Source organism: Pseudarthrobacter siccitolerans, assembly GCF_030823375.1.
GTDB lineage: Bacteria > Actinomycetota > Actinomycetes > Actinomycetales > Micrococcaceae > Arthrobacter > Arthrobacter siccitolerans_A.
Genome location: NZ_JAUSXB010000001.1, coordinates 1,820,546 through 1,935,002 on the forward strand (window position 1 = coordinate 1,820,546; position 114,457 = coordinate 1,935,002).

At 65.9% G+C, this 114,457-nt stretch carries 98 protein-coding genes, 1 tRNA gene and 1 pseudogene (3 of these 100 running past the window's edge); 41 read left to right on the plus strand and 59 right to left on the minus strand.

Going from position 1 to position 114,457, the window contains the following annotated elements:
- Window positions 1–3 carry the beginning of a LutC/YkgG family protein gene (locus tag QFZ36_RS08535; RefSeq protein ID WP_306635531.1) on the minus strand. The gene continues 627 nt to the left of window position 1, outside the view, so the window shows 3 of its 630 coding nt (coding positions 1–3); it begins with the start codon at window positions 1–3; the stop codon falls past the left edge of the window.
- A protein-coding gene (locus tag QFZ36_RS08540; RefSeq protein WP_306635532.1) for a LutB/LldF family L-lactate oxidation iron-sulfur protein crosses the window boundary here: on the minus strand, window positions 1–1,517 show its 5' portion. Its footprint begins 1 nt before the window's first position; 1,517 of the gene's 1,518 nt are visible here — the first part of the coding sequence; its start codon is at window positions 1,515–1,517; its stop codon straddles the left edge of the window (only 2 of its three bases are visible, at window positions 1–2). Before QFZ36_RS08540 ends, QFZ36_RS08535 begins: the two co-directional genes overlap by 4 nt.
- Window positions 1,517–2,320: a (Fe-S)-binding protein gene (locus tag QFZ36_RS08545; protein ID WP_306635533.1), complete on the minus strand. Its 804-nt coding sequence runs from the start codon at window positions 2,318–2,320 to the stop codon at window positions 1,517–1,519. The genes QFZ36_RS08540 and QFZ36_RS08545 overlap by 1 nt, the downstream gene beginning before the upstream one ends.
- A 4-nt stretch (window positions 2,321–2,324) precedes the next feature.
- Entirely contained in the window at window positions 2,325–3,875 is a 1,551-nt protein-coding gene (locus QFZ36_RS08550) for a rhamnulokinase (RefSeq protein WP_306635534.1), read from the minus strand.
- A complete protein-coding gene (locus tag QFZ36_RS08555) occupies window positions 3,872–5,908 on the minus strand; it encodes a bifunctional aldolase/short-chain dehydrogenase (protein WP_306635535.1) in 2,037 nt (678 codons plus the stop codon). The genes QFZ36_RS08550 and QFZ36_RS08555 overlap by 4 nt, the downstream gene beginning before the upstream one ends.
- 6 nt (window positions 5,909–5,914) lie before the next feature.
- The gene (rhaI, locus tag QFZ36_RS08560) at window positions 5,915–7,081 is read right to left on the minus strand and encodes an L-rhamnose isomerase (protein WP_306635536.1); all 1,167 of its coding nucleotides are present in this window, start codon (window positions 7,079–7,081) and stop codon (window positions 5,915–5,917) included.
- 124 nt (window positions 7,082–7,205) lie between these two features.
- Entirely contained in the window at window positions 7,206–7,553 is a 348-nt protein-coding gene (locus QFZ36_RS08565) for an L-rhamnose mutarotase (protein ID WP_306635537.1), read from the minus strand.
- Between the two features lie 150 nt (window positions 7,554–7,703).
- On the opposite strand from QFZ36_RS08565, the gene QFZ36_RS08570 reads away from it, so the two are divergent.
- Window positions 7,704–8,726, plus strand: coding sequence for a LacI family DNA-binding transcriptional regulator (locus QFZ36_RS08570; RefSeq protein ID WP_306635538.1), 1,023 nt, complete (start codon window positions 7,704–7,706; stop codon window positions 8,724–8,726).
- Between the two features lie 15 nt (window positions 8,727–8,741).
- Here the strand turns inward: QFZ36_RS08570 and QFZ36_RS08575 are convergent, their stop codons facing one another.
- Complete coding sequence (locus QFZ36_RS08575) at window positions 8,742–9,119, minus strand: DUF7793 family protein (RefSeq protein ID WP_306639140.1); 378 nt, start codon at window positions 9,117–9,119, stop codon at window positions 8,742–8,744.
- Window positions 9,120–9,272: 153 nt separating this feature from the next.
- Between QFZ36_RS08575 and QFZ36_RS08580 the strand changes: the two genes are divergently transcribed.
- The 4 genes from QFZ36_RS08580 (at window position 9,273) to QFZ36_RS08595 (ending at window position 11,608) form a co-directional block, all read left to right on the plus strand.
- On the plus strand, window positions 9,273–9,893 hold the full coding sequence (locus QFZ36_RS08580) for an AAA family ATPase (RefSeq protein WP_306635539.1): 621 nt from the start codon (window positions 9,273–9,275) through the stop codon (window positions 9,891–9,893).
- Window positions 9,894–9,969: 76 nt separating this feature from the next.
- Window positions 9,970–10,179 carry a hypothetical protein gene (locus QFZ36_RS08585; protein ID WP_306635540.1) on the plus strand — a complete coding sequence of 70 codons (210 nt, stop codon included), beginning with the start codon at window positions 9,970–9,972 and terminating at the stop codon, window positions 10,177–10,179.
- A gap of 135 nt (window positions 10,180–10,314) precedes the next feature.
- The gene (locus QFZ36_RS08590; protein ID WP_306635541.1) at window positions 10,315–10,812 is read left to right on the plus strand and encodes a hypothetical protein; all 498 of its coding nucleotides are present in this window, start codon (window positions 10,315–10,317) and stop codon (window positions 10,810–10,812) included.
- Window positions 10,813–10,912: 100 nt separating this feature from the next.
- Window positions 10,913–11,608, plus strand: a complete 696-nt coding sequence (locus QFZ36_RS08595) for an alpha/beta hydrolase (protein ID WP_306635543.1) — start codon at window positions 10,913–10,915, stop codon at window positions 11,606–11,608.
- Window positions 11,609–11,620: 12 nt separating this feature from the next.
- Here the strand turns inward: QFZ36_RS08595 and QFZ36_RS08600 are convergent, their stop codons facing one another.
- The 6 genes from QFZ36_RS08600 to QFZ36_RS08625 all read right to left on the minus strand — a co-directional run bounded on the left by QFZ36_RS08600 (window position 11,621) and on the right by QFZ36_RS08625 (window position 17,268).
- Window positions 11,621–12,265 carry a DUF1961 family protein gene (locus QFZ36_RS08600; protein WP_306635545.1) on the minus strand — a complete coding sequence of 215 codons (645 nt, stop codon included), beginning with the start codon at window positions 12,263–12,265 and terminating at the stop codon, window positions 11,621–11,623.
- Window positions 12,266–12,292: 27 nt separating this feature from the next.
- Window positions 12,293–12,991 carry a rhamnogalacturonan acetylesterase gene (locus QFZ36_RS08605; protein WP_306635546.1) on the minus strand — a complete coding sequence of 233 codons (699 nt, stop codon included), beginning with the start codon at window positions 12,989–12,991 and terminating at the stop codon, window positions 12,293–12,295.
- Between the two features lie 22 nt (window positions 12,992–13,013).
- On the minus strand, window positions 13,014–13,886 hold the full coding sequence (locus tag QFZ36_RS08610; protein WP_306635547.1) for a carbohydrate ABC transporter permease: 873 nt from the start codon (window positions 13,884–13,886) through the stop codon (window positions 13,014–13,016).
- Window positions 13,886–14,857 (minus strand): ABC transporter permease, encoded by a 972-nt coding sequence (locus QFZ36_RS08615; protein ID WP_306635549.1) that lies wholly within the window; start codon window positions 14,855–14,857, stop codon window positions 13,886–13,888. The genes QFZ36_RS08610 and QFZ36_RS08615 overlap by 1 nt, the downstream gene beginning before the upstream one ends.
- Entirely contained in the window at window positions 14,858–16,387 is a 1,530-nt protein-coding gene (locus tag QFZ36_RS08620; RefSeq protein ID WP_306635551.1) for an extracellular solute-binding protein, read from the minus strand.
- A gap of 167 nt (window positions 16,388–16,554) precedes the next feature.
- A complete protein-coding gene (locus QFZ36_RS08625; protein ID WP_306635553.1) occupies window positions 16,555–17,268 on the minus strand; it encodes a YesL family protein in 714 nt (237 codons plus the stop codon).
- 239 nt (window positions 17,269–17,507) lie between these two features.
- Here QFZ36_RS08625 and QFZ36_RS08630 point away from each other — a divergent pair, with 239 nt between their 5' ends.
- Window positions 17,508–18,776, plus strand: coding sequence for a Gfo/Idh/MocA family protein (locus QFZ36_RS08630; protein WP_306635554.1), 1,269 nt, complete (start codon window positions 17,508–17,510; stop codon window positions 18,774–18,776).
- 15 nt (window positions 18,777–18,791) lie between these two features.
- Entirely contained in the window at window positions 18,792–22,136 is a 3,345-nt protein-coding gene (locus tag QFZ36_RS08635) for a family 78 glycoside hydrolase catalytic domain (RefSeq protein ID WP_306635556.1), read from the plus strand.
- Between the two features lie 82 nt (window positions 22,137–22,218).
- Here the strand turns inward: QFZ36_RS08635 and QFZ36_RS08640 are convergent, their stop codons facing one another.
- The 5 genes from QFZ36_RS08640 to QFZ36_RS08660 form a co-directional block, all read right to left on the minus strand.
- A complete protein-coding gene (locus QFZ36_RS08640) occupies window positions 22,219–23,481 on the minus strand; it encodes an MFS transporter (protein WP_306635557.1) in 1,263 nt (420 codons plus the stop codon).
- Window positions 23,482–23,543: 62 nt separating this feature from the next.
- A complete protein-coding gene (locus QFZ36_RS08645; RefSeq protein ID WP_306635559.1) occupies window positions 23,544–24,200 on the minus strand; it encodes a Poxvirus protein I5 in 657 nt (218 codons plus the stop codon).
- A gap of 19 nt (window positions 24,201–24,219) precedes the next feature.
- Window positions 24,220–25,137, minus strand: coding sequence for a carbohydrate ABC transporter permease (locus tag QFZ36_RS08650; RefSeq protein ID WP_306635561.1), 918 nt, complete (start codon window positions 25,135–25,137; stop codon window positions 24,220–24,222).
- Window positions 25,134–26,087: a carbohydrate ABC transporter permease gene (locus tag QFZ36_RS08655; RefSeq protein WP_306635563.1), complete on the minus strand. Its 954-nt coding sequence runs from the start codon at window positions 26,085–26,087 to the stop codon at window positions 25,134–25,136. The genes QFZ36_RS08650 and QFZ36_RS08655 overlap by 4 nt, the downstream gene beginning before the upstream one ends.
- Window positions 26,088–26,134: 47 nt before the next feature.
- Window positions 26,135–27,424, minus strand: a complete 1,290-nt coding sequence (locus tag QFZ36_RS08660) for an ABC transporter substrate-binding protein (protein WP_306635564.1) — start codon at window positions 27,422–27,424, stop codon at window positions 26,135–26,137.
- Between the two features lie 200 nt (window positions 27,425–27,624).
- Here QFZ36_RS08660 and QFZ36_RS08665 point away from each other — a divergent pair, with 200 nt between their 5' ends.
- Together QFZ36_RS08665 and QFZ36_RS08670 are read left to right on the plus strand one after the other, a co-directional pair.
- The gene (locus tag QFZ36_RS08665) at window positions 27,625–29,640 is read left to right on the plus strand and encodes a beta-galactosidase (protein ID WP_306635565.1); all 2,016 of its coding nucleotides are present in this window, start codon (window positions 27,625–27,627) and stop codon (window positions 29,638–29,640) included.
- Window positions 29,641–30,388: 748 nt separating this feature from the next.
- A complete protein-coding gene (locus QFZ36_RS08670; protein ID WP_306635566.1) occupies window positions 30,389–32,392 on the plus strand; it encodes an HNH endonuclease signature motif containing protein in 2,004 nt (667 codons plus the stop codon).
- 497 nt (window positions 32,393–32,889) lie between these two features.
- On the opposite strand, the gene QFZ36_RS08675 is transcribed toward QFZ36_RS08670, so the two are convergent.
- From QFZ36_RS08675 to QFZ36_RS08685, 3 genes are all read right to left on the minus strand, one after another.
- On the minus strand, window positions 32,890–34,257 hold the full coding sequence (locus QFZ36_RS08675; RefSeq protein ID WP_306635567.1) for an ABC transporter substrate-binding protein: 1,368 nt from the start codon (window positions 34,255–34,257) through the stop codon (window positions 32,890–32,892).
- 226 nt (window positions 34,258–34,483) lie between these two features.
- Complete coding sequence (locus QFZ36_RS08680; protein WP_306635568.1) at window positions 34,484–35,428, minus strand: carbohydrate ABC transporter permease; 945 nt, start codon at window positions 35,426–35,428, stop codon at window positions 34,484–34,486.
- Window positions 35,418–36,362 (minus strand): carbohydrate ABC transporter permease, encoded by a 945-nt coding sequence (locus tag QFZ36_RS08685; protein WP_306635570.1) that lies wholly within the window; start codon window positions 36,360–36,362, stop codon window positions 35,418–35,420. Before QFZ36_RS08685 ends, QFZ36_RS08680 begins: the two co-directional genes overlap by 11 nt.
- A 377-nt stretch (window positions 36,363–36,739) precedes the next feature.
- Here QFZ36_RS08685 and QFZ36_RS08690 point away from each other — a divergent pair, with 377 nt between their 5' ends.
- From QFZ36_RS08690 to QFZ36_RS08705, 4 genes are read left to right on the plus strand one after another with little or no spacing between them, the layout of a single operon-like run.
- Window positions 36,740–38,008, plus strand: a complete 1,269-nt coding sequence (locus QFZ36_RS08690; RefSeq protein WP_306635572.1) for an ABC transporter substrate-binding protein — start codon at window positions 36,740–36,742, stop codon at window positions 38,006–38,008.
- A gap of 48 nt (window positions 38,009–38,056) precedes the next feature.
- Window positions 38,057–39,271, plus strand: a complete 1,215-nt coding sequence (locus QFZ36_RS08695) for an acetylxylan esterase (RefSeq protein ID WP_306635574.1) — start codon at window positions 38,057–38,059, stop codon at window positions 39,269–39,271.
- Window positions 39,268–41,382: a DUF6807 family protein gene (locus QFZ36_RS08700; protein ID WP_306635575.1), complete on the plus strand. Its 2,115-nt coding sequence runs from the start codon at window positions 39,268–39,270 to the stop codon at window positions 41,380–41,382. Before QFZ36_RS08695 ends, QFZ36_RS08700 begins: the two co-directional genes overlap by 4 nt.
- Entirely contained in the window at window positions 41,379–42,497 is a 1,119-nt protein-coding gene (locus QFZ36_RS08705) for a M24 family metallopeptidase (RefSeq protein WP_306635577.1), read from the plus strand. The genes QFZ36_RS08700 and QFZ36_RS08705 overlap by 4 nt, the downstream gene beginning before the upstream one ends.
- Before the next feature lie 152 nt (window positions 42,498–42,649).
- On the opposite strand, the gene QFZ36_RS08710 is transcribed toward QFZ36_RS08705, so the two are convergent.
- The 5 genes from QFZ36_RS08710 to QFZ36_RS08730 form a co-directional block, all read right to left on the minus strand.
- Window positions 42,650–44,101: an aldehyde dehydrogenase (NADP(+)) gene (locus tag QFZ36_RS08710; RefSeq protein ID WP_306635579.1), complete on the minus strand. Its 1,452-nt coding sequence runs from the start codon at window positions 44,099–44,101 to the stop codon at window positions 42,650–42,652.
- A gap of 69 nt (window positions 44,102–44,170) precedes the next feature.
- The gene (locus tag QFZ36_RS08715; protein ID WP_306635580.1) at window positions 44,171–45,274 is read right to left on the minus strand and encodes a mandelate racemase/muconate lactonizing enzyme family protein; all 1,104 of its coding nucleotides are present in this window, start codon (window positions 45,272–45,274) and stop codon (window positions 44,171–44,173) included.
- Complete coding sequence (locus QFZ36_RS08720; protein ID WP_306635582.1) at window positions 45,274–46,179, minus strand: 5-dehydro-4-deoxyglucarate dehydratase; 906 nt, start codon at window positions 46,177–46,179, stop codon at window positions 45,274–45,276. The genes QFZ36_RS08715 and QFZ36_RS08720 overlap by 1 nt, the downstream gene beginning before the upstream one ends.
- Window positions 46,176–47,141, minus strand: a complete 966-nt coding sequence (locus QFZ36_RS08725; RefSeq protein ID WP_306635585.1) for an NAD-dependent epimerase/dehydratase family protein — start codon at window positions 47,139–47,141, stop codon at window positions 46,176–46,178. The genes QFZ36_RS08720 and QFZ36_RS08725 overlap by 4 nt, the downstream gene beginning before the upstream one ends.
- Window positions 47,142–47,168: 27 nt before the next feature.
- Window positions 47,169–48,614: a Gfo/Idh/MocA family oxidoreductase gene (locus QFZ36_RS08730; protein ID WP_306635587.1), complete on the minus strand. Its 1,446-nt coding sequence runs from the start codon at window positions 48,612–48,614 to the stop codon at window positions 47,169–47,171.
- A 383-nt stretch (window positions 48,615–48,997) separates the two neighbouring features.
- Here QFZ36_RS08730 and QFZ36_RS08735 point away from each other — a divergent pair, with 383 nt between their 5' ends.
- Window positions 48,998–50,032: a LacI family DNA-binding transcriptional regulator gene (locus QFZ36_RS08735; protein WP_306635589.1), complete on the plus strand. Its 1,035-nt coding sequence runs from the start codon at window positions 48,998–49,000 to the stop codon at window positions 50,030–50,032.
- 15 nt (window positions 50,033–50,047) lie between these two features.
- Here the strand turns inward: QFZ36_RS08735 and QFZ36_RS08740 are convergent, their stop codons facing one another.
- Window positions 50,048–50,641, minus strand: coding sequence for a TetR/AcrR family transcriptional regulator (locus tag QFZ36_RS08740; RefSeq protein ID WP_306635591.1), 594 nt, complete (start codon window positions 50,639–50,641; stop codon window positions 50,048–50,050).
- Between the two features lie 128 nt (window positions 50,642–50,769).
- Between QFZ36_RS08740 and QFZ36_RS08745 the strand changes: the two genes are divergently transcribed.
- Both QFZ36_RS08745 and QFZ36_RS08750 read left to right on the plus strand, forming a co-directional pair.
- Window positions 50,770–52,077: an MFS transporter gene (locus tag QFZ36_RS08745; protein ID WP_306635593.1), complete on the plus strand. Its 1,308-nt coding sequence runs from the start codon at window positions 50,770–50,772 to the stop codon at window positions 52,075–52,077.
- A complete protein-coding gene (locus QFZ36_RS08750; protein ID WP_306635595.1) occupies window positions 52,078–54,573 on the plus strand; it encodes a beta-glucosidase family protein in 2,496 nt (831 codons plus the stop codon).
- Window positions 54,574–54,582: 9 nt separating this feature from the next.
- Here the strand turns inward: QFZ36_RS08750 and QFZ36_RS08755 are convergent, their stop codons facing one another.
- Entirely contained in the window at window positions 54,583–55,311 is a 729-nt protein-coding gene (locus QFZ36_RS08755; protein ID WP_306635598.1) for a FadR/GntR family transcriptional regulator, read from the minus strand.
- Between the two features lie 105 nt (window positions 55,312–55,416).
- Between QFZ36_RS08755 and QFZ36_RS08760 the strand changes: the two genes are divergently transcribed.
- A complete protein-coding gene (locus QFZ36_RS08760; RefSeq protein ID WP_306635600.1) occupies window positions 55,417–56,763 on the plus strand; it encodes an alpha-hydroxy acid oxidase in 1,347 nt (448 codons plus the stop codon).
- Window positions 56,764–56,844: 81 nt separating this feature from the next.
- On the opposite strand, the gene QFZ36_RS08765 is transcribed toward QFZ36_RS08760, so the two are convergent.
- Both QFZ36_RS08765 and QFZ36_RS08770 read right to left on the minus strand, forming a co-directional pair.
- Window positions 56,845–57,447, minus strand: coding sequence for an ArsR/SmtB family transcription factor (locus QFZ36_RS08765; RefSeq protein WP_306635602.1), 603 nt, complete (start codon window positions 57,445–57,447; stop codon window positions 56,845–56,847).
- A gap of 89 nt (window positions 57,448–57,536) precedes the next feature.
- Window positions 57,537–58,748: an acetoin utilization protein AcuC gene (locus QFZ36_RS08770; protein ID WP_306635605.1), complete on the minus strand. Its 1,212-nt coding sequence runs from the start codon at window positions 58,746–58,748 to the stop codon at window positions 57,537–57,539.
- Between the two features lie 104 nt (window positions 58,749–58,852).
- Here QFZ36_RS08770 and QFZ36_RS08775 point away from each other — a divergent pair, with 104 nt between their 5' ends.
- Window positions 58,853–60,286: a TrkH family potassium uptake protein gene (locus QFZ36_RS08775; protein WP_306635607.1), complete on the plus strand. Its 1,434-nt coding sequence runs from the start codon at window positions 58,853–58,855 to the stop codon at window positions 60,284–60,286.
- The gene (locus QFZ36_RS08780) at window positions 60,279–60,965 is read left to right on the plus strand and encodes a potassium channel family protein (protein WP_091422541.1); all 687 of its coding nucleotides are present in this window, start codon (window positions 60,279–60,281) and stop codon (window positions 60,963–60,965) included. Before QFZ36_RS08775 ends, QFZ36_RS08780 begins: the two co-directional genes overlap by 8 nt.
- A 55-nt stretch (window positions 60,966–61,020) precedes the next feature.
- On the opposite strand, the gene proC is transcribed toward QFZ36_RS08780, so the two are convergent.
- The 5 genes from proC to QFZ36_RS08805 all read right to left on the minus strand — a co-directional run bounded on the left by proC (window position 61,021) and on the right by QFZ36_RS08805 (window position 68,401).
- Window positions 61,021–61,854 (minus strand): pyrroline-5-carboxylate reductase, encoded by an 834-nt coding sequence (gene proC, locus QFZ36_RS08785; protein ID WP_306635609.1) that lies wholly within the window; start codon window positions 61,852–61,854, stop codon window positions 61,021–61,023.
- A gap of 387 nt (window positions 61,855–62,241) precedes the next feature.
- On the minus strand, window positions 62,242–63,228 hold the full coding sequence (locus tag QFZ36_RS08790) for a Ppx/GppA phosphatase family protein (protein WP_306635611.1): 987 nt from the start codon (window positions 63,226–63,228) through the stop codon (window positions 62,242–62,244).
- Between the two features lie 7 nt (window positions 63,229–63,235).
- On the minus strand, window positions 63,236–63,655 hold the full coding sequence (locus tag QFZ36_RS08795) for an SseB family protein (protein ID WP_306635613.1): 420 nt from the start codon (window positions 63,653–63,655) through the stop codon (window positions 63,236–63,238).
- A 197-nt stretch (window positions 63,656–63,852) separates the two neighbouring features.
- A complete protein-coding gene (gene topA, locus QFZ36_RS08800; protein WP_306635615.1) occupies window positions 63,853–66,579 on the minus strand; it encodes a type I DNA topoisomerase in 2,727 nt (908 codons plus the stop codon).
- A gap of 136 nt (window positions 66,580–66,715) precedes the next feature.
- Window positions 66,716–68,401, minus strand: a complete 1,686-nt coding sequence (locus tag QFZ36_RS08805; RefSeq protein WP_306635617.1) for a DUF7059 domain-containing protein — start codon at window positions 68,399–68,401, stop codon at window positions 66,716–66,718.
- Window positions 68,402–68,502: 101 nt separating this feature from the next.
- On the opposite strand from QFZ36_RS08805, the gene QFZ36_RS08810 reads away from it, so the two are divergent.
- Both QFZ36_RS08810 and QFZ36_RS08815 read left to right on the plus strand, forming a co-directional pair.
- The gene (locus QFZ36_RS08810) at window positions 68,503–68,979 is read left to right on the plus strand and encodes a hypothetical protein (RefSeq protein WP_306635619.1); all 477 of its coding nucleotides are present in this window, start codon (window positions 68,503–68,505) and stop codon (window positions 68,977–68,979) included.
- Between the two features lie 38 nt (window positions 68,980–69,017).
- Window positions 69,018–69,587, plus strand: a complete 570-nt coding sequence (locus QFZ36_RS08815; RefSeq protein WP_306635621.1) for a hypothetical protein — start codon at window positions 69,018–69,020, stop codon at window positions 69,585–69,587.
- A 23-nt stretch (window positions 69,588–69,610) separates the two neighbouring features.
- On the opposite strand, the gene trhO is transcribed toward QFZ36_RS08815, so the two are convergent.
- Window positions 69,611–70,504, minus strand: a complete 894-nt coding sequence (trhO, locus tag QFZ36_RS08820; protein WP_306635623.1) for an oxygen-dependent tRNA uridine(34) hydroxylase TrhO — start codon at window positions 70,502–70,504, stop codon at window positions 69,611–69,613.
- A 151-nt stretch (window positions 70,505–70,655) separates the two neighbouring features.
- Here trhO and QFZ36_RS08825 point away from each other — a divergent pair, with 151 nt between their 5' ends.
- Entirely contained in the window at window positions 70,656–71,348 is a 693-nt protein-coding gene (locus QFZ36_RS08825; protein WP_306635625.1) for a GNAT family N-acetyltransferase, read from the plus strand.
- A 90-nt stretch (window positions 71,349–71,438) separates the two neighbouring features.
- The gene (locus tag QFZ36_RS08830; RefSeq protein WP_306635627.1) at window positions 71,439–73,814 is read left to right on the plus strand and encodes a DEAD/DEAH box helicase; all 2,376 of its coding nucleotides are present in this window, start codon (window positions 71,439–71,441) and stop codon (window positions 73,812–73,814) included.
- An 18-nt stretch (window positions 73,815–73,832) separates the two neighbouring features.
- On the opposite strand, the gene QFZ36_RS08835 is transcribed toward QFZ36_RS08830, so the two are convergent.
- The 7 genes from QFZ36_RS08835 to ssd all read right to left on the minus strand — a co-directional run bounded on the left by QFZ36_RS08835 (window position 73,833) and on the right by ssd (window position 79,119).
- The gene (locus tag QFZ36_RS08835) at window positions 73,833–74,207 is read right to left on the minus strand and encodes an Rv3654c family TadE-like protein (RefSeq protein WP_306635629.1); all 375 of its coding nucleotides are present in this window, start codon (window positions 74,205–74,207) and stop codon (window positions 73,833–73,835) included.
- 92 nt (window positions 74,208–74,299) lie between these two features.
- Entirely contained in the window at window positions 74,300–74,725 is a 426-nt protein-coding gene (locus QFZ36_RS08840; protein WP_306635631.1) for a TadE family type IV pilus minor pilin, read from the minus strand.
- The gene (locus QFZ36_RS08845) at window positions 74,722–75,090 is read right to left on the minus strand and encodes a DUF4244 domain-containing protein (RefSeq protein WP_306635633.1); all 369 of its coding nucleotides are present in this window, start codon (window positions 75,088–75,090) and stop codon (window positions 74,722–74,724) included. The genes QFZ36_RS08840 and QFZ36_RS08845 overlap by 4 nt, the downstream gene beginning before the upstream one ends.
- 261 nt (window positions 75,091–75,351) lie before the next feature.
- Complete coding sequence (locus QFZ36_RS08850) at window positions 75,352–75,966, minus strand: type II secretion system F family protein (RefSeq protein WP_306635635.1); 615 nt, start codon at window positions 75,964–75,966, stop codon at window positions 75,352–75,354.
- Window positions 75,963–76,769 (minus strand): type II secretion system F family protein, encoded by an 807-nt coding sequence (locus QFZ36_RS08855; protein ID WP_306635637.1) that lies wholly within the window; start codon window positions 76,767–76,769, stop codon window positions 75,963–75,965. Before QFZ36_RS08855 ends, QFZ36_RS08850 begins: the two co-directional genes overlap by 4 nt.
- Complete coding sequence (locus QFZ36_RS08860; RefSeq protein WP_306635639.1) at window positions 76,766–78,058, minus strand: TadA family conjugal transfer-associated ATPase; 1,293 nt, start codon at window positions 78,056–78,058, stop codon at window positions 76,766–76,768. Before QFZ36_RS08860 ends, QFZ36_RS08855 begins: the two co-directional genes overlap by 4 nt.
- Window positions 78,055–79,119, minus strand: coding sequence for a septum site-determining protein Ssd (ssd, locus tag QFZ36_RS08865; protein ID WP_306639142.1), 1,065 nt, complete (start codon window positions 79,117–79,119; stop codon window positions 78,055–78,057). The genes QFZ36_RS08860 and ssd overlap by 4 nt, the downstream gene beginning before the upstream one ends.
- A gap of 280 nt (window positions 79,120–79,399) precedes the next feature.
- On the opposite strand from ssd, the gene QFZ36_RS08870 reads away from it, so the two are divergent.
- Together QFZ36_RS08870 and QFZ36_RS08875 are read left to right on the plus strand one after the other, a co-directional pair.
- Window positions 79,400–81,118, plus strand: coding sequence for a bifunctional 3'-5' exonuclease/DNA polymerase (locus QFZ36_RS08870; protein WP_306635641.1), 1,719 nt, complete (start codon window positions 79,400–79,402; stop codon window positions 81,116–81,118).
- 186 nt (window positions 81,119–81,304) lie between these two features.
- Window positions 81,305–81,496: a YegP family protein gene (locus QFZ36_RS08875; protein ID WP_306635643.1), complete on the plus strand. Its 192-nt coding sequence runs from the start codon at window positions 81,305–81,307 to the stop codon at window positions 81,494–81,496.
- Window positions 81,497–81,525: 29 nt separating this feature from the next.
- On the opposite strand, the gene QFZ36_RS08880 is transcribed toward QFZ36_RS08875, so the two are convergent.
- From QFZ36_RS08880 to QFZ36_RS08895, 4 genes are all read right to left on the minus strand, one after another.
- Entirely contained in the window at window positions 81,526–82,203 is a 678-nt protein-coding gene (locus tag QFZ36_RS08880; RefSeq protein WP_306635645.1) for an NUDIX hydrolase, read from the minus strand.
- Entirely contained in the window at window positions 82,200–82,994 is a 795-nt protein-coding gene (gene nth, locus QFZ36_RS08885; protein ID WP_306639143.1) for an endonuclease III, read from the minus strand. Before nth ends, QFZ36_RS08880 begins: the two co-directional genes overlap by 4 nt.
- Window positions 82,995–83,096: 102 nt before the next feature.
- On the minus strand, window positions 83,097–84,446 hold the full coding sequence (locus QFZ36_RS08890; RefSeq protein ID WP_306635647.1) for a hypothetical protein: 1,350 nt from the start codon (window positions 84,444–84,446) through the stop codon (window positions 83,097–83,099).
- A 268-nt stretch (window positions 84,447–84,714) separates the two neighbouring features.
- Entirely contained in the window at window positions 84,715–84,843 is a 129-nt protein-coding gene (locus QFZ36_RS08895; protein WP_306635649.1) for a hypothetical protein, read from the minus strand.
- Here QFZ36_RS08895 and acs point away from each other — a divergent pair, their 5' ends adjacent.
- Both acs and QFZ36_RS08905 read left to right on the plus strand, forming a co-directional pair.
- Window positions 84,844–86,862, plus strand: a complete 2,019-nt coding sequence (gene acs, locus QFZ36_RS08900) for an acetate--CoA ligase (protein ID WP_306635651.1) — start codon at window positions 84,844–84,846, stop codon at window positions 86,860–86,862.
- 102 nt (window positions 86,863–86,964) lie between these two features.
- On the plus strand, window positions 86,965–87,753 hold the full coding sequence (locus tag QFZ36_RS08905; protein WP_306635654.1) for a DeoR/GlpR family DNA-binding transcription regulator: 789 nt from the start codon (window positions 86,965–86,967) through the stop codon (window positions 87,751–87,753).
- A gap of 10 nt (window positions 87,754–87,763) precedes the next feature.
- Here the strand turns inward: QFZ36_RS08905 and QFZ36_RS08910 are convergent.
- Window positions 87,764–87,883: pseudogene (locus QFZ36_RS08910) on the minus strand (LacI family transcriptional regulator); the annotation flags it as partial.
- 288 nt (window positions 87,884–88,171) lie between these two features.
- On the opposite strand from QFZ36_RS08910, the gene aroQ reads away from it, so the two are divergent.
- The gene (aroQ, locus tag QFZ36_RS08915; RefSeq protein ID WP_306635656.1) at window positions 88,172–88,630 is read left to right on the plus strand and encodes a type II 3-dehydroquinate dehydratase; all 459 of its coding nucleotides are present in this window, start codon (window positions 88,172–88,174) and stop codon (window positions 88,628–88,630) included.
- 13 nt (window positions 88,631–88,643) lie between these two features.
- On the opposite strand, the gene QFZ36_RS08920 is transcribed toward aroQ, so the two are convergent.
- Window positions 88,644–89,828: a MarP family serine protease gene (locus QFZ36_RS08920; RefSeq protein WP_306635658.1), complete on the minus strand. Its 1,185-nt coding sequence runs from the start codon at window positions 89,826–89,828 to the stop codon at window positions 88,644–88,646.
- Window positions 89,829–90,012: 184 nt separating this feature from the next.
- Here QFZ36_RS08920 and QFZ36_RS08925 point away from each other — a divergent pair, with 184 nt between their 5' ends.
- A complete protein-coding gene (locus QFZ36_RS08925; RefSeq protein ID WP_009359192.1) occupies window positions 90,013–90,690 on the plus strand; it encodes a Crp/Fnr family transcriptional regulator in 678 nt (225 codons plus the stop codon).
- Window positions 90,691–91,251: 561 nt separating this feature from the next.
- Complete coding sequence (locus tag QFZ36_RS08930; RefSeq protein ID WP_306635660.1) at window positions 91,252–91,434, plus strand: hypothetical protein; 183 nt, start codon at window positions 91,252–91,254, stop codon at window positions 91,432–91,434.
- A gap of 11 nt (window positions 91,435–91,445) precedes the next feature.
- On the opposite strand, the gene QFZ36_RS08935 is transcribed toward QFZ36_RS08930, so the two are convergent.
- Genes QFZ36_RS08935 through QFZ36_RS08945 form a run of 3 tightly spaced genes read right to left on the minus strand, consistent with a single transcriptional unit; the run spans window position 91,446 to window position 93,063 of the window.
- Window positions 91,446–92,357 carry an NUDIX hydrolase gene (locus tag QFZ36_RS08935; RefSeq protein WP_306635662.1) on the minus strand — a complete coding sequence of 304 codons (912 nt, stop codon included), beginning with the start codon at window positions 92,355–92,357 and terminating at the stop codon, window positions 91,446–91,448.
- 15 nt (window positions 92,358–92,372) lie between these two features.
- On the minus strand, window positions 92,373–92,906 hold the full coding sequence (locus QFZ36_RS08940) for a RidA family protein (RefSeq protein ID WP_306635664.1): 534 nt from the start codon (window positions 92,904–92,906) through the stop codon (window positions 92,373–92,375).
- A gap of 1 nt (window position 92,907) precedes the next feature.
- Entirely contained in the window at window positions 92,908–93,063 is a 156-nt protein-coding gene (locus tag QFZ36_RS08945) for a DUF4177 domain-containing protein (RefSeq protein ID WP_003797879.1), read from the minus strand.
- A gap of 37 nt (window positions 93,064–93,100) precedes the next feature.
- Here QFZ36_RS08945 and QFZ36_RS08950 point away from each other — a divergent pair, with 37 nt between their 5' ends.
- From QFZ36_RS08950 to QFZ36_RS08970, 5 genes are all read left to right on the plus strand, one after another.
- Window positions 93,101–95,413 carry a transglycosylase domain-containing protein gene (locus QFZ36_RS08950; RefSeq protein ID WP_306635667.1) on the plus strand — a complete coding sequence of 771 codons (2,313 nt, stop codon included), beginning with the start codon at window positions 93,101–93,103 and terminating at the stop codon, window positions 95,411–95,413.
- Between the two features lie 6 nt (window positions 95,414–95,419).
- Entirely contained in the window at window positions 95,420–96,367 is a 948-nt protein-coding gene (locus QFZ36_RS08955; protein ID WP_306635669.1) for a metallophosphoesterase, read from the plus strand.
- Window positions 96,368–96,577: 210 nt separating this feature from the next.
- Complete coding sequence (locus QFZ36_RS08960) at window positions 96,578–98,386, plus strand: ABC transporter ATP-binding protein (protein ID WP_306635671.1); 1,809 nt, start codon at window positions 96,578–96,580, stop codon at window positions 98,384–98,386.
- Window positions 98,383–100,209 carry an ABC transporter ATP-binding protein gene (locus QFZ36_RS08965; RefSeq protein ID WP_306635673.1) on the plus strand — a complete coding sequence of 609 codons (1,827 nt, stop codon included), beginning with the start codon at window positions 98,383–98,385 and terminating at the stop codon, window positions 100,207–100,209. Before QFZ36_RS08960 ends, QFZ36_RS08965 begins: the two co-directional genes overlap by 4 nt.
- 84 nt (window positions 100,210–100,293) lie before the next feature.
- Window positions 100,294–100,370: transfer RNA gene (locus QFZ36_RS08970), tRNA-Pro, on the plus strand.
- Between the two features lie 157 nt (window positions 100,371–100,527).
- Here the strand turns inward: QFZ36_RS08970 and QFZ36_RS08975 are convergent.
- A complete protein-coding gene (locus tag QFZ36_RS08975; RefSeq protein WP_306635675.1) occupies window positions 100,528–100,746 on the minus strand; it encodes a hypothetical protein in 219 nt (72 codons plus the stop codon).
- Window positions 100,747–100,876: 130 nt separating this feature from the next.
- Here QFZ36_RS08975 and QFZ36_RS08980 point away from each other — a divergent pair, with 130 nt between their 5' ends.
- The gene (locus QFZ36_RS08980) at window positions 100,877–102,139 is read left to right on the plus strand and encodes a helix-turn-helix domain-containing protein (RefSeq protein WP_306635677.1); all 1,263 of its coding nucleotides are present in this window, start codon (window positions 100,877–100,879) and stop codon (window positions 102,137–102,139) included.
- A gap of 52 nt (window positions 102,140–102,191) precedes the next feature.
- Here QFZ36_RS08980 and QFZ36_RS08985 read toward each other — a convergent pair whose 3' ends face one another.
- Window positions 102,192–103,130, minus strand: a complete 939-nt coding sequence (locus QFZ36_RS08985) for a phosphoribosylaminoimidazolesuccinocarboxamide synthase (RefSeq protein WP_306635679.1) — start codon at window positions 103,128–103,130, stop codon at window positions 102,192–102,194.
- A gap of 1 nt (window position 103,131) precedes the next feature.
- Complete coding sequence (gene purD, locus QFZ36_RS08990) at window positions 103,132–104,448, minus strand: phosphoribosylamine--glycine ligase (protein WP_306639145.1); 1,317 nt, start codon at window positions 104,446–104,448, stop codon at window positions 103,132–103,134.
- Window positions 104,449–104,541: 93 nt separating this feature from the next.
- Between purD and QFZ36_RS08995 the strand changes: the two genes are divergently transcribed.
- Genes QFZ36_RS08995 through QFZ36_RS09005 form a run of 3 tightly spaced genes read left to right on the plus strand, consistent with a single transcriptional unit; the run spans window position 104,542 to window position 107,581 of the window.
- Window positions 104,542–106,107 (plus strand): molybdopterin-dependent oxidoreductase, encoded by a 1,566-nt coding sequence (locus tag QFZ36_RS08995; RefSeq protein WP_306635682.1) that lies wholly within the window; start codon window positions 104,542–104,544, stop codon window positions 106,105–106,107.
- A 36-nt stretch (window positions 106,108–106,143) separates the two neighbouring features.
- Window positions 106,144–107,160: an asparaginase gene (locus QFZ36_RS09000; protein WP_306635684.1), complete on the plus strand. Its 1,017-nt coding sequence runs from the start codon at window positions 106,144–106,146 to the stop codon at window positions 107,158–107,160.
- A gap of 40 nt (window positions 107,161–107,200) precedes the next feature.
- Window positions 107,201–107,581, plus strand: a complete 381-nt coding sequence (locus QFZ36_RS09005; RefSeq protein ID WP_306635687.1) for a sterol carrier family protein — start codon at window positions 107,201–107,203, stop codon at window positions 107,579–107,581.
- A 20-nt stretch (window positions 107,582–107,601) separates the two neighbouring features.
- Here the strand turns inward: QFZ36_RS09005 and QFZ36_RS09010 are convergent, their stop codons facing one another.
- The 3 genes from QFZ36_RS09010 to QFZ36_RS09020 are packed head-to-tail and all read right to left on the minus strand — an operon-like array spanning window position 107,602 to window position 110,744.
- Complete coding sequence (locus tag QFZ36_RS09010) at window positions 107,602–108,363, minus strand: SDR family oxidoreductase (protein WP_306635690.1); 762 nt, start codon at window positions 108,361–108,363, stop codon at window positions 107,602–107,604.
- Window positions 108,364–108,407: 44 nt separating this feature from the next.
- Entirely contained in the window at window positions 108,408–109,151 is a 744-nt protein-coding gene (locus QFZ36_RS09015; protein ID WP_306635692.1) for an aspartate/glutamate racemase family protein, read from the minus strand.
- 24 nt (window positions 109,152–109,175) lie between these two features.
- Window positions 109,176–110,744, minus strand: coding sequence for an NCS1 family nucleobase:cation symporter-1 (locus QFZ36_RS09020; RefSeq protein WP_306635694.1), 1,569 nt, complete (start codon window positions 110,742–110,744; stop codon window positions 109,176–109,178).
- A gap of 314 nt (window positions 110,745–111,058) precedes the next feature.
- Between QFZ36_RS09020 and aceE the strand changes: the two genes are divergently transcribed.
- Window positions 111,059–113,821, plus strand: coding sequence for a pyruvate dehydrogenase (acetyl-transferring), homodimeric type (gene aceE, locus QFZ36_RS09025; RefSeq protein WP_306635696.1), 2,763 nt, complete (start codon window positions 111,059–111,061; stop codon window positions 113,819–113,821).
- Window positions 113,822–113,904: 83 nt separating this feature from the next.
- Window positions 113,905–114,457: the 5' portion of a nicotine blue oxidoreductase gene (nboR, locus tag QFZ36_RS09030; protein WP_306635698.1), read on the plus strand. Its footprint extends 77 nt past the window's final position; only the first 553 of its 630 coding nucleotides appear in the window; the start codon lies at window positions 113,905–113,907; the stop codon falls past the right edge of the window.

Consider the following 114,457-nt stretch of genomic DNA (forward strand, 5'->3'; position numbering starts at 1 on the left):
CATGCGTTCTCCTCGGGTGCGTTAGGTGCCTTGCGTGCGGGTGCCCCGGTTGCCTGGTGTTCCTTGGCCCACCAGTCCCGGAAGGATTGTGACGGCGGTGCCGGGATGTCGCGGCTCTGGGTCCAGCCTGCGGCGATGCCGGGCAGTTTCTTGATCTTCTTGTCCCGGCCGGCGGCGAGGCGGCCAAGTGGGAGGAGCTTCTCGACGGCGCCGAGCCGGCGTCCGTCGGAGAGCGCCCAGGACGCTGCCTTCAGTCCGAGGTCCATCTGCGTGGGCAGGCCGCCGCGGTGGGCGTCCACGTCCTTGCCGCGCAGGTGCACCAGGATGTCCGGGATGTTGATTTTGACCGGGCAGGCGTCGTAGCAGGCCCCGCACAACGAGGATGCGTAGGGCAGTGAGCCGTTTTCCTCGGCCTGGATTCCCGTCATGAGCGGCGAAAGGATAGCACCGATGGGCCCGGGATAGGTGGAACCATAGGCGTGGCCGCCGGTGCGTTCGTAGACCGGGCAGACGTTGATGCAGGCGCTGCAGCGGATGCAGTGCAGGGCTGAACGGCCCATCTCGTCGGCGAGGGCGTTGGTGCGTCCGTTGTCCAGCAGGATGACGTGGAACTTCGAGGGTCCGTCGCCTTCGGTGACGCCCGTCCACAGTGAGGTGTAGGGATTCATCCGCTCGCCGGTGGAGGAGCGCGGCAGCAACTGCAGGAAGACTTCGAGGTCGGAGAACGTGGGCAGGAGCTTCTCGATGCCCATCACGGTGATCAAGGTCTCCGGCAGGGTCAGGCACATGCGGCCGTTACCCTCGGATTCCACCACCGCGAGTGCTCCGGAATCGGCGATGCCGAAGTTCGCCCCCGAAATGGCGACCTTCGCGGAGAGGAATTTGGCGCGCAGGTGGGAGCGTGCTGCCATGGCGAGCTTGCGCGGCTCGTCGGTCAGTTCCGGGTCGACGCCGGGCATCTCCTTGAGGAAGATGTCCCGGACTTCCGTGCGGTTCTTATGGATGGCCGGGACCAGGATATGGCTGGGCTTGTCGTGGCCGAGTTGGACGATGAGCTCGGCCAAATCGGTCTCGAAGGCGGCAATGCCGTGCTCTTCCAGGTATTCGTTCATGCCGATTTCCTGGGTGGCCATAGATTTGACCTTGACCACCTCGTCCACGCCTTCGGCTTTGACGAGGTCGTGGATGATGCGGTTGGCCTCGTCAGCGTCGCGTGCCCAGTGCACCACGCCGCCGCGGGCGGTGACGTTGGCTTCGAACGATTCCAGGAGTTCGGGAAGGCGGGCCATGACGGCGGTCTTCAGGGCACTGCCGGCGTCGCGCAGTTCTTCCCAGTCCGGCAGCTCGCCCGTGACGTTGAGTCGCTTGCCGCGGATGGTGGAGGTGGCGTGCTTCAGGTTCTTCCGCAGCTGCGTATTGCCGAGCTCGCGGCGGGCAGCGGAGGGAAACTTCTCTTCGGCGAACAGGTTGCCGGAGCCGGGCCGCAGCCCCGGCATTCCAAGCTGGGTGCGGGACATTACTTGACCACCACTTTCACCGTTTGTCCGGCCGGGCCCTGGACGCGGGCCGGTTCCTGTGCCGTGCTGGCCAGAATCTCCGCAAGGTGCAGGGTGGCTACGGCGTCGCCCTGCCGCGAGAGGCCGCCGCCGATGTGCATCAGGCAGGAGTAGTCCCCGCCGGCACACACGGAGGCACCCGTGCTGCGGATGTTCGCCGTCTTGTCCGCCAGCATCGCCGAGGAAACATCGGCGTTCTTGACGGAGAACGTGCCGCCGAAGCCGCAGCACTGGTCGGCCTCCGGCAGGTCCACCAGCTCCAGGCCCTTCACGCCGCGCAGCAGGCCGGCCTGCCGGTCCCCCAGCTTGAGCAGGCGCATGCCGTGGCATGAGGGGTGGTAGGTCACGGTGTGCGGGAAGTAGGAGCCGAGCTGCGCCGCGGGGTTGGTGACGCCCAAAACGTCCACCAGGAGTTCGGACAGCTCGTACGTTTTCTTCCCAACGGCCACCGCCCGCTCTTCGAGGCCGGCGTCCCCCGCATGCCGGGCCACCATAGGGTGCTGGTGCTTCACCGACGCCACGCAGGAGCCCGAAGGCGCCACGGCGACGTCGTAGTCCTCGGATTCGAAGGCGCGCACGTGGTTGGCCACCACCGGCACGGCTTCCTTCAAGTAGCCGCTGTTCACGTGCATCTGCCCGCAACAGGCCTGCCCGCCGGGGAAGACCACCTCGTGGCCAAGCCGTTCCAGGACCTCCACCGTGGCCTGGGCCGCGCGGGGGTACATGCCATCCACGATGCAGGTGGCAAAAAGTGCGATTTTCATTAGTTCAGTTTCTGACGGCGTGAATGGTGTTGGCGGCCTGGTCCAGGGGCTCGAACCGGCGCAGGCTCGCTCCCGCGCCGATGATCCGGCGAAGTTCCGGCAAACCGCCGGCTACAGCCCCCGCCGCCCGTGCCTGGATGAGGACGTTGCCAAGGGCCGTTGCTTCGACCGGACCGGCGATGACCGGACGGCGGGTGGCATCGGCGGTGAGCTGGCAGAGCAGGGTGTTCTGGGAGCCGCCGCCCACCACGTGCACCACGTCCACGGCGTGGTCGGCGAGCCGCTCGGCGTCGCGGATGGTCCGCGCGTAACCGGCCGCGAGGCTGTCCATGATGCAGCGGGTGATGGCTGCCGGATCGTTGGGCAGCACGTCCCCGGTGCGCCGCACGGCTGCCCGGATGCGTTCGGGCATGTTGTCGGGTGCGATGAAGTAGGGGTCGTCCGCGTTGACCTGCGGCCCGCCCGGCGGCAACGCGGCCGCCGCGCCCAGCAGCGCTGTGATATCCGGCCGGAACCCTTCCTGCGCCCACGTCCGCTGGCATTCGCTGAGGAGCCAGAGCCCGCCCATGTTGCGGAGGTAGCGGATGGTGCTGTCCACGCCGCGTTCGTTGGTGAAGTTCGCCTCGCGGCTGGCCTCAGTGAGCACGGGGTGCTTCAGTTCCAGCCCCACCAGGGACCAGGTGCCCGACGATATATAGGCGAAGTTCTCCTCCTGCGCCGGGACTGCTGCAACGGCGGACGCTGTATCGTGCGAGCCGACAGCCACCACCTTCGTTTCCTGCGGCAGCCCCACCTGCGCGGCGATGTCCGGCAGGAGGGTGCCAACGGTTTCGCCCGGCTGGATCAGCGGCGGGAACAGGTCCTTCCGCAGGCCCAGGGCGGTGAAGAACTCGGTGGCCCACTCCCCCGCCACGGCGTCGAACAGGCCGGTGGTGGAGGCGTTGGTGGCCTCCGTGCGGCGCTGTCCGGTGAGGAGGAACGCGATCAGGTCCGGGATCAGGAGTGCCTGAAGCCCGTCCAGGTTCTTCTCGGTGGCGAGCTGGTAGATGGTGTTGAACTGCAGGAACTGCAGCCCCGTGGTTCCGTACAGGCGTGCGGCGTCCAGTTTCCGGTGCACAGGCTCGACGGCGGCACGGCTGCGGTCGTCGCGGTAACTGAACGGCTGGGCGGCCAGCTCTCCGGCGGTGTTGACCAGGCCGTAGTCCACGGCCCAGGTGTCGATCCCGATGCTGGCCACACGCTCGCCCTGCACGGCGGCAACAGTGGCAGCCGCCGAGAGCCCCTTGCGCACCTCGGCGAAGAGGGCATTGAAGTCCCAGCGGAGGCCGCCGTCGATCTCCACAGCCCCGTTGGGGAAGCGGTGGACCACTTCCAGCTCCACGGCGGGCTCCCCGGCGGTTCCCGCGGCGCGGACCCGGCCCAGGATGACCCGGCCCGAGGAAGCGCCAATATCGACAGCGGCGAAGACAGTGCCGGCAAGCACGTTGGCGGGGCCCGCTGCGGAAACTGCCCCGGCCTGGGCCGGGGCAGTTTCGGTGGTGCGTTCGCGCCTCATCGCAGGAAGGCTGCGGCCACTCCGGCGTCCACGGGGATGTGCAGGCCGGTGGTGTGGGACAGTTCGTTGCTGGTGAGGACGGCGGCGGCGTTGGCCACGTGCTCGGGCAGGACTTCGCGCTTGAGCAGGGTCCGCTGGGCGTAGTACTCGCCCAGTTTCTCTTCGTCCACGCCGTACACGGCGGCACGCTTGGCGCCCCACCCGCCGGCGAAGATGCCGGAGCCGCGGACCACACCGTCGGGGTTGATGCCGTTGACGCGGATGCCGTACTCGCCCAGTTCCGCGGCGAGCAGGCGCACCTGGTGGGCCTGGTCTGCCTTGGTGGCGGAGTAGGCGATGTTGTTCGGGCCGGCGAACACAGAGTTCTTGGAGGAGATGTAGATGATGTCTCCGCCCAGGCCCTGCGCGATCATGACCTTCGCCGCGGCCTTGGCCACCAGGAAGGAGCCCTTGGCCATGACGTTGTGCTGCAGGTCCCAGTCCTTCTCGGTGGTTTCCAGCAGCGGCTTGGAGATGGAGAGACCGGCGTTGTTGACCACCAGGTCCACGCCGCCGAATGCCAGGACGGCGGCGTCGATGGCGGCCGCGACCTGTGCCTCGTCCGTCACGTCAGCCTGGACGCCGATGGCAACGTCCGGTCCGCCGAGTTCTTCGGCGACCTTCTCGGCGTTCTCAAGGTTCAGGTCCGCGATGACCACGCAGGCGCCTTCCGCTGCGAGGCGGGTGGCGATGGCCTTGCCGATGCCGGAAGCTGCGCCAGTCACCAGCGCGATGCGGGTGGCGTGCGACTTCGGCTTGGGCATGCGCGCCAGCTTGGCTTCCTCCAGCGCCCAGTACTCGATCCGGAACTTCTCGGATTCCTCGATGGGGCCGTACGTGGAGATGGCCTCGGCGCCGCGCATCACGTTGATGGCGTTGATGTAGAACTCACCGGCAACCCGGGCAGTCTGCTTGTTGGCGCCGAAGGAGAACATGCCCACGCCGGGGACCAGCACGATGGCCGGGTCCGCGCCGCGCAGGGCCGGGCTGTCCTGGTCCGCGTGGCGGTCGTAGTAGGCCTGGTAGTCCTCGCGGTAGTCCGCGTGCAGCTCGTGCAACCGGGCGATGGAGTCCTCGATGGAGGCGTCGGCCGGCAGGTCCAGGATCAGCGGCTTGACCTTGGTGCGCAGGAAGTGGTCCGGGCAGGAAGTGCCCAGGGCGCCCAGGCGCGGGTGCTCGGCAGCTTCGAGGAAGTCCAGTACGACGGCGTCATCGCTGAAGTGCCCCAGCTGCGGCTTGTCCGTGGAGGCCAGGCCGCGGATCACGGGTGCCAGGGCTGCGGCCTTGGCGCGGCGCTCGGCCTCCGGCAGGGCGGCGTAGCCCGGCAGCTTGGAACCGAAGGGTTCGGCTTTGCCGTTGTCCGCGATGTACTTCTCGGCCTGCTCAATGATCCACAGCGAATTCTGCTCGGCTTCTTCGCTGGTGGCGCCCCAGGCGGTGATGCCGTGTCCGCCTAGGATGGTGCCGATGGCCTGCGGGTTGGCTTCCTTAATCGCGGCGATGTCCAGGCCAAGCTGGAAGCCGGGGCGGCGCCAGGGAACCCAGACCACCTTGTTGCCGAAGATCTTCGTGGTCAGCGCTTCGCCGTCCACAGCGGTGGCAATGGCGATGCCGGAGTCCGGGTGAAGGTGGTCCACGTGCGCGGCGTCCACGAGGCCGTGCATGGCGGTGTCGATGGACGGCGCTGCGCCGCCCTTGCCGTGCAGGCAGTAATCGAACGCGGCCACCATCTCGTCTTCACGCTCAACGCCGGGGTAGACGTTCTTCAGCGCGTTCAGCCGGTCCAGGCGCAGCACGGCAAGGTTCTCCGCCTTCAGGGTGCCCAGGTCTCCGCCGGAGCCCTTGACCCAAAGCAGCTGGACGTCCTCGCCCGTGACGGGGTCCTTCCCGGTGCCCTTGGCGGAGGTGTTGCCGCCGGCGAAGTTGGTGTTCCGCTTGTCCGCACCCAGGCGGTTGGAACGGGAAATCAGGTCTTCAACAGTCTTGTTACTCATAGCTATTTAGGCGCCCCATCCGGCTTGCTGGCCGCCTGCGCGGTCCTCGTTGATCTTCTTCTGGTAACCGCTGGCCTTGTAGGCGGCCAGCGGGTCCGCAGGCAGGCCGCGGGATTCACGCCACTCGGCCAGGACGGGCCGGACGTCGGTGTAGAAAGCGTCGTTGAAAATGCCGTTAGCCGCCAGGACATCGCCGGCACGCTGCGCCTCGGCGAGGGCCGCGGTGTCCACCAGCAGTGCGCGGGCGGTCATCTCCTGGACGTTCAGGACGGACCGGATCTGGCCCGGGATCTTCTCTTCGAGGTTGTGGCACTGGTCCAGCATGAGGGCCACACCGGAATCCTTGCCGAAGCCGCCGCCACGGATGACCTCGTGCATGATGCGGAAGAGCTGGAACGGATCAGCGGCACCCACGATGAGGTCGTCGTCGGCGTAGAAGCGGGAGTTGAAGTCAAAGGAACCCAGCTTGCCCAGGCGCAGCAGCTGCATCACGATGAACTCGATATTCGTGCCCGGGGCGTGGTGGCCGGTGTCCAGGCAGACGAAGGCCTTGTCCCCCAAGGCCAGGGTCTGGGCGTAGGAGGTGCCCCAGTCCGGAACATCGGTGTGGTAGAAAGCCGGCTCGAAGAACTTGTACTCCAGCACCAGGCGCTGCTCATCGCCCAGGGCGGCGTAGATCTCCTGCAATGACTCGGCCAGGCGGTCCTGGCGGCCTCGGATGTCATCCTGGCCCGGGTAGTTGGTGCCGTCCGCCAGCCAGATTTTCAGGTCATTGGAACCGGTGGCGTGCATGATGTCGATGCAGTCCAGGTGGTGGTCGATGGCCCGGCGCCGAACGCCCTCGTTGGAAGAGGTCAGGGAACCGAACTTGTACTCGTCATCCTGGAAGGTGTTGGAGTTGATGGTGCCCAGGCCCACGCCCAGGCCGGCCGCGTATTCCTTCAGGGCGGCGTAGTCATCAACCTTGTCCCACGGGATGTGCAGCGCAACGGTGGGGGCCAGTCCGGTCAACTCGTGGACCTTGGCGGCATCCGCCAGCTTCTCCTGCACGGTACGCGGGGTGCCGGGAGTGCCGAACACCTTGAACCGGGTACCGGAATTTCCATAAGCCCACGAAGGGACCTCGATGGCAAGCTCCTCGAGCCTGCCCAGCGCCGTTGCTACGTCATTCATGATGGTGGTTCTTTCCGGTGTCTTGGTGTGCGGTGTCTTGGTCTGCAGTGTCTTGGTGTGGTCTGTCGTCTGGTTGGTGTTGCTGTGATGCCGCGGCCCCGCTCCTGGAGCCTCGGGCTGTCCGTCAACCGGTGGAGGATCCTGCCGCCGCCAGCTGGCTGTCGAGGTTGAAGACTTCTTCAAGGACCCGGAACCCCTCATCGGGTGCCTGGTCCGTGTTCTCGAAGAGTTTTGCCATTTCCGCCTGCCAGCGTGCGTTCACGTCAGCGAGGGCCATGCGCGCCCTGGCTGCGTCGAAGTCGTCGCACTCCAGGTAGCCGATCAGGAGCCCGTCTTCGGCCAGGAAGAGGGAGTAGTTGTTCCAGCCGGCGTCCTTTAAGGCCCGGAGCATTTCGGGCCACACGGCGGCATGCCGGCGGCGGTATTCGTCCATCAGCGCCGGTTGGACCGACGAACGGAAGCACACCCTCATTTGGAACTCTCCTGAACCCGCGCATCTTTGAATCGTTTCATTGTTACGATTCAAAGTACTCTTGAACCTGAGTAGGTGTCAAGCATTCCTGACCCTCTTCTTCAGCAACACCGGGACGCACCGGCACCCGGTCCATCAGCACGGAGAATCATGAACCGCACAGCCAGCATCAAGGACGTAGCCAACCATGCCAGCGTGGCGGTGGGCACTGTTTCGAATGTGCTGAACTACCCGGACAGGGTCTCGCAACGGACCAAGGAACGGGTACTGCGTGCCATCGACGAACTGGGCTTTGTCCGCAATGACGCTGCACGCCAGCTGCGCGCCGGCCACAGCCGCACCATCGGGCTCATCGTGCTGGACGTCGGCAACCCCTTCTTCACCTCCGTGGTGCGGGCCGCCGAGGATGCGGCCGCTCTCCAAGGCAGCGCCGTACTGCTGGGCGACAGCGGGCACGACGCCGGCCGCGAGGCCAATTACATTGACCTGTTCCAGGAGCAGCGCGTCCAGGGCCTGCTCATCTCGCCAGTGGGCGACGTGACCGAGCGCCTGGACCTCCTCCGCGAGCGCGGCGTGCCCACGGTCCTGGTGGACCGGCTGGCGGACGAGGAAAAGTTCAGTTCAGTGGCAGTTGACGACGACGCCGGCGGGTACCTGGCTGCCCGGCACCTGCTGGACACCGGCCGCCGTCGGCTCGCCTTCGTGGGGGGCTCCACCTCCATCCGCCAGGTGGCAGACCGCCTGCAGGGCGCCCGGCGGGCCGTAAAGGAAGAACCGGACGCAACACTGGAGGTGCTGTTCTCCGATGGCATGACTGTTTTGGCCGGACGCAGCGTGGGCGACACGCTGGTGGAGCGGGACCGCGCGGACCTGCCGGACGGGATCTTCTGCGCGAACGATCTCCTGGCGCTGGGGATCATGCAGTCGCTCACCATGACGCACACATTCCGGATTCCGGAGGATATTGCCTTGATCGGCTATGACGATATCGACTTCGCCGTCTCCGCAGTGGTGCCGCTGTCCTCCATCCGGCAGCCCACCGAAGCCCTGGGCCGGACAGCTATCGAGCTCCTGGCCGAAGAGGTTGAGGCCCAATATCCCCGGCACCGCGCAGTCATCTTCACCCCGGAACTGGTGGTCCGGCAGAGTACCGGGGCGCCGTCCGCGGACTGATACGCGCCGAACCGGCTACTCGTTCTCCTGCTGCAGCCACTTCATCGACTCGATCCTGGACGTGAAGAAGCGGGTGGGGCAGGGCGGGATGTGGACGCCCAGGAAGAAGTTCGCCAGGATCCGGTCCACGGGGCTGGCCCCCAGGAGGGCGATCCGGTGTGCGGCGCAGGGGATGGAAAATACGGAACGTGCCGCCCTGGTGACTGATTCCGTGGTGGCCATGTCCACCAGCATGGGGTGGGTCTTATCCCCCGCTATCGCGTTGACGGCCGCCATGGCCGCCTTGGCATCCTGTTGTTCTATCCGGACCTTGGGTTCCCAGATGAGGTGGATCACGCCGTCGGAACGCAACTCCACGGTGCCCTTGCCGCCATCAACCGTTACAGGCTCCATGCCCTGCTCCCCTCCCTGTGCAGACTTCCCCATTCTGCTCCTCCTTTGAGTTCCCGGATCCAACTTAGACCAGCAGCGGGCTCCCTGCGCACTCACAGCCTCTCCCCAGACTTCCCGGACCGAAGCCACAGGGGCGGCCGGTATGAAGGAGACATGACACTTCGCGGAAAGCCGGTACCGGCACTTATTGTCCTGCTGGGGATCGATGGTGCCGGCAAGTCCACGGCTGCCCGGGAAGTGGAAGAGCTGCTTCCGGGCACACCAGTGCTGGTCCTGGGCAACTACTCGGGGCGGAAAACCATTTCGGCCCTGGCGCAGCGCTTCGGGGTGTCTTTGCCAGTCCATGTTGCGGATGTCCTTGAAACCGCAGTCCGGGTCTTCAATGTCCTGCTCAACCACCTGCGGGCGGCGCGGTTCGACGGCGTGGTCATCATGGACCGGCACCTGTACTGCCAGCTGGCGCTGCGGAAAGCCCGCGGGATCCGCAGGCGCCGGGCGCTGTCAGCGCTGTTGCGGTTGCTGCCACCCGCCCAGGCGGTGGTCTACTTCGACGTCACCGCTGAACAGGCGCACGGCCGGATCATGCTGCGGGGCGAAGACCAGGAGGACCTTGAGGACCTTCAGAAGTTCCGCTTGGGGTACAGCGCGCTGGCCTGGTATCCGGGTTTCACCAGGATTGATGCGGGCGGCACCACGGCGGACAGCACCCTGCAGTTGAAGCAGATCATCGCCGGCGTGACGGCGTCCGCTGTGCCCCTTGCCCGGGGCCGATAGTCTCCGTTTCGAATCATTTGCGGCAATCCGTGTCACTGCTCTTGTGGGCCGGGGGGAGCAGAAGCAAGGATTGGTTATGGAAGACCTGCGGCACACCGCCAGAGCCCTGCTGCAGCGGAAGGATCTTGGGCTGATTGATCTCTGGGTTCTCTACTGGAACCATGGCGGGCACTGCCACCCTTTTGATTTTGATGCGTTTATCCACGACGTGATGCCCGCTGCCTGGTTCGACATGGCGGCCCTCCAGGTTGCCGTGGAGGAACTGTCCTTCGAGGCCATTGCCTAAGCAGCCCGGCACCGCCGCAGCCCCTAGCGATTTCACCGCCGGTGCGTGGACGCAGGTTAGGGCCTCCGCTTTGCTGGGTACCTATCCGGGATCAACGATTCCAGGTACGCCCGAAGCGGATTGGAGCAGCAGCACATGCATGATGAGACGAGGGGACGGCGGCTGCTGGCGGCTGCAGGAAAGGGCGCGGTGTGCGGCCTCGCCGGAGTCGCAGTGATGACTGCCGGCGAGAAAGCCGAGCAGATCTTTACGAGGCGGCCCAATTCCTATGTGCCCGCAAGGACTCTACTAACGCTGTTGGGCAAGAGGCCCCTGCTGGCAGAGAAACCTTTTATGTGGAACCACCTGATGCACTGGGGCACGGGAGCGGTGCTGGGATCCCTCCGTGGGATGTGGGCCGCCACCGGCATCCGCGGTCCCTTGGCCAACACCAAGCACACTGCCGTGCGGCTCGCCTTCGACCAGACCCTTGAGAATGCCACTGGGACAGGCGCACCTCCTACAACCTGGACGTCCCGGGAACAGGTGGTTGATGTGCTGCACAAAGCCGTCTACTCCATCGCAACAGGCGTTGCCGCCGACCGCTGGATTCCGCCCCTGCTCGAATCGCGAAAAGGGACCACCAGCCACTAAGGGCAGATGTGACGGGAAGATGGCTAGCCGACGCAGCTTCGTGGTTGGTGCGGGAGCGCTGGCAATGGCTGCAGCGCTGTCAGGCTGTTCTGGAGAAGAAATGGACCGTCCCAAAGAAACGACGCTGAATTTCGCTGCCCTGAGTGCCAGGCCCGGAAACGAGCCCGGGCAGGCACCTGCTCCCGGGCAGCAGGGCCTGGGCTTGGAGCCTGTCCGCGACACCTCGCTCTACGTCCCCTCCGGGCTGCAGCCCGGCCAACCGGCCCCGCTTATCTTCCTGCTGCACGGCGCCGGGGGTGAAGCGGCCGGCGGTTTATCGCTGCTGTCCGCCTTCGCCGAAACGCACAAAATCGTCCTGGCGGCACCATCTTCGGGGGGCTCAACCTGGGATGGTGTCCGGGGAGCCTTCGGCCCCGACGTGCAGACGATCAACCGGGCCCTGGAACGGATCTTCACACTGGTTTTCATAGACCCCGGCCGTATCGCCGTAGGTGGCTTTTCGGACGGGGCTTCCTACGCGCTGGCCCTTGGCTTGGCCAATGGTGACCTCTTTTCGCGGATCATTGCTTTCTCTCCGGGATTTGTCCCGCCCGTTCCGCGCAGCGGCCAGCCCCGGATCTTCGTTTCCCACGGAGACAGCGACAGCGTCCTGCCAATTGACCGCACCAGCCGCCGGCTGGTGCCAGTGCTCCAGGCAGGCGGCTACGACGTCACCTACCGCGAGTTCTCCGGACCGCACACGGTACCGGCAGGCATTGCCCAGGAAGCGGTCGACTGGCTGGGCTGGCAAAGTTAGCGGAACCGGGACCTAGATTTCTTCGACAAGAAGGTTCCGGTAGGCCGCGCGGAGCGGAGCCATCTGCCGGAATCCCAGGTAGCCTCCGCCGAGCACCTTGGCCGACGGGTCCTGCCAGTCGAACAGTGGGAGACCGTTGATGGAAAACGCTACCCGCGGTCCGTCCTTCACCACTTCCAGCCGGTAGAAGTCCATGGCGTCCTCGGCCGGCGGCAGCGGATCCGCGCCCTGGGCCACCAGCTCAAAGCCGGTGCTCTTGCGGAGGTTGCAGGTGCGGAAAGCCCGCTCGGACTCGTACTTGTGCCGGAAGAAGGACACGTGCAGGGCGTCGATGTCGCCGGAGTGGTACTGCGGGTAGTAGCCCGTCCGGGCGGCGAGCGCCGGGGAGAACAGGTCCTGTCCGCCGTGGCCGTTGGCTGCGAAGAACAGCATGGCCAGCCCGGGTTCCTCAAGCGGCAGGAACTCCCAGCTGATCCTCACCCTGTCCGGAAACTCCACCGGACACCAGAAGGTCCAGTGCGCGTGCTCCCCGAATTCCTCGTCGTCCAAGGACCCGGACAGCTCGAGAGCCCCGCAGTGGCTGCCCAGCCTCAGCGGCCCTTCGGCCACCCAGTTTGCAACGTCGTCCGGACCGGTGAGGGCATTGCGGTAAAGCACCTTCGTTCCGACGCCCGCGGCCCCCACCTAGCCGCGTCCCGCCGTCGTACCTGACACCTCCGCCAACTCCCCCGGCACCAGCCCGAGCGCCTGAAGCTGCCCGGCGACGTGCCCCGCCACCAGCGCGGCGCCCTGCTGTGAGAAGTGCGTGTTGTCAGTGAGACCGTCGGGCCAGAAGGCGTGCGTCCCGGCTGCAAAATGGCAGAAGAGGGCTTTCGAACCGTCCCGCCCCAGCCGCAGGTACAGCCCGCGGGTCCAGGCGTTCAGGTCGATCACCGGCACCCCCAGCTCCTGCCCGATCTCCCGGACAACTTCCGGATAATCCTCCAGGCTCTCCTCCAGGACAGCGCCCGACGACGACGCGTCCAGGAAGTGCCGCCGCTCCACCGACGTGCACAGTACAGGCAGCCCGCCCAGGGCCTGGACCTCCGCCACCATGGTGCGCAGGTTGGCGGCGTAGCCGGTCCGGGCCGCCAGGTGCGGCTTCTTCTGGTCGTTGTGGCCGAACTGGATCAGTACCAGGTCGCCGCTGCCCGTCTCCGCCAGCAGCCCTTCCCACAGCCCCTCGTCCCGGAACGATTCGGTGCTTGCACCGCCCTTGGCGAAGTTGTGCACGGCGGCCCGGGTGTAGACGTGCGGGGCCAACTGGGCTCCCCAGCCGCTCATGGGGTATTCGTGCGTGGGACAGTTGGCCACCGTGGAGTCTCCGGCGAGCAGGATTTTCATGCTGTGCTTTCTGTGGGGTGGGTCAGCCCTTGACGGAGCCGATGAGCATGCCCTTGGCAAAGTGCTTTTGCAGGAACGGGTAGAAGATCAGGATGGGCAGGGTGGCCACCACAATGACGGCGAACTTGATGCCCTGTTCCGGCGGGACATAGGCGGGGTCCACGTTCCCGGTGCCCAAGAGGTCCGATGCTGCCGTGACCTGCCGCAGGTACATCTGGAGCGTCCACTTGGAGTTGTCGCTGAGGTAGAGCAGCGGTGACATGAAGTCGTTCCAGATGCCCACGGCGTAGAACAGGGCAAAGGTGGCGAGGACGGGTTTGGACAGCGGGAGCAGGATCCGCCAGAGGATCCCGATCTCGGTCGCGCCATCCATCTTGGCCGATTCCTCCAGCTCGGCGGGCAGTTCCTGGAAGAAGTTCTTGATGATGATCAGGCTGAACGGGTTGATGGCCGCCGGCAGGATCAGCGCCCAGTAGGAGTTGAGCAGGCCCAGGTCCTTGACCAGCAGGAACGTGGGGATCATCCCGCCGGAGAACACCATGGCGAAGACCACCAGGGACATAATGACGTTCCGTCCCCGGAGCGTTTTCTTGGCCAGCGGGTAGGCCATGGTCACGGTGAAGGCGAGCTGGATCAGGGTGCCCACGGCAGTGACCAGGATGGTGGTGACCAGCGCCCGGATGAAGGCAGGGGTGGAGAAGATGTATTCGTAGGAGCCCAAGGTGAACTGCTCCGGCCAGACGAAGAACGCGCGCCGGGTGATTTCCGCTTCATTGGCGAAGGACCCGGCGATCACGTAGATGAACGGCAGCAGGGTGATGATGCCGATCAGGGACAGGAAGACGTAGTTGGCGGCGTCGAAGACCCGCCCGCCGGTGGTGTTGTGGATCTTCATTAGAACAGTCCGCTCTGGTTGAAGCGTTTGGCCAGGGCGTTGGTGCCGAAGATCAGCACGATCCCCACGAGGGATTTGAAGAGCCCGACGGCGGTGGAGTAGCTGTAGGCGCCCTGGGTGATGCCCACGAAGTACACGTAGGTGTCGAAGACGTCGGCCACTGACCTGTTCAGGGCGTTGGTCATCAGGTAGATCTGCTCGAAGCCTGTGTTCAGCATCTGCCCGATGGCCAGGATCAGCATCACGATGATGGTGGAACGGATCCCCGGCAGGGTGATGTGCCAGACCCGGCGGAACCGGCCGGCGCCGTCAATGATCGCCGCCTCGTACTGGTCCTGGTCCACGGTGGCCAGCGCGGCAAGGAAGATGATGGTGCCCCAGCCGGTGTTTTTCCAGATTTCCTGCAGCACGATCAGCGGCCGGAACCAGTTCGGATCGGACAGGAAATCGATGTTGGTCCCCATCACCGAGTTCAGGAACAGGAACAGCGGGCCGAAGTCCAGGGCGAACAGCAGGAAGCTCAGGGACGCCACGATGGTCCAGGACAGGAAGTGCGGGATGTAGACCAGCGTCTGGACGGTGCGTTTGAGGATCGACAGCCGGACCTCGTTCAGCAGCAGCGCCAGGACGATGGTCAGTGGAAACGCGATGCCGAGGTTCAGGAACGCCAGGATCAGGGTATTGCCCAGCAGCCGGGGGAAGTCCGGGTTGGAAAAGAAGTCCTGGAAATGCTCGACCCCCACCCACTTGCTGCCGTTCACACCCAGGAACGGCACATAGTCCTTGAACGCGATGGACACCCCGTACATGGGCCCGTACCGGAAGACGGCGAAGTACACCACACCGGGCAACAGCAGCAGGTACAGCCACTTGTAATGCGCAAAGTGGACGGAGAACTTGCCCCGCTTCCGGGGAGCGGACGCGGTCTGCTCCCGCTCCCCGGCCTGGGTGTCAATGACAGGGGCTGCCATTTACTTGTTTTCCTGCCAGAGCTTGTTGATCTCTTCCTTGACCTTGTCGCCGCCGCTGGTGTTCCAGAGCTTGATGGCGTCCTTCAGGCCCTGCTCGTCGATCTGGCCGGCCAGGTACTTGATCCGGGCGTCGGCGACGATGTTGTCCAGCTGCGCGCCCTTGGCCACATAGGTGGCGGAAACGTAAGGCGCCGCGGGGTTGTAGACGGCGTCCTTAAGGTTTTCGGCCATCACGTCGGTGCGCTTGTCGAAGACCTGCTGTTCGTAGTCGCTGGGCTGCTTGACGGGGTAGAACCCGTTGCCGGCCACGTTCATGCCGAGCTGTGCATAGCTCTTGATGTCCGCGTTGACTGCCTTGCCTTCCGCGGTCTCGGGCTTGATGGTGGCAGCCTTGCCGTCCTCCACAGTGAAGTTCACGCCTTCGATGCCGTTGTTCATCAGCACCGCAACGTCCTTGCCGTTCATGGTGTTCAGGAACTCGAGCACCGTCTTCAGTTCGGCTTCGGTGCGGACGCTGGACTTGGGGATGGCAAGGAAGCCCGAGTAGCCCTCGGTGGGGTGTGCGCGGAGCTCTCCGTCCGGGCCTTCGAGGTTGCCCACAAAGCCCACTTTGTTCTGGAAATTGTTCGGGTCGGCCTGCTTGAACAGGTTGATCAGGACGCTCACCCGGGAGTCGACGTCCACAATCATGCCGCCCTTGCCGTTAATGAAGGGCTCGTTCCACTTGGTGGGATCAAACGTGGCGAAGTCCGGGTTGATGAGCTTTTCGTCCACCATCTTCTTGATAAACCGGTCAGCCTCAAGGAATTCCTCGGTTTCGAAGCTCGGGATCAGTTTCCCGTCCTTCTCAGTCCAGCGGTTTCCGGCGCCGTACCAGGTCTCGATGAAGTCATAGGGGCTGTAGGTGCCCAGTGCGCCCCATTTGGGGATGGTGATGCCCCACGTGTCGTTCTGGCCGTTGCCGTCCGGATCCTCCTCCGTGAAGGCCTTGGCCACCTTGTAGAGGTCCTCGGTGGTCTTCGGCGGCTGAAGGCCCAGCTTGTCCAGCCAGTCCTGGCGGAACATCACAGCGGTACGCATCGGGGCCCGGCCGCGGTAGACCCCGTAAACCTTGCCGTTGATGCTCGCGTTTTTCTGGATGTCCGGGTAGGTGGTTTTCAGGTTCGGGTACTGATCCAGCTTGTCCGTCAGGTCCCAGAAGGCGCCCGCTTCGGCATTCTTCACGAAGCCCGGCGTCTTGCCCTGGATGACCATGACGTGCGGGATCTCAGAGGAGGCGAGGGTGATGTTGGTCTTGTCCTCGTAGGAAGCGTTGGGAGCCCACATGATGTTGATGTCCTTGCCCGTCAGCTCCTCGAGCTTCTTCTGCACGGCGCCGTCTGCCGACGGCGGCTGGGCTTCAAGGAAGGGCGCCATCACGTTCACGGTGGAAATGTCAGCGGACTGCGTTTCGCCTCCGCCGCACGCCGTCAGGGTGAGCGTCGCGGCAGTCACGACGGCGGCAGCCAGGGAGAGTTTTCTGCGGATCATTTTGTTCCTTTTCCACTTCTTCGGGGTTGGTTTTGCTTTTGCGGGCAGCATTGAGCCGCAGCAAAAAGATCAATGTTGGATCAAGCTGAGCGGGCGTTGGGCGAAGGTGACCGGTTGGAGCGCCTTCTGAACGCAGCTTGGGTGGCGGACGGGTGCCGGGCCCGGGATTATCCCTTTGCGGTTTCGAGTGCGCCGTACAGTGGTCTGGCCGGAATGGCAGAGGCGGTCTCCTGGAGGCCGGCAGTCTGATGTTGTTCGGCAAGAGCGGCCATGGACTCATCATTGGCCGTGAAGAAGCGGTCGCACAGCCATCCGGTCAGGAACAGCCAGGCTCCCACGCTGAAAAACGGGATCAGGCCGGGGACTGCGCCACTGGCGTAGACCACGGCGGCGGACACGAAGAGCAGGATGACTGTCCCTGCCAGGTGCCGCACGGCGAACCGCGATGACATCAGGAAGTACTGCGCCACGGGCAGCTCGTACCGTGCGTACATCGGGAACAGGTAGCAGACAACGCCCGCCAGGAAGATGGCCCCGACGAACGTGGCTGCCGCGCCCAGCTGGGACGCAAGGTCACCGCCGCCGGAGAAGCGGTTCCAGTTCATGGTGAGGGCTACAGCTACGCCCATCACCGGTAACGCCAGCGCGTTCCCACGGACAAAGTTACGCGCATATTCCCGGGCAAAACCGGGCAGGAGCCGGGCCGCCTCGCCGGTGGCCCTTTTCCGGACCAGGATCTGCGCGGCAGCCGTGGCAGGGCCTGCTCCGAGGACGCCAAGGCCCAGGACAGTAAAGGCAATCCACAGCAGGTTCAGGCAGGCAATCCAGAGGAGCGTGTCAAAGAACGAGTAGGCACGGGCGCTCCACGAAGACGTAGGCATGGCACGGCTCCCTTCGGTTCTCCATCGTTGCAGAAACGGGGACATCAGTGGTCCGCGTCACGTAGTAATCGGTTTCTCGAAAATCTAGACCCCGCCTCCGGGGTAGGTCAAGCCAGTTTTTGAATCGTTACATAGCTGGACGGAAAGCCAGGTGGTGCTACACACTGGGTAGTGGAAAGCGCTTGCCCTCGTGGCGGTGCCGAGGAATACCGTGCCCTGTCGGGGCAGAATGGAGCATCATGGGAACGCCAACCGGCACCGACGCCGGGATTCAGTCCCGCGACCTGAGCACCCCGGAACCCGGCCCTTATCCTGCGACGGCGGGCGCGGCCGCGCTGGACGTGGCCGAGGGCCCCGCCGCCAAGGTGGCGCTGGTAGGCGTCCACGGCTTCGGCAGCCACCACCTGCGGAACCTGGAACGCCTTCAGGCGGCCGGCGTCGTCGACCTCGTTGCCGTGGCCGATCCCAGTCCCCCTGCACCCGGCTCGGTTCCCGAAACAGCACACGTCTTTCCGGGCCTTGCCGAACTGCTGGCGGAGACCAGCGGCCTCGACCTCATCATTGTTGCCACCCCCATCCAGACCCACGCACCGCTGGGCCTGGCAGCCCTGGCCACCGCCGCGGACCTCTACCTGGAAAAGCCGCCCGTCGCCTCGCTGGCGGACTTCAACCGGCTCTGCGACGCTGCCGCCGTCTCAGGCCGGAACGTACAGATCGGGTTTCAGAGCCTAGGCTCGCACGCCCTCCAGGCCATCGAAAAGCTGCTCGCGGACGGCACTATCGGGACGCTTCAGGGCATCTCGGCGACCGGCCGCTGGGTCCGGGACCGGGCCTACTACAAGAGGTCCCGCTGGGCCGGGAAACGCACCATCGACGGTGTGGACGTGGTGGACGGCGTGGCTACCAATCCCTTGGCACACGCGGTGGCGACAGCGCTGCGGATTGCCGGGGCACGCATCACCGCAGACATCGCCTCACTGGAAACGGAGCTTTACCGGGCCAACCAGATTGAGTCCGATGACACCTCGGTGATCCGGATCCGCACCAGCTCAGGCCTGCCCATCACGTGTGCCCTGACGCTGTGCGCCACCGAATCGGTGGAACCGTACGTAACCCTCCGGGGCTCCGCTGGCACCGCCGTCTTCCACTACACCGAGGACCGGCTGACCGTTGAGACGGCGGCCGGACGTACGGAAGAGGTCCTGGGCCGGGACGACCTGACGGAGAACCTGCTCGCCCACCGCAGCAGCGGTGTCCCGCTTCTCAGCCCGCTCCTGGACAGCGGCGCCTTTATGCTCGTGCTGGAAGCCATCCGCACGGCGCCGCTGCCCGCCCCTATCGACGGGAAGTACATCCGGTGGGAGGGCGAGGGAGAGGCAGCGCATGCAGTGGTGGTCGACATCGAAGATGCACTGGAACGCGCCGCCGGCCAGCACGCCACCTTCAGCGAGCTGGGACTCCCCTGGGCCACGTCTGCTCCGCACGTCTTCAACCTGCCGGCCTCCTGAATGCCGCGCCCACCCGTGGCTGAGCAGCTGACGTCCGTGCTCGTTTCGGGCCAGCTCCACGCCACGCATTTCACCACAGACGGGCTTTCCCCCTGCATGACGGCGCGGCCACGGCCGTCCTTCAGCTGGGAGCTCGGCCAGCCCGAAGGCGCCGATCCATCGCGGGCCCGGCAGACCGGCTACGAACTGGTGGTCGAGGACAGCGCGGACTCGCCGTTATGGAGTTCGGGGCAGGTAGCCGCAGCCCGATCTTCGGCCGCGTATGAGGGGCCGGCGCTCGACGACGATACGGACTACGCCTGGCGGGTGCGGGTGTGGGATGCCGCAGGGATGCCCGGCGACTGGTCACAGCCGCAGCAGTTCAGTACCGGCCTCACGGACGCCGGCTGGGGCGCGCACTGGGTCCACCGCGCTCCAGGCGGCCGCCCGCCCCTGGAAGTTTTGGACGGCGCACTGCGCGTGGCCGGTTCACCGTTCCTGCCCGTCCCTTCGCCTCCCCTTAACCACTTCCGGCTGGACGCCCGCCTCCGCCCGGCGGTGGGCATGGCTGGTTTGCTTCTCCGGACCACAGGCCCCGGAACGGGTTTGTTGCTGGAGCTCAGTGCCGCCGGCAGCCTGGTACTTCGCCGCGCCGCCGAGTGGGAGATCCCGGCCGCCTCGGCCCCCGCCACGGAGATCCTGGCCAGTGCAGACCTGCCCGGCACGGACTCCACTGGCGCAATTACGGAGTGGCGCGAGCTCAGCGTCACCGATGATGGAGAGACCATCACCGCAGCCGTGGACGGCCACCAGCTCCTGGTTTTCAACGAGCCGTCTGTGCCAGGCACGCAGGGACGGGTTGCCCTCCACCAGGCGCCGCGGAGCCAGGCGGAATACGCGTCCCTCCGCATCGTGGACACCTCCGGCGGACATCCCGGAGTGCCCGCCCTGGACCATCAGTTCGACGGCGGCGCGGACCTTGCCCACGCCTATCACGCGCACTGGGCCGGCACCACGGCCCACCCCCAGCCGGATGAGTGGACACTGTTCGGCACCACCATCACGCTCACGGGAAAAGTGGCCCGGGCGCGCCTTTTTATGGCGGCGCACCACCACGCCCAGCTCTCCCTGGGCGGGACCCGATGCCTCAGCACTACGTCCTTTGGCTACCCGGGGGAAGGGTATTACGACGCCGCCGACGTCACCGCACTGCTCGCCGGGCTCGCGCCGCTGCCAACAGCCAAGCGGGACGCGGCAGCCACGGCGGATACCACTGAAGTGCCCCTTACGGCGCTGCTCCACTGGTACGGCCCGGGCCAGGGCAGGGCTGCCGGGCTTCCCGGCCTGCTGGTCCGCCTCAGCGTTGATTACGCAGACGGGCGCCGGGAGGTCTTCGCGTCCGGTCCGCACTGGTCGGCCACCGAAGCGCCTTACCGGCAGTCGGGCTACCGCAATGACGAGGGCGATCCCGTGGAGGACCTGGACGGGCTGGCCGCCGCAGCCCTGCCCGCCGTCGAACAGATGCCCCCGGCACTGAGCTACGGCAGCCACCCCTGCCCCGAGTTCCCCGCCTTGCACGCGCGCCGGACAGTGCTGATGGAAGAGTTTGTGGCGCCACAGTCGTTCCTGACGGCCGACGACGGAACGCTGGTGGCGGACTTCGGCCAGGTCATTCCCGGCCGGCCGGAAGTGGACTTCCTGGACGGCATCCCCGGCCGCACCCTGATGATCCGCGCAGGATACGTCCTCCGGACGGACGGCAGGGTGGACGCCGGCAAGACGGCCAGCCAGAACACGGACATGTCCTTTCCCTATACCCAGACGGTGGGGCCGCAGCAGTACCGGGCCACAGTGCACCTGGGCTTCCGGTACCTGGAACTGCCCGGTGTGGAGGCCGCTGACCTGACCCGGGTCGGCGCCGTGGTGGTGCATGGCCGGCATCCGGGCGAGGGCAGTTTCACCAGCTCCGATGAGACCCTCAACGCCGTGTTCCGGCTGCTGCGGGACTCCGCGCTCTACGGCGTGCAGGAACAGTTCGTGGACACACCCACCCGGGAGAAAGGCCAGTTCCTGGCCGACGCCGTCAACATCTCCTACGCCACCATGTCCCTCTTCGGCGAGCATACCTACACCGCACAGGCGCTCCGGGAGTTCGGCTGGTCCGCGGCGCGTTACTGGAACAGCGGCGAAGACAAAGGCCGCTACAACGCCGTCTACCCCAACGGGGACGGCAAACGCGACATCCCCGATTTCTCCCTGATGGTTCCCGAATGGGCCGAGGAGTACTACCACCGGACCGGGGACCTGGCGCTGGTCACCGAACTGCTGCCTCGCCTTTGCGACACCGCGGACTACGCCTTGCGGCACATCCCGGCGGATGGTCCGACGGCGGGGCTGGTCACCAGGCTGGGTGGTGGCTCCGGCCCCTACCTCCACGGCATTGTTGACTGGCCGGCCCCTGGCCGCTTTGGTTATGACATGGACTGCGCGGCCAAAACCACCGTCAACGCCCAGGCCTACTCCGCGCTAATGTCCACGGCCCGCCTCTGTGCCGCCGCCGGACGGGACGATGCCGCAGTCACCTATGCGCGGCGGGCCCGTGAACTTGCCGCGGCCATCCGCGCCCGCCTCCGCGTGGACGGCGTGATGGTGGACGGATTGCAGGAAGACGGGACACCCAGCACCCACGCATCCCAGCACGCCACGTCCTTCCCGCTCTCCTTCGGGATCACTGAACCTGAGCACGCCCAGGCCGACGGCCGGCGGATCGCCGCCATGGGAATGCGGCAGGGACCTCTGACCGTGCACCGCCTGGTCCGCGCGCTGCTCTCCCTGGGCTTCACCGATGCCGTCCTCGATCTCCTCACCAGCAAGGACCAGCCCGGGTGGGCGCAGCTCCTGGAGCGTGGCGCCACCTTCACCTGGGAGGCCTGGGACCTGGTGGAGGGGACCGACTACAGCCAGTCCCACGCCTGGTCAGCCTCGGTGGTCAAGGAGATCCTCGAACACCTGCTCGGCGTCCGGTACAGCTCGGCGGGCGGCTCCGACCTCGTCATCGAACCGCCGCTGTGCCGGCTGGAACATGCCCACGGCACGGCGCCCGTGGGCAACGGCAGCGTGGAGGTCAGCTGGAACCGGACCGGCGGCCAAGTGCAGCTGGAGTGCACAGTACCCGCCGGAGTCACCGCGGTAGTCAGGCTGCCGGCCGGCACTTACGGGATCCAGGGCCCGACGGCGGAGGCCGCCGTCGACCGTTCAACTGCGGAAAGTGCCGCGAAGGTCAGCATGCATTCCCACGGCGGGCCGGCTGGCACCGCAGCCAAGGCGGACTTCCGCATCCATTCGGGTACCTGGACCTTCACGCCGTCCGGGCGGCCTTGACCCCTCCGGCGCCCAAGTGAGTAGCCGTAAGTGTCGTTATAGCCGTCAAAACGACACTTACGGCTACTTAGTTGGGCAGGGATCAGGCGAGTGGGCTCCTCCGGCCGTTCCGCCACAGCAGCAAACCGATCACTAGTGCCGACAGCATGCCCAGCGCGCCGGTAGCCACTAGACCCAGCCGCACCCCGAACTGTTCCGTCAGCCAGCCCGCCAACAACCCGCCCATGGCGTGTCCGCCCAGCAGCAGCGGCAGGTAAAGCGCCATCACCCTGCCACGGATTTCGGGCCCGGCCTCCAGCTGGACAGCGGTCGCCGCGCTGGTCAGGAACAGCAGGGTCATCAGGCCCACCACCACCAGCATCACGGTAAAGAGGATGAGGTTGGGCATCAGGGCCGCCACCAGCTGGGACAGCCCGAAGAGGCCGGCCGCCAGAACGATTCCCTTCCGGCCCAGGGTCCGCAGGCGGGCGGCCAGCAGGGCACCTGCCAGGGCACCGACGGCGCTGACAGTATTGAACAGGCCGAACCCTTCAACACCGTTGTGCCAGACGCGTTGGGCAAAGGCCGCCAGCACCACGGGCCCGTTCATTCCGAACATCCCCAGCAGCCCGGCCAGCGCGATAATCAGCAGCAGCGAGGGCCGGTCCTTGACGTATCGGAACCCCGCCAGAAGCTGGCCCCGCCCCCGGGCCGCAGGGGTGCCGGGGTGCAGCTCGGCGGGCCGGATGGCGGCGATCATGCACAGGACCAGTACGCACAGCAGCGAGTTCGCGGCGAACGCTGCGGCTGATCCGGCCTGGGCGATGACCACTCCGGCCAGTGCCGGCCCTGCCATGGCGCCCAGTTGGCCGATCGCGTTGTTGAGGCCGATGGCTGGCCGGAGGGCGGCGTCGCCCACCACTTCGTTGACGAATACCTGGCTGGCGGGCTGGTTGATGGCTGACGTTACCCCCAGTGCAATGCAGCTGGCGTAGACGGCCCAGACGGTAATGGTCCCGCTCGCGGCCCAGGCCGCGAGACCCATGGCGAGGAGGGCGATAACGCCCTGGCACACCAGCATGATGCGGCGCTTGGGAAAGAGGTCCACCAGCAGGCCGCTGAGCGGGCCCACCACCAGCATCGGCAGGAATTGCAGGGCAACGGCCACACCCACGGCTGCGGGACTGCCGGTCAGCTGCAGCACCAGCCAGTCCTGGGCCAGGCGCTGCATCCACACGCCCACACTGCCTGTGAACACCAGCGCCAGGAAGAGCCTGTAGTTGCGCTGGGTCAGGGGCTGGTACCACGCCGGCTGGTTCTGTGAAGGACGGAGGGACTGCTCGGAACGCTGTCGGTCGGAAGACACGTCGGACTCAACTCAATAGTGACGGACAGAACCAGGCCGTGCTTGGTGCGGCGCTGGGTAGCTCAGGCGCGGTTGGAACGCAGTTTGACGGCGGCCGAGGCCAGGATCAGGATGCCGGGGACCACCACAAACAGTGCCGCGAGCATCCAGACGAACACCACTGCCCCGAAGAGTGCGGCAACCAGCAGGAGCGACCCCGTCCAGTCCCGCATGGACACGGCCTGGCCGGTTTCGAGTGCGGAGCGCCAGGCGCTGGGGGCATCGGCCCCTGGGCCAGTGCCGGAGCCGGAGCCGCCGTGACCAGCGAAGTCGGACCAGGCTGCGGTGGTGCGCAGGAGCAGGACAGCGGCCCCGGCAGCGAGGATCAGGGTGGCCGGCAGCACGACTTCCCGGCCGGGCAGCTGCCCCACCCACCCGAGCAAAAGGTTAAGGACAATCACCACGGCGGCTGCCGCCGTCGCGATTCCCAGCTTCCAACTGCCTGGCAGGGCAGCCTTGAACGTGTTCCAGAGGCCGCGGACGGAATCGTCGCGGCCGGACAGGTGCCGTTCCAGATGGGCGATCCCCGCCGCGTACGCAGCGGGGATCGTCACCAACGGAATGGACAGCACCAGCACCAGCACGCCGGCCAGGAGGGTCTCGGAGAACAGTGCGAAGCGGTTGACCGGGACGGGTTCGTGGTGGTTCGGTGCGGGTGTGGTGCTGTCCATGACGCTCATTTTCAGTATCGGTCTTCCGTTAGCCCTTGAGGCCCTGGGTGGAGACGCCTTCAACAATGTAGCGCTGGAACACCAGGAAGAAAATCAGTACCGGCAGCAGGGCCAGGACGGACATGGCGATCATGGCGCCGTAGTCCGAGCTCTGGGTCTGGTCCACGAAGAGGCGCAGGGCCAGGGGCAGCGGGTACTTTTCGGGGGTGTTCAGGTAGAGCAGCGGGCCCAGGAAGTCGTTCCAGCTCCAGATGAAGGAGAAGATCGACGTGGAGATCAGGGCCGGCTTCATCAGCGGCAGCATGATGGAGGTGAAGATCCGGACGTGGCCGGCGCCGTCGATCCGTGCAGCCTCGTCCAGCTCACCGGGGAGGTTGCGCATGAACTGGACCATCAGGAAGACGAAGAAAGCGTCGGCGGCGAGGAACTTGCCGATCAGCAGCGGCACGTAGGTGTCCACGAGGCCGAGCTGCTGGAACACGATGTACTGCGGGATGATCACCACGTGGAAGGGCAGGAGCAGGGTGGCAATCATCATGCCGAAGAAGATGCTGCGGCCGGGGAACTTGATCCGGGCGAAGGCGTAGGCCGAGACGGACGCCGAGAGGATGGTACCCACCACGGCACCGATGGCCAGGATCAGCGAGTTCGTGAAGAACTGCAGGGTGGAGACCCCGCCGATGCCGTCCATGGCCGTGACGAAGTTGTCGAAGCTGAAGTTGTTGGACCACAGGGAGGTGTTGGTGCCGCCGATTTCTGCGTTCGGCTTGAAGGATGAGGCGATCATCCACAGCCCCGGGTACAGGACCACTCCGGTCAGGGCGATGGCCACCACGTGGAAGAGGGTGCTCTTGGCCCGCTTGGCCGTAGTCGACTCAGACTTGGGGTTGTAGTTGGGCACCTGGGCGTCCGAGGCGGACTGGGTGGGGGTTGCCATGGTTGTCATTTTGCATCACCGCTGTAGTGGACCCAGGACTTGGACGTGCGGAAGATGATCAGGGTCAGGATGCCCACGACGATCAGGAGAAGCCAGGCCATCGCGGAGGCGTAGCCCATCCGGAAGTCGCTGAAACCGCGCAGGTACAGGTAGAGGGTGTAGAAGAGGGTGGAGCCGGCCGGGCCGCCTTCGCCGTTGGAGATGATGTAGGCCGAGCTGAAGATCTGGAACGCGTGGATGGTTTCCATCAGGAGGTTGAAGAAGACCACCGGGGAGAGCATGGGCCAGGTGATGTTGAAGAACTTCCGCACCGGGCCGGCACCGTCCATGGACGCAGCCTCGTAGAGGTCCGCCGGGATCTGCTTCAGGCCGGCGAGGAAGATCACCATCGGGGCGCCGAACTGCCAGACGGTCAGCAGGATAAACATCGGCATAGTCATGGAGGGGTTGCCCACCCAGCCGCCGAGGTTGATGCCGAAGAAGGACAGGCCTTGGTCAACCGGACCGGAATCACCGAACATCGCTTTCCAGACGATCGCAATGGATACAGAAGCGCCGATCAGGGACGGGGCATAGAACGCGGACCGGTAAAAGCCCTGGCCCTTGCGCGCGCTGTTCAACAGCATTGCCACTGCCAGTGCGGCTGCGAGCTTGAGCGGGGTACCGAAGACAACATAGCCCACGGTCACGCCCACCGACTGCAGGAACCGTTCGTCCTGGAACATGGTGGTGTAGTTGTCCAGCCCGATCCATTTGGGCGGATCGAACAGGTTGTAGTTCGTGAAGGACAGGTACAGCGAGGAAATCATGGGCCCCAAGGTGAGGACGATGAATCCCAGCAGCCAGGGCAGCAGGAAGGTGTAGCCGGCGCGGGCGTCCGCCCCACGCTGCCGCGACTTGCGCGGCAGCGTGGAATCGGAGTGCGCCGAACGCCTGCTCAATGTTGGGCTTTGAGTCACGAGTTCAATCCGTCAGTTGTGAACACTGGATCCGGCGGTCTGCCTGATCAGGCGTTCTGCTTGATGAGGTCTTCGGCTTCCTTGAACCATGCGTCGGCTGCACTGTCGATGGTCAGCTTGCCGTAGTTCAGGTCCGAGCTGACACGCTTGAAGGAAGCCTCAAGGGTGCCGAAGCCAACGATCGGCGGTTCGGGAGCGTCCTTGAGGTACTTTTCAATGGACTTCTCGTAGTCCACCACGAGCTTGTCGGTACCTTCGAAGGTGGTGCCGTCACGCTGGGTCTTGGAGGCCGGAACACCGCGGGAGGTCTTGAAGATTTGTCCTACCTCGGGATCGTTGATCATGAAGTCGATGAAGCGGGCGGCGGCGTCCTTGTACTTGGTCTTGGCGCTGGCCACCATCAGCATGGACGGCTTCAGGAACAGGCCCAGGTTGTCCTGATCGTCGGACGGGACCGGAACCAGCTTGAGCTCCTTGGCGCCGCTGTCCCCGAGGTAGCCGGCCATGAAGTTGTCCCAGGTGACCTCGGTGGCCGTGACGTTGGAACCGAACGGCGACTTGGGGGCGAGCTGCGTGACGCGCTCCTCCGAGACGATGGCAGGGGTGCCGCGCAGTCCGGCGGTGGTGTTCCACCACTTCTTCATATCGTCCTTGGTAAAGCCGAGCTTGCCGTCTGCGGTGAAGGCCTCGATGTTGTTCTGGCGCAGCCAGATGTTGAACATCCACCACACCCCGGTGTAGTCGGTGGAGCCAAAGAGTGCGCTGTTGCTCTTGGTGCCCACCTGGGCCAGGAAGTCGTTGAATTCCTTGTAGGTCCACTTGCCCGTCGGCTCGGCGATGCCCAGGGACGCCAGCTTGGCCGGGTCGTAGTAGACGGCGAAGGCGTTGGTGCTGGTGGGGATGCCGTATTGCTTGCCCTTGATCTGGCCGGAGGGCAGGAGGGACTTCTCGAAGGCATCCGTGTTGATCTTGACGGTGCCCAGGTCCAGGAGCTGGTTCCGCTGGCCGTAATCGCGCAGGTAGGAGAGGTCCCACTGCATCACGTCCGGCAGGCCGCCGCCAGCTGCCTCGGTGGCACGCTTCTGCCAGTAGCCGGCGAAGTCGGTGAAGTTGCCGTTGACCTTGATGTCCGGGTTCTTCGATTCAAACAAGGCAATGGCCTTGCGGGTACGCTCAGCGCGGTCGTCGTTGCCCCACCAGGTGTAGTTGATGGTGACGGGCTTCTCCGCGGAGCCGGTCTCTCCGGAAGAGCTGGAGCCAGTTCCGCAGGCCGCCAGTGCCGCGGCAGATGCGGTACCGACGGCTACGGTGGTGAGGAAATGCCTTCTGTTGATCATGGGAGCCTCCTTGCTCGATGTGTGCAGTCCCTTTGCTCAAAGCTATAACGTGAGTAGTGAGCTGGCTTACACGGCTTCTGAATCGATACAATATCCGCATTCCCGGTAATGGGCAAGCGTTTTCCAGTATTCTGGGCAAGCGTTTTCCAAAGATCTGATTTTCACGCCGCTTCCATCTTCGCAGCAGACAAAGGAGTCCCATGACTTTGCAGGAAACTTCCAGCCCGGCCAGTGTCTGGAACAACATCGAAGGCATCGCCTACGGCGGTGACTACAACCCGGAACAGTGGCCCGTCAGCGTCCGGCTCGAGGACCTGGAGCTGATGAAGGAAGCAGGCGTGAGCTTCCTTAGCGTGGGAATCTTCTCCTGGGCACTGCTGGAGCCGTCCGAGGGCACGTACGACTTTGGCTGGCTGGACGAGGTGATGGACAACCTTGCTGGAATTGGCGTCAAGGTTGCCCTCGCCACTGCCACGGCTGCTCCCCCGGCGTGGCTGGTGCGGAAGCATCCGGAGATCCTCCCGGTCACGGCTGACGGCACCGTGCTGGGACCGGGGTCGCGGCGGCACTACTCGCCGTCGTCGGCCATTTACCGCCGTTACGCCACGGGAATCACCCGTGTGCTGGCGGAGCGCTACAAGGACCACCCGGCCCTGGCACTCTGGCACGTGGACAACGAACTGGGCTGCCACGTCTCCGAGTTCTACGGCGAAGAGGATGCCGCCGCATTCCGGGCCTGGCTGGAGAGGCGCTACGGAAGCATCGACGCTTTGAACGCATCCTGGGGTACGGCTTTCTGGTCCCAGAATTACGGCTCGTTCGAGGAGATCCTGCCGCCCGCCGTTGCCCCGTCCACGTTGAACCCGGGCCAGCAGCTGGACTTCCAGCGCTTCAACTCCTGGGTACTGATGGACTACTACCGGGGACTCGTGGCCGTCCTGCGGGAAGTGACCCCCGGCGTTCCCTGCACCACCAACCTGATGGCCTCCAGCGCCACAAAATCCATGGACTACTTTGACTGGGCCAAGGACCTGGACGTCATCGCCAACGACCACTACCTGGTGGCCGCCGACCCCGAACGGCAGATCGAACTCGCGTTCTCCGCGGACCTCACCCGGGGCATCGCGGGAGGCGACCCGTGGATCCTGATGGAACATTCGACGTCGGCCGTCAACTGGCAGCCGCGCAACCAGCCCAAGATGCCCGGCGAAATGCTGCGCAACTCGCTGGCGCACGTGGCCCGCGGCGCCGATGCAGTGATGTTTTTCCAGTGGCGGCAGAGCTTCGCCGGCTCGGAGAAGTTCCACTCGGCCATGGTGCCGCACGGCGGGCGGGACACCCGCGTCTGGCGCGAAGTAGTTGACCTGGGAGCCGCACTGAAGCGACTGGCCCCGGTGCGTGGTTCCCGCGTGGAATCACGTGTTGCCATCGTGTTCGATTACGAGGCCTGGTGGGCCAGCGAAATCGACTCCAAGCCAAGCATCGACGTGAAGTACCTGGAGCTCCTGCGCGCCTTCCACCGTTCCCTGTTCCTGAGGGGCGTGTCCGTGGATATGGTGCACCCGTCGGCGTCGCTGGAGGGGTACGACCTGGTGCTGGTCTGCACGTTGTACTCGGTCACCGATGAAGCGGCCTCCAACATTGCTGCGGCTGCCTCCGCCGGTGCCACGGTGCTTGTGAGCTACTTCAGCGGGATTGCGGACGAAAAGGACCACGTGCGGCTGGGTGGCTACCCGGGTGCGTTCCGCGAACTGCTGGGCGTGCGGGTGGAGGAATTCCATCCGCTGCTGGCGGGCACGCAGCTGAAGCTGAGCGACGGTACGGTCTCCTCAATCTGGAGCGAGCACGTACACCTTGCCGGCGCGGAAGCCGTGCAGACCTTTACGGAGTATCCGCTCGAGGGCGTTCCGTCACTGACCCGACGGGCCGCCGGCGACGGTGCGGCCTGGTATCTCGCCACGTTCCCGGACCGGGACGGGATCGAGTCGATTGTGGACCGGCTGCTGGACGAGTCGGGTGTTGCGCCTGCTGCCGGCGCCGACCCTGGCGTGGAGCTCACGCGGCGCCGTTCCGGCGACGGCCGCAGCTTCCTTTTCGCCATCAACCACTTGCGTTCATCCGGGACGGTCCATGCTTCCGGAGTTGATCTGCTTTCCGGAGAGCGGTTTGACGGCACGGTTCCTGCCGGCGGCGTTGTGGTGATTGCAGAGGACTGAAGCCCTTACTTATCCACACAGCCGCCTTCGCGCCGGGTTTTGTCGGGGGTCTTTGGCAGAGTTGCCTTATGGAAGCCATTGGGGATCAGCTTGCGTAGTTCGGCGGTTACGCCGCCGCGCCCGCGCTGGTTCTTGATGGCTCCCTAAGCGCGGATTCTGGAGCTGAGCCAGGGGCATCTTCGGGTGGTTCTTCTTGTGGTTCTTCATGTGTGGGACGGGTGGCGGCAGAATTGTCAGACCCCGGTACAAGAATGGGTCCATGGAAGCCATTGGGGAACGGCCTGCGGAATACGGCGGAAACGTCGTGGTGCTTGGGCGGGCTGGTGTTGCAGCCCGGCCGCCGGCGGAGGGCTTCAGTGATTCGGGCTTCACTGATTCGGGATCCGGCATCCCGGGCTCGCCTGCCGCCTGCGAGGCCGACGACGGCGCCCGGCTTAGTCCCGGGTGGCGCCTTCGCGCCGTACCAGCCGGGGCGGTGCCGGCTGAGTCGGCACCAGCAGCGTTCGAACCAGCAGCGTTCGGGCCAGCAGCGTTCGGACCAGCAGTGTTGGGGCCAGCAGCGTTGGGGCCAGCAGAATCCGGACTAGTAGATTCCGCACAAACAGAATCCGGGCCAGCAGACGCTGCACCAACAGAATCCGGACTAGAAGATTCCGTGCCGGAAGGGTCCGCGCCGGTCCAAGCATCGGCGCCCGATGAAGCTCCGACGGCAGTTGCTGGGCCCTTTGTTTCGGTATCACTCCCGGGTATGGTCGCGCACACCCGGGAGCCGTTGAGCCTGGCGGAGATCGGCAGGCTCCTGGCCGAGGCCGCTGCCGCCGCACCCGGGATCCTTGCGGGAGCCGATTATGTTGAAGCCGCCAACTATGCCGGCCAGGTGGAGAATCTCTCCCGCGGCGTGGAGTACCTGCAGGTCCTCTCTGCCGGGACCGTGGACCGCACCCGCACCCAAGCCGTTGCCGCTGCGGACGCCGCCCGGGCCAGTCACTCCCGTACCGGCAAGACCTGGGTCACGGGCTGGGACAACGGGGTCGAAACCCTGAACGAAACCGACACCAACTGGCCCGGCGAACCGACAGCCTGTGACACCGGGACGGGGACCGGGCCCGGGACCGGGAACGAGACCGGCACCGGGACGGGCGGCCATGGCCGGGTCATCACCTCACCGGCCGATGACGGCTGCGCCAACACCGCCGAGTTCCTCCGGCTCCGGCTCCGGATCGGCAAAAGCGAAGCCAACCGCCGTCTGGCCCTCGCAGCAGACATCCTGCCCACCATCACACTCACCGGCGACATCATCCCCGCGCCCCGCGAACACCTCGCCGCCGCCCTCACCCCCACACCCGCCAGCACAGGCACAGACGCTACAAACCCCGAAGACACCACCGGCACCGACACAGAAGACACCACGGGCACCGAAGCCAGCCCCGGCTCCGAGGACCATACCGAGAACCCGCCCGCCAATATCCCCGCGGTTTCGTCCCGGGCCGGGACCATCATCAGCCTGACCCTGAACCGGCTCCAGCACCTCACCACCCCCGGGAAGCTCGCCCTCATCGAGGAAAACCTCACCACCACCGCAGCAACCGCTGATCCCGACTTCCTCGCCCGCGTCGCCCGCCGCTGGGCCGACACCATCGACGCCGACGGCACCGAACCCAGCGAAGAAGCCCTCCGCCACACCCAAGGCGCGTTCATCCGCAAACCCCGCCACGGCCTGCACCACCTCGAAATCTTCGCCACCACCGACCAATACGAACACCTCCTGACCGTCATGAACACCGCCACCAACCCCCGCACCACCGGCACCGCAGACCAGACCGCCACCGGCACCACCCCTGCAGGCACTACCGCAGGAGCCACGAGTACTAACGGCAGCACCAACGAAGGCGGCACAGGAGAAAACGAAGGCGGCACCGGAGAAGAGGACCGCACCACCCAGGACGGGCTCTGGAACGAGAACAACACCGGCCCGGACCTGGACCGGCGCACCCGGCCACAAAAACAACTCGACGGCCTCGTCGGCGCCGCCAAAGTAGCCCTGGCCACCAACGCCCTGCCCACGACCGGCGGCAACCGCCCCCAAATCATCGCCACCATCAACTACCAAGACCTCCTCCCCCACCACCACGGCGCCACCACCGGGGCAGACACAGGAGCCTGGAACGACCCAGACCCCGGCCGCAGCCGCAGCGGCACCGGCAGCACCCCCACGCCGCCAGGTCCGGCGGCGAGCCATGACCCCGCCACGACGGCCACTGAATCCGGCACGGGCACAGGCGTGGGCACGGGCATGGGCGCAAGCACGGGCACGGGGAACTTCGTCTTCACCGGACCCGTAGCCGCCGCCACCCTGCGCAAAATCGCCTGCGACGCCGACATCATCCCCGCACTCCTCGGCACCCACGGCGAAATCCTCGACCTCGGCCGCAAAACCAGGCTCTTCACCCCAGCCCAACGCACCGCCCTCACCGCCCGCGACCAAGGCTGCGCCTTCCCCAACTGCACCATCCCCGCACCCTGGTGCGAAGCACACCACATCACCTACTGGTCACACGGCGGACAAACCAACACCAACAACGGCGTCCTCCTCTGCAGCGGCCACCACCACCTCCTCCACAAAGAACAATGGACCATCACCACCACCAACAACACCCCCTCGTTCACACCCCCAAAACACCTCGACCCCCACCAAAAACCCCAACAAAACACCTACTTCAAACCACCCCCACCACCAACACCCCGCGAATAAGCGCGCGAACGAAAACACAGAACCTCAGGCTGCTCTCAGCACCAGGGTGACAGGCGCAAATCATGGAAACTGACAACTGGGACCGGGAAAACGTTCGAGGACCTCATGCAACGAGGTCGCCGGTCAGAAAAGCAGATTCTCCGTCGGGCTCGACGCATCACGGTTCCGACCCGCCACGGGAAGCCTCGTTCCTGAAAGAGGCAACAAAAGGGACGCCGAAAAGCACTGCCCTTCTGTCACTACAGGAGGCGCAGGAGCCGAGGACTGCCTCGTCCGACGACCAGACGAAACCGCGGCACTAGTCAGCCGTCGAGCAGGATTCCCCTCGAGTCGAGCGGCATTTTCGTTAAACAGCTCCGTCCCGGGAGGAACCAAAGGTTCCCGCCGGGACGGAGCTGCCACCCGCCGTCGGACGTTAGGGCGGACGAGGCATCCACCCAAGTTGTCCAAAGCCGTGTTGGCGGTGTGAGGACCAGCTGGTGATTGGAGTGTGGAGACTAGCTGCTGATCGCGGACTTCATCTCGTCATGCGCCTTCTTGCCTGCTTCCTCAGTGGACAGCCGCTCGAAGAGAACCTCGGAGGTGTAGCGCTTGATGATCTCCTGGATCGCGCCTGCGCCCTTCGGCGGCGGGGCCGGAGCCTCACCGAGTTCGTCCTTGATCTGGTCGATGAACTTGACCACCTTCACGTCGGATGGAGTCAGCTTGGCTTCAATGGCTGCGCGGACTTCTGAGTTGGGGTAGACACCGCGGTCGGCCAGGAGGGCCTCGCCGGCCTTGACGTTATTGGCCAGGAAGTTGATGAACTTGGCGGTTTCCTCGGGGTGCTTGGTGCGCGAAGAGGCCGACCAGAACTGCGATGCCTTGTACCAAAGCCCGGCGTCTTCGGACGAGCCGGTCTTGGTGGGGAACCGCAGGATCTTCAGGTCGCCGCCGGATGCCTTTTCCAAAGCCGGAGCCTGGTTGGACCACCAGAAAGCCATGCCGTTCTTGCCGGTGGCGAGGCCGCTCTGGTCCAGCGGTGCGGCCTCAGCTTCCACCACCTCGGAGGCGGACGGAACAGCCTTCTTCTCGCTGAGCTCCTTCAGGAACGACCACCATTCGGCGATGTCGCCCGGTTCGAATCCCAGCTTGCCCTCTGAGGTGTACAGGGACTTGCCGTTCTGGCGCAGCCATACGCCGAGCGACGCCTCATCGGTTCCATAGGCGGCCGCACCGTAGGTGCCCTTCGGGGACTTGGCTGTGATGTCAGCGGCGATTCGTTCGAAGTCCTCCCAGGTCCACTTTGAATCGTCGGGCAGCGGAACTCCGGCGGCTTCGAAGACCTTGGGGTTGGCCAGGATGGTGGCGGCGTTAATGCCGGCTGCGATGCCCGTCAGGCCGTCCTCGCCCTTGCCGGCGTTGAGGGCCGCTTCGTCGAGCTTGGAGGTGTCGATGTCGTGCTTGGAGAGGTCAAGGAGAGCCCCCCGGCTGGAGTACTCGGTGATGTACTTTTCGTCCATCTGGATGATGTCCGGTGCATCGTTGGCGGCGACCTGGGTGGCCAGTTTGTCCCAGTATCCGCTCCAGTCGCCGAATTCCGGCTTGATCTTGATGTTCGGGTTCTCGGATTCGAACTGCTTGATGGCTTCCTGGGTCAGCTGCGCACGCTTGTCGCCGCCCCACCAGGAGAACCGCAGCTCAACGGGTCCGTCGGCGCTTTGCTGGCCGGCTCCCCCGCCGCAGGCACTCAGGCTCAGAGCCATAACGACGGCGGCGGCAGCGGCTGCAACGCCAGTCTTACGTGAGGGGCGGCGTGCGCCCGTGGAGGATGTTGCTGCCGGCTGCGTGGTTGCAGCAGAGGCAGAGCGGAAAAAAAGCGGCACTGGTACTCCGATCTTCTTTGATCATGATGCTGGATGCGATGGAGGAATGAAGTTGGAACTAAGACGGGGGAAAAGCGGGAAACCGCTTTCTGGATCTAATGCTACAAGTTGTCAACTTGTATCACAAGGGTGTTGTGCAAACTCTTTTGCACGGCGGAAACGGCCCGTCGCCGGACGGGCCGTTCCCAGCCAGGCCCAGGAAGGCGGTAGTGAAAAGCCGGAGCGTTTACTTGATGCCTGTGGTGGCGATGCCCTTGATGAGGAACCGCTGCCCGAAGAGGAAGACCAGGAACACGGGCAGGAGGGACACGATGGACATGGCGAACAGCGATCCCCAGCTCGTAGCGGACTGCGAGTCGACAAAGGCCCGCAGGGCTACAGGAACGGTGAACATGTCCGGGTCCGTGAGGTAGATCAGGGCTCCGAAGAAGTCATTCCAGGTCCAGATGAAGGTGAAGATGGTGGTGGTGGCCAGGGCCGGGACCATCAGAGGGAGGATGACCCGCAGGAAGATGCGCGGGTGGCCGGCTCCGTCGATACGGGCGGCCTCGTCAAGGTCCTTCGGGATGCCGCGGATGAACTGGACCATCAGGAACACGAAGAACGCATCCGTGGCCAGCAGCTTGGGCACCAGCAGCGGCCAGAAGGTGTTCACCCAGCCGATCTGCGAGAACAGGATGTACTGGGGAACGATGACCACGTGGAACGGCAGCATGATGGTCAGCAGCATGATGCCGAAGAACAGCTTCTTGCCGGTGAACTGCAGCCGGGCGAAGGCGTAGGCGGCCATCGAGCAGGAGATCAAGTTGCCCAGGATGGAGCCGATCACCACGATGGCCGAGTTGAGCATGTAGTGGCCGAAGGGGTGGGTCAGCGCGGACCAGCCGGAGGTGTAGTTGCTCATCTCGAGGCTGTTCAGCCACAGGCCAGGCTCTCGGAAGATCAGGTCGTTGGGCCGCAGCGAGGAAACCACCATCCACAGCAGCGGGTAGATCATGAGCCCGCCGGCAAGGATCAGGATCGCGTGCTTGATGAGGGCTTTTGTCCGCTGCGAGCGGCTGAACGCAAGGGTACCCCGGGACTCCCGGACTCTGGGCCTGCGGTTCGTAGGCTTGCCGGCGCCGGCTGACTTCTTGTCCGGGGCGGGCAGCGTCTCAAGCTTAGTCGTCATAGAAAACCCAATACTTAGAAGCGATGAAGTTGATGGCGGTGAAGACGCCGATGATCAGCAGCAGGACCCACGCCATGGCGGACGCGTAGCCCATATCGAACTGGCCGAATCCCTTTTGGTACAGGTACAGGGTGAAGAACATCGTGGAGTCGGAGGGCCCGCCATTGCCGCCCGAGACGATGAACGCCTGGGTGAACGACTGGAATGAACCGATAATCTGGAGCACCAGGTTGAAGAAGATGATGGGGCTCAGCATCGGCAGGGTGATTTTCCAGAACTGTTGCAGCGTGGTGGCGCCATCAACCCTGGCCGCCTCGTAGTACATGTTCGGGATCTGGCGCAGGCCGGCCAGGAAGATGATCATGGGGGCACCGAACGTCCAGACGTGCAGAAGGATGATCGAACCAAGCGCGGTGCTGGGATCCGAGATCCAGCCCGGGCCCTGGATGCCGAACATCGCCAGGACCTGGTTGACCAGGCCGGTGGTGCCGAAGATCTGCTTCCACAGGATGGCCACGGCCACCGAACCACCCAACAGGGAGGGCAGGTAGAACACCGACCGGTAGAACGGCAGCCCGCGCAACCCCTTGTCCAGGACGAGGGCGATCAGCAGCGCCACGGCGAGCTGGAGCGGAACACCGATGAACACGTAGGTGAAGGTCACCCGCAGCGAGTTATGCAGCCGGGCATCGGTGAGCATCCGGGTGAAGTTCTCCAGCCCCGTCCATTCGGGCGGCTGGAGCAGGTTGTAGTCCGTGAAGGACAGGTAGAGGGACATCAGCATGGGGCCGATGGTGATGGCCACCAGGCCAACCAGCCATGGCAGCAGGAAAATGTAGGCGGCCTTGTTGTCCCGGCCGTTCGCCTTCTTCTCCTCGGCGGTGGCTTTACCCTTCCGCCGGGGGATCGAGCTGAGTTCGCTGATGGCGCTCACTGTGGCAACCCCGCTCCGAACAGCTGCCCCGCTGCAGCCGGCACTCCTGCCGGGCGCGGTGCCCTGGGTATGTGTTTTGCGGCCATGTGGTCTCCTTTGGTCATCGTGGCCTCCACGTTTGGTAATCGCCGGAGCGATCTTAGACGAGCACCTTCCGGAGTGCTTCCCGCTAAGGTGGCACCGGGTTGGCGATCGTCCCTGCACCACCTGCGGGTGGTGCGGATGAAAAAGCGGCTCCGTACCAAAGTAAACGGTTTCTTGACTCTTGTATAGCCCTTTGTTAGTTTTTGAGAAAGCGTTTTCTGTAGCGGCGTCACATCGCCTGAATCTACTAACTGACGGGCAGGACAATGCGGTTTGGTCTCAAGAAGGCGTCGATGGCAGCAGCCGGCGCATCAGCAGTATTGGCGCTGGTTCTCACCGGCTGCGGCAGTAAGCCGGAAGCTGGAAAGGTAGGGACCGTAGAAGATCCTGTTACCATCCGCTTCGCTTGGTGGGGCAACGACTCCCGGGCCAAGACCACCCTCGAAGTCATCAAGGATTTCGAGGCCGCAAACCCCACCATCAAGGTGCAGGGCGAGAATACCGAATTCAGTTCCTACTGGGACAAGATGGCCACCCAGATCGCCGGCGGTACCACTCCCGATGTCTTTGCCATGAGCGGCGCCTACCCGAGCGAATACGCAACCCGCGGTGTCCTCCTGGACCTGGACAAGGTCAAGGACCAGATCGATACCTCGAAATTTGCCGAAGGGACCGTGGACCTCGGCAAAATCGACGGCAAGCAGTACACCCTCACCGCAGGCGTGAATGCCATGTCCATGGTCATCGACCCGAAAGTCTTCGAAGCTGCCGGAGTGGAACTGCCGGACGATGAAACCTGGACCTGGGACGATTACGCGGACATCGCGGCCGAGATCACCAAAAAGTCCCCGGCCGGAACCTTCGGCACAACCCCGATGGCGAACGACTCCTTCCTGGCCGTCTGGGCCCGGCAGAACGGTGATTACCTGTATACCAACGACGGTAAGAAGCTGGGCATCAGTGAGGACACTGCCGCCAAATGGTTCGAGCTAAACAAAAAGCTGATGGAATCCGGCGGTGCCCCTTCCGCGTCGCAGACGGTTGAGGACGGCTCGGCCCAGCCCGAAATGACCCTCATGGGCCAGGGCAAGCAGGGCATGAAGATTTCCTGGAGCAACCAGATGAACTCCTACTCGGGTTCCCCACTGGTCATGATGAAGCTGCCGAACGAGAGCAAGCAGGCCGGATCCTGGCTGCGGTCCTCCATGGAATACGCCATCTCCTCCAAGTCCGCACACCCCAAGGAAGCAGCCCTTTTCATCAACTACCTGGTGAACAATGTTGACGCTGCCACCAAGATCAAGAGCGACCGGGGCATGCCGGCCAACACCGAACTCAAGGCCGCCATCACTCCGCTCCTGAAGGAATCCCAGCAGAAGGAAGCGGTGTACCTGGACCGCCTTGCCGAGATGAAGATCGAGCCGCCGCTGCCGTTCCCCGCGGGATCGTCCGCAACAATGGAGGTCCTAAACCGGTTCAACACGGATGTATTGTTCGGGAAGATCTCCCCGCGGGACGCCGCCAAGGGCTTCATCCAAGAGGTTAACTCGAACCTTGGCTAGCCCCCGGCGAAAGTCATCAATACAACCACCCGAACAGGAGGCAAGCCAGTGAGCGGTAATGCCGGAGTGACCAAAGATCCCCGCCCGGCACGGCCCAGCGCGATTGCCGGCTACGAGGACTGGCCTGCCTACGTTCAGGGAAACCCCCGCTACCAGGCGGCCAGCGCGGCGGCCCAGGAACTCGCAGACGCCCTCGGCGTACCCGGCGCGCTGCCGCCACCTGACGTGACGGTCCTCTGGGAGGAGACGCACGACGGCGTCACCACCTCCCAGCTCAGCTGGCAGTTGGGCTTCGGTCCCCGCACCACGGGCTGGCTGATCCGCCTGACCGGCGTTTCCGGTCCCCTGCCCGGGGTCCTGGCCTTGCACTGCCACGGCGGGAACAAGTTCGGCGGCGCGGACCGGTTGGTGGAGCTCCCCCAGTCCCATCCTTCGGCGGAGAGTGCCCGTGCCGGCCACTATGACGGCCACGCCCTTGCCACTGACATTGCGCGCCGCGGCTTCGCCGTCCTCGCCCACGACACCTTCGCCTGGGGCAGCCGCCGTTTCAGCCTTGACCTCCCGCCCTGGCGAACGGCCGCGGCCCTGGCGGCAAGGCAGGCGCATTGGCGGGAGGACGGCGTGGTGCCTTCCGAAGCCGAGGTGTACAACGCCGCAGCCGGGTTTCACGAGGAAACCGTGGCCAAAACCGCAGGCCTGCTGGGCACCAGCTTGGCCGGAATGGTGGCGCACGACGACCTTGCCGCCCTGGAAATCCTCGCCACTTTGCCGGACGTGGACAAGGACAGGCTGGGCTGCATCGGTTTCTCCGGCGGCGGCGGCCGATCCCTGGCCTTGGCCGCGCTGAGCCCCCGGATCCGCAGCTACGTGGTGACCTGCATGATGACCACATTCCAGTCGCTGCTGCCCGCCCACCTGGACGCCCATTCCTGGCTGCTGCAGACTCCCGGCCTGTGGCGCGTCGGCGACTGGCCGGAGCTCACTGCAAGGTCGGCGGCCAGCCGGCTGCTGGTGCAGTACGCCCTGGCTGACGAACTCTTTCCGGAAGGCGGCATGCGCGAGGCCCACGCCATCCTGGAGTCGCTGCACCCACATGGAACCTATACCGGAAGCTTTTGGCCCGGCGGCCACGTGTTCACCTCCCGGATGCAGGAGGAAGCATTCGCCTTCCTCGCCGCCACCCTTCACTGCCCGCCCAATCTCAGTTCCCAATCCACCCTCAGCTCCCAATCCACCTTCAGTTCACAAGGATCACCCTCATGACTCAACACTCCGCCATCACGGAAAGCAGCACGCACCCGGGCGGCGACAACCCGCCCGCCGCTGCCCCCGCGGCTGTCCCACGCATAGCCCTGGTAGGCGTCCACGGCTTCGGCGAACGGCACCTGGCCAACCTGGCGCGGCTCGAGGAAGCCGGCGCCGTCGAACTCGTCGCCGTGGCGGACCCCAACCCGCCGGCGCAGGGACAGCTGGCAGAATCGGTAGCCGTTTTCGATGACCTGGCGCAGCTGCTGGCAGCGGATCCGGGCGTCGACGTCGTCATTCTTGCCACCCCCATCCAGACCCATGCTCCCTTGGCCCTCGCCGCTCTGTCAGCCGGCAAGGACGTCTATGTGGAAAAGCCGCCGGTGGCGTCCCTCGCCCAGTTCGAGGAAGTGCTGGCAGCGGCCGAAAGCGCAGGGCGGCTGGTCCAGGTGGGCTTCCAGAGCCTCGGCTCACGCGCGCTGCCTGCCATCCGCGCCGTGGTGGAATCCGGCGGCATTGGTGACGTCCTCGGGCTGAGCGCCACAGGGCAGTGGGTGCGGAGCAAGGCCTACTTCAAGCGGTCACGCTGGGCCGGGAAGCGCAGCCTGGACGGCATCGACGTCGTGGACGGCGTGGCAACCAACGCCCTGGCACATGCGGTGGCCACGGCGCTCCACGTGGCCGGGGCGCACACCCTCGCGGATGTTAAGTCGGTGGAGACGGACCTTTACCGGGCCCACGATACCGAGAGTGATGACACCTCCATCCTCCGCGTACGCACCGCCGCCGGCACCACGCTGCTCTGCGGCCTGACGCTGTGTGCACCCGAGCAGCAGAACCCGTCCGTGACGGTCCACGGCACGCTCGGCGAGATCACGCTGTTCTACACAGAAGATGAGGTGGTTATCACCACGGCCGACGGCGAGCGCCGCGAGACCTTCGGCCGGACAGACCTGCTGGAGAACCTGCTGGACGCGCGGTCCACCGGCGCCCCGCTGCTGTGTTCCCTGCCGGACACCGGCGCCTTCACAACGGTGCTGGAAGCCATCCGCACCGCGCCTGCGCCGCAGCAGATCAGCCCGGAGCACATCACGTGGGAGGGGGAAGGCGACGACGCCCACCCCGTGGTTCACGGCATCGGGCCTTCCCTGGAACGTGCCGCCAAAGCGCAGGCCACGTTTGCCGAGCTCGGAGTGCCGTGGGCCCGGAAGCTACCACCGGTCCGCCCGCTGACAATCGACGGCCAGGAGATCGCGGAGTACCAGGACGGCAGCCGGATCCGCGCAGTGTCTTCGCCGCGGCCCTACCTGCACCCGGTCCGGACCCTTGCAGGAACCGTGGTTACGGACCATCAGCCCCTGGACCACGTATGGCACCTCGGCGTCGGAGTGGCCCTGCAGGATGTGGACGGCACCAATTTCTGGGGCGGCCGCACTTATACCCGCGAAGCCGGACAGTACATCTGGCGTCCTGACCACGGCAGAATCACCGCCACCGCAACCTCCATCGAGGAGACCGCTGCCGTGACAGGAGGCCCCGAAGGCCGGCTGCAGGAAACACTGAGCTGGAACGGGCCCGACGACGCCCCGGTCCTGGTCGAGGAGCGCACCTGGACGTGGTCCGGCGTCAGCTCCGCCACCTGGCGGCTCTCCCTCGACTTTGCCCTCTCCCCCGCCGGCGACCAGCCGGTCAGCCTGGGCAGCCCCGGTTCCAACGGCCGCCATGAAGGCGGCTACGGCGGGTTCTTCTGGCGGCTGCCCGAATGCGGCGGCGCCACCGTATGGACGCCGGCCGGCGCGGGCGAATCCGAGGTCCACGGTTCCGTGACGCCCTGGCTCGCCTGGGCTGGAGAGTTCGGGGCCGGGACGTTGGAAGACAGAACGTCCGACGGCGGCACGTCAGGCGGCAGCGCAACGCTCGTTTTTGTGCCGGCAGAGGGTTCCACGGACCCCTGGTTCGTCCGGGCGGATGGTTACCCGGGCGTGGGCCAGTCGCTGGCGTGGGACAGGCCGGTCATTGCTGAACCGGGCAATCCTGTACAGCGCGGCATCACCGTTTTTGTGGCCGACGGCATCCTGGGCACAGCAGACATCGAATCGTTGGTCAACCGTCGGGGGAACCGTTCATGAGCCAGACAACAGCTGAAACCACATCGCTTGCGGGCAGGGTAGCGCCGGCGTCCGCCGACGACCGCGCCGTCAAACGCCGGCAGATCCTGGACATCCTCGATGCCAAGGGGAAGGACTCCCTGCTGCTGACTACCAACACCGCCCTGACCTGGTACCTGGACGGCAGCCGCGTGCACATCAGCCTGGCCGGCGATCCAATCGCTGCCCTCCTGGTGGACCGCGGTGGCGACCACCTCGTCACCTTCAACAATGAAGCCGGCCGTATCGCTGCCGAGGAACTGCCGGCCGGCGTCGCCCTGCACACCGTGCCCTGGCACGGCAACCTGCACGAGGCGGCCGCCGCCGTCGGCACCGCTGAAGCTGGCGCAACGCCGCTGGCGGAAGCAGACATCACGGGCGAGCTGCGGGCCGCCCGCCAACAGCTCCTCCCGGCAGAAAGCGCCCGTTACGCCCGCCTCAGCGCCGAGATGGCAGCGGTGATGACGGACGTCCTCTCAACGGCGCGGCCGGAGACCACCGAGTTTGAGCTGGTCTCCGCCCTGGCAGCCCGGGTTGTCGCCGCCGGAGCGGAGCCGTTGGTCCTGCTGTGCAACGGCAGCAACCGCAGCGCGTTCCGGCACCCGCTGGCCACGCACTCTCCCCTCGGCCGCCGGGCCATGGCGGTTGTGTGTGCCCGCAGGGACGGCATGGTCACCAACATCACCCGCTGGGTAAGGTTCGACGGCGGCACGGTGGACGAGCGCGACGCAGAGGCACGTATCGCCGCAGTGGAAGCGGACATCTTCGACGCCACCGTCCCCGGCACCAGGCTCGACAGGATCTTCGCCGAAATCAAGGCAGCCTACACCCGGCACGGCTTCGGCCCGGACCAGTGGGAGCAGCACCACCAGGGCGGGCCGGCCGGCTACGCTGGCCGTGATCCCCGCGTCACCGCTGCAGCAACGGACACGGTGGTCCTGAACCAGGCGTTCACCTGGAACCCGTCCGGGCCCGGCGTCAAGATCGAGGACACCGTCCAGCTCACCGCGTCAGGCCTCCAGGTCCTAACCGTCGATCCCCGCTGGCCCGCGACGGCGGTCAACGGCATCCAGCGGCCGGCCACGCTCCAGCTCTAAGCAAACGCTCTCTCAGATAATGCACCGAAATGCGAAACGCTCTCTCAGTTGTAGCCGCCGTACCGGCAAGCCAACTGAGAGAGCGTTTCGATTAAGGCGACGCTAGCTGCGCTAGCGTTTCGTCCAAACCCACATCAACTGAGAGAGGGTTGTTAGGGGAGGACGAGCTCCCCGTCCACCCGGCGCGGGATGCCCAGCGGGTTGCTTTCGCGCAGCGCCGGGTGCAGGACGGACTCCGGAGCGTCCTGGTAGGCGACCGGACGCTGGAACCGGCGGACCGCCGTCGCCCCCACCGAGGTGAAAAGCGAGGTCGTGGCCGGGTAGGGGCCACCGTGCTGCTGGGCCCAGTTGACGGCGACGCCGGTGGGCCAGCCGTCGAAGAGGACGCGGCCCGCGAGTTCGGACAACTGCTCCACGAGCCCGGAGAGGTCCTCCCCCGGCTGCGCGTGGACGGTGGCAGTCAGGCTGCCCGGTACTTTGGCCAGGACGGCGGACAGTTCCTCCCGGTCCGTGTATTCGATCAGCATGGTGGTGGGCCCGAAGCACTCCTCCAGCAGTTGCTCAGGGTTTTCCAGTACGTTCGCAGCGGTGGTGGAGAAGACCACCGGGGCTGCGCCGTTTGACACCGCATCCTGGTCCACGCTGCCGCTGACAACGTCCACGCCCTGTACGGAAGCGAAGCTGCGCAGGCCGTCCGGGTAGGCCTCGGCGATCCGGCTGGTCAGCATGCCCAGGGCCGGCTTGTCCTTGCTGGCCTCCGCCACCTGGGCGGCGAAATCCGTTCCGGCCGGGATAAACACCAGCCCGGGCTTGGTGCAGAACTGCCCGGCGCCGAGGGTGAAGGATCCGGCGAGGCCCTCGGCCAGCTGGCCCGGGCGTTTGGCCAGCGCTGCCTCGGTGACCACCACCGGGTTCAGGCTGCCCAGTTCGCCGTAGAACGGGATGGGTTCCGGTCGGGACGTTACGAGGTCGAAGAGGGCCCGGCCACCCGGGATGGAACCGGTGAAACCCACCGCTTTGATGGCCGGATCCTGGACCAGGGCTGTTCCCACCTCGCGGCCGCTCACCAGGGCAAACAGACCCTCCGGCGCGGCGGCGTCACGGAGGGCCGCAGCGACGATCTCAGCAGTCCGCTCCGAGAGGCGCAGGTGGCCGGAGTGGGCTTTGACGATCACGGAGCAGCCCACGGCCAGCGCGGAAGCGGTATCGCCGCCGGCCACCGAGAAGGCGAACGGGAAGTTCGACGCCGAGAAAACCGCCACCGGCCCAATGGGCCGCAGGATGCGGCGCAGGTCGGGCGTGGGCGGGGTGGCGTTCGGGTTCGCGTGGTCAATCACTGCCTCGAGGTACGAGCCCTCGGTGATGACGCGCGCGAACAGCCGCAGCTGGCCGGTGGTACGGGCCACTTCCCCGGTGAGGCGGGTGGCGCCCAGGCTGGTCTCGGAATCGGCGATCTCCACCAGCTCGGCGGCGTTGGCGTCCAAAGCGTCGGCCACGGCGGTGAGCCAGGCGGCGCGCTGTGCATCGGAGGCCGCCGCCGAGATTTTGGCAGCCTCAGTGGCAGCGGCCGCGAGCTCAGACAAGGAGAGGGTTGCAGTTGTCACGTCAGTACCTGTTCTGTGGTTGTGCGTTCTTCATTCCGGTGCGCCCGGGGCTTACTGTGTGTCCCGGGCTTACGGTGCGTCCTGGAAGCGGAAGCCGAGCCCCGGCTGGTCCGTGAGTGTCACCCGGCTGTTGCTGAACCGGACCGGCGACGGGCCCGCCAGTATGCCCAGCTGCTCAAAGGACGCCTCCTCCACGTCCTCCACCAGGGTAGGCTCCGCGAGCGTCAGCGCCAGCTGGCCGGACAGCTCCGGGAGCAGGTGCGGCATCACCTTGATGCTGTTGGTCCGGGCAAGTTCAACGATCCGCCGGAACGGGGTGATGCCTCCCACCCGGATGATGTTCGGCTGGATGATGTCCACCGCTTCCGCCTCAATAAAATCGCGGAAGCGGTAGATGGTGTGGAGGTTTTCACCGAGGGCGATCGGCACCGGCGAGTGCTTGCGGAGCCTCCGGTAGGCCCAGAGATCGTCCGCCCTGATGGGTTCCTCGAGCCATTCCAGGCCGAAGCCGGCCAGGACATCGAGGGCGCGGAGCGTGGTGGGCAGGTCCCAGCGCTGGTTGGCGTCGATCATCAGTTTCCGGTCCGGCCCCAGGACGGAACGGACGGCGGCCACGCGTTCGGCGTCCTCGCGTATGTCCGGCTTGCCCACCTTGATCTTCACAGCCTGGTGCCCCGCCGCGATCCACCGTTCCGTCTGGGCGACCAGCTCTTCAAGGCTGTAGTGCAGGTTCACGCCGGAACCGTAAACCTCCGCGGACTCCTGCCGCTGGCCCACAAATCCGGTGACGGAGGTGCCGGCGCGTGAAGCCTGCAGGTCCCACAGCGCCAGGTCCACCCCGGCCATCGCAATGGTGGTCAGGCCCCCGCCGCCGGCCTCATGCAGCCGCTTCCACAGCGCGTCCCAGACCACCTCGGGATTGGCGGGCAACCCGGAGATGAACGGCGCAATGTCATAGTCCAGCAGCGCCTTAACCGCCTGGGGGCCAATGGTGGGCGTCCAGGAAAAACCGTGCCCCGCACCGCCGTCGTCCGTGTGGATCTCCGTGACGATCACATGGTTCTCCGGCGCCTCGACGCCCCAGCTGCGGCGCAGCGGAACGGTGATGAGCCGGGTGGAGAGGCCCGTGATGCGCGGCACTGTCCGGACCGCTTCGGCGGCAAGGGCGCCCATCAGCGGCCGGCCAGCTCGTAGCCCTTGGCGAGGATGGCCTTAAGCTGGACCAGCTGCTCCTCGCTAGGGTCTACCAGCGGCGGGCGCACGGAGCCAACGGGCAGGCCGCCCAGGCGCAGGCCAGCCTTGATCAGCGAAACGCCGAAACCGGGGGTCTGGTCGCGGAGCCGGACCAGTGGTGCGTAGAACCCTTCCAGCAGGGCGTTCCGGCGCTCCTCGTCACCGGCCATGTAGGCGTCGTAGTACGCCTTAGCGATTTCCGGGGCCATGGCGAATGCGGCCGAGGAATACAGGGGAATCCCCAGTCCGCGGTAGGCGCCCTGGGTCAGTTCAGCAGTCAGCAGGCCGTTGAAGAACGCGAAGTCCTCGCGTCCGGTGGCGCGGACTGCGGAGACGATTTCCTGGGCCAGGCCAACGTCGCCCAGCCCGTCCTTGAACCCAACCACCTTGGCGTTGGCAGCAAGCCGCGCGATCGAAGCAGCGGTGAACTTTGCGTTGCCGCGGTGGTAGACGATCACAGGCAGGCTGCTGGCGCCGGCCACCGCCTCGATGTAGGCCACCAGCCCTTCGGTGGGCCCGGTGACCAGGTACGGCGGGAGCACCAGGAGGGCGTCGGCACCAGCTTCTTCGGCCGCGCGGGCGGCGGCGAGGGCGTGGCCCAGGGGGCCGCCGGCACCGGCAACGACCGGCACCTTGCCGGCGACAACCTCGACGGCGGCCGTCACCACGGTGCGGACCTCCTCGATGCTGAGGGCGTGGAATTCGCCGGTGCCGCAGGCGGGGAAAACGCCGCCCGGCCCGAAGGGGAGCCGGGAGCTGATGTGCTCCTTGAGCAGCTCGACGTCAACGGCACCTTCGGCCGTGAACGGGGTGACGGGGAAGAACAGTACGCCGTCGAATTTCATGGTGTCTCCTGGGTTCCGCTGCCGGCAGCAACCAGCGCGGGGTTCTCGTCGTTGAGGGTGGGATGGGATTTCAGTTCAGTGCGCCAGCTGCGCGTGGGGTGCCAGCCCAGGAGTTCCTGGGCCTTGGCGATAGAGAAGGCCGGGCTGGTGCCGGTAAGGCCTGCGCTGAGGGCTTCGCTTCCGGGCAGGAATTTCGGCATCAGTTCAGCCAGGGGTGACGTGGCGAGGGCGTCAGCGGCGCCGACGAAGAAGGTTTCCCCATTGGGGATGGACGGCATCTTCTCCAGGAGCAGGTCCAGGAAGTCTGCCACGTCCCGGGCATCCACATAGTTGAACAGTGCGGGTGCGGACAGTGCGGGATCGGCCAGCCGTTCAGCGAGGGTGTGGCCCTGCTGGGTGGGCGCGCCTTCCCACTCCTCGGGGGAGATCACATAGCAGGGGCGGAAGGCCGCGTACCGGATCTTCTCCCCTTGCGCGGCAGCGAACGCCTGCACGGTCTGCTCCGCGATGAGTTTGGACAGCGCGTAGGCGTTCCACGGCTTTGGCGGGGTCCGCTCGTCCAGCGGGAACGACGGCGGCAGCCAGCCCGCGGGTGAGCCGTACCCCAGTACCGTGGGGCTGCTGGCCGTCACGATCTTTTGCACCCCTACTTCGGTCGCGGCGCTGACCACGGCGAAGGCGAGCCGAGTGTTCGTGGCGAAGATGACGTCCTCGGGCGCGCTGAACGGTACGGCGATCGCGGCAAGGTGGATGACGGCGTCGGGCGTGGTTTCCCGGAGGAGGCGCAGCGCCTCGCCGGGGGCCAGGAGGTCGGCGGTTTCCTGGACAACGCCGGCGGGCAGCTGGTCGGCCGGAACGGCGTCCCGGTCCACAGAAATCACGTGGTGGCCCTTTTCGGCGAGCCCGGCCACAACACTGCGGCCCAGGCGGCCGGAGCCGCCGGTGACAAAAATCCTGCTCATGTTATTCCTTCGGGTCCGGCGCTGCGGTCAGTTGCCGCGGCGGAGGTCGACGCCGAGGTCCAGGTCCTCGATGCGTACGGGCAGGGAGGTCTCGAGGGAGCGGTTGCCGGCGATGCCCACGGAGACCGAGCGCAGCCCGTCAAGGTAGCCGGAGGGGCGGCCCAGCGGGTCCTCGCCCGGTCCGTTGAAGAGGTCCGAGAGCAGGAGCTCGTCACCGCCGCCGTGGCCGCCTTCACCGTTGATGATGGGTACTTCGTAGGCTGCCTCCCAGTGGCGCTGGACCACCAGGCGTTCGCCGTTGCGGCGGATGGCGTCTTCTTCTTCGATGGGCGTTGCACTGGGGTCCACCACGGTCTTTTTGTCCGTGCTGCTGACCACAGCGGCGCGTTCCACCACCTCAAGCTCGGCGCGGCCTTCCGTGCCGTTGACGGCCACGCGGTAGCCCTCCCACGGGCTGTGGGCGTTCAGGGAGTAGCTCAGGCGCGGGCCGCCCTGGTACTCCACTACCAGCGCGAGGTTGTCCTCGATGGTGATGCCGCCGGTGAAGACGTCCTGGTCGCGGCGGTAGCCGTCGTAGTGCTCGTTGTCGAGGAAGAGAGCCTTGAGCCGCTCGTCTTCGCGCAGGTCCAGGGTGAACGGATCCTTCTCACCGGTGACCGGTGCATCGGCGTCGGGGGTACCGCGTTCCGGGCGGGGGCCCAGGCCGCGCTCGGCGGCGTTCTTGTCGCCGTAGAACTTGAGGCCGCCGGAGGCGAAGACGCGCTCGGGGACGTCGTCGATCCACCAATTGACCAGGTCGAAGTGGTGCGAAGCCTTGTGGATCAGCAGGCCGCCGGAGTTCTTCTTCTCGCGGTGCCAGCGGCGGAAGTAGTCCGCGCCGTGCACGGTGTCCAGGACCCAGCTGAAGTCGATGGACGTGACCTTGCCGATCACGCCGCTCTGGATGATTTCCTTGAGTGCACTGTTGCGCGGGGAGTAGCGGTAGTTGAAGGTGACCACCACGTTGCGGCCGGTCTCGTGCACGGCCTGGGTGATGCGGCGGCAGCCTTCAGCGTCGATGGTGAGGGGTTTTTCGACGACGACGTCCGCGCCCGCGCGGAGTCCCTCCACGATGTAATCGGCGTGGGTGTAGTCAGGCGTGGTGACGATGACGCGGTCAATGTTATTGGCCTGGATGAAGGCGGTGAGGTCTGCCGGATCGAATGAAGCGACCGGTCCGGGTGCGCCCAGTTCCTGGATGAGCTGCTGGTAGAACTCCACGCGTCCCGGGTTCACGTCCGAGAAGGCGACGAGTTCGGCGGTATCGGCGTGCCTGCCGAAGATGGCGCGGATGTACATCTCAGAGCGGCCGCCGGTGCCGATAAGGGCGATGCGGGCTTTGCCACCGTGTCCGGCTGCAGTACCAAGGGCTGTGGAGGTGTCCGCGGCAGCTGTTGCCGTCCCTGCAGTACTCGACTCGGCTGTGTTGACCATGAAGGGTCCCTTTCGAAAGGTATTACCTGGCCGCCCTGGCGGCCTCTGACGTATCGACATGCGGCGCTCCGACGCACCGGCCAAGAAAGCGTTTTCTCACTTCGTTATTAGATTTGTATCAACCCGAACGGCCATCCGTCAACCATTATCAGCACTGCGAGAAACCGTTTTCTACTCGGGGGCCCACCGCGGCCCGCCTGGAACGGCCAAAACTTGTGGGAAAACTTGGGAAAACGTTAGAAATCGCTTTCCCGCAGCGTTATATGCTGAGAATCAACACGCTGTCAGGAATAGGCGGCACGAACCTGCCTTCGGCAGCAGAACGTCCAGGGCAGCAGCACGCGCAGGGCTCGCGACCCGCAGCGCAAAGGAAAGGGACCACCATGGCCAGGAGATCGGCAACCGGCAGGATTGGCATTGCGGATGTTGCCGTCAAGGCAGGGGTTTCCCATGCCACCGTGTCCCGGGTCATGAACGGGAATTTCACCGTGGACCCGGATATCGCCGCCCGCGTCCGGGCGGCAGCGGCAGAACTGAAGTACCAGCCCAACCCCGTGGGCCGCAGCCTGGCCCTGGGCAAGACCGATACCATCGGCATCGTGGTGCCGGACCTCGCGAACCCCACGTTCCAGGCCATCCTCCGCGGCCTGAGCCGGGCTGCCGCCCAGGACGGCTACCGTGTCCTCATCGCTGATTCCTTCGAGGTGTCCAGCGAAGAAACCATCCTGGCTGGCGAGGCCCGCAGGCGCTGCGACGGCCTGGTTCTGTGCGCGCCCCGCATGACCGACGCCGAACTGGAGGAGATCGCGCCGTCACTGAGCCCGCTGGTGCTCATCAACCGGACCACGGCGGCAGCGGACGTTCCCAGCCTGGTGGTGGATTACGGGCAGGGCGTGCAGGACCTCGCCGAGCACCTTGTAAACCTGGGCCACACCCGCCTGGCATTCCTTGCCGGCCCGCCCCGCAGCGCCTCCAACGGCATGCGCCTCAAGGGCCTGGAAGCGTTCAAGGCTGCCCACCCGGAGGTGGACGTGCGGATGCTCGAAGGCGGTTCGGACTTCGATACCGGGCATGAGGCTGTGGACGCAGTGCTGGAAAGCGGCGCCACCGGCATCCTTGCCTTCAACGATCTGGTGGCCATGGGCCTGATGAGCGGGCTGCACGAGCGCGGGCTGGATGTTCCCGGCGACATCTCCGTCACCGGCTTCGATGACATCCCGTTCGCCAAGTACACTACCCCCGCCCTCACCACGGCTGCCGTGCCCATTACCGAACTGGGCGAGCAGGCCTGGCACCAGCTCCGCGCGCTGATCCGCAAGGAGGACAACGATGCTCCGGGCAGCCGCTACCAGCCGCGCCTCGAGGTCCGGGCCAGCAGCGGCCCTGCCAAGGCTCCGCGCTCAACAGTGCACGGCTAAAACCCTTCACTACATCTAAGGCCCGGCCGGCGGCTTCAGGAGCACGTCTATGACCTGGGTGAGCCCCTTCGCCACGTCCACCTCCTTGTTGTAGAGCCACTGCAACTGCAGCCCGTCGGAAACAGCAACCACCAGCCGTGCAAGATCCGCCGCCGGCAGGTCCGCGCGCGCCTCTCCAGCCTTCTGCCGGCGTGCTATGTCGGTGGCCAGAACGTCAACCACCTCGGCAAACCGCTCTTCAAAATACCGGTGTGAATCATGTCCGGGGTCATTCGCCGTAGCTGACGCCACTGCATACAAGGTGGTGAGGCCCGGTTCATGACGGTTGCGTTCGGCGGACCGGACCATCAGGGGAAGGCCCGCTTCTTCCGCGTTTGTCGATGCAAGGCTCCGGCGGTCCCTTTCAGCGAGAACGGCCGTCAACAGTTCCTGCTTGCCGCGGAAGTAGTGGAACAGGGTGGCTTCCTTCACCCCCACCAGTTCAGCCACTCGCTTCAGTGCGGTGCCCTCAAAGCCTTCTGTGGCGAAAACGTCGGTTGCCGTCTGGATGATCTGTTCGCGGCGTTCCGCTCCTTTTGCGTACTGGCCGCGTGGCTTTGATGAAGACATCAGGCCAGTGTATTTCACGGCTTTACGGCAAAATTTCGCGCTGTGCTCAAAATCTAGTCAGACTCGGTTTTTGCATGTAGCATCTTTTGCAGGACCCAACGGAGGGTCACTTTTTGTCAGGAGGCACCGTGGCCGTCAAGACCATCACCGGGGATTCCGCAGGGCTGCCAGCCCGTGGAACTTCATCCAGCAACACCGCTAAATCCGCTCCCGCCCTGGGAGCGCCCACCAGTACACCCCGCGCCTACGTCGTCGGCATGCCGATCGCCAGCGCCGGCCTGTGGATGGCTGTCCTGGCGCCGGCCCTGGTGGTGCTGGCCATCAAGGTTTCGGAGATCACCACTCCGGAAACCCGGGCCGGAGCCCTGAGCCTGGTGGCAGGTGTGGGCGCACTGATCGCCCTTTTGGCCAACCCCCTTTTCGGCCGCCTGAGCGACCGGACCACGTCCCGGTTCGGCATGCGCAAGCCCTGGATAGTCGGTGGCTCCATCGTCGGGATGGGCTCGCTGATCCTGCTCGGGTCAGCCACCGACGTTGCCGGCGTGCTGGTGGCCTGGGTCCTTGCCCAGCTCAGCTTCAACGCGGCCCTGGCAGCACTGGTGGCAACCCTCCCGGACCAAACAGCACCCGCTGAGCGCGGGCGCCTGTCCGGGCTGATCGGAATGACCCTGCCGGTTGGCCTGGTTGCCGCCGCCTATTTCGCCCAACTCTTCGACAACGCCTTCCAGATGGCCGTGGTCCCCGGCGCTGTTGGAACAGCAGTAGCCATCGCCTTCGCCTTCACCTTCAAGGACCGGGTCCTCACCGAGAAGCCGGCCCCGCTGAGCCTGAAGGAAATCGGCGGGTCCTTCTACTTCAACCCACGCACCTACCCGGGCCTGGGCTGGGCCTGGTTCACCAAATTCCTGGTGTACATCGGCTATTGCGCCGGCTTGCTCTACCTGCCCTACTTCTTCGCCGACCACCTCCGCGTCGCGGAGACCGAAGTGGCATCACTGGTCTTCCAGGCAACGTTGGTCAGCTCCCTGGGAACTGTGATTACCAGCCTCGCCGGCGGTTGGATCAGCGACAAGATCGGCAAGCGCAAAGGGATGGTTGTTGCCTCCGCCATCATCATGATGGCCGGCCTGATCGTCATTGCCACCAGCACCACCACTGACCAGGTCCTCGTGGGTCAGGCTATCGCCGGTCTCGGCCTGGGCTGCTTCGGAGCTGTGGACGTAGCCCTCATCGCCGATCTCCTGCCCGGCAGCCAGAGCGAGAACGCCAAAACGTTCGGCGTCTTCAACATCGCCCAGGCACTGCCGCAGTCCCTGGTCCCCGCGCTCGCATTCCCAGTCATCACGCTCGGCGGTTACCCCGCGCTCTTCATCGGCGGGGCGGTCGTCGGCATCATCGGCGCCGTCCTCGTCACCCGCATCAAAGGAGTCAAGTAAATGAACCCCGCCCTTGCCCCAGCCGTCACGGTTCCAGCCGCCGGTTCCCCGGATGCAGAAGCGCGCATCCGGGAACTCGCCGAAAACCTTCCCCTGGAACAGCAGATCCAGCTGCTGACCGGCGCGGACGTGTGGGCCACCCACGCCCTCCCCTCCATTGGCCTCTCCCGGGTTGTCCTGTCAGATGGTCCGTCGGGCGTACGGGGCGAAGACTTCGACGAGCGGCATGACTCAGTCTCCCTGCCGTCGTCGTCAGCGCTGTCGGCCACGTGGAGCGTGGAAACGGCACAACGCTACGGCCAGGTCCTGGGCCAGGAGGCGCGCCGCAAGGGCGTGCACGCGGTGCTGGGACCCACCATCAACCTTCACCGCTCCCCGCTGGGCGGCCGGCACTTCGAGTGCATGAGCGAAGACCCGCGCCTCACCGCCACCCTGGCGGCCGGCTACGTGGCCGGCGTGCAGTCCATGGGCGTCGGCGCCACGCCCAAGCACTACCTCGCCAACGAGGCGGAGACGGAGCGTTTCATGGCGGATTCGGTGGTGGACGAGCGTCCGCTGCGCGAGCTCTACCTGGCGGCCTTCGAGGACGCGATCACCGAGGCCCGTGCATGGCTGGTCATGAGCTCCTACAACTCCATCAACGGCACCACGGCCAGTGAGAACAAGCTTCTGAAGACGCCGCTGTCCACCGAATGGGGCTTTGACGGTGTGGTTGTCTCGGACTGGACCGGGGTCCGCTCCGTGGAAGCGGCGAACGCGAACCAGGACCTGGAGATGCCGGGGCCGGTAGGACACTGGGGCCCCAAGCTGCTGGCCGCCGTGAATGACGGCCGCGTCAGCCACTCTGCGATCCTCGAAAAAGTCATCCGCATCCTCCGCCTCGCGGCCCGTGTGGGCTCGCTGGAGGGCGTAGCTCCTGCAGTGACCGAACTTCCGGCAGCCCTCAACGCCACCGCCGTGGCGCGTGAAGTGGCCGTGCGCGGTGCGGTCCTGGTCCGCAACAGGGACGGACTCCTGCCCCTTGACCCGGCCGCGCTGCAAAGCGTCGCGGTCAGCGGGCACAACGCGGAGGAAGCCCGCACGCAGGGCGGCGGCAGCGCCACGGTCATGCCCAAATACACGGTCTCACCCCTCGAGGGCCTGCGTGAGGCGCTCCCGGACGTCAGCGTCAGCTACGCCCGTGGGGCCAAGGTGGCCGAAGGCCTGCAGGCCTTCCCGCGCACCTCGCTCCACAACCCTGTCACGAACGTGCCCGGGATGCGGGTGACCTTCCTGGCTGAAGACGGCTCGGAAATCTCGGGCGAGGACCGGCTCGCGTCGCACCTGATCTGGTTTGGCGTCGGCATCCCGGAGGGCGCGGCCGCCATCCGTATGGAGGCGGACTGGACTGCTCCGACGGCCGGCGTCCATCACCTGGGCGTCGGAACCGTGGGCCAGATCCAGCTCTCCCTGCAGGGCGGGGAGGTGTTCAACGGTGAGATTGAGGACGACACTGACGTGCTGGGCGCCGCCCTCTTCGACCCGCCCAAGACCGTCCACCGTGTGGAAACCGCAGCCGGCGAACCCGTCCGCATCGAGGCGGTCTACCAGCTGCCGAAGGAGCAGGTGATTCCTTTCACCGCCATCCTCCTGGGCGAGGAAACCGTGGTGGAGGACCCGCAGGCGGAAATCGACGCGGCCGTGGAAGCGGCAAAGGCTGCCGACGTGGCCATCGTGGTGGTGGGAACCAGCGCCGCCATCGAATCCGAGGGCTTCGACCGCCAGGACCTGGACCTCCCCGGGCTGCAGAACCAGCTGGTGGAGGCAGTCGCCGCGGTGAACAGGAGGACCGTGGTTGTGGTCAACTCCGGTTCACCGGTCCTCATGCCGTGGATCGACAAGGTGGGCGCCGTCCTGCTGGGTTGGTTCGGCGGCCAGGAATTCGGCCGGGCCATCGCCGACATCCTGCTGGGTGTGGAGGAACCGGGTGGCCGTTTGCCCACCTCCTGGCCCGCCGCGCTTAAGGACGTGCCGGTGCTGAACACCACCCCCGTCGACGGCAAGGTTGTGTACTCCGAGGGCATCCACGTGGGCTACCGGGCCTGGCTCAAGCAGCAGGCTGAAGGAGGCGCCGCCCCGGCCCTCCCGTTTGGCTTTGGGCTGGGTTACACCACCTTCGAACTGGGCGCACCGCACGCCCCGCAGTCGGTCCTGGCGGGCAACGACGTGGTGGTACATGTGCCGGTGCGCAACACGGGCAGCCGTGCCGGCCGTGAAGTGGTCCAGGTGTACCTGGAGCGGGCTGAGTCGTCAGTGGACCGTCCCGTCCAGTGGCTGGCGGGCTATGTGGGGACGCACCTGGCCCCCGGCGGCACCGAAAGCGTGGCGGTCCGGATTCCGGCCAGGTCCTTCGGGCATTACGACGGCGGCTGGCAGTTTGAGGCAGGGACGTTCCGGATCCTGGTGGGCCGCCATTCCGCCGATGACTTCCAGTCGGTGGAGATAGAGCTGCGCTAGCAGACTCCGTCACCGACGCAAACCCGACCTACGGCCGGGCTGGCTCCGTTCTATCGGCGGCAGCCCGGCTTCTCTGTAGTAGCCCTCGATGTGCGCTGCGACAAGCTTGGCCGCCCGTTCGCCGTCGTTATGCTGCACGGCGGCAAGGATGTCACGGTGCTCCCCCCGCAGCCGCGCCGCGGTGGAGTCCCAGTCCGGCAGGTTGGCCGTAAGCCGGGACGCGTAGCCGGTGATGGATTCGCGCAACGATCCCATCATGGCGCTGACCACCACGTTGCCGGCAGCGTCTGCGAGAGCCAGGTGGAAGCGGACGTCCAGCGCCAGGAACTCATCCACCTCCACCTCTTCGGCATCCATCTCAGCAAGGAGCCGGGCGGCGCCGGCCAGCTCAGGCGAATCCGGCCTGGCGTGGGACACCGCCCATGACTCCAGCAGCACGCGGGTTTCCACGATGTCCGCCACAGGAAGGTGCTGCGTGGCCACGTGCAGCCGCAGGGCTGAGCCGAGTGCCGCCGTCGGATCCGAGATGACAACCGTCCCGGCTTCGGGGCCGGACCCAACTCCGGCCCGCACCACGCCCATCGCCTCAAGGATCCTGACCGCCTCACGGACAGACGTGCGGGACACCTTCAGCTGCTCGGCGAGGGAACGTTCGGCGGGAAGCCGCCCGCCCACTGCCAGCCGCCCCTCCGAGAGCTCGGCCTCAATCCAGGCGAGGACAAGTTGATGGGTCTTCATGGAGCAATAGTAGTTGATGTGGTTGGACCACATGCCCTAGAGTGTGGTTAGACCACAGCTGGTCCCTGCACCCAGGACCTTGTCACCGGCCCAACGGAGGACGCCATGACCCACACTATCCAGCCCAACAACCCGGAAGCCACTCCGGCACCGGACGCCACGGATATCCCGGCGGCGCCCTCAGCCACGGCTCCCGACGCTGGCGGCGCCTCGTCCGCCGTGCCCGCGGCGCTGAAACGCCGCATCCCCAAGTACTCGGACCTGGCTCCCCTGATGCAGTTCAAGAAGCCCGGGTTCAGTAAAGAAGCCCGGCTCAAGCGGGCCAGCACCATCTGGGAGCTGCGGGACATCGCCAAGCGCCGCACCCCGCAGGCACCCTTCGACTACACCGATGGCGCAGCGGAAGAAGAAATCACCCTCCGCCGCGCCCGCCAGGCCTTCCTGGACATCGAATTCCGCCCCGGAATCCTGCGGAACGTCTCCGCTATCGACCTGAGCACCGAAATCCTGGGCAAGCCCTCCCGCCTCCCCGTGGGCATCGCCCCCACCGGCTTCACCCGGATGATGCAGTCCGAAGGTGAGTACGCCGGATCGCAGGCAGCTGAGGCAGCCGGCATCCCCTATACCCTCTCCACCATGGGCACCGCCTCCATCGAGGACGTCGCCGCCGCCGCACCCAATGGCCGCAACTGGTTCCAGCTGTACCTGTGGACGGACCGCGACCGCTCGCTGGAGCTGATTGAACGTGCCGCCAGGGCCGGCAACGATACGCTCATGGTCACCGTGGACACGGCAGTGGCGGGCGCCCGCCTCCGCGACGTCCGCAATGGGATGACCATCCCGCCGGCGCTGACCGTCAAGACGGTACTGGACGCGTCGTACCGCCCCGCCTGGTGGTTCAACTTCCTCACCCACGAACCGCTCACGTTCGCCTCGCTGTCCCGTTACACCGGCACTGTGGCGGACCTGATCAACTCCATGTTCGATCCCACGCTCACCTTCGAGGACCTGGACTGGCTGCGCGAAACCTGGAAGGGCAAGCTGGTGGTCAAGGGCATCCAGACCGTGGAGGACGCCCGCCGCGTGGTGGACCACGGCGCCGACGGTGTGGTCCTGTCCAACCACGGCGGCCGCCAGCTGGACCGTGCCCCCATCCCGTTCCACCTCCTCCCCGAGGTCAAGCAGGCGTTCACCACGGACAACACCAACGCCGCGATCATGCTCGACACCGGCATCATGAGCGGGGCCGATATCGTGGCTGCGCTGGCCCTCGGCGCCGACTTCACACTGATCGGCCGCGCCTACCTGTACGGCCTGATGGCCGGCGGGCGTGCCGGTGTGGACCGCGCCCTCCAGATCCTCGAAAAAGACATGGCGCGCACCATGGCGCTGCTGGGCGTCAGCAAGCTCTCCGAGCTCACCCCGGACCACGTCCGCCTGCTCAACAAGTAGGGCGGACCCCAACTGAGTAGCGCCAAGTGTCGTTTTGACGGGTCAGAACGACACTTGGCGCTACCTACTTGGGTTAACGGGCTATTTTTTGCGGCCGAACTTCGGCAGGTTGGGGAGGTTCGCCAGCAGGTCGGCTGCTTTGGTGGCCGCGCGGCCCACGGTCCGGCCGATCTGCTGGGGCACGCTGTCATCGCTGAGCGGCGCAGCTGTTCCGCCGGGAATAACGACGGCGGGACTCAGGTCTGCGCCATTGGGCGCCAGGACGCCGGCGGAGACAGCATCCGCTGCCACGGCATCGGCGATTGCGTGTTCCTTCGCCGGCGCTACCTGCAGCGCTTCCGCCAGGGATGGGGCCGGCGCCTCGTCCCGGCTCACGACGGCGGAGGCAGGGGCGGCAGGTGACGTCACCGCGGCGGCTGCCGAGCCGACGTCGAACGTTTCCAGCCAGCTGGCGATCCCCTCCAGCGGCTTGCGGTTCAGCGCGTAATAGCGCTTCTGGCCCTGCGCCCGCATGCTCACCAGCTGCGCTTCACGCAGGACTTTCAGGTGCTTGGAAATGGTGGGCTGGCTTGCCGCCAGTTCCTCCACGAGCTCCCCCACTGCCTTGTCTCCGGAGCGGAGGGAGGTCAGGATGTCCCGCCGGGTCGATTCCGCTATGACGGCAAATACGTCGTCTGTCACCATGCCTCCCACCCTAGCGACATATACGCCGAAAGGCATCAACTATTTCGCCGGGCCAAGCCATTGGGACGAGGGCGGGCGGAAGCGTGGTTCTAGTCGAACCAGGGGTCCAGTCCGTGCAGCGGAAAGACTGCCTTGCGGGTAGCCATCACGGTGCGGTCCACGGCGTCGTTGGGGTCGAATCCTACTTCCCAGGACCGCCACCACAGCTCCACGTCGTCGCCCATCAGGTCCGGCGCCGACGCACCGAATTTCTCCTCAACGTACCTGCGCCAGTCCTCCGGGACCGCCGTGCGCAGCGGCACCGGCCGGCCTGCCGCGATGGCAATGAGGTGGCTCCAGGACCGCGGAACCACCTGCAGCACGTTGTACCCGCCGCCGCCGGTGGCAATCCAGCGGTTGTCGCAGTAACGGGCGGCAAGATTGCCGACGGCGGTGGCCGCCTCCCGCTGTCCGTCAACGCTGAGGTTGAGGTGCGTGAGCGGATCGGTCCGGTGCGAGTCACAGCCGTGCTGGCTCACGATCACCTCCGGCTGGAACGCCGCCACAAGCTGGGGCACCACCGCGTGGAAGGCGCGCAGCCACCCGGCATCGCCCGTTCCTGAGGGCAGGGCGATGTTGACTGCGCTCCCTTCGGCTTTGGGTCCGCCGATTTCGTTGGCAAATCCAGTGCCGGGGAAGAGGGTGAGCCCGCTTTCGTGCAGGGATATCGTGAGCACCCGGGGATCATCCCAGAAAATACTCTCCGTGCCATCCCCGTGGTGGGCATCGACGTCGAGGTATGCCACCTTGCCGACCCCGCCGTCGAGCAGCTTTTGCACGGCGAGTGCGGCGTCGTTGTAGATGCAGAACCCGCTGGCCCGGTCGCGGGACGCGTGGTGCATGCCCCCGCCGAAGTTGACCGCGTGCAGGGCCGAGCCGTCCAGGATCTTTGCAGCGGCCAGCAGCGAGCCGCCGGCCAGCCTGGCGGCAGCCTCATGCATCCCGGCGAACGCAGGATCATCCTCAGTGCCCAGGCCGCGGGCTTCGTCCGTCGCGTACGGGTCACCGCTGACGCGGCGGACCGCTGCCACGAACTCAGCCGAGTGCACCGACTCGAGTTCGGCGTCCGTGGCGACGTAAGGGGCTTCGACGGAAACGTGGTCGAGGTCGAAGAGTCCCAGGCTGCGGGCCAGTCGTGCCGTGAGGTCCATCCGCTCGGGTGCCATGGGGTGGCCCGGACCGAAATTGTAGGCGGTCATGTCGGCGCCCCACGCCACCGTCGTTGGCGGCGCGGGCTTGCTGAGACCGGGCAGATATGTCATCAATCACAGGCTACCCGAGCCCGCTGCCCTTCCCGCCCGGCCATTACGCGGACATAAGTGGTTTACTACTGAGGGAAGAAGAGTCAACCGAGGAAAAGCCACACATGACGCAAAGCCAGTCGAGGCCCCGGAACCCGGCCAGCTGGCATCCCCCGGAGCAGGAGCGGGAGGGCCTCTGGGTTTTCACGCGGGTGCGTGACTTCATTGACGACATTGCGAACACCTCGCCGGCCCGGCTCGCGCTGAGCGCCTTCGCCGCCGTGTGCCTGGTGTTCACGTTCCTGCTCTCCCTGCCTGTCTCGTCCGCCACCGGCACGGCCACCCCGTTGCACGAGTCGATGTTCACGGCCGTCTCCGCCGTGTGTGTCACAGGCCTCACCGTGGTGTCCACGGCGGTGCACTGGTCCTTCTTCGGCCAGCTGGTGATCCTGATCGGCATCTTCATCGGCGGCCTCGGCACGCTGACCCTGGCGTCGTTGCTGGCACTGATGGTGAGCAAACGGCTTGGCGTACGCGGCAAGATCATCGCCGCCGAATCCATGAACAATGCGGGCCGCCTCGGCGAGGTGGGTACCTTGCTGCGGATCGTCATCACCACGTCGGTGGTCATCGAGGGGACCCTGGCGCTGGCCCTGATCCCCCGCTTCCTCACCCTCGGCGAGCCATTCTGGCAGTCCGTCTGGCACGGCATCTTCTATTCGATCTCGTCGTTCAACAATGCCGGTTTCACCCCGCACTCGGATGGCATTGTGCCGTACGAGACCGACCTGTGGATCCTGGTCCCCCTGATGCTGGGCGTGTTCCTGGGCAGCCTCGGATTTCCCGTGGTGATGGTCCTGCAGCAGAACGGCCTGAACTGGCGCAAGTGGAACCTGCACACCAAGCTCACCATCCAGGTGTCCTTCATCCTGCTGGCGGCCGGAACCGTGCTGTGGGGCCTGATGGAGTGGGACAACTCGCGGACCATTGGCCCCATGGAACTCGGCGACAAGATCACCCACGCACTGTTCGCCTCGGTGATGACCAGATCCGGCGGCTTCAACCTGGTGGACCAGAACCAGATGGAGTCCACCACCATGCTTCTGACGGACGCACTGATGTTCGCGGGCGGCGGCTCGGCTTCCACTGCGGGCGGCATCAAGGTCACCACCATTGCCGTGATGTTCCTGGCCATCATCGCCGAGGCCCGGGGCGACGCGGACGTCAAGGTCTACGGGCGGACCATCCCCCAAGGCAGCATGCGCGTAGCCATCTCCGTGATCGTGGCCGGTGCCACCCTTGTTTCAGTGTCCGCGTTCCTGCTGCTCCACATCAGCGGCGCCTCCCTGGACCGGGTGCTGTTCGAAACCATTTCCGCCTTCGCCACCGTGGGGCTCAGCACCAACCTCAGCGCCGAACTGCCGCCGTCGGGCGTTTATGTCCTCACGGCGCTGATGTTCGCCGGCCGCGTTGGCACCGTTACCCTTGCAGCCGGCCTGGCCCTGCGCCAGCGCAGCCAGCTGTACCACTACCCGGAAGAGAGGCCAATCATTGGCTAGTTCCCCAGACGCCCCACGTCGGCCCGCCCACAATGCTCCGGTTCTGGTGATCGGGCTGGGCCGGTTCGGTTCCTCCACGGCCGAGCAGCTGGTCAAACAGGGCCGGGAAGTACTCGCCATTGAGCGTGACCGCAGCCTGGTGCAGAAGTTCGCCCCGCTGCTGACTCACGTGGTGGAGGCCGACGCCACCAACATCGACGCGCTCCGCCAGCTGGGGGCACAGGAGTTCAGCTCGGCTGTGGTGGGCGTTGGCACGTCCATCGAATCCTCGGTACTGATTACCGTCAACCTCGTGGATCTGGGCATCGAGCACCTGTGGGTGAAGGCGATTACGCCCTCGCACGGCAAAATCCTCACCCGCATCGGCGCCAACCACGTAATCTACCCGGAAGCCGATGCCGGTGTCCGGGCCGCCCACCTGGTTTCCGGCCGCATGCTGGACTTCATCGAGTTCGACGACGACTTCGCCATCGTGAAGATGTACCCGCCGCGCGAAACGGTGGGCTTTACCCTGGACGAGTCCAAGGTCCGGTCCAAGTACGGCGTCACGATCGTGGGCGTCAAATCCCCGGGCGAGGACTTCACTTACGCGCGGCCGGAAACCAAGGTGTCCTCCCGGGACATGCTGATCGTGTCCGGCCACGTGGATCTGCTGGAACGCTTCGCCGCCCGTCCGTAAGGTCGGTGGTTGAGCCCGTCCGGCCCGGTGGTTGAGCCCGTCGAAACCCGGAAGATCAGCCCAGCTGTTTGGTGATCTCTGCTGCCCGGTCCGCCGCTGCGCGGGCGCCCGCGGCGATGATGGACGGGATGCCCCGCTCGTCGAAGGTTGCGATAGCCCTCTCGGTGGTACCGTTCGGGCTGGTCACCGCTTTGCGCAGGGACGCCGGGTCAGCCCCAGGCTCGGCGAGCATAAATCCGGCGCCCGCCACGGTTTCCCTTGCCAGGAGCAGGGACAGTTCAGCGTCCAGGCCCAGCTCCTGCCCTGCCGCTGCCATGGCCTCGGCAAGATAGAAGGCGTACGCCGGTCCTGAGCCGCTGATGGCGGAAAGGGCATCCACCTGTTCCTCCGGCACCTCAACAACGGTTCCCGCGCCCTGCAGGATGTCCTTGACCTTCTGCAACTGTTCCTGCGTGCAGCTGGTGCCCGGCGAGACCGAGACAACACCGCGCCCGAGCTTGGCGGGAGTATTGGGCATGGTGCGGATCACGGGCTGTCCGGCGGGGAGGGCAGCCTCCAGCTGGGCGATCGAAACCGCAGCAGCCACACTCACCACTACCGTTTCCGGCGCCAGTGCCGGGCTGATCTCACGGGCGAGATCCGCGATGCCAACCGGCTTGACGCCCAGAATCACGACGGCTGCGCCCTTGCTGGCCTGCTTGTTGTTGTCCGGTTCCTCCTCGCCGGCGATCGCGGTGATGCCGTGGTGGCGCTCCGCCAGTTCCGCGGCCCGTTCTGCACGCCGGACGGTGGCCACGATGTCCGCCGGATCCGTCCCGGCTTCCAGCAGACCTCCGAGGATGGCTTCGTTCATGGACCCACAGCCAAGGAATGCGATTCGGTTGCTCATGGCTCCATCATTGCAGTTTGATCCTGCAGGCGCAGAAATGCGTTAAGCGCAGCGTTCCCGCCGGTCCAGGCAAGAATTCCTGCCGGCCGGGAACTTCCCGAAACACACTGACAGCTGACTCACATGTTGGATGCAGGTACTTCCCAACTAGCGCCCCTACTGTAGTTACTACCTCATTGAGGGTGCGAGTGATGCGGCAGGCATGGGGATGTCTGCCAGGGCACCGGCGTACGCAACAGGTTTTCCCCCATTTTCCTGTCGCGGCCGCCGGTGCTTCCGCTTTTAACGCGCACTTTGACCCATTAGGCGCCTTTGACCATTAGCTGCCTTCTTGCCCTCGGCCTGTCCCTGTACCTGAAACTGACTGATTGGCCTATGCTGCTGCGCTCAGACGGCGGCCTGGACGGCGGGCGGCGTAACGTGCGGGGCCAGCTCCAGGGGCCCGGAGAACACCAGTTGGTCGAGCCGCCGGAGAATCAGGCCTTCCCTCAGTGCCCACGGACAAATCTTGATCTTCTTGAACTTGAACAACTCCAGGGCCGCTTCCGCCACCAGCGCCCCGGCCAACAGCTGGTGGGCCCGGGCCTCGGAAACGCCGGGCAGATGGAGGCGGTCTTCGGTTTTCATGGCGGAGATGCGCTGCGCCCACACCCCGAGGTCGGAGCCGTGCAGCTCGCGCTTAACGTAAGGGCCGGCCGCGCTGGGGGCGGCTCCGGCGATGCGGGCAAGGGAGCGGAAGGTCTTGGAGGTTCCTGCGACGACGTTTGCCCGGCCCAGTCCGTCGAATTCGCGGACCGCGGGCTTGAGGGTTGCCCGGATGTAGCGCCGCACTTCCTTGACGCTCCTGGCGGACGGCGGGTCCTCAGCAAGCCAGTCCCGGGTAAGCCGGCTGGCGCCCAGCGGCACGGACGTGGCAACTTCCGGCAGTTCGTCCTGGCCAAAAGCCATTTCGAAGGAGCCACCGCCGATGTCCAGATTGAGGATGGGTCCGGCGCCCCAGCCGTGCCAGCGCCGGACGGCGAAGAAGGTCATGGACGCTTCTTCGCTTCCCGTCAGTTCCTGCAGCGTGACGGTGGTTTCGTGCTTGACGCGGGCCAGGACTTCGGGCCCGTTGGTAGCTTCGCGGATGGCGGAGGTACAGAACGCCAGAAGGTCCTCAGCCTTGTGCCGTGCCGCGAATTCCCAGGCTTCGAGGACGAATTCGGTGAGTTCGTGTTGGCCTGCGTCACTGATGCTGCCGTCCGGTTCCAAGTACTGGACCAAGGAAAGCGGACGCTTGTGCGAGGCGAAGGGCACTGGCCGCGCGCCGGGGTGGGCATCTACCAGTAGGAGATGGACAGTGTTGGACCCGATATCGAGGACGCCTAGCCGCATGCTGACATTATTCCCCGTCGGCGCGCTTGAAGTCGCGTTTGATGTTGGCCACGCCTTCGGGATTGATCTCAAAGCCGTAGGCTGCCCCCGGGTTGATGACCATCCCGAGCTCGTCACCGATGTTGGCGATGATTGCCGCGCCCTGCGTTCCGAGCACGTTGGGTGCTGCCTCCAGATACTGCTGGTCAACCCGGCTGGGGTGCGAGAAGACGGCCAGGACGGGGTCGCCGTCGGCGTTGGCGAGGACCAGCGGCTCCACTTGGGAATCGACGCCCTCGATATTGTCCGGGCTGACGATGTAGACCTCACTGTTCAGGAAGGACAGGATGACGTCCACAGGATTGGCATCAGGCTGTCCGCCCGTGGCGAGCTTCTCCTCAAGGTCGTTGAGGGGAGTCTGGTCGGCAATGCCTGGCTGTTCAGTCATATACCTACTCGACCACGTTGGGCTCTCCACTGCAATTCGGCCAATGCTTGCTGACGGCCGACTGGGAGGAATCCGGCAGCGTAGCGTCAAGCGTGGGCCCACACCGTCCGGGTTCCCTGGCCGAGCTTGCGAGGCGAGGGGGACGGTGGGGCGAACGAGCGAGCACGCAGAGGATTTCTTCCGGTCGGGCCAACCACTTACTTCTTGGCCGTTGCCTTCTTCTTGGCAGGAGCCTTGCGGGTGGGTGTGCGCTTGACCGGGCCCTTGGCGCGCTTCTCGGCGAGGAGCTCAACAGCCTGTTCACGGGTGAGTTCCTCCAGGGAGGTGGCGCGGGGAACCGTGATGTTGGTGATCCCGTCAGTGATGTAGGGACCGAAGCGGCCTTCCTTCACCACGATGTTTTTCTCCGACACCGGGTCCGGGCCGAACTCGGCCAGCGGCGGGACGGCGGCACGGGCGCCGCGCTGCTTCGGCTGCGAGTAGATCTCCAAGGCCTGTTCCAGCGTGATGGTGAAGATCTCCTCCTCCGATCCGATCGAGCGGGAGTCGGTGCCCTTCTTCAGGTACGGACCGAACCGGCCGTTCTGCACAGTGATGAGGTTGCCTTCGGCGTCCTCCCCCAGCACCCGGGGCAGGCTCATGAGCTGAAGTGCCTCGTCCAGGGTCACGGACTCAACGGTCATGGACGTGAACAGCGAGCCCGTGCGCGGCTTGGCCTTGACCGGTTTCTTCGGCGGCTTGGGCTTGCCGTTCTTGTAGTACTCCACCGGCTGGTTGGCGATCTGTTCCTCCGTCATCTCAGGGATGATCTCGGTAACGTACGCACCGTAGCGGCCGTTCTTGGCGACGATGGTGTGCCCGGTGTGCGGATCGGTACCCAGCACGCGCTCCTCGGGAGCAGCCGTTTCCATCAGCTCAATGGCCTTGGCGGCGGTCAGTTCATCGGGGGCGAGGTCCTCCGGCACGTTCGCACGCGCCGACTCCACAATCTCCCCCGTCTTTGCGTCCACGGTGGCCGCGGAGCTTTCCAGGTACGGGCCGAACTTGCCCACCCGGAGCGTGATCTCGTCCGTGATGGGAATGGAGTTGATTTCCCGCGCGTCGATCTCGCCGAGGTTGTTGACGATGCTCAGCAGGCCCGGATCGGAGTCCTCGCCGAAGTAGAAGTGCCGAAGCCAGGAGGCGCCGACGGCCTGGCCGTTGGCGATCTTGTCCAGGTCGCCTTCCATGTCAGCGGTGAACTCATAGTCCACATAGTCGCTGAAGTGCTGTTCCAGCAGCCGGATCACGGAGAAGGCGATCCAGCTCGGCACCAGGGCCGAGCCCTGCTTCCGGACGTAGCCGCGGTCCTGGATGGTGGAGATGGTGGAGGCATAGGTGGACGGGCGGCCGATGCCTTTCTTTTCCAGCTCCGCGGTGAGCGATGCTTCGGTGTAGCGCGGCGGCGGTGACGTTTCGTGGCCGATGGCGATGATGTCCGCGGCGGTGAGTGCGTCGCCCTTGGCAACGTTGGGAAGGCGGCGGGCCTCATCGGAATCGTCGTCGCCGCGGGTCTCGTCCTTGCCTTCCTCGTAGGCTGCCAGGAAACCGGGGAACGTGATCACGGTGCCGGAGGCGGAGAACTCGGCGTCACGCCCGTCAGTAGCCACGGCGCCCAGGCGGATGGTCGCCGTCGAACCCTTGGCGTCAGCCATCTGCGAGGCGACCGTCCGCTTCCAGATGAGCTCGTAGAGCCGGAATTCGTCGCCGGACAGCTGCTTGGCCACCTGCGCGGGTGTGCGGAAGGAATCTCCGGCGGGGCGGATGGCCTCGTGGGCTTCCTGCGCGTTCGCGGCCTTGCCGGTGTACACGCGCGGCGACTGCGGAATGTACTCGGGGCCGTACAGCTCGGAGGCCTGGCGCCGCGCGGCCGTAACGGCTTCGTCGCTCAACGAGGACGAGTCCGTACGCATATAGGTGATGTAGCCGTTTTCGTACAGGCGCTGGGCCACCTGCATGGTGCTCTTGGAGGAGAACCGCAGCTTGCGGCCCGCCTCCTGCTGCAGCGTGGAGGTGGTGAAGGGCGCCGCCGGGCGGCGGGTGTAGGGCTTGGTGTCGACGGAGCGAACGCGGAACTCGGCGTTCTGCAGCCCGGCGGCCAGGGACGTAGCCAGTTCCTCGTTGAGGTGGGCGACGTTCTTCGAGGTGAGGACGCCGTCGTCGTTAAAGTCCCGGCCGCTGGCAACCTTGGCACCGTCGACGGAGGCGAGCTTGGCTTTGAAGGAGCCGGCGTCTGCGCCGAACTGGCCGGTGAGGTCCCAGTAGGAGGCGGCCTTGAACGCCATGCGCTCGCGTTCGCGGTCCACCACCATGCGCGTCACCACTGACTGCACGCGGCCGGCGGACAGGCCCCGCGCCACCTTGCGCCAGAGCACCGGGGAAATCTCGTAGCCGTACAGGCGGTCCAGGACACGGCGGGTTTCCTGCGCGTCCACCAGGGCAGTATCGACGTCGCGCAGGTTGCCCATGGCGCGCTGGATAGCTTCCTTGGTGATTTCCCCGAACGTCATCCGGTACACCGGGACCTTTGGTTTGAGTACTTCCAGCAGGTGCCACGCGATGGCTTCGCCCTCGCGGTCCCCATCGGTTGCGAGGTAAAGTTCGTCGGCGTCCTTGAGCGCAGCCTTGAGCTCGGTCACCTTTTTCTTTTTGTCCGGGGACACCACGTAATACGGCTTGAAGTCGTGGTCAATGTCGACGGCGAACTTGCCCACGGAGGTTTTCTTCAGCTCGGCGGGGAGTTCGGACGGCTGCGGCAGGTCGCGGATGTGACCAATGGAGGCCTCTACGATGAAGCCCTCGCCCAGGTACTTGGCGATGGTCTTGCTCTTGGCCGGAGACTCCACAATCACGAGTTTCTTGCCGGTTTTGGCCTTGCTTGGCACGGTGCTCCTACAGAAAAAGGTTGCTCGGGCAGATGCGCCCATACTGGCCTAGTTCACCATATTTTGCAGAAATGTGCGCATCCATGTGAAAAAGAGGGGGCTTGGCCGGGCTGCCTTCCGCCCCTCAGTCCGTGCCTTAATCCGTGGCTGGAATCAGGAAGCCGTCCCGGACCAGGTTGGCTGCTTCGGCGAGCAATGCGCTCCGGAACGTGCCGGCGTCGAACGCTTCTTCCCCGATGCCGTCGGCGTCCGGACTGACGCCCGAACTACCCCCGAAACCGCCGCCCAGCAGCGCCTCCAGCGCCCCGGCGATCTGGCCGGCGGTGAGGTCACCGTCGCAGGCGGAGACGAACCCGGCAAGTTCGGTGCTGAGCAGGTTGGTCCGGCGCAGGCCGGCTCCCTGGCGCAGCAGGATCACGCCCGGGTGTTCGGCGCCGGGCCGCTGGTGGCGCTCCTCGGTCACGTCGTCCGCCACCAGCAGGTGCGCGTCCTCGATAGTGTTAGCGGCCAGCCAGTCCTGGCGTTCCAGGGCCGCGCCGAGGTGCGGGCCGATGGGCTGCTCGATGGGGTAGGTGATTTCCTCGAACCGGATGAAGGGGCCCTGCCCCGGCGAAAGGGGCCGGCGCAGCAGCACCATGCCGAAGCCGATCCCCGCCACGTTCCTGGACTCGAAGTCCGCGAGGTACGCCGCGTACGCGTCCCGGTAGTGTTCCCGGTCCCGGCCCTCGGAGGCGTCGCGCAGCCACGTTTCGGCGTACTCCTCCGGGCTGACCAGCTCCCGCTGGATGAACCAGGCGTCCAGGCCTGTGTCCACCCAGGACTGGGGGCGCTCCTGCCAGGCGGCACCTTCGGCCACTTCCCAGTTGCCCAGCATCTGGGCCGTTCCGCCGGGAGCCAGGACCGCCGGAAGATCCGCCACGAGGGCCGCCACGATGCCGTCGCCCGGCATGCCGCCGTCGCGGTAGGTGAACTGTTCGGAGGCGTCCTCCCCCGCGCTGCGCGGCGTGATGACGAAAGGCGGGTTGGAGACCACCAGCCCGAATTCCTCGCCGGCCACCGGTTCCAGCAGCGAGCCGAGGCGCAGGGTCACCCGGTCCCCCAGCCGGTCCGGGTCCACGGACAGGGCCTCCGCGTTCAGCAGGATGTTGAAACGGGTAAAGGCGAGCGCGCGTTCGGAAATGTCTGTCGCCGTCACGTGCTCGCAGTGGTGCAGCAGGTGGAAAGCCTGGATGCCGCACCCCGTGCCAAGATCCAGTGCCCGTTCGGTGTGGCGGCGGAACGTTGTCTGCACCAGGGTGGTGGAGGCCTGGCCGATGCCGAGGACGTGGTCGTGGCGGAGGACGCCTTCCTGCTGGTGCGCCGCGAGGTCGCTGGCCACCCACAGTTCGGCGCCGCCGCTGCCGTCCTCATTAACGTCCCAGCCGTAGGGCCGCAGGTCGGCTTTGGCGGCCAGGAGCGCGGTGCCGGGAACGGGCTCCACCAGCCCCAGTGCCAGCAGGCCTTCCGCGCGGATGCCTGGCAGCGCGGCGTCGAGCGTTTCCTCCGGCTGCGGCTCGGCGAGCAGCCACAGGCGGACGACGGCGGCAAGCGCCTTCGCGCCGTCATCCCGCCGGACGGCGCGCTCGGCAGCCAGCAGCCCAGGAATGGTCTGGTCCCGGTTCAAGGCCGTGTAGGCCGGTTCGCCCAGGAGGTTCGCTACGCCGTCGAGCGTGTACTCCACGGCGCGCAGGTCCGCAGCAAGTGCAGTGAGCAGGTCCGGAAGGTCGCTTCGGGGCGCGTCGGGGGTGTTGCCGGCGGTGAACTCGTACAGGGAATTAGGCACCGCTCAAGTTTAGTGCGGTGGCTTCCGTCCGGCGGCAGGTCCCGCTTCGGTCCGGCGCCAGGTGGAACGTTGCGTCCGGCCGGACGGGGTAGCGTTGAGGTATGCCAACACCGCTTTCCGTCCTTCCGCGCGCCCGGAAGCAGCCCGCCCACCGGAGGCGCCTCGCCCTCAAAGCATGTGCGCCGGCAGGCCTGGCGGCTCTTGCCTTGGCGGGGTGCTCGCCCGCGGTGTCGATTGAGAACGCTGACGTTCCCGGATGGCGGGCCACCGCGCTGCCAACAACCCCGGGGGCCGTACTGGAGGACGCCGGAAAAATCCTCAACCGGAACCGGATCATCCAGGAGGCTACCAACGTCAGCGCCGGCCGCTACACCTTGACGGCGACCTGCGAGGGCGGGGGCAAAGTGTTCTTCGCGGTGTCCCTGGACGGGGAAGACGTTGTGGACGCCGGAGCGGCCTGCAACGGCAGCAAAGAGGTCACCGGGATCACGCTGCCGCGGTCAGGGACCCTGGAAATCAGCACTTCCAGTGTGGATGCGCCCCTCATCTACGCCTACCGGCTGGCGCCCGCCGAATAGCTATGGCCCGCAGGGGCGTGCGGGCTTAAAGTCGGACTATGCCCAGTGTGCGGAAATCCTCCGCGCCCCGTCCGGTGCGGACAGCCCCGGCGCCGCTGACGCGAAAACCTGCGGCCGCCGTCGTCTTCGGCCTTGTGCTCACGGCGGGGCTGGTGCTGGGCGGCTGTGAATACACATACGACGACGGCCGGTTTGCTGATCCCGCTGATGCGGAGCAGACCGTGGCCCCGGCTCCGGCATTTACCCGCGATCCCCTGCAGCGCGAGCCTGTCAGCGAGGCGGAACTGGATTCCTGGGTGGCGCGCACCCTGCCCGACACGGATGATCCTGTGGTTGATGCGGCGGCCGGGTTGCTGGCCGCGGGCGAGGTGCGCAGCGAAACCACTCCCGTGGTGGGGACGGGAACCTATGCCTTGGCGTTGACCTGCCGGAGCCAGCGCAGGGTGAACTTCACCGTGCGCAGCGACGCGCTCACACTGGTTGACCTTGGGTTGCGGTGCGGCATCAACCGGGAGAACGTCATTTATCTCTCGGCCGAAACGGCGCTGACCATCACGGTAGAGGCCAGGACGGGCGCCAACTACGCCTACCGCCTCCGGCGCCTGTGATGGCTGTTGCCGGTGCCTGGACTTTAGGCCGCGCAGCCTTCGGGGCACCTCAGGGTGTCCGGGCTGGAGGCGCACTCAGCGCAGTACAGGGTGAGGGTGCGGCAGCTCGGGTTGGAGCAGTTCTCGAATTTGCTGGTGGGGGCGGCGCAGCGGGTGCATTGGCCGATGGTTTTGGCGCCCTCGCTGAACTCGAGGTGCATACGCTTGTCGAACACGTAGAGCGAGCCTTCCCAGAGGCCCTGGTCCTTGAAGGTTTCGCCGTAGCGGACGATTCCGCCGTCGAGCTGGTACACCTCTTTAAAGCCGCGGTTGACCATCAGGCTGGAGAGCACCTCGCAGCGGATACCGCCGGTGCAGTAAGTGACCACCGGTTTGTCCTTGAGGGAGTCGTACTTCCCGGACTCGAGTTCCTTGATGAAGTCGTGGGTGGTGGCGACGTCCGGGACGATGGCGTCCTTGAAGCGGCCGATCTGTGCTTCGAAGGCGTTCCGGCCGTCGAAAAAGACCACGTCTTCGCCGCCCTGTTTCCTGGCGTCGACGAGTTCGTGCAGCTCTTCGGGTTTAAGGTGCCTGCCGCCGCCCACCACACCGTTGGCGTCCACCTTGAGTTCGCCGGGGGCGCCGAAGGAGACGATCTCATCGCGCACCTTGACGCTGAGCCGGGGGAAGTCTTCCGCGCCGCCGTCGGACCATTTGACGTCGATGCCGTGGAAGCCTTTGTACTCACGGGTGGTCTTGACGTACTGCTTCACGGCGCCGATCTCGCCGCCGACCGTTGCGTTGATGCCGTCCTTGGAGATGAGGATGCGGCCGGTCAGTCCCAGCTTTTCGCAGAGGGCACGCTGCCAGAGCCGCACGGCGTCGGGATCAGCGATGGGGGTAAAGCCGTAAAAAAGGACGATTCGGTTCAAAGCCACGTATTTAAGGGTACCGGCTTGGATTCGGGCGGCCTGACCCGATTCCGCCGCCCCTGGCCGCTGGATGGTGCTGCATCACAATTGCATAAGCAGCGGACTTCTGGCCTGCCACCCCCTGTTGCTTGTGATCCGGGTGGAATAGTCTCATCGCATGAGCCCGGAAACCATGGTTAACGACATCACTGGCCTTCTCGAAGTATGGGTGGCCGGCTGGGCAGGCTGTCGCGGTTACCGGACATCCTCCGAAGGCCGCTTCCCCGCCGCACTCCGGTCCGATACCACCGGTGAATGGGAATTTTTCGCCTCCGAGCCAACGGACACCGAGTTTGCCGTTCTCGCGGCCAAAACGGCGGAAGTGCCGGCCAGGGTCCTCACGATCCTGACCAACGACACCGCCCGTTATTCGGAACTTGCCCGCCAGCACGGGCTGAACGTGACCTCCGACTCCCAGGCCATGATGATCGTGGACATGGAAACCCAGGATGCCGAGGATCCCTGGCTTTCAGATGACGATCTTTCCCTGGCGACCTCCGAGCAGGACGGCGTGCACTATGCGGAGGTGCGTTCCGGTGACACCGTGGCCGCCAGCGGCCGGGTCTATGTGGTGGGCGATACCGCCGTGTTCGACAAAATCATCACCGAACCGGCCTTCCAGCGGCGCGGCCTTGGCAGCTTCATCATGCGGGCACTGGCAGCGCAGGCGTTTGGCCATGACGTCCAGAGCGGGCTGCTGCTGGCATCCCTTGACGGCCAGAAGCTCTATTCCCATCTCGGCTGGACCACTGTTTCCCGTGTGCTGATGCTTTCGGCATCCCACGACGGGTCCGATCTGTCCCTGAGCTGAGCGCCCGGCGGTACGTCCGTATCGGGTTCCCGGTTTACCCCGACGGCGAACCCGGCGCGTCCGGCTCCTGGCGGGTGAAACAATATTGGGGTGAACCCCCATGACTCCCTGATTCCCTTGCTGGGCCGCGGCCCGGACCCGGAACAGCTGCGTCATGTCCGCACCATCCCTGCCCGCGAGGCCGTGCACGAACCGTGGCCGTCGTGGGTCCACCCGGATCTGGTTGCTGCTTACGGTTCGCTCGGCGTCCGGCAGCCCTACCGCCATCAGGTGGCAGCCGCTGACATTGCCCACGGCGGCGAACACGTTGTGGTGGCCACCGGGACGGCGTCCGGAAAGTCGCTCGCCTACCAGCTGCCGGCGCTGGATGCCATCCACCGCTCCGAGCTTCGGGTTCTTGCCGAGCCAGGAAAGATCCACGACGACGGCGCGGTCACCCTTTACCTGTCCCCCACCAAGGCCCTCGCGGCCGACCAGCTGAACGCCATCCGGGCGTTGCAATTGCCAACCGTCCGCGCGGAAACCTACGACGGCGACACCGACCCGGCCTCCCGGCGGTGGATCCGCGACCACGCCAATTTCATCCTGGCCAACCCGGACATGCTGCACTTCGGTATCCTTCCCAACCACGCCTGGTGGGCGGGGTTCTTTCGACGCCTTCGCTACGTGATCGTGGACGAGGCGCACAGCTACCGGGGCGTTTTCGGCTCGCACGTGGCCAACCTGATGCGCCGGCTCCGGCGGATCTGCGCCTACTACGGAGCCGGCTCCTCATTCCCCGAGCCGGTGTTCATTGCCGCTTCAGCCACTGCCTCTGAACCGGATGCCTCCTTCGCCCGGCTCATCGGCGCCCCCGTCAAGGCCGTGTCGGAGGACGGCTCCCCGCACGGCGCAACCACCGTGGCATTCTGGGAACCGGCGCTGACCGAAACCCGCGGCGAGAACGGCGCCAAGCAACGGCGGACGGCCGTGGCCGAAACGTCGGACCTCCTGGCCAACCTGGTGTCCGCACACGTCCGCACCATTGCCTTCATCAAGTCGCGGCGCGGAGCGGAGACCATCTCCTCGATCACGAAGCGCCTCCTGGACGAGGTGGACCCCAGCCTCCCGCAGCGGGTAGCGGCCTACCGTTCCGGATATCTGCCCGAGGAACGCCGGGCCGTGGAGAAGGCACTGCGCTCCGGCCGGCTGCTGGGAGTTTCCAGCACCTCGGCGCTGGAGCTGGGGATCGACATCTCCGGGCTCGATGCTGTCCTGGTAGCCGGCTGGCCCGGCACCAGGGCCTCACTGTTCCAGCAGATCGGGCGGGCCGGCAGGGCAGGACAGGACGCCATCGCGGCCTTTGTTGCCAGTGACGATCCGCTGGACACCTTCCTGGTGAACCATCCGGAGGCCATCTTCGACGTCTCGGTGGAAGCCACTGTTTTCGACCCGTCCAACCCATATGTGCTGGGGCCCCATCTGTGCGCCGCGGCCGCCGAACTGCCGCTCGGCCCGGCAGAGCTGGGCCTGTTCGGGAGCACGGCCGAGGCCCTTCTCGACCGTCTGGTGGCCCAGGGGTATCTCCGGCGCCGCCCGGCGGGATGGTTCTGGACCCATTCCCAGAGTGCGGCCGCCATGGTGAACCTGCGGGCCGACGGCGGCGGGCCGGTCAGTATTGTGGATGCCGATACGGGCTCCCTCCTGGGGACGATGGACTCACCGCAGACCCACTACCAGGCGCACACCGGCGCCGTTTACATCCACCAGGGCGACAGCTACGTTGTGGAGGACCTCAACGAAGACGATCACTGCGTGGTGGTCCGGCGCGCCAATCCGGACTACTACACCACCGCCCGGGACGTCACCCAGATCGAGGTGCTGGAAACCCAGCGCACCGCAAGATGGGGTGAGGTTTCTCTGCACTTCGGCGACGTAAAGGTCACCACCCAGGTGGTTTCCTTCCAGCGCAAGGCCCTGATTTCCAACGAGATCCTCGGCGAGGAACCCCTCGACCTCGGCGCCCGGGAGCTGTTTACCAAGGCAGTGTGGTTTGAGGTGGACAACCGGTCACTCACTGCCGCCGGCTTGATCGAAGCCCAGTTCCCTGGTGCCCTGCACGCCGCGGAGCATGCGGCAATCGGCCTGCTTCCGCTGGTAGCTTCGAGCGACCGGTGGGACATCGGAGGCGTTTCGACTGCCTTGCATGCCGACACCGGAGTGCCCACCATTTTTGTCTATGACGGGCACCCTGGCGGAGCCGGTTTTGCCGAGCGCGGTTTCGACAAGGCAAAGGTGTGGCTGGCCGCGACCCGGGACGCCATCAAGGCCTGCGAATGCGAATCGGGCTGTCCCTCCTGCGTCCAGTCGCCCAAATGCGGGAACAAGAACAATCCGTTGGACAAGGCGGCCGCGGTCACCCTGCTCGATGTCCTGCTGAAAGACGCCACCGAGGCCAGCTCCAAGAGCGCGGAAGCCCTGCTCTGAGGCCCGTCCTTCGCCTGCTCAGGGTGGAGGCCCGGCCCGGGCGTGCCCGCTTGCCGTCCCCAGCATGGTCCCTTCGATCAGCTCGGTCTGGACCTCCACGGTCTGGCCTCCGCCCTCGGAGCAGCTGACGACTGTGGCGGCGTGCCGCGCCGCGACTTCCGCAGCTACACCACACGGTTCCCCGTCCGTGACCCCGCGCAGGGCGTCCGCCGCGGCGAGTGCAGCAAGATCCGCAGCTGCGGCGGCCCTGCTGGCCAGAACAGCCGACTGTGCCAGGAGCAGCAGAAGTGCCATCACCGTCATCACCATCAACGCGAGGCCCGCTGCCAGAACGGTGCCCGAGCCGCGCTCCGTGCCCTCCCGGCTGTGCTTGGCCTGAACAGTGGCTTTCACCTGAGAGCGCTCCTTCCTGCTGTGTTTGCTTGGTTGCAGCGGGCGAGCCCGACCATCCGCTGTACCGGGTTGACTGCGGCGGGCCGGTCCGGTCATCCGGCACCTGCCGCAGCCGCAACTGCCGACGGAATGGCAGGGCCCGCTGCCACTGTCTCGCTGCGGGTTGAGGCCCGGGCAGTCAGGGTCCACGGGATCGATGACCCGAGCGGACCCCCTACCCGGCCGGTGACAGTGACGCTGAGCCATTCGCCCTCCGCTGCAACAGCTGCGGACGCCGACGCCCCCGAAAGGGTCCTGACGATCCTTTCCACGGCCGCAGAATCGTCTCCGCGGGCCAGTGCGCGGGCACCCGCCCTGGCTCCTTCCTCCAGCCGCAACTGGGTGACTCCGGCCGCCGCACCTGTAAGCAGCATGGCCAGCAGCAGCAGGACGGCAGGCAGTGCCACGGCAAACTCTGCGGTAACGGCGCCCCGGTCCTCCGCCCGCCGAAGGTACACCGCCTCCGGGGCATTGGTCATGGCAACGCCAGCGCCGTGCGGATCAGGTTGAGCAGGAAGCCGCGCACTTCCTCGCTGCGAAGGATGAAGACCAGCAGCCCGGCAAAACCGACGGCCGCCAAGGTGGCGATGGCATACTCGGCAGTTGCCATGCCTGCTTCTGATCTCTGCAGCATGCCGATGCCGGTGCGGCGCCCGCGGGTGGCGGTGGGGCGCCCGCCGGTGGCGCCCGGGTCGAGCTCCACCACATTGGCCGGCAACGATGCAGCGCCGGCCGGGGGTGCACCCGCACATCGAGCTGCGGCGGTGCGCCGTTTGATGTTCGGCCGGGCTGCTGCGAGCGCTGCGGTTCCGGCGGCAAAGCGGCGGTCCTGGTTGATGGTCATGCGGTGGTTCCTTTCGATGGGCCGGCACGGTTGTCGGCTGGTTTGACTCTTCCCGGCCTTGCCTCAAGCGGTAAGGCCGGCTGGTGCGTAAGTGGAAAAGTTGAGGTGGTTTGGCTGCTGTGGAGGGAAAGAGCAGGACGCGGGGTCCTGCCGGAATCCGTGGTGATAACCCCCTGCTGGGCAGGCCAACGCGGCGAGGAGAGCATTTCCGGCGGGGGCAGCCGCAGGTCTCCTAGCCTGCGCCGACGGCGTCGCCGCAGGCTAGGAGCCGGACGGGACCAGGGCCAGTAAAACGGGAACGACACCCAGGCAGATAAAGGCCGGCAGCGAACACAGTCCCAGCGGTACCACCAGCTTGACGCCGAGGGACGCAGCCCGCTTTTCGGCTGCCCGGAACCTCTCCCGGCGAAGCCTTGCAGCCTGGGCGTAGAGGATCGCCGACGACGGTGCACCTGTCAGCGCCGCAAACCCCAGGGCATCCCGCAACTCCAGAATCCCCGGCAACCGGACGGCAGAGCTTCGCCACGCAGTTTCCCAGTCCGCTCCGATGGCCAGTGCGGAAACGACGGGACGGAGCGACTCCCGGTACTGGGAGGACGCGGAAGCAGACACGAGATCGAGGGAACGGCCGATGCCGCAACCGGCGTCCAGCATTGCGGCGACGAGTTCAAGCATCATGGCGGTGTCCTGCAGGCCGTCGGGACCATCCCGGTTGCGGGGCCCCGCGGACCATGGATAGGCCACCTCATCAGGGCGGCGCACCGTGGACAGGGCATTCAGCCGCTTCCGGACGCCGCCCTTCCCGGTGCATAAGAGGCAGGCCGCGGCGGCCAATATGGCTAAGAGCGCGAGCGCCTGCGGCAGTGGTTCGGTCATGGGACACCCGCACCTGCTGCTGCCGCCACCAGCCGGGCGGACCAGAACCGGCCGGCAACGGTAAGGACAATCCCGGCAGCGAGCGCTGCCAGGCCCAGCGGCGTGCCCAGCAGAATGGCCAGCGGATCCACGCCGAGGGCTATTCCGAGGCCCAGCCCCATCAGCGGAAGCCAGGTCAGCAGCCGGACGGTGGCTTTGGGGCCTGCCAGTGCCGTCTGCCGGGCGGCGTCGGCATCGTCCTCTACTTCCAGTTGCGCCGCGAACCTCGTCAGCACGTCGGCCAGGGGGCAGCCGCTTGCTTCTGCGATGTCGAAGCAGGCGGCCAGTTGGGACCAGATCCGGCACTCCCTGTCCGCCCGCGGAAAAGCCGCGGGCAGGGAGCGCGTGATGGCCTCCGATACGGGAGCCCCGGTTGCCGCAGCCGAGCGGGCGGCAGCAAGGGTGGCGGCTGACCCCTGGGTAAGCCCATTAGCCTGCTGCGCCGGAGTTGCTCCATCCGGCCGTGTTTGGCTCTTGGCGCCGTAGATAAACCACAGCTCGTCCCACAGCCGGGCCGGGGTCCGCCCACCTTTGAGCAGCGCGGCCAGTTGCTGCACCACCAGGGTCATGGCTACCGCCGAGCCAGCCGCAGCCGGCTTTCCGGTTCCAGGCCTGACCCAGCCCGGCAGGCGCGCCCACGGGCTGCCTGCCGATGCGTGAGCAACGCCTCCGGTTGCCCGGCGGAACCTCACCGCTGCACTCTGCGGCGGGCGAAGAATCAACAGCGCAGCCAGCACCAATGCGGCTGCCAGGAAGAAGTTCACAGGCCTTGCCCGGGTTCAAGTCCAAGCCTGCCCGCCAACGCGCCCCATGCCGGACCCGCAACGGCCGCGCCTTCCACAACCTGCAGGGCGGACAGGACGCGAAGCCCGTCAGGGCCGTCCCCGATAACGCCGATGCAGGTCACCTCCCGGCCGCGGCTGGTCCGTTCGACATGGATCACCACGTCAAGCGCGCTGGCCGCCTGGAGCCGGACACCGTCCGGGCCCATTCCGGCGAGGGCGCCCAGCGCCGTGAGCCGGGCAGGCACAGCGCCCGCAGTATTAGCGTGAATCGTTCCGCCTCCTCCGCTGTGGCCGGTGTTCATCGCCGTCAGCAATTCGCGGACCTCCGCGCCGCGGCACTCACCGACCACCAGCCGGTCGGGCCTCATCCGCAAGGCCTGCCGGACGAGCTCGCCGAGCCCCACTTCCCCGCCGCCTTCAAGGTTTCCGTGCCGCGATTCGAGGGAAACCACATGCGGATGGACGGGATTCAGCTCGGACGCATCCTCAATGAGGACCAGCCGCTCCTCCGGCGCGCACAGCCCCAGCAGGGTGGACAGCAGCGTGGTCTTCCCGGAACCGGTGGCACCGCTGATCAAAAAGCTCAACCGAAGTTCCAGCACCCGTTCCAGGACGTCCTTAACCAGGGGGCCGAACATTCCGGCTGACTCCAACTCGTCCATGGTGAACACCCGCTCTCGGCGGATCCTGACGCTCAGAAGTGTTCCCGACGTGGAAACCGGCGGCAGTACTGCATGGACGCGGTAACCGCCCGCCAGCCGCACATCCACGCAGGGTGAGCCGTCATCCAGGCGACGCCCTCGCGCGGCAACCAGCCTGCAGGCCAGGGCCCGCAGTTGGGCTTCATCGCCGAATGCCACCGGAACGCGCTCGATGCCCCGACCGCGGTCAACCCATACCGAGTCCGGAGCATTGACGAAGATGTCCGTGACGGCCGGATCCCGGGTCAGCGACTGGAGCGGTCCCAGCCCGTTAAGCTCGGCGCTGATGCGTTCCACCGCCGCGAGCGCGCCGGCCGTGCCCAGCAACTTGCCGGTGGCCTGTACGGCGGCTGCTACCCGCGAAGGCGTGACAACCCCGGCTTCAGCCATCATGGACTCGCGTACCGATTCCAGCAGCCCGGCGTCAACAACCTGCCGCTCCGCCTGGCGCGGGTCCGGGCGCCGGCCCGCCAGGCGTTGGCCTGCCAGTCCTTGGCCATCTATGAGCCGGGCACGCCGCCGGAGCCCGTCGGCTGCTCCCGAACCCCGTGCCGGTTGCTGCTTCATCCAAACTCCCCAGCGGGCAACTCATCACCGAGTGAATCGAGCACCGAGGCGGCAAAATGCCGGACGCTGCGCCGCTTGCCGAGGTCCAGGAGGCGGCCGGACTCCATGGCAGCGCCAACACCGCGGAGCTCAGGGACGCGGCCCTGCACGGGAAGTCCGATTGCCTCGGAAATGAGCGGGCCATCCAGGGCGGCCCCCGGCCGGCCCCGCACTAAGAGCCCGGCCTCAACTGGCGGGAACTCATGGAGCAACCGCACCGCCGCCACGGCCGCCTTCAGCTGCGCGGGAACCACCACCATGATGCGGTCGCAGTCCCAGGCATAAGACTGAAGCGGCCCGGCGCCCCTGCCGATGTCCAGCACCACCAGTTCGTATCCCCGCCGGGCGGCATCGAGCACGACGGTGGTGGTTGGTGTGGCTACGGGCACGGGCTGTTCACGGCTGGCGGGCCAGGAGAGGAAAGAGAATCCCCCGGCGACGGGCAGTGAGTCGGACAGCTGGCGCGAATCAATGCTGCCCCGCGCCTCGGAAAGGTCGGGCCAGCGCAGGCCCGGGTTTTCCTCTGCGGCGATGGCGAGTTCCAGCCCGCCGCCCCATGGGTCGCCGTCAACGAGCAGTACCCGGGCTCCCATCCCTGCCGCCGCCTGGGCTATCCAGATTGCAGCCGTGGTGGCTCCGGCCCCGCCGCACCCGCCGGTGACCCCCAGGATGATCCCGCCAGGGCCGGGCGCCCGGGAGCGGCTGAGGTGGTCCGCCAGCCAGGCCGCGGCATCCGGAAGTACGGCCACCCGCTCCGCCCCGAGCGCCGCAGCCAGGTGCCACAGGCTGTCGCCTTCACCGTCCAAACCCACGAGGACGGCCGGTGCCCGCCGCCGGGGCGGCAGCTCCCGGATGTCGCTGCCCACCAGGACCGCGGCCGAGCCATCCCAGTACCTGGCCCCTTCCAGCGCATCGGCAACAACGCGAAGATGGGCACCGGCCGCCGCCACGATGCGCTCCACCTCTGCGCGAACAACAGCAGAGGAAGTTACCAGCAGCACCTCTTCCTTGCTGTCCGGCAGCCACGCATCGGCTGGCCCGCCTAACCCCGGGGCGAAACCCGCCGTGACACCTGGGGCGCCGGACCGCAGCTCCTCATCCGGACTCCGGGGCAAACGCCCGGCAAGGACTGGAACCGAGTGGGAGGGGGTCGACTGGTGCCTGCTCATGAAGCCACTGTCCACCCCCGTTCAGGCAAGGATAAGGAAGCCCCGTCCGTATGTGGACAAGTCGGGTATCAACAATCCTGTGCAGGAAGAGTCCGCGACAGAACAGCCTGGAAAGACAAGGCAGAATTGGAGCATGTACCTCCTGCTCGGCCCCCACCCCTCCGGCGCGGTCCTGCAGGAACTCACCCAAGCTGGCCACCCCCACCCCGCCAATCCGGAACCCCGGCCGGTCTCCGCAGGCGAACTGGCCGACGTCGTCCTCAAACTGGAACGAAGGCCGGGCGGCGGGCAACCTCCCCGCTGGATCTGGCACCGCACGCAGGACTGGTATCCGTCCCTGCTGGCACGCGGGGTGGAACTGGAGCGCTGCTATGACCTCAGCCTCTGCGGGAACATCCTGGCCCTCTCCCAGTTCACCGCCCACACTGGCTATGCCCGGAACGCCGAAAAGATCACCCTGGATGACCCGCAGCAGCCACCGCGGGCGCTCCAGCCGCCACCTCCGCCGCCGGAACAGGACGCCCTGTTCGATAATCCCCATTCGGGTTCCGAACCCCGGCTCAGCCTTGAAGACCTCCGCGCGGAATACGCCTCCCAGCAGGAAGCCCTGGCTGCCGTCAGCCCGGAGGAGAACCGCCGGCACCGGCTTCAGCTCCTGCTGGCCGCCGAATCCGCCGGCGCTATGATCGCGGCTGAAATGCAGCACACCGGAGTTCCCTGGCGGGAGGACCTGCACGAAGAAATCCTGGCCGATTACCTCGGCCCGCGCCCGCCCGTGGGCCACCGCCCGGCAAAACTTGAAGCGCTGAACCTCGAACTGCGCGGGCTGTTGAACGCTCCAACGCTCAACCCGGATTCCCCGCAGGAACTCATCCGCGCCCTGCACCGGAACGGCATAGAGGTGAAAAGCACCCGGCAGTGGGAGCTGAAGGAGTCAACCCACCCCGCCATCGGGCCGCTCCTGGCCTACAAAAAGCTTTCACGCCTGCACACCGCGAACGGCTGGGCCTGGCTCGACGCCTGGGTGGCCGGCGGCAGGTTCCGGCCTGAATACGTGGTGGGCGGGGTGGTCTCGGGCCGCTGGGCATCGCGCGGCGGAGGCGCACTGCAGATTCCCCGCCAGATCCGCGGCGCCGTCCATGCGGATCCCGGACACAAGCTGATTGTGGCGGACGCTTCCCAGCTTGAGCCGCGCGTTTTGGTGGCCCTGGCCCAGGACTCAATCATGGCCGAGGCTGCCCGTGACCAGGACCTGTACGCGGGAATCGCTGCGAAGGGCTTCGGCGGCGACCGGGCCAAGGCGAAGGTGGCGCTGCTGGGTGCCATGTACGGCGCTACGTCGGGTGAGGCCGGGCGCCTTATGCCGCAGCTCACCAGGACGTATCCGCGGGCAGTGGGTTTCGTGGAGCAGGCAGCCCGCGCCGGTGAGTCCGGCGGGACGGTCACCACCCGGTTGGGCCGCAGCAGCCCTCCCCCGTCGGAGCGGTGGTTCCAGAGCCAGCGTGCGGCGTCGGCCGAAGAGCAGCGGCGGGCCGAATCGATAGCCCGTTCCAGGGGGCGTTTCACGCGCAACTTTGTTGTCCAGGGTTCCGCTGCGGACTGGGCGGCCTGCTGGCTGGCGGAATTACGACGGCGGCTGCGCACCTTACGCACGGAGGGACAGGCGGGCGCGCAACTGGTTTTCTTCCTCCACGACGAGGTGATGGTCCACGCTCCTGTGCAGCAGGTGGACGCGTGCATCATGGCGATCGAGGACGCCGCAAGTGCAGCAAAGGAGCTGCTGTTCGGACGCATCCCGGTCGAGTTTCCGGTGAGCGTGGCAGTGGTGGATTCCTACAACCATGCCAAGTAGGAGCAGCGTTCTTGAAGGCGCGCAGCGTGCCCTCCGGCGCGTCCAGCGCGACGTTTGTCGAGGAAAGTAACCTACCCGGCAGTAGCTCGCAAGGGTCCCGTGACGCAGGTTACAGTCTTATGGTGACTGAAACAGATCGGTCCAGAGGTTGATGCAAGGGCGCAAACACCAGGGGAGGTCCGGCGCATGGCGGGCAGGTTTGAAATACATCGGGTTGGGGACGAGTCGTACAGGCTTCGGCTTACGGACGGGGAGGGCAACATCGTTGCCGTTTCACCGAACTTCAAGTCGCTGAACACACTTTTGGAAGGCATCAACGCGATGCGTGAGAACGCGGCCACAGGGATAGTAGTGGATCTGCGCCACCAACAGGCCTAGGGCACATGAATTAACGCGATCCACAAAAATTAGACGCTTATCGGGTGCACCCGGCTCCGATCCCACGGGACGGCCCAGCCGAGCTGTTCAAAGAGGCCATTAAGCACGATTCCGGTAAAGCCCCAGACCACCACGCCGTTGACGGTGAATGCCGGGCTGTCGAAGGTCCGCCCGGCCCGGTGGACCGTGGCCATGACCCTGTTGTCCGGGTCCAGCAGGTCCCGGACGGGGACCCGGAATACCTGCGCGGACTCGGCATAATCCACCACCCGGACGGGTGACGGCGAGCGCCACCATCCCAGGACAGGGGTGACGAGGAAGTTGCTGTGGGCCAGGCCCAGTTCCTGCAGTGTGCCCAAAACTTCGACGCCGTTCGTGTCCAGTCCCGTTTCCTCTACGGCCTCGCGCAGTGCTGCCTGCACCGGCGTTTCCGGCGCGTCAATGCTGCCGCCGGGAAACGCCACCTGCCCGGGGTGGGAACCCAGCGTGTGGGCGCGCTCCAGGAGCAGTACGTCCAGGTCTGCCGGGGCCAGCGGTTTGTCCGACGTAGCCGGGACCTCGTCGAGGGCCCCGAACAACATCAGGACCGCCGCCCTCCGCGCCGTTTGGGCATCAACGGTCAGGGCTGCCCAGAGCGGGTCAGGGGGCGATGCCGATCCTGACGCCGCCCGTCCCGCCAGCCGGATCAGGTCTTCGCGGGCGCTCACCGGGTCCTCTTTTGGGATTCCATCCGGATTTCAGCTGCCCTGTAGGTCTCAGCCAGCAGTTGGGCGAGGAGGGCTTCATTGCCGGGAGCGAGTTCGTACTTTAACAGCTTGGCCGCCTTGGCCGGGTCTGTTTCGCCCATTCCGTAGCTGGGGCACCAGTTGGCCACGGGGCACGCGCCGCACGCCGGTTTGCGGGAGTGGCACACCCGCCGGCCGTGGAACACCACCCGGTGGGACAGCATGGTCCAGTCCCTCTTCTCGAAGAGCTCCGCGACGTCGTATTCGATCTGGACCGGGTCCTCGGACTGCGTCCAGCCGAACCGGCGGGCCAGGCGGCCGAAGTGGGTGTCCACCGTGATGCCCGGGACGCCAAAGGCGTTGCCCAGCACCACGTTGGCGGTCTTCCGGCCAACCCCCGGCAGCGTGACGAGATCCTCCAGCCGGCCGGGAACCACTCCGTTGTACTCATCCACCAGTCGGGTGCACAACGCGACGAGGCTTCGCGTCTTGGCCCGGAAGAAACCCGTAGGCTTGATGATTTCTTCGATCGTGGCAGGATCCGCTTCGGCCATGGACCGTGGGTCCGGATAGCGTGCGAACAGCAGCGGGGTGATCTGGTTGACGGTGACGTCGGTGGTCTGGGCCGACAGGACGGTGGCCACCAGCAGTTCGAATGGATTGCGGAAATCAAGTTCCGCATGGGCGTAGGGATACTTCTCCGCCAGCGCCCTGTTGATCCGGCGCGCCCGCCGCTTCAGCCCGAGCATGGACTCAGAGGAAACCACGGGCATGCCTGCAGCCTGGCCGGCGGCTGCCGTCACACCGCCGGCGTTGGGCGCCTGCGGGGCAGTAGCGGCCCGTGGGGCTTTGGCCGCCCGGGGCGGGGCCATGTGCTAGCCGCGCTCGATATTGCTGAGGTCGCGCAGCACGCCCAGCCGCCCGTCGGTGTGCTGGACGAGGAACTCGTGCCCGCGGTCCTCCAAGGCCAGCACCCAGCCGCCGGGTTCGATAACGAACGCCGGGGCACCGGTGCGGGGATCGAACGCGGTGCGGTGCTGTGCGACGGCGAACCAGAAGGCTTCGTGGATAGGCTGCTCGTCCGATTCCTCGGGCCGGCTTGCCGGGTCCACGGTTGCCCCGATCGGAACATCGGCACGGACCTGCGGGTGGACAGCGGTAGCGGCAGGCGGCTCCCAGGAGTCCTGCGCAGCGGAGGCAGCGGAGGCGGCCGTACCGCCGTCGTGATTGCCCGCGGCAGCCTGCCCTGCACCCGGCCCAGCGCCCACAGCCGGTGAAGCACCGGCACCGGAGGCAGGACCGGTGGCAGCAGCGCTGGCGGAAGGAATGTCCCCCAGCTGCGTCTCCTCCGCGGCGGGCGCCGAAGCAGGGCGGACGACGTCGGAGGCCTGGGTTGCGGGGCCCTGGCCACCCGCCGAGTTGGCATCGGAGGCTTCGGGGGCGGTGGAAACGGGTGCGGGCCCCGCGGCCGGTGCACCGGCAGCAGCAGCACTGGTGGTGGGAACTGCTGCCGTGGCGGGCGTGTGGTGCGCAGCATTGGGCTGGACAGCGGAAGATCCGGCACCGGCACCGCTGAACAGGCCCCCGCCGGCAGCAGGTTTGGCAGCACCGGACTCGGCCTTGGGCTTTTTGGGAGCGCGAGGTTTGTGTACAGGAACAGCGGCTTCCCGCGCCACCACATGCGCCGGGGCTTCCGCGCGGCCCTGGAAGTCGGGTGAGACGTAGGGAAGGAAGCGGCCCAGGACGGTCGCGGCGAACAGGACCAGGGCGCCGATCAGGCCCACCAACAGGCTGGGAACATAAGCGCCCGCAACGGAGAGGAAGAAGAAGGCGACCGCGAAGGACGCCACCACGGAGGCGAACTGGTCAATGGACAGCGACCCGATCCGGATTTTTGTGCCGGGCGCCAGCCTGCGTGCGGCGAAAAGCGCGCTCACCACAAGGGGCAGGACAATGCCCAAGCCCAGGAAGAAGAGGTTGTTCAGGTTCCAAAGGTTGTAGCGGCCACCGAATATGGGCAGCAGGGACGCGATGAACAAAATGAGGGTGGCGCCAAACACGGCCAGGTCCCGGATGGTGAACGGACCCAGCACCGCCTGGTGGGCGCTGGCGCCCTTGCCTTCGGACGTGGCCGGCTTGCCTGCCCCGGCTGCCGGAGCACTGGTGCTGCCGGAACCCGCCGCGGTGCCAGGGCCTGTCTTCTGGCCGACGATCTGCTGGTTCATTCTGTTCTCCTTAGCGTGGCGGCACCGGGGCCAGGGCGGCCCCGAAACCGTGCCGTCGTACAGCGGTCCCTCCCGTCCCGGGCGCTTACGCGGCCCGGACGGGAGGGTCCGAAGTGAAGTCACAATTCCATCTCAGCCTAGCCAAGAGCCTGACTGATCACTAGCTGGGCGCGGACAACCGGCTGCCGCAGCATATCCATTCACCGCTTAATAAATGCCGCTCGCGGGCCTATCTGTGACAGCGCACACATGCACCGCCGGGCAAGCATTAGTCTTGGTTGCGGAACAGCTCTTTGCGGAAATCCGTGACCAGCCGGTGCCCGGAGCCGTGCAGGCGGCGGAGCTCGGCCGGCGGCGGATGCCCGCGCAGCAAAGATCGATGAATGATGAGGTTCACATGTCCCAGGACACTTCAAGCTCCACAGCCACCGCTTCCACCGGCTCCGGACAAAGCGGGCAGGCCGGCCAGCAGGGCGATGCCTTCGAAAACCTGCTGCACGAGACCCGGACGTTTCCGCCCACTCCCGAGTTCGCCGCTGACGCCGTGGTCAAGGCATCGGAATATGAGGAGGCCGCCGCCGACCGGCCCGCTTTCTGGGCGAAGCAGGCGCGCGAGCTGCTGACCTGGAGCAAGGACTTCGACCAGGCCCTGGACTGGTCGAACCCGCCCTTTGCCAAATGGTTCGTGGGCGGGGAAGTCAACGCCGCCTACAACGCCCTGGACCGGCACGTCGAGGCCGGCAACGGGGACCGGGTAGCCATCTACTTCGAGGGCGAGCCCGGCGACACCCGCACCTACACCTACGCCCAGCTCACCGAAGAGGTGAAGAAGGCTGCGAATGCGTTCGAGTCCCTGGGCGTGGCCAAGGGCGACCGGGTGGCGGTGTACCTGCCCATGATCCCCGAAGCCGTGATCACGCTCCTTGCGTGCGCCCGGATCGGTGCCGTGCACTCGGTGGTGTTCGGCGGCTTCTCCGCGGACGCGCTCCGGTCCAGGATCGAGGACGCCGAAGCCAAGCTCGTGGTCACCGCGGACGGCACCTACCGCCGCGGCAAGCCCAGCGCCCTCAAAACGGCCGTGGACGAGGCCCTTGCGAACGACGGCCACAGCGTGCAAAACGTGGTGGTGGTCAAGCGCAACGGCCAGGACGTGGACTGGCACGAGGGCCGGGACCACTGGTGGGCGGACACCGTGGAGACCGCATCGGCCGAGCACACCGCCGCGGGGCACGATTCCGAGCACCCGCTGTTCATCCTCTACACCTCCGGCACCACCGGCAAGCCCAAGGGCATCCTGCACACCACCGGCGGGTACCTCACCCAGAACGCATACACCCACAAGGCAGTGTTCGACCTGCATCCGGAAACGGACGTGTACTGGTGCACGGCCGACGTCGGCTGGGTCACCGGCCACTCCTACGTCACCTACGCCCCGCTCATCAACGGCGCCACCCAGGTGATGTACGAAGGCACGCCGGATTCCCCACACCAGGGCCGCTGGTGGGAGATCGTGGAGAAGTACAAGGTCTCCATCCTCTACACCGCCCCCACCGCGATCAGGACCTTCATGAAGTGGGGCCGGGAGATCCCGGACAAGTACGACCTGACCTCCCTCCGCGTGCTCGGTTCCGTGGGCGAACCCATCAACCCCGAAGCCTGGATGTGGTACCGGAACGTCATCGGCGGGGACAAAGCCCCCATCGTGGACACCTGGTGGCAAACCGAGACCGGCGCCCAAATGATCGCCCCGCTCCCCGGCGTCACCGCCGCCAAGCCGGGCTCCGCCCAGGTCCCCCTGCCCGGCATCGCCGTGGACGTCGTGGACGAAAACGGCGCCTCAGTCCCCAACGGGCACGGCGGCTTCCTGGTGATCCGCGAGCCATGGCCGGCCATGCTCCGCGGCATTTGGGGCGACCCGGAACGGTACAAGGACACCTACTGGTCCCGCTTCGAGAACATCTACTTCGCGGGTGACGGCGCGAAGAAGGACGAAGACGGCGACATCTGGCTCCTCGGCCGTGTGGACGACGTCATGAACGTCTCCGGCCACCGGCTCTCCACCACGGAAATCGAGTCCGCCCTGGTCTCCCACCCCGCCGTGGCCGAGGCCGCCGTGGTGGGCGCGTCCGATGAAACCACCGGGCAGGCCGTCGTCGCGTTCGTTATCCTCCGTGGGGACGCCGTGGACTCCGGCGATGACATCGTCCAGGAACTCCGCAACCACGTGGGCAAGGAAATCGGCCCCATCGCCAAGCCGAAGAACATCCTCGTGGTCCCCGAGCTGCCCAAGACCCGCTCCGGCAAGATCATGCGGCGCCTGCTCAAGGACGTCGCCGAAGGCCGCGACCCGGGTGACGCCACCACCCTCTCAGACCCCACCATCATGCAGCAGATCGCGCAGTCGCTCAGAAAGTAACAGGACTCCGGATTACGACGGCGGCGCCGCCCACCTTGGACAGCGCCGCCGTCGCCGTATGCTGGGAGCAGTCCTGCTCCCTGCCCCGAAGGAACCGCCCAGATGCTCGCCGTCGCCCGCCACCAGGCCATTTTGGACGCTCTCCAGCGCGAACGGGTTGTCCGGATCTCGGACTTGGCCCAGCAGCTGGGAGTGTCCCTGATGACGGTGCGGCGGGATATCGAGGTGCTGGAGGAAGGCGGGCGCCTCGAGCGGATCCACGGCGGCGCCAAGATGCCGGGCGACACCAGCACCCACGAGCCCGGATTCGACCTGAAGTCCACACAGCTCACCGCCGAGAAGCGTGCCATAGCGGTCGAGGCGGCCGGCCTGGTGCAGGAGGGCATGGCTGTGGGGCTCAGCGCCGGAACCACTACATGGGCTCTGGCGAAGGAACTCACCAACGGGCCCAGGATCACCGTGGTCACCAACTCGGTACGAATCGCTGACCTTTTCCACCACGGCGCCTCCGCCGGCGCCGCCCGCTTCGCTTCCACCGTCATCCTGATTGGCGGCGAGCGCACGCCGTCGGACGCCCTGGTGGGTCCCATCGCCACAGGTGCGCTGAAGCAGCTGCACCTCGACGTGCTGTTTCTCGGCGTCCATGGAATGGACGCCGACGCGGGATTCACGACGCCCAACCTGCTGGAGGCGGAAACGGACCGGGCTTTCGTGGCGGCTGCGCGAAAAACCGTGGTCCTGGCGGATCACACCAAGTGGGGCATGCTGGGCATCAGCTCCATCGCCTCGCTGGAGGAAGTGGACGAAGTCATCAGCGATCCGGGCCTTGGCATCGAAGCGCAGCGCATCCTGCAGGAAAAGGTGGGCCGGCTGAGGCTCGCCGCCCTCTAGTCGACAAATCCTAGGGACAGCCGCAGGATTGCCGGACATGCAGCTTGGTGGGGAAGATCCGGTGCCGGGGCTTCTCGCCGCGGCTGGCTCCCACCAGCGCCTCCACCGCAGCTTCCGCCATGGCGGCCACGGATCTTCCCGGCCCCGGGTGATGCCGACTACGGCCACACCTTCGCACAGGTCCAGCCGCTGGCCTGGCTGGAGAATGGTGCTGTTGCCAATGGCCGCTTCCTGGCCGAGGTGAGCCCGCCCATGCCCATTCTCAACCCTGAACACGCGCTGCTGCTGCGCTTCACCGCGCTCTAGAAGTCCCCTTGCGGTGGTTGAGCCTGTCGAAACCCAACGACAAGCTCAACCACCGGGGGCTGTTTGGGCGTAAGAAATGCGCCCGGGCCCCCGCCGCACTAGATTTGCATGCATGACTGAAGCCACCACCACAGCCGGCCGCGGCACCATCCTGGTAATCAACGGACCCAACCTTAACCTGCTGGGCACCCGCGAACCCGACAAATACGGAACGTCCACCCTGGCTGATGTGGAGGACCTTGCCGCGCGCACTGCAAAGGCACACGGCTTTGGGGCCGAATGCGTGCAGTCAAACCACGAGGGCGTGCTGCTGGACGCCATCCACGCCGCCCGGGAATCCGCCGTGGGAATTGTCCTTAACGCCGGCGCCTTCACGCACACGTCCGTGGCACTTCGCGATGCCCTCGCCGCCGTGCAGCTTCCCGCCGTCGAGGTTCACATCACCAATGTGCACCAGCGCGAGGAATTCCGGCACCACTCATTCTTGTCGCCGGTATGCTCCGCGGTGATCGTCGGCGCGGGGGTGTTCGGCTACAAGCTGGCCATCGACTACCTCGCGGAAGTCCTCTAAGGCCCGGTTCCGGCTACTTCTGGATGCACTGCCCCGAGGAGACCTGTGCGCTCAATGAGGCCGCCTGTGAAGCAACCGGGTTCAGGTCGTCCATCGTGATGGCGAAGCCCATCTCGGCGTCGGACGTCGCTTTCGCGAAGATCACGCCGGCTACCTGCCCTTCCGTGGTCAAGAGCGGGCCGCCGGAGTTGCCGGGCTGGACATTTCCGGCCAGCCGGTAAATCTCTTCGGGCGACGGGTTGCTGCCGTAGATGTCCGGCACCAGCACGGTGGTGATGTCTTGGATGGTGGCGGGCCGGGACTGGAAGGGGCCACCGTGCGGATAGCCTGCGAACGCTGCGGGGCTGCCGTTGGGCAAATCAGGGCTTAGCGGCAGTGGCTGGACGGGGAGGTCCTCCACGGCAAGCACGGCGAGGTCATGTTTGGTGTCAAAGTAAACAACCCGCCCGGGCATCGCTCCGCCGTCGGGCATTTCCACTACCGGCTCCGACACGCCCGCCACGACATGCGCGTTTGTGACTACACGGTCCTCGGAAACGACGAAGCCGGTACCTGTCTGGTTTTGGCCGCACTGGTACGCCGTTCCGGCAATTTTGAGCACGGATCCGGCGGCGCGGTTCAAGGCGGGGGTGTCAGTGCTCGCGTCCGGCACCGGAACGGCCTGCCCCTGGTCCAGGCCTTCAATCAAGGTGGGAATGCCGTTGCCGATCACTTCCGACCGCAGCTCGGCCATGGTGGCCTTCACAGGGTCCGGCGTCATGCCGTCGATGAAGCGGATGACCTTCGATTCGGCGAGCTGCTGGGAAACAAACGGCACGCCCAGAGAGCCGATGCTGAAGGCCAGCATGGACATGACCAGGGCGGAAACCACTAAGTTCACGGCGCCGCCCACGAGGCGATCGACAGCCCGCAGGGGCCTGATCCGCATAGCCCCGCGGATTTGCCGGCCGATCATGGTTCCGAGGCCGTGGCCAAGAACCACCAGGGCGACGGCGGCGGCCACGATGGCTGTCAGCCTCCATCCGGAGTCCGCCACGAAGCCGCTCACCAAGGGGACTGCGAAAAAGGCGGCGATGGCTCCGGCAGCAAAGCCGGCAATGCCGCCGACGGTGACGAGGAAGCCGTTGCGCAGGCCGTAGGCCAAGTAGGACAGCAGCGCCAGGATCAGGACGAGGTCCAGGACAGTCAAGCCGACCACTAAGGCTCCTTATAAGCAGTTACAGGCTCATTCTAATGGCGCAGGCTGACAATGTTCTGAGGGTTGGCGCCGCCCCTCCTGCCCGTCGTTTGGGCGTTTTGGCTGCCAAGTTCGTCACAGAACCTTGAAAATTCTGAAACAATGGCACAAGCGCCACAGCCGAAACTTTTATTCAGGAGATTTTATGGACATCGAGGTACTGCGCCGAGCACCACTTTTCGCCACGCTCGACGACGACGCATTCCGTCTGTTGACGGACGAGCTCACCGAGGTGGACCTTTCCCGCGGTGCGTCGGTTTTCCGTGAGGGCGACCAGGGCGACCAGCTTTACTTCATCGTTTCCGGCAAGGTAAAGCTGGGGCGCACTTCCCCGGACGGCCGTGAATCGCTCCTTGCCATCCTCGGCCCGGGTGAGCTTTTCGGCGAAATGGCCCTGTTCGATCCCAGCCCCCGCACCGCCACCGCCACCGCAGTGTCGGAAACCCGCCTGGCCGGGCTTAAGAACGAAAGCCTGAACAACCTGCTCCGCACCCGGCCCGAGGTTTCCGCGCAGCTTCTGCAGGCTCTTGCCCGCCGGCTCCGCCGCACCAACGACTCCCTCTCGGACCTGGTGTTCTCCGACGTGCCCGGCCGCGTCGCCAAGGCACTCCTGGACCTGGCAGACCGCTTCGGCCGCCCGGCCACCGACGGCGTGCTCGTAGCCCACGAGCTCACCCAGGAAGAGCTCGCCCAGCTGGTTGGCGCTTCACGCGAGACCGTCAACAAGGCCCTCGCCGAGTTCGTCCAGCGCGGCTGGCTCCGACTGGAAGCCCGCGCCGTGGTCATCCTGGACATGCAGCGCCTCCGCCAGCGCTCCCGCTAGCCCTTACAGCACAAAGGCCGCCCCAAGGGGCGGCCTTTTGCATGCCCCCTTGGTGTTGGGCCCGAGGCCGACATCCTCCGCGTGCTGCTCCTTCGTCGCTCTGACGCACACTTCCCGATGCCGGACCTCGGGCCTTTTGCTTGACGCCCCATCACATCCTGCAGCTTCGCAGGCAGCCCCATCAGCATGGAACGTGATAGAGCGTTCGCCCAAAAGCCGCGAAAAGTGATGGAGCGTTGGCCCAAAACCTGCGAAAAGTGATGGAGCGTTCGCCCAAAAGCCGCGAAAAGTGATGGAGCGTCCTAGCTGGGTGGCAGACTCTCGCGTAGGAGCGCATCGCGACGCATCGGGAGCCGGAGGTCGCCCAGCGGCCGGAGGCTCCCCTACGCGGTGTGTCTAAGCGACGGCGAAAGGCGGCCGGACAGCGAAGTAAACCACCGGCCCGGCTCCCGTCAGGCCAACCACCGGTCGGCCGCCGTCAGCTCAACCACCGGATCGGCTGCCGTCAGCTCAACCAGCGGGTCGGGAGCGGCGTAAAATTGAGCCTAGAGGTGCATGGCGATGTCCGTGGCTATGGTTGTTGTTTTGATCCTGCTGGGCCTGGCTTCTGTTGCCGCAATTTTGGGCACGGTGGTCCTGGTGATCCGCGACGGCCGCCGGCAGATTCCGCTGGAACCGCCGGTTCAGGCGTGGACCGCCGGGAACCTCCCCAGCCGCCCGTACTCAACGCTCCGGCGCATCTAGCGTTTCCGGGGTCAGCGTTCCCGCTGGTGATCCCCCGCCACCGTCTTGGCGGCCTCGACCTCGAGCAGCAACTTGCCGCCTTCCTCCACGAGCTGCGGCTGGTAGACGTGGGCCTTGCGTTTGTAGCTGAGGTACGCGATGCAGCCGTTGGCCATGGCCATTTTTTCGAGCATGATCTCCGAGCCGGGAACCAGGAGCTCGCCGAGGGTGCGGCCTACCGTGTTTTCCTGGCCCACCTCGTCGCCCAGTGCGGTGGTATCCCGGCCGGCAATGACGTCGTGCGCGTTCACCCACCGCCCCCAGACGCCCTTGCCTTCCAGCAGGGCGGGCTGCTGGTTCAGCGGAACGGTGGCGGCGAAGTACCGGGTATCGAACCGGCGGTGGGCGAAGTCCGGGCTGCGCCAGTTGACGAGGGACTTCAGCAGGTCGGTCCGGAGGGACAGCCCCCGTTTGCCGAGGACCTCCGGGAAGGTCTTTTCCTGGTCGGCCACGGCGAGGCGGGCACGCATCCATTCAGATGTGGACGTCGCTTCAAACGTGGTGGACATATCCGGGCCGGCAAGGAGCACGCCGGTTTCCTCGAAGAGTTCCCGGATGGCGCCCACCACATGACGGCGAGCCAGCCCGACGTCGTCCGTTCCCATCTGCTCGGCCCAGTGCTGTGGTGAAGGGCCCAGCCAGCCGACGGGGTCGTCGTCGGCGGCGTCCAGGGAGCCACCGGGGAAGGCGAGGACCCCCAGCGGCGAGGAACCGGGCCGGTAAGCAAGCCAGGTTTCGAGGCCGGTGGGGGAATCACGCAGCAGGACAACAGATGATGCTAAGCGAGCGGCCCGGGGGCTCCTCTCGCCATGTTCAAGCCAGCTCTGCGCTGCCCCTTCAAGGTCCTGAGGGAGTGCGAACAGGCGTCGGGCGAGTTGAGGCAAAGGAAGCGACCGGTCCTAGCTGAATTCAGCGATCAGTTCGACCTCTACGGGAGAGTCGAGCGGCAGCACGGAAACGCCGACGGCGGAACGGGCGTGCTGGCCTGCGTCACCGAGGACGCGGCCCAGCAATTCCGAGGCACCGTTGATGACGCCGGGCTGTCCGGTGAATGACGGGTCCGAAGAGACGAATCCCACAACTTTGACGATGCGGGTGATGCGGTCGAGGTCGCCGATGACGCTCTTGACGGCTGCCAGGGCGTTGACGGCGCAGACCGCGGCGTACTGCTGTGCGTCTTCGGGCGAAACAGTGGGCTCGTCGGCGTAGCCTTCGGTGCCGGCGGAAACTTTCCCGGTTGCTGGGAGTTTGCCATTAATAAAGGGCAGCTGGCCCGAGGTGTAAACGTGGTTGCCGGAGATCACGGCGGGAACGTAGGCCGCCACCGGGGCGGCAACGTCGGGGAGGGTCAGTCCAAGATCCGCCAGGCGCTGCTCAACAGCGGAAACGGGGGCGGCTGCGGTGCCGGACGGGGCTTCTGCGGAGGTGCTCATGCTACTGCTTCTCCCTCTTCAGGTAGGCAACCAGACCGTTTCCGTCCGGTCCGGGGACTACCTGGACGAGCTCCCAGCCGTCATCTCCCCACTGGTCCAGGATCTGTTTTGTGGCATGGATAATGAGCGGAATCGTGGCGTACTCCCATTTGGTCATGAGAGAAAGACTAGTCCTTGCCGGTAAAGTGGAAAACATGGCTCCTCGTAAGAACCCATTATTCGACACTGCCACCACCCTTGGAAAGATCCTCGTTTTCCTTGGCGTGAGTGCAATTTGTGGTGTCCTGGTAGCAGGCCTGCTGGTCCCCGCGGCGGCAGTCTCAGGCAGCGCGGCCAGTGGTTCGATCGAGTTCTTCGACACCCTTCCGGCAGAGCTGAAGGTTGACCCGCCCAACCAGACCACCAGGATCCTGGCAGCAGACGGTAGCGAGATTGCCAACGTCTACACCGAGAACCGGACCAAGGTTGCGCTGGACCAGATTTCGCCATTCATGAAGGAAGCTGTCATCGCGGTCGAGGACAGCCGTTTCTATGAACACGGCGGTGTGGACACCACCGGCATCCTGCGTGCCCTGGTCAGCACAGCGCGCGGCAACAAGCAGGGTGCCTCCACCGTCACGCAGCAGTACGTCAACAACGTCCTCAACGCCAACCTCGCCGCCGAGGGCAACGAGGACCAGATCAAGCTCAACGGTGTGAACAAGGGCGTGGGCGACAAGCTCCGCGAAATGAAGCTGGCCATCGCCATGGAGAAGGAGTTCAGCAAGGAGCAAATCCTTGAGGGCTACCTGAACATCGTGTTCTTCAACCGTGACGCGTACGGGGTCGAGGCTGCCTCCAAGTTCTTCTTCAGCACCTCTGCCAAGGACCTCAGCCTTCCGCAGGCTGCACTGCTGGCCGGCCTGGTCAACAGCCCCTCCGCGTTCGACCCCATCACCAACCCCGAGAGCTCGAAAGAGCGCCGCGACCTGGTCCTTGGCCTGATGCTGAACCAGCGCAAGATCACCCAGGAGGAACACGACGCTGCCGTCGCCACTCCCGTGGAGACCAAGGTGACCCAGCCCAAGCAGGGCTGCGCCTACGCGTCCACCGCACCGTACTTCTGCGACTACATCCTGCACCTGCTGGAGAACAACACCGCTTACGGCGCGGACCTCAAGGAGCGCCAGCGCCTGATCTACGGCGGCGGCCTCACCATCACCACCACCCTGGACCCGAACGCCCAGGCCGTGGCCCAGGAGCAGGTCAACGCCTCCGCCGGCGCCAACCCGGACAAGTGGGGTGCCGCCATGGTTTCGGTGCAGCCCAACACGGGCAAGATCATTTCCATGGCCCAGAACACATCGTTCCTGCCCGGCAAGGCCAGCTTCGATTCCCAGTTGAACTTCAACGTGGACAAGCTGGACAAGGACGGCAACGACCTCAACGGTATGGGCGGCGCCCAGCCCGGCTCCACCATGAAGCCGTTCACGTTCGCGGAGTGGCTCAATGAGGGCAAGTCCATGAACACCGTGGTCAACGCCGCCCAGCGCATCTACCCGCTCAACTTCCCGTGGCGGAACACCTGCGGCAAGGTGACCGGCGGCTACAGCACCGCCCAGAAGAACCAGGGCCTCGGCACGGCAGACGACCTGCAGAACGCCGAACCCCAGTGGTACCGGAACCTGTCCGTCCTCGAGGGCCTCTACAACTCCATCAACACGGTGACCTTCGCCTCAGCAGCCCAGCTCGACTTCTGCGGCATCCAGAAGGTGGTTGACGCCGTCGGACTCCACAGCGGCCTGCCATCGGCAGACGAGCCGAACCCCAAGGTCAACATGTCCACGCTGGGCAACCTCCTGGGTTCCACCCAGACGTCCCCGCTGACCATGGCCAGCGCGTTCGCCACGTTCGCGAACGACGGCAAGTTCTGCGAGGCCATCGCCATCACCTCGGTGACGGATGCAACGGGCAAGCAGCTGCCTGCGCAGTCCACCAGCTGCCGGGACGCCATCAAGCCCGAGGTGGCCCGCGGCGTGAACTACGCACTGCAGGAAGTCCTGAACCGGGGCTCCGGCTCGCTCATCCAGCCTAGGATTTCCACCCGGACCAGCTTCCCCATCGGCGCCAAGACCGGTACGTCCAACAACAACGGCTCCACCTGGGTTGTCGGCCACACCACCGGCCTGGCCACCGCTGCCTGGTTCGGTGACGCACTGGGCGCCCAGGACCGCGCCGGGCAGAACATCACGGTCAACGGGAAGTTCTACCCGGGCATCGACGGTTACATGATCGCCGGGCCGATGTTCTCCAACTTCATGTCGAAGATCGCTCCTGCCTACGGCACTAATCCGTTCCCGGCGCCGCCCAGCAACCTGCTGAACGGCACCACTACACGGACCACTCCCTCCACGCCGCAGGCCACCCAGGCCCCGGCTGCGCCGGTCGCCCCCCAGCCAGCACCGCAGCCAAGCAGTAACGGCAACGGAAACGGGAACAATAGTGGCAATGGAAACGGGAACGGCTAGCCGCCGATGATTTCAACCAGCGCTTTGGCCAGCCGCGCCCGGACTATCGGGCGCGGCTTTGCCGTCACCGCGGGGGCCGGGGCAGCGGCAGGACTGGCGGCCTTCGGGTACGGCCTGTGGGAGAAAAACCAGTTTGTCCTCCGCGAAGAGACACTGGATATCCTCCCGCCCGGACAGGCACCGTTCCGGATCCTGCACCTGAGCGATATCCACTTTGTCCCGGGGCAGGACAAGAAGGCAGTCTGGCTGGAGTCCCTTGCGGGCCTTGAACCGGACCTGGTGGTCAACACCGGCGACAACCTCAGCCACGTCAAAGCGGTGGACCCGCTGCTGGCGGCGCTCCGCCCCCTCATGGAGTTCCCGGGCGTGTTTGTCCCCGGTTCCAACGACTACTTCGCTCCCAGCCCGAAGAACCCGGCATCGTACCTTCTGGGTCCGTCCCAGGTGAAGCCGAAACCGGCCCGGCTGGACTGGCCGCGCCTGCGCTCGGGCTTTGGCATGGGCGGCTGGATAGACCTGACCAACCGGCACCAGTCGGTGGTCCTGAAGGGCATCCGCTTCGACTTTTCCGGCGTGGATGATCCCCACCTGAACCGGGAACGGTATGCCGGCTGGCCGCGCGGCACCGTCAACCAGGACGCCACTCCGCACCTCCGCGTCGCGGTTATCCACGCACCCTACCAGCGCGTGCTCGACCACTTCACCGAGGACGGCGCGGACCTCCTGCTCGCCGGACACACCCATGGCGGCCAACTGTGTATCCCCGGGTACGGCGCCCTGGTCTCCAACTGCGACCTCCCCACCTGGCGGGCCAAAGGCCTGAACGACTGGCAGAGCAACGGCAGTACGACGCCGGTGAACGTCTCGGGCGGTATCGGCACCTCGCGCTTCACCCCGATCCGCATCGCGTGCAAGCCCGAAGCGGTCCTGCTCACCCTCACCCCGCCCTATTAGTCCCCTTGCCCTATCACTCGTGGTTCCCACCATCGCTTTTAGGGACCATAACTGATGGCGCACGGGGCGGGCAGGGCCGGCCGTCCATTGCGCAACGCAATAACTCGCCAAGCTTCACGGGGAGTAGGGAAGCCTGTGAATCGCCTCACGCCATGGCATAGGGTAGTTGCTACGGGAAACTACATTCGTTTTAGAGCTTGAGAAGCAGGCATGGCCAAGCAAATTCCATTTTTTCGATCCATCAGTCGCCTCTACCCCCATGTCCGGCCGATCCTCCCGCGGCTTTTGCTGGGACTTCTCTGCGCGTTACTGGCCAGCGTTGTTGCACTCGCCATCCCGCAGGTCCTCCGGGTGCTGGTCAACGAATCACTGAAGCCCGGCGGCGCATCGGAAGCGGTCTGGATTTCCGCGGGCGTCATCCTGGTACTGGGCGTGGCCGAAGCCGGACTGGTGGCCCTCCGCCGGCAGTTCGTCATCAACCCCGCCACGACGGTGGAAACCAAAATGCGGGTTTCGCTGTACGGCCATCTCCAGGATCTGACCGTCTCCTTCCACGACCGCTGGGGATCCGGCCAGTTGTTGTCGCGTGCCATGACGGACCTGAACTTCCTGCGACGCTGGATGGCGTTCGGTGCCATCATGCTGGTGGTCACCACCCTTACGGTGATCATCGGCATCACAGTGATGTTTGTGATGAGCTGGCAGCTTGCCCTCATCTTCCTTGCCGCGGCGGTGCCCATTATGGCTTACAGCTTCCGGTTCCGCACCCGCTTCAGCAGGGTGGCCCGCCGCAGCCAGGACCAGGCCGGTGATCTCGCCACCACCGTTGAGGAATCAGTCCACGGCATCCGCGTGCTCAAAGCGTTCGGGCGAAGCCGGGAGGCGCTCGAAAACTTCAACGAGCAGGCCGAGGAGCTCCGCCAGACGGAGATCGAAAAGGCACGCCACCAGGCAACCTTCACCATGGTGGTCACCCTGCTTCCCGAACTCGCCCTCGGCGCCGGCCTGGTGGTCGGCGTGATGCTGTGCGCCAGCGGGCAGCTCAGCATCGGCGCGCTCGTGGCGTTTTTCGCAACCGCCGCGGTGATGGCCTCACCCGTGGAATTTTCCGGCATGCTGCTGGCCATGGCACTCACCGCCAAGACCGCCGTCGACCGCCACTTCGAAGTGATGGACTCCCCCAACACCATCACCAGTCCCCCGGAGCCCCGGCGGCCCGGTCAACTAGCCGGTGGGCTCCGTTTCAATAAGGCCACGTTCGCTTTTGAGGATGCCCCGGACAAGCCCATCCTGAAGGAAATCAACCTCGATGTCCGGCCTGGCGAAACCATGGCGCTGGTGGGAATCACCGGCAGCGGCAAAAGTGCGCTGATCCAGCTCGTTCCGCGCCTGTACGACGTCTCCGGCGGGGCCATCACCATCGACGGCGTGGACCTGAGGGACTTCGAGGTTGAGGAGCTCCGCCGGATCGTCGCGGTTGCCTTCGAGGACACCACCCTGTTCTCCAATTCGGTCCGGGACAACGTCCTGCTCGGCGCCCCCGTGCGGACGGACGCCGTCCTCGATGAGGCCCTGGACGTGGCCCAGGCACACTTCGCCTACTCCCTGCCCGAGGGGGTGGACACGCTGATTGGCGACGAAGGGCTCAGCCTTTCCGGCGGGCAGCGGCAGCGGATCGCCCTGGCGCGGGCCATCGCTGCGCGCCCCAGGGTACTGGTCCTGGACGACCCGCTGTCTGCCCTGGATGTCCAGACCGAGGAACTTGTGGAAACGCGGCTCCGGGCCGTACTGAAGGAGACCACAACACTGATCGTGGCCCACCGCCCGTCCACCGTGGCGCTGGCGGACCGTGTGGCGCTGCTGGAGGACGGCAGCATCACCGGCGTCGGCACGCACACCGAACTACTGGCGGGCAACCACCACTACCGCTACGTCATCGCCAGCCTGGACCAGGAACCACGAGACCTCGACTCCGAGCTGTCCGCCCTTGAGGACCAGGCAGAGGAAGTGACCCGATGAGCACCACAACCTTCGGCACGGCCAACGAGGACAATGCCCACCTCAGCAAGAGTGACAGCAGGGCCGTCCGACGGCGGTCGCTGGCGCTGCTGCGCAGCCTGATCCGGCCGGTGCAGCTCCGGTTCTGGCTGACCATAGCCACGGTGGTCCTTTCGCAGGCGGCCCGCGTGGCCGGCCCGGCGCTAATCGCTTTCGGCATCGACCACGCACTGCCCGCCCTGCAGGCCGGCGACAACCTGCCCCTGGTGCTTACCGGCGTCGCCTATCTGCTGGCGGCCATCGCGACGGCGGGACTCACCGCCCTGTACGTGACGTCCACCGCGAAGCTGAGCCAGGCCATGCTCCTGGACCTGCGTCTTCGGGTGTTCCGCCAAACACAGCGGCTGAGCCTGGAGTTCCACGAAAAATACACCTCCGGGCGGATCATCGCGCGGCAGACCTCGGACCTGGAGGCCCTCCGCGAACTCCTGGACTCCGGCGTCAGCTCACTGGCCTCCGGCCTGCTGTTCATGATCTTCACCGCCGTCACCGTGTTCGCCCTGGACTGGCGCAGCGGCCTGCTGGTGCTGGCCGCGGGCGTCCCCATGTTCTTCCTGGCCCGCTGGTACCAGAAGCACTCCCAGATCGTGTTCCGTGAATCCCGGGTGGTCTCCGCACGGCTGATCGTGCACTTCGTGGAAACCATGACCGGCATCCGTGCCGTGAAGGCCTTCCGCAAGGAACAGGAAAATGCTGACCGGTACGGGAAGCTCGCCGAGGACTACCGGCTGGTCACCGTCCGCTCCATCAACCTCAACGGCATCTTCCAGCCGGGGCTGGTACTGATCGGAAACGTCTGCGTGGCCGTGGTGCTGCTCTTTGGCGGTTTCCGCGTCCTCACCGGCGACCTCGCGGTGGGGGTGCTGCTGGCGCTCATCCTGTCCACCAAGCGGTTCTTCCAGCCCGTCGACCAGATGGCGATGTTCTACAACTCCTTCCAGAGCGCCCAGGCGGCCCTGGAAAAGGTGTCCGGGCTCCTCGAGGAAGTGCCCACCGTCCGCCCGCCCAGGAACCCGGTAGCACTGGACAACGCCAGGGGGTCGATCGACTTCAAGGATGTGGAGTTCCGCTACGGCGACGGCCCGCTCATCGTGCCGCGGCTGAACCTGCACATCCCCGCCGGCCAGACGGTGGCCCTGGTAGGCCAGACCGGCGCCGGGAAATCCACCCTCGCCAAACTGATCGCCCGCTTCTACGATGTTTCCGCCGGGTCCCTGACCCTGGACGACGTGGACCTGCGCAACCTCAGCACCACCGACCTGAGGCGGAACATCGTGATGGTCACCCAGGAAGCCTTCCTGTTCAGTGGATCCGTTGCCGACAACATCGCCCTGGGCCGGCCGGAGGCCTCCCGCACCGAAATCGAGGAAGCAGCGAAGGCAGTGGGCGCGCATGACTTCATCCTGGACCTTCCCGAAGGATATGACACGGATGTCAATAAACGCGGCGGCCGGGTGTCGTCCGGGCAGCGCCAGCTCATCAGCTTCGCCCGGGCGTTCCTTGCCCGCCCCGCCGTCCTGATCCTGGATGAGGCCACGTCCTCACTGGACATCCCCTCCGAAAGGCTGGTGCAGCACGGGCTGGCCCGGCTGCTGGCGGGGACGGACGCCGCCAGCAGGACGGCGCTGATCATTGCGCACCGGCTGTCCACGGTGGAAACCGCGGACCGGGTACTGGTGGTCCATGACGGCCGGATCGTCGAGGACGGCTCGCCCGCGGAACTGATCGGCGGCGGCGGACGATTCGCCGACCTGCACGGTGCGTGGAAAGACTCCCTGGTCTGACGCGGGAAAACCGCCGCGGGCTTTCAGGATTTCGCATCGGGGACCCGCATCGGCTATCCTTGTAAAGTTGCTTTTGCAGCGGATCGGGATGTAGCGCAGCTTGGTAGCGCGCTTCGTTCGGGACGAAGAGGTCGCAGGTTCAAATCCTGTCATCCCGACCAAAAACAAAAGAGGGTCTCCCACCGGAGGCCCTCTTTTGCGTTGTCCGGCCGTCATAGGAGTTAGCCTGTCATTGCGGGAGATAACTTTCCGGTAAAGGGAAAGGCCCCGGAGCAGTAGCTCCGGGGCCTCCCTCGCCTCCTGTGATGAGGAAGCTGTTTAGGCAGGGTCAGGCCAGTTACCGATGTAGGTGGTGACCGTGGTGTCGGTGCTCTTGTCCTTCTTGACCTTCTGGGAAGCCGGATCAGGCCAGTTCCCAATGGCTACGGAAGTCTGAGAGTTATCAGCCAGCGAACCTGCAGACAGTACGGCCGGAGCCGCTGCGGAAAATGCCAGCGCCCCCGCCAGTACGGCGGCGGCAGCAATTTTCTTGAACATATGAGTTCCTCAATACGAGTCGGATTCGTTACAAAGCCAGCACTGTCCTTGTTGACACCCATTGTAAAATGTTTTCCACAGAGACTGTCAAGCATTCGTCAACTGACTGTCCGGAAAAGGAGGAAATCCCGTGGGCAACGGATTCGGGGAGAAGCTCCGGGCGGAGCGGCTCGAACGGGGCTTAACACAGGCCGAACTGGGCAAAGACCTGTATTCACCCAGCTACATTTCATTGCTTGAGACAGGCCGGAGGGAACCCACGGCCGAGGTCATCGAGGAACTGGCGCGGCGCCTTGAACTGGCACCGAAGGCCCTGGAAGCGTGGAGCCAGCCAATTACCGTCAGCGACGCAGAGTACGTCCTGGCCGGCCTTTACGCCCGCCAGGCCTGGGACCTGCGTGACTACCCCTTGGCCGCCAGCCACGCTGCCACTGCAGCGCAAATTGCCCTGGAGGGCAAAAACACCAGCGCCTGGTGGAACATGACCTATATGCAGGCCGAGTGCCTGATGAAACAAGGCGAACTGCGCGAATGCCAGAAAATCGTCGAGCGGCTCCTTGAGCACCCGATGGCGACGGAATCAGTGGGCCTGGGCGTGCGGGCGCGGCAAATGCTGGCGGCCGTCTGCCATGGACAGGGGCAACTGGCTGTGGCAGTCCAGCACGGGCTTGAGGCTGTAGAACTTTCAGCCAGGTTGCCGCGCAATTCAACAGTGCTCATTGGTGCCCACCGGATTCTCATCGGCGCACTGGCTGAAAGCGGGCGGCTCGACGAAGCCTGGAAGTACTGCATGGCCCTCTACGAACAGGTGGACGAACACGCCATGTCGCAGCTGGCCGGGGAGGTGGCCTGGGTTATCGGCAACGTCGCCTTCATGCGGCATGACTACACCGAAGGCGTCAGGCACCACGAGCGGGCAGCCAAGCTCCTCTCCCCTGCAAACGACATCGAGCTCTGGGCGCGGTTCAACAAGGCGTCCGCCGCCGTCAGGCTGTCCTCGGGAATTGTCGAGCCCGAGACCCTGTCCTCGATCGAACGGGCTGAGCTCGCCTTCTCCATCGTGGGCGGGACGAAGAGCGATGAGCTGGAGGTCGCCTTCATCCGCGCGCGCTGGCTGTACCTGACCGGGGACATTGTTGCCGCCGTCGAGAAGCTGCGGGAAATCCACGCCGAACGCAAGGCCCTGGCCAAGCACACGGCGGGCGAGGTTTCACTTCTCCTGGGCAAGTCCCTGAAGGCCGCCGGCGAAGCCGACGAAGCACTGGTCCACCTGGAGGAAGCCCAGAAGGCCTTCAGTGCGGCAGGAGCAGCGGACCGGGTCCAGCAAGCCCTGGACGCGGTGCTGGAAATCCGCCTGGCCCAGCAACGGGCCGCGGCCTCCACGGCCAGCTAAGCTGCACGCCACTTGCCGGAGCCGCTGGGGCTCCGTACAAGCGGGGCATCAATCAGGCGAAGCTTTTCCCGGTCAGTTTCTCGTACGCCTCAACGTAGCGGCTGCGGGTCCGGTCCACAACGTCGGCAGGCAGCACCGGCGGAGGCGTGTCGGAAGCCCTGTCCCAGCCCGATTCGGCCGATGTAAGCCAGTCCCGGACGTACTGCTTGTCATAGGACGGCTGTGCCTGTCCCGGCTGGTAGGTGCCGGCGTCCCAGAACCGTGAAGAGTCCGGAGTCAGAACCTCATCACCAAGGGTGATTGAACCCGAGACGGCGTCGTAGCCGAACTCCACCTTGGTATCGGCGAGGATGATCCCGCGCTCCCGGGCGATTGCCTCCGCGGTGGTGTAGATCTGCAAAGTGAGTTCGCTCAACCGGCCGGCAATGTCGTCACCCACCATGGCCACCACGGCGTCATAGGTGATGTTCTCATCATGCTCGCCCACTGCGGCCTTGGCCGACGGTGTGAAGATGGCGTGCTCCAGCCGCGACCCGTCCACCAGGCCCTCCGGCAGCGGGATGCTGCACACTGTTCCGGACACCCGGTATTCCTGCAGGCCGGAGCCGGTGAGGTACCCGCGGGCGATGCACTCCACCGGAAACATGTCCAGCTTCTTGCAGATCATGGCCCGGCCTTCCACGGCCGCAGGCACCCCGTCCGCCACGGTGGAGCCCAGCACGTGGTGCTCCACGTCCAGCTGGTCGAACCACCACAGGCTCAGCTGGGTGAGGATGCGCCCCTTGTCTGGAATCTCGCTGGCCAGGACGTGATCGAAGGCGCTGATGCGGTCGCTTGCCACCACCAGCACGCACTCCTGGCCCACGCGTTCGACGATGGAATCGTCGGCGGGCTCGTAAAGGTCGCGCACCTTGCCGGAGTAGACGTGCTTCCAGCCCGGCAGGTCCAGGGTGGCGGTGTTGAGGCCTCGTGCTGCGGGAGTTTCGCTCATGCTATGCCTTCGCCTTCGTGATCGGCAGGGATCCGGTAGCGCCGGACGATACCCTGATCTCGCCGCGGGCGGCCTTGCGGCCGATGTCCGTACGGAACTGCGAGCCTTCAAGCTGAACCAGTTCCACGCCGTCGTACGCCTTTTCGCGCGCCTCCACCAGGTCGCTGCCCAGCGCAACCACGGCCAGGACGCGCCCGCCCGCGGAGATCACCTTGCCGTCCTCGTCCACGGAGGTCCCGGCGTGGATCACGTGCACGCCTTCGAGTTCCTCCACCTTCTTCAGCCCGCGGATGCGGTCACCGGTGCGGGGAGTGTCGGGGTAGTTTTCAGAAGCGACGACGACGGCGACAGCCGTTTCCTTCGACCAGCGCAGCTCTTCCGCCTGGTCCAGTTCGCCCTTGGCAGCTGCCAGCAGCAGGGCACCGAGGGGGGTCTGGAGCCGGGCCAGCACGGCCTGGGTTTCGGGGTCGCCGAAGCGGACGTTGAATTCGATCACCCGGGTGCCGCGCGAGGTGAGGGCCAGCCCCACGAACAGCACGCCCACAAAGGGGGTGCCGCGGCGGGCCATCTCGTTGACGGTGGGCTGGGCCACACGGTCGATGACTTCCTGGACCAGGCCTTCGGGGGCCCACTCGAGGGGGGTGTAGGCGCCCATGCCGCCGGTGTTGGGTCCTTCGTCGTTGTCGAAGATCCGCTTGAAGTCCTGGGCCGGTGACAGCGGAACGGTGTTCTGCCCGTCGCAGAGGACAAAGAGGGAAACCTCGGGGCCGTCGAGGAACTCCTCGATCACCACGGAGCCGCCGGCATCAAAGCAGGACTGTGCGTGGGCCAGGGCTTCATCTCGGTTCTTGCTGACCACGACGCCCTTGCCGGCCGCCAGCCCGTCGTCCTTGACCACATACGGCGCACCGAAGGTGTCCAGGGCTGATGCGGCCTCGTCGGCGTTGGTAGCCACCAGGGCCATGGCCGTGGGGACACCGGCTTCGGCCATGATCTCCTTGGCGAATGCCTTGGAAGCCTCGAGCTGGGCGGCAGCCTTGCTGGGACCGAACACCGGAATCCCGGCGTCGCGGACGGCGTCGGAAACACCTGCTGCGAGCGGCGCCTCCGGACCCACTACCACCAGGTCTACGGCGAGCCTGGCGGCCAGGGCGGCTACGGCGTCGGGATCATTGGCATTGACCGGGTGGGTGGGGACCAGCTTGCTGATCCCAGCATTGCCGGGTGCTGCGTGGACCTCGGAGACGTTGGGGTCGGCGAGCAGGGAGCGGACAATGGCGTGTTCGCGGCCTCCGGGGCCGATGACGAGTACCTTCACAGTCTCCAAGGGTACTTTGTGCACCCTGCCCGCTCCTAAGCTGTGTCAGCCCCGAAGAACAATCCAGGGGGCGCTCCGCTCCGAATGAGTGACATGGAAAAGCTTCGGAACTTGCTCAAGGGTCCCCCTGCCATGGCCGCACTGTCAGGTGTGGTGGCGGCCGCCGTCGTGCTTGCCGTGGCCGAGCTGGCGGGAGCGTTTTTCACGGCCCGCGCCACCCCTGTGTTCGCCCTCGGATCCACGTTCATCGACTTCACGCCGTCGTGGATGAAGGACTTCGCGATTGCCACGTTCGGCACCAATGACAAGGCCGCACTATTTGTGGGCATGGGACTGACCATCGCAGTGCTGGCGTGCGTGCTGGGTGTGGTGGCGTACCGGCGGTGGGCCCTGGGCGTGATGGGTGTCCTGTTGATGGGCGCCATCATCGTGACGAGCGTGGTGACCAGGGCGGGCGTAGGGCCGGCGGATGCCATCCCGTCTGTTGTGGGTACCATCGCCGGCCTGATGGTGCTGCGGCTCCTGGTGAACCGCTTGCGGGGCTTGAAGGCCTGGCCCGACGCACCGGCAGACTCTGCCGTGCCTGGCGGTTCTACCCGCCGCCGCTTCTTCGCCGCCGCCGGGATCACTGCGGCCGCTGCCGGCATCGCCGCGACGGGTGGCCGGCTCCTGGGCGCGGCACGCAGCAACATCGCCCGGGCGCGGGACGCCATGCAACTGCCCGCACCCGCCAGTGCAGCCGCTGCCATTCCGGGCGCGGTCCAGTCTCCGGTGGCTGGCGTCCCGCCATGGCTGACCCCCAATGGTGCGTTCTACCGCATCGATACCGCCCTCAGCGTCCCGGAAATCAACGCCGGCGAGTGGGAGCTCCGGGTGCACGGGCTGGTGGAGGAAGAAGTGCGGCTCACCTTCCAGGACCTGCTCGACGCCGACCTGATCGAATCGCACGTCACGCTCACCTGTGTCTCCAATCCAGTGGGCGGCAACCTCGCCGGCAACGCCAAATGGCTGGGCCTGCCCACCCGTGATGTGCTGGCCCGGGCCAGGCCCAAGGACGGGGCGGACATGGTGCTGTCCACCTCCATCGACGGTTTCAGCGCTTCCACACCGCTGGAGGTCCTCCAGGACGGCCGCGACGCCATGCTGGCGATCGGGATGAACGGCGAGCCGCTGCCCCTGGAGCACGGCTACCCGGTGCGGATGGTGGTTCCGGGCCTGTACGGATTCGTCTCCGCCACCAAGTGGGTGGTGGACCTCGAGGTGACGAGGTTTGCGGACAACAAGGCCTACTGGACCGAGCGCGGGTGGTCCGAGCGGGGGCCCATCAAGACCATGGCGCGGGTGGACGTTCCCCGGTCCTTCGCAAAGGTGCCCGCCGGGAAGGTGGCCGTCGGCGGCACCGCCTGGGCCCAGACCCGTGGCATCACCAAGGTGGAGCTGCAGATCGACAACGGGGACTGGGTGGAGGTGGATCTCTCCGCTGAGGCGTCGCTGGTCACCTGGCGCCAATGGTCCTATGAGTGGGACGCCGCGCCGGGCCCGCACTACCTGAAAGTCCGCGCCACTGACGGCACGGGCGAGGTGCAGACTGAGCAGCGCGCAGATCCGGTTCCCGACGGTGCGTCCGGCTGGCAGTCGGTGATGGTCACCGTGGAGTAGCCGGGCATCCGTGATGTTGGCCCCTAGACTGGCAGAATGCCGCATAACCCGCATGCCACCTTTACCGTGGACTCCGCCGTCGAACTGGCCGTGATCGAACGCAGTGGGTTTGTGGAATCCCGGCACATCGGCTCCGCCGTGCTGCTCGCCGCCGACGGGTCCGTGGTCACCGAACTTGGCGACATCAACACGCCCATCTATGCAAGGTCCGCCCTGAAGCCTTTCCAGGCGCTGGCGTCGATGCAGTCGGGCGTGCCCCTCCGCGGCGCCCAGGTGGCGCTGGCGTGCGCCAGCCACGTGGGCTCCCTGGACCATATGGACGTGGTGTCCGGCATGCTGAAGGCGGCCGGGGTGCGCGAGGACCAGCTGCAGTGCCCGGAAGCCTGGCCGCAGGATGAAACGGCCCGGAACTGGCTGGTGCGTTCCGAACGCGGCAAATCCAAGCTGGCCTTCAACTGTTCGGGAAAGCACGCCGCCTTCCTGTGGGCGTGTACCGAGAACGGCTGGGATACGCACAGCTACCTGGAGCCCAACCATCCGCTGCAGCAAAGGGTCCGCAGCGTCATTGAAGAGTACACGGGCGAAAAGATCGCGCACCTGGGAATCGACGGGTGCGGCGCGCCGGTGGCAGCCGTCTCCCTGAAGGGCCTGGCGCGGGGCTTCTCGCAGCTGGCCAAGGCGCCCGGTGACCAGAGCTTCAGCGCCCGGGCCGCCACCATCGCAACATCAATGCTGGACTACCCGTGGGCGGTGCAGGGCCGCGGCGAGGCGAACACCGTGGTGATGGATGAGCTGGAAATCATCGCCAAAATAGGGGCGGAAGGCGTCCTGGCCATGGCCACGCAGCAGGGTGTTTCCGTGGCCGTCAAGATCCTGGACGGGAACCTCCGGGCCACCTCGCTGGTGGCGCTGACCCTGCTCGCCGCTGCCGGCGCCGTGGAAATTCCCGGCGTCGCCAGTGTGCTGGAGAAGGTAGTTGAGCCGGTGCTGGGCGGTGGGCAGCCCGTGGGAAAGATCCGGCTCGGCCCGGCTGTCTCGGCGCTCCTGGACTGAATCCCCGCCATCCGATCCATCACCAAGGGAAGACCTAACCATGCCTGTAGCCCGCCGTCGTATTGACGTTCAAGAAGGCGCCGCGGCGGTTGCGGCATGGCGGAAAGCTGCCAATCCGCCGTCGGACGGTCCTCCCGTTCCTCGGGCCGTCCTGGCCACCGCTGTGCGGTACACCCTGGAGGAAGTCACGGCGCGGGCGCCGGGGAATTCGGTCGAGGTGCGCGTGCCGCCCTTCGGCGTCACGCAGTGCGTGGAAGGGCCCCGCCACACGCGCGGAACACCGCCCAACGTTATCGAGTGCGACGCCGCCACCTGGCTTGGCATGGTGACCGGCCAGTTGAGCTGGGCGGAGGCAGTCACGGCCGGCAAGGTGGCCGCCTCGGGCCTGCGTGCTGACCTCTCGGCCCTCCTGCCGCTGTAGCCCGGGAGTTTATGCGGCGGTCAGCCGCGGCCGATGAACGGCATGCCGGCGGCGGTGATCACCACGGACCCCACACTTGCCGACGGCGGCATGTTGGCCATCATCAGGATGGCGCGGGCTGCATCCTCCACCGGAAAGGTGGGCTCAACCCGGCGGCTGCCGTCGGCCTGGAGCGCGCCCGCCCCAACGCCGATGGTGTCCATGATGTCGGTGGCCGTGTTGCCGATGTCGATCTGCCCGCAGGTGATGCCGAAGTCCCGGCCGTCGAGCTCGATGCTTTTGGTCAGCCCGGTCATGGCGTGCTTGGTGACGGCGTAGGCCACCGTCCGTGGCCGGGGCGAGTGCGCTGAGATGGAGCCGTTGTTGATGATCCGGCCGCCCTGCGGATCCTGCGCCTTCATGGCCCGGACGGCGGCCGCGGCAGAGAGCATGGATCCGGTCAGGTTCACCGCCAGGGTGGCATCCCAGTCGGCCAGCGAGATCTCGTCCACGCTGGCCGCCGGACCGAACACCCCGGCGTTGTTGAACAGCAGGTCCAGCCGCCCCCACCTTTGGCGGGTTGCCTCGAAAAGGCGCTCGACGTCGTCGGGCCGGGTGACGTCGCAGGTGACCGGAAAAGCGTGCGGATGGCCGTCCGCAGTCTCCACCAGCTGCTGTTCGCGCCGCCCGGCGAGGGCAACGGCGTAGCCGTCGGCCAGGAGAAGGCGGGCCACCGCCCGGCCGATGCCGGAACCCGCTCCGGTGACCACTGCGATGCGGCCCGGGGCCTGGGGATGGTTCAAACTGTTCTCCTGTTGTGCCGGTTGCCGCCGCGCAAGGCCTTGCGTTAGAGGGAGGCCGGCACGCCCGCGCTGTTCAGCGGCCAGCCTACGACGGTCTTGGGCCGCGGCGCAGCGTAGGTCCGGACCTTGGATGTGGAAAGGCGCATGCGGACCAGGGATTCGGCGATGGTTACGGCGGAGGCAACACCATCCACAACCGGCACGCCGGCACGCCGCCTGATCTGCTCATCCAGGCCGGCCATCCCGCCGCAGCCGAGCACAATCACCTCGGCTTTGTCCTGGCTGACGGCCAGCATGGCCTGGCTGATGATGGCTTCCACGGCGCGGTCCGGTTCCTCGTCGAGTTCCAGGACGGCCATGCCGCTGGCCCGGACTGACGCGCAGCGGGCATCAAGGCCGGCAAGTTTGAGCCGGTCCTCGATCAGCGGGACGGTCCGGTCCAGGGTGGTGACCACTGAATACTTGTGGCCCAGGAACATCGCGGTGCTGGCCGCCGCCTCGGTGATATCCACTACCGGGACGTCGAGCAGCTCCTGGAGCCCCTCGCGACCGTGCTCGCCGTACCCGGCCTGGACGACGGCGTCGAACGGCTCGGGATAGCGGGTCACCGCATCCATCACTGCGATGGCCGCAAGGTAGCTTTCGAAGTTCCCCTCGCAGGAGTCCGCCCCGAAGCGCGGCGTGATGCCGACGATTTCCGTTCCCGGTGACGCGATGCTGCGGGCCTGGGCGGCGATGGAGGCCGTCATGGACCCGGTGGTGTTGACGTTGGCGACGAGTATGCGCATGGGAATCCTTTGTGGGTACTGGAGTTAGTGGGTGCTGGCGACGGCGATGGTCTCGCCGTCGCGGTCTTCCAGCCGCTGCGAGCGGTCCGCGATGAAGAAGTACACCACTGCTGCGATGCCGGCGGCGAAGAACCAGGCGAACGGTGCCGCCGGCGCCAGCGCGGGGACGAACGCTATGAGGAGGGCGACGGCGGCGGCCGGCACCAGTGCGGTAATCGCCTTGGGGTTGACACCGTTTTTGTAGTGGTAGGCGCCTTCCGGGGAGGCGGTGTAAAGCTCGGGAACGTTGACCTTGCCGCGGCGGATGAGCCAGTAGTCGGCCATGACCACCCCGAACAGCGGGCCGAGGAGGGCACCGAGGCCGCCCAGGAAGTACACGATCACCAAGGGGTTGTTGTAGAGGTTCCAGGGCAGGATGACCAGGCCGATAACGGCGCTGACGATCGCTGCCTTGCGGAAGTTCAGGTGCTTGGGGAACAGGTTGGTCAGCGCATAGACAGGGGCCACGAAGTTGGCCATGAGGTTGACCGCGATGGTCAGGATGAGCAGCGCCAGGCAGGCCAGCACCAGGAACAGCGTGTTGGGGATGGTCCGGACGATGTCCGAAGGGCTCTCGATGATGGTGCCGTTAATCTTGAACTGCCCGCCCGCCAGGACCACCACAATGGCGCCGAACACGAGCATGTTGATGGGGATGCCCCAGAAGTTTCCCCGCACGATGGCCTTTTTGGAGACCGCGGAGCGGGTGAAGTCGCAGAAATTCAGGACGAACGTTCCGTAGATCGAGACCCAGAGGGCGCCGCCGGCGAAGATGGTGAGCCACATCTGGGGTCCTTCCAGGGCGTTGTCCGAGGACCAGGCGATGGCGCCGCCGGCTTCGATGAAGATCCAGATTGCGATGGCCGCCATGGTGGCCAGGATGACCGGCCCGGCAAACGCCTCATACTTGCGGATCATCTCCATGCCGAAGCTGACAATGACCAGCTGGACGATCCAGAGGATGACGAAAGCGATCCAGCCGAGGGTGGACAGTCCGAGGATGGAGTTTTTGTCCAGCTCCCCCAGCGTGGGGAACATCGCCACGAGCATTACGCGGAAGACCACGGAGGCGAGGTAGGTCTGGATGCCGAACCAGGCCACGGCCACGGCGCCGCGCAGGAGGCTCGCGATTTGTGCTCCGCGGATTCCGAAACTGATCCGGCTCATCACGGGGAAGGGGACGCCGGTTTTGACTCCCATAAACCCGGAAAGGGTCAGGAGCCCAAAGAGGAGCGCTGCGCCGATGCCCAGGGCAAGGAGGATCTGCCAGCCACCGAGGCCCAGGGCGAAGAGCCCGATAGCGAAGGCATAGTTGCCGAGGCTGTGGACGTCGTTGGCCCAGAGGGTGAAGATGCTGTAGCCGGACCAGCTGCGGCCGGCCTGTTTGGTGGGGGCGAGGTCTGCGTTGTAGAGGGTGGGGCTGATGGCCTGGCCTGACGCCGCACTTGCTGATGCGCAAAGAGCGTCAATGCCCGTTGCCGGGTGTGCGGAAGAATCTGACGGCGCTGTCAGGTCAGGAGCCGCGTCAACGCCCGCCGGTGGAGGGGTCTGCATAGGGGGATCTCCAGTTCTAGGTATTCCGCCGTGGTGAGCTCACGGCCCCTGGGGCCGGTTCTGTTATTCCACATTGCGAAATGAAGATATTGAATCGTGAAAACAGCTTATGACGTGGATCACCTTCGGTCAAGGAGTGTCGCCTGCATGGCCGGTCATAATTCGCTGGTTCGCCCCAGTGCGCTGGTGCAGTCAGGCGGCGGAAGAACCTGCTTTGACCGGGAACATTAGCCGCAGCTATTCTCATAAGGCAATAATGTTTTCTCACAATACGAAAACCTAGCGCCAGTATTCAACGACGAAAAGAGGCTGCCGTGGCTGCAGGAGAAGATACCTTCCATATCCGCAGCGGGTTGACTAACCAGCTGCCTGATCGTGATCCGGAAGAGACGGCCGAGTGGGTTGAGTCCCTGGATTCGCTGATCAGGGAACAGGGCACTGAGCGTGCCCAATACATCATGCGGAGCCTGCTGCAGCGCGCGGGTGCGCAGAGCGTGGGCGTGCCGATGGTGACCACCACCGATTACGTGAACACCATCCCGGTGGACCAGGAAGCAGAGTTCCCGGGCAACGAGGAATACGAGCGCCGGTACCGGGCGTACATGCGGTGGAACGCCGCGGTGATGGTCCACCGGTCCCAGCGGCCCAACATCGGCGTGGGCGGGCACATCTCCACCTACGCCGGTGCTGCGACCCTGTACGAGGTGGGCTTCAACCACTTCTTCCGCGGCAAGGACCACCCCGGCGGCGGGGACCAGGTCTTCTTCCAGGGCCACGCCTCCCCCGGCATGTACGCCCGGGCGTTCATGGAAGGCCGCCTCAGTGAGGAGGACCTGGACGGGTTCCGGCAGGAAAAATCCCGCGAAGGCCACGCCCTGTCCTCCTACCCGCACCCGCGGCTGATGCCGCACTTCTGGGAATTCCCCACCGTGTCCATGGGCATCGGGCCGATGAACGCGATCTACCAGGCCCAGTCCAACCGGTACCTGCACAACCGGGGCCTGAAAGACACCTCCGACCAGCAGGTCTGGGCGTTCCTGGGCGACGGGGAAATGGACGAGCCCGAATCCCGCGGCCTGCTCCAGCTCGCCGCGAACGAGAACCTGGACAACCTGAACTTCGTGATCAACTGCAACCTCCAGCGCCTGGACGGGCCGGTGCGCGGCAACGGCAAGATCATGCAGGAACTCGAAGCGTTCTTCCGCGGCGCCGGCTGGAACGTGATCAAGGTCGTCTGGGGCCGGGAATGGGATGACCTGCTCACCCGCGACACCGACGGGTCGCTGGTGAAAATCATGAACGAAACCCCCGACGGGGACTACCAGACCTACAAGGCCGAATCCGGCGGGTTCGTCCGCGAACACTTCTTCGGCAAGGATCCCGCCACCAAAGACCTCGTCGCGGACCTCACCGATGACCAGATCTGGAACCTCAAACGCGGCGGCCACGACTACCGCAAGGTCTACGCCGCGTACAAGGCCGCCACCGAGTTCAAGGGCAAACCCACCGTCATCCTCGCCAAAACCGTCAAGGGCTACGGACTGGGACCACACTTCGAGGGCCGCAACGCGACCCACCAAATGAAAAAACTCACCCTCGACGACCTCAAGGAATTCCGGGATTATCTTCGCATCCCGATTTCCGATGCCCGGCTGGAGGAAGACCCTTACGGTCCGCCCTACTTCCATCCCGGCCATGACGCACCAGAGATTGCCTATCTCCACGAGCGGCGCCGTGCACTAGGCGGTCCCGTGCCGGAACGCCGGCCTAACCACGAAACCGTTGAGCTGCCCGAGGCCAAGACGTTTGACAGCGCCAAACGCGGCACGGGCAAGCAGCAGGCCGCCACCACCATGGCTTTCGTCCGGCTCCTGAAGGATCTCATCAGGGACAAGAAGTTCGGGCACCGGATTGTGCCCATTGTTCCGGATGAATCTCGGACCTTCGGTATGGATGCGTTCTTCCCCACGGCGAAGATCTACAACCCGGGCGGACAGAACTACCTGTCCGTGGACCGGGACCTCGTCCTGGCCTACAAGGAGTCCGCGCAGGGCCAGCTCATCCACCCCGGCATCAACGAAGCTGGCGCCGTGGCAGCCTTCACCGCCGCCGGCACAGCGTACGCCACCCACGGCGTGCCCCTGGTCCCCGTCTACGTGTTCTACTCCATGTTCGGCTTCCAGCGCACCGGCGACGCCTTCTGGGCAGCAGCAGACCAGATGACCCGCGGCTTCATCATCGGCGCCACCGCAGGACGGACCACCCTCACCGGCGAAGGCCTCCAGCACGCCGACGGCCACTCCCCGCTCCTGGCCTCCACCAACCCGGCAGCAGTCACCTACGACCCCGCCTTCGGCTACGAAATGGGCCACATCATTCGCGACGGCATTAAGCGCATGTACGGGGAGCATTCCGACGGCGGCCCGGCAGGTCCGGCAGATCGGAACCTCATGTATTACCTCACGGTGTACAACGAGCCGATCACCCAGCCCGCCGAACCGGAGAACCTTGACGTGGAAGGTGTACTGAAAGGCATTTACCGGGTCTCCGCGTCGGACCTGGAAGGCCCGAAGGCCCAGATCCTGGCGTCCGGCGTCTCCGTGCCCTGGGCCCTCGAAGCCCAACGAATCCTGGCCGACGACTGGAACGTCTCCGCCGACGTCTGGTCCGTGACCTCCTGGAACGAACTGCGCCGCGACGGCATGGCCGCCGAAGAGGAAGCCTTCCTCAACCCCGGCCAGCCGGCCCGCGTCCCGTTCGTCACCAAGCAGCTCGAAGGCGCCACCGGCCCCGTCGTCGCCGTCTCGGACTACATGAAGGCCGTCCCGGACCAGATCCGCCAATTCGTCCCCAACGAATTCGCCACCCTCGGCGCCGACGGCTTCGGCTTCTCCGACACCCGCGCCGCAGCCCGCCGCTTCTTCAAAAACGATATCCACTCGATCATCGTGAAAACGCTGCAGATGCTCGCGGCGAGGGGTGACGTGGAGGAGGGCGCGCCGTCGTACGCCATGGACCGCTACAAACTCCTGGACGTGAACGCCGGGACCACCGGCGGGGCCGGAGGCGACGCCTGACCCGCCATCCAGATGACAGTTGGCGGCAGTCCCAGCGTGTGACACTGCTGCCAACTGGCATCCCGCGTGGATAGTGTGAGGCTATGGGGAACATGGAGGAGGTCCGGACCACGGGGATTGTGCTTGCAGCCGGCGCCGGCACCAGGCTGGGCAAAGGTCCCAAGGCACTGCTCCCGTATCGTGGCCGGCCGCTGGTGGAATCCGTCGCCGGGGCGCTGCTCGACGGCGGCTGCCGGGAGGTGGTGGTGGTGCTCGGCGCCGGCGCTCCGGACGTGGCGGCCATCGCCGAACTGGACCGCTACCGGACGGTGGTGAACCACGAATGGCAGTCAGGGATGGGCAATTCCCTGCTGCTCGGCAACGCCAGCGCGGATCCCAGGGACCATCTGATGGTGGCGCTCGTGGACCAGCCCGGCGTGACTCCGCGGGCAGTGGGGCGGCTGCTTGCGGCCCACCGTGCTGGCCGGGTCACCGCGGCTGCCTACGACGGCGGAGCTGCCGCAACAGAGGGTTCAGGCGGCAGGTTCCGGCGCGGTCATCCGCTGGTCATCGACGCCGGCCTGAGGGACGCTGTGGCCGGTACAGTTACGGGCGACTCCGGGGCGCGCGGCTTCCTGCAGGCCCATCCGGAGCTGG

What these genes read in the sequence shown, in the direction of transcription:
- QFZ36_RS08615 (WP_306635549.1), bottom strand. Translation starts at nt 14,857, where the DNA reads ATGGCAGCCCCTGTCATTGACACCCAGGCCGGGGAGCGGGAGCAGACC.
- QFZ36_RS08840 (WP_306635631.1), bottom strand. Translation starts at nt 74,725, where the DNA reads ATGACCAATGCCCCGGAGGCGGTGTACCTTCGGCGGGCGGAGGACCGG.
- QFZ36_RS08740 (WP_306635591.1), bottom strand. Translation starts at nt 50,641, where the DNA reads ATGTCTTCATCAAAGCCACGCGGCCAGTACGCAAAAGGAGCGGAACGC.
- QFZ36_RS08625 (WP_306635553.1), bottom strand. Translation starts at nt 17,268, where the DNA reads ATGCCTACGTCTTCGTGGAGCGCCCGTGCCTACTCGTTCTTTGACACG.
- QFZ36_RS08705 (WP_306635577.1), top strand. Translation starts at nt 41,379, where the DNA reads ATGAGCCAGACAACAGCTGAAACCACATCGCTTGCGGGCAGGGTAGCG.
- QFZ36_RS08825 (WP_306635625.1), top strand. Translation starts at nt 70,656, where the DNA reads ATGAGCCCGGAAACCATGGTTAACGACATCACTGGCCTTCTCGAAGTA.
- rhaI (WP_306635536.1), bottom strand. Translation starts at nt 7,081, where the DNA reads ATGAATGACGTAGCAACGGCGCTGGGCAGGCTCGAGGAGCTTGCCATC.
- QFZ36_RS09020 (WP_306635694.1), bottom strand. Translation starts at nt 110,744, where the DNA reads ATGCAGACCCCTCCACCGGCGGGCGTTGACGCGGCTCCTGACCTGACA.
- QFZ36_RS08610 (WP_306635547.1), bottom strand. Translation starts at nt 13,886, where the DNA reads ATGAAGATCCACAACACCACCGGCGGGCGGGTCTTCGACGCCGCCAAC.
- QFZ36_RS08950 (WP_306635667.1), top strand. Translation starts at nt 93,101, where the DNA reads ATGGCTCCTCGTAAGAACCCATTATTCGACACTGCCACCACCCTTGGA.
- QFZ36_RS08660 (WP_306635564.1), bottom strand. Translation starts at nt 27,424, where the DNA reads ATGATCAACAGAAGGCATTTCCTCACCACCGTAGCCGTCGGTACCGCA.
- QFZ36_RS09000 (WP_306635684.1), top strand. Translation starts at nt 106,144, where the DNA reads ATGCCGCATAACCCGCATGCCACCTTTACCGTGGACTCCGCCGTCGAA.
- acs (WP_306635651.1), top strand. Translation starts at nt 84,844, where the DNA reads ATGTCCCAGGACACTTCAAGCTCCACAGCCACCGCTTCCACCGGCTCC.
- QFZ36_RS08555 (WP_306635535.1), bottom strand. Translation starts at nt 5,908, where the DNA reads ATGAGTAACAAGACTGTTGAAGACCTGATTTCCCGTTCCAACCGCCTG.
- QFZ36_RS08810 (WP_306635619.1), top strand. Translation starts at nt 68,503, where the DNA reads ATGCCAACACCGCTTTCCGTCCTTCCGCGCGCCCGGAAGCAGCCCGCC.
- QFZ36_RS08580 (WP_306635539.1), top strand. Translation starts at nt 9,273, where the DNA reads ATGACACTTCGCGGAAAGCCGGTACCGGCACTTATTGTCCTGCTGGGG.
- QFZ36_RS08650 (WP_306635561.1), bottom strand. Translation starts at nt 25,137, where the DNA reads ATGACAACCATGGCAACCCCCACCCAGTCCGCCTCGGACGCCCAGGTG.
- QFZ36_RS08975 (WP_306635675.1), bottom strand. Translation starts at nt 100,746, where the DNA reads ATGTTCAAGAAAATTGCTGCCGCCGCCGTACTGGCGGGGGCGCTGGCA.
- QFZ36_RS08760 (WP_306635600.1), top strand. Translation starts at nt 55,417, where the DNA reads ATGACCCACACTATCCAGCCCAACAACCCGGAAGCCACTCCGGCACCG.
- QFZ36_RS08770 (WP_306635605.1), bottom strand. Translation starts at nt 58,748, where the DNA reads ATGACATATCTGCCCGGTCTCAGCAAGCCCGCGCCGCCAACGACGGTG.
- QFZ36_RS08590 (WP_306635541.1), top strand. Translation starts at nt 10,315, where the DNA reads ATGCATGATGAGACGAGGGGACGGCGGCTGCTGGCGGCTGCAGGAAAG.
- QFZ36_RS09015 (WP_306635692.1), bottom strand. Translation starts at nt 109,151, where the DNA reads ATGCGCATACTCGTCGCCAACGTCAACACCACCGGGTCCATGACGGCC.
- QFZ36_RS08585 (WP_306635540.1), top strand. Translation starts at nt 9,970, where the DNA reads ATGGAAGACCTGCGGCACACCGCCAGAGCCCTGCTGCAGCGGAAGGAT.
- QFZ36_RS08940 (WP_306635664.1), bottom strand. Translation starts at nt 92,906, where the DNA reads ATGAGCACCTCCGCAGAAGCCCCGTCCGGCACCGCAGCCGCCCCCGTT.
- QFZ36_RS08715 (WP_306635580.1), bottom strand. Translation starts at nt 45,274, where the DNA reads ATGGGCGCCCTTGCCGCCGAAGCGGTCCGGACAGTGCCGCGCATCACG.
- QFZ36_RS08730 (WP_306635587.1), bottom strand. Translation starts at nt 48,614, where the DNA reads ATGGTCAACACAGCCGAGTCGAGTACTGCAGGGACGGCAACAGCTGCC.
- QFZ36_RS08700 (WP_306635575.1), top strand. Translation starts at nt 39,268, where the DNA reads ATGACTCAACACTCCGCCATCACGGAAAGCAGCACGCACCCGGGCGGC.
- QFZ36_RS08955 (WP_306635669.1), top strand. Translation starts at nt 95,420, where the DNA reads ATGATTTCAACCAGCGCTTTGGCCAGCCGCGCCCGGACTATCGGGCGC.
- QFZ36_RS08790 (WP_306635611.1), bottom strand. Translation starts at nt 63,228, where the DNA reads ATGCGGCTAGGCGTCCTCGATATCGGGTCCAACACTGTCCATCTCCTA.
- QFZ36_RS08775 (WP_306635607.1), top strand. Translation starts at nt 58,853, where the DNA reads ATGACGCAAAGCCAGTCGAGGCCCCGGAACCCGGCCAGCTGGCATCCC.
- QFZ36_RS08795 (WP_306635613.1), bottom strand. Translation starts at nt 63,655, where the DNA reads ATGACTGAACAGCCAGGCATTGCCGACCAGACTCCCCTCAACGACCTT.
- proC (WP_306635609.1), bottom strand. Translation starts at nt 61,854, where the DNA reads ATGAGCAACCGAATCGCATTCCTTGGCTGTGGGTCCATGAACGAAGCC.
- QFZ36_RS08850 (WP_306635635.1), bottom strand. Translation starts at nt 75,966, where the DNA reads ATGACCGAACCACTGCCGCAGGCGCTCGCGCTCTTAGCCATATTGGCC.
- QFZ36_RS08750 (WP_306635595.1), top strand. Translation starts at nt 52,078, where the DNA reads ATGAACCCCGCCCTTGCCCCAGCCGTCACGGTTCCAGCCGCCGGTTCC.
- QFZ36_RS08870 (WP_306635641.1), top strand. Translation starts at nt 79,400, where the DNA reads ATGTACCTCCTGCTCGGCCCCCACCCCTCCGGCGCGGTCCTGCAGGAA.
- QFZ36_RS08690 (WP_306635572.1), top strand. Translation starts at nt 36,740, where the DNA reads ATGGCAGCAGCCGGCGCATCAGCAGTATTGGCGCTGGTTCTCACCGGC.
- QFZ36_RS09005 (WP_306635687.1), top strand. Translation starts at nt 107,201, where the DNA reads ATGCCTGTAGCCCGCCGTCGTATTGACGTTCAAGAAGGCGCCGCGGCG.
- QFZ36_RS08860 (WP_306635639.1), bottom strand. Translation starts at nt 78,058, where the DNA reads ATGAAGCAGCAACCGGCACGGGGTTCGGGAGCAGCCGACGGGCTCCGG.
- QFZ36_RS08620 (WP_306635551.1), bottom strand. Translation starts at nt 16,387, where the DNA reads ATGATCCGCAGAAAACTCTCCCTGGCTGCCGCCGTCGTGACTGCCGCG.
- QFZ36_RS08680 (WP_306635568.1), bottom strand. Translation starts at nt 35,428, where the DNA reads ATGACGACTAAGCTTGAGACGCTGCCCGCCCCGGACAAGAAGTCAGCC.
- QFZ36_RS08670 (WP_306635566.1), top strand. Translation starts at nt 30,389, where the DNA reads ATGGTCGCGCACACCCGGGAGCCGTTGAGCCTGGCGGAGATCGGCAGG.
- QFZ36_RS08645 (WP_306635559.1), bottom strand. Translation starts at nt 24,200, where the DNA reads ATGAGCGTCATGGACAGCACCACACCCGCACCGAACCACCACGAACCC.
- QFZ36_RS08735 (WP_306635589.1), top strand. Translation starts at nt 48,998, where the DNA reads ATGGCCAGGAGATCGGCAACCGGCAGGATTGGCATTGCGGATGTTGCC.
- QFZ36_RS08925 (WP_009359192.1), top strand. Translation starts at nt 90,013, where the DNA reads ATGGACATCGAGGTACTGCGCCGAGCACCACTTTTCGCCACGCTCGAC.
- QFZ36_RS08755 (WP_306635598.1), bottom strand. Translation starts at nt 55,311, where the DNA reads ATGAAGACCCATCAACTTGTCCTCGCCTGGATTGAGGCCGAGCTCTCG.
- QFZ36_RS08765 (WP_306635602.1), bottom strand. Translation starts at nt 57,447, where the DNA reads ATGGTGACAGACGACGTATTTGCCGTCATAGCGGAATCGACCCGGCGG.
- QFZ36_RS08905 (WP_306635654.1), top strand. Translation starts at nt 86,965, where the DNA reads ATGCTCGCCGTCGCCCGCCACCAGGCCATTTTGGACGCTCTCCAGCGC.
- nth (WP_306639143.1), bottom strand. Translation starts at nt 82,994, where the DNA reads ATGCCCGTGGTTTCCTCTGAGTCCATGCTCGGGCTGAAGCGGCGGGCG.
- aroQ (WP_306635656.1), top strand. Translation starts at nt 88,172, where the DNA reads ATGACTGAAGCCACCACCACAGCCGGCCGCGGCACCATCCTGGTAATC.
- QFZ36_RS08815 (WP_306635621.1), top strand. Translation starts at nt 69,018, where the DNA reads ATGCCCAGTGTGCGGAAATCCTCCGCGCCCCGTCCGGTGCGGACAGCC.
- QFZ36_RS08725 (WP_306635585.1), bottom strand. Translation starts at nt 47,141, where the DNA reads ATGAGCAGGATTTTTGTCACCGGCGGCTCCGGCCGCCTGGGCCGCAGT.
- QFZ36_RS08570 (WP_306635538.1), top strand. Translation starts at nt 7,704, where the DNA reads ATGAACCGCACAGCCAGCATCAAGGACGTAGCCAACCATGCCAGCGTG.
- QFZ36_RS08545 (WP_306635533.1), bottom strand. Translation starts at nt 2,320, where the DNA reads ATGAAAATCGCACTTTTTGCCACCTGCATCGTGGATGGCATGTACCCC.
- QFZ36_RS08665 (WP_306635565.1), top strand. Translation starts at nt 27,625, where the DNA reads ATGACTTTGCAGGAAACTTCCAGCCCGGCCAGTGTCTGGAACAACATC.
- QFZ36_RS08550 (WP_306635534.1), bottom strand. Translation starts at nt 3,875, where the DNA reads ATGAGGCGCGAACGCACCACCGAAACTGCCCCGGCCCAGGCCGGGGCA.
- QFZ36_RS08845 (WP_306635633.1), bottom strand. Translation starts at nt 75,090, where the DNA reads ATGACCATCAACCAGGACCGCCGCTTTGCCGCCGGAACCGCAGCGCTC.
- QFZ36_RS08575 (WP_306639140.1), bottom strand. Translation starts at nt 9,119, where the DNA reads ATGGAGCCTGTAACGGTTGATGGCGGCAAGGGCACCGTGGAGTTGCGT.
- QFZ36_RS08630 (WP_306635554.1), top strand. Translation starts at nt 17,508, where the DNA reads ATGGGAACGCCAACCGGCACCGACGCCGGGATTCAGTCCCGCGACCTG.
- QFZ36_RS08985 (WP_306635679.1), bottom strand. Translation starts at nt 103,130, where the DNA reads ATGAGCGAAACTCCCGCAGCACGAGGCCTCAACACCGCCACCCTGGAC.
- QFZ36_RS08595 (WP_306635543.1), top strand. Translation starts at nt 10,913, where the DNA reads ATGGACCGTCCCAAAGAAACGACGCTGAATTTCGCTGCCCTGAGTGCC.
- QFZ36_RS08965 (WP_306635673.1), top strand. Translation starts at nt 98,383, where the DNA reads ATGAGCACCACAACCTTCGGCACGGCCAACGAGGACAATGCCCACCTC.
- QFZ36_RS08945 (WP_003797879.1), bottom strand. Translation starts at nt 93,063, where the DNA reads ATGACCAAATGGGAGTACGCCACGATTCCGCTCATTATCCATGCCACA.
- QFZ36_RS08995 (WP_306635682.1), top strand. Translation starts at nt 104,542, where the DNA reads ATGGAAAAGCTTCGGAACTTGCTCAAGGGTCCCCCTGCCATGGCCGCA.
- QFZ36_RS08720 (WP_306635582.1), bottom strand. Translation starts at nt 46,179, where the DNA reads ATGAAATTCGACGGCGTACTGTTCTTCCCCGTCACCCCGTTCACGGCC.
- QFZ36_RS08960 (WP_306635671.1), top strand. Translation starts at nt 96,578, where the DNA reads ATGGCCAAGCAAATTCCATTTTTTCGATCCATCAGTCGCCTCTACCCC.
- QFZ36_RS08565 (WP_306635537.1), bottom strand. Translation starts at nt 7,553, where the DNA reads ATGAGGGTGTGCTTCCGTTCGTCGGTCCAACCGGCGCTGATGGACGAA.
- QFZ36_RS08875 (WP_306635643.1), top strand. Translation starts at nt 81,305, where the DNA reads ATGGCGGGCAGGTTTGAAATACATCGGGTTGGGGACGAGTCGTACAGG.
- QFZ36_RS08605 (WP_306635546.1), bottom strand. Translation starts at nt 12,991, where the DNA reads ATGAAAATCCTGCTCGCCGGAGACTCCACGGTGGCCAACTGTCCCACG.
- QFZ36_RS08930 (WP_306635660.1), top strand. Translation starts at nt 91,252, where the DNA reads ATGTCCGTGGCTATGGTTGTTGTTTTGATCCTGCTGGGCCTGGCTTCT.
- QFZ36_RS08890 (WP_306635647.1), bottom strand. Translation starts at nt 84,446, where the DNA reads ATGAACCAGCAGATCGTCGGCCAGAAGACAGGCCCTGGCACCGCGGCG.